Annotated in this window: 70 protein-coding genes; 44 read left to right on the forward strand and 26 right to left on the reverse strand. The window is 72.6% G+C overall.

The genetic code is table 11. From position 1 onward, the window contains the following. The first annotated feature begins 209 nt into the window (after positions 1–209). From ACZ7GJ_RS13640 to ACZ7GJ_RS13700, 13 genes are all read left to right on the forward strand, one after another. Positions 210–479 (forward strand): acyl carrier protein, encoded by a 270-nt coding sequence (locus ACZ7GJ_RS13640; RefSeq protein ID WP_365917702.1) that lies wholly within the window; start codon positions 210–212, stop codon positions 477–479. Continuing rightward, positions 476–1,750: a beta-ketoacyl-[acyl-carrier-protein] synthase family protein gene (locus tag ACZ7GJ_RS13645; RefSeq protein WP_470751496.1), complete on the forward strand. Its 1,275-nt coding sequence runs from the start codon at positions 476–478 to the stop codon at positions 1,748–1,750. Before ACZ7GJ_RS13640 ends, ACZ7GJ_RS13645 begins: the two co-directional genes overlap by 4 nt. A gap of 109 nt (positions 1,751–1,859) precedes the next feature. Next, positions 1,860–2,930, forward strand: a complete 1,071-nt coding sequence (locus ACZ7GJ_RS13650) for a beta-ketoacyl synthase N-terminal-like domain-containing protein (RefSeq protein ID WP_470751587.1) — start codon at positions 1,860–1,862, stop codon at positions 2,928–2,930. Positions 2,931–2,965: 35 nt separating this feature from the next. Then, positions 2,966–3,727 (forward strand): 3-oxoacyl-[acyl-carrier-protein] reductase, encoded by a 762-nt coding sequence (fabG, locus tag ACZ7GJ_RS13655; protein ID WP_365917699.1) that lies wholly within the window; start codon positions 2,966–2,968, stop codon positions 3,725–3,727. 44 nt (positions 3,728–3,771) lie between these two features. Further along, positions 3,772–4,524: a DsbA family protein gene (locus tag ACZ7GJ_RS13660; RefSeq protein WP_470751497.1), complete on the forward strand. Its 753-nt coding sequence runs from the start codon at positions 3,772–3,774 to the stop codon at positions 4,522–4,524. After that, positions 4,521–5,912, forward strand: a complete 1,392-nt coding sequence (locus ACZ7GJ_RS13665) for a condensation domain-containing protein (protein WP_470751499.1) — start codon at positions 4,521–4,523, stop codon at positions 5,910–5,912. Before ACZ7GJ_RS13660 ends, ACZ7GJ_RS13665 begins: the two co-directional genes overlap by 4 nt. Before the next feature lie 4 nt (positions 5,913–5,916). Continuing rightward, positions 5,917–6,219 carry a Dabb family protein gene (locus tag ACZ7GJ_RS13670; RefSeq protein WP_470751501.1) on the forward strand — a complete coding sequence of 101 codons (303 nt, stop codon included), beginning with the start codon at positions 5,917–5,919 and terminating at the stop codon, positions 6,217–6,219. 84 nt (positions 6,220–6,303) lie between these two features. Then, positions 6,304–7,734, forward strand: a complete 1,431-nt coding sequence (locus ACZ7GJ_RS13675; protein WP_470751503.1) for a phenylacetate--CoA ligase family protein — start codon at positions 6,304–6,306, stop codon at positions 7,732–7,734. Beyond that, positions 7,734–8,720: a branched-chain amino acid transaminase gene (locus ACZ7GJ_RS13680; protein ID WP_470751504.1), complete on the forward strand. Its 987-nt coding sequence runs from the start codon at positions 7,734–7,736 to the stop codon at positions 8,718–8,720. Before ACZ7GJ_RS13675 ends, ACZ7GJ_RS13680 begins: the two co-directional genes overlap by 1 nt. Before the next feature lie 6 nt (positions 8,721–8,726). Then, entirely contained in the window at positions 8,727–9,371 is a 645-nt protein-coding gene (locus ACZ7GJ_RS13685) for a type 2 periplasmic-binding domain-containing protein (RefSeq protein WP_470751505.1), read from the forward strand. Position 9,372: 1 nt separating this feature from the next. Beyond that, entirely contained in the window at positions 9,373–10,359 is a 987-nt protein-coding gene (locus ACZ7GJ_RS13690; RefSeq protein ID WP_470751507.1) for an ornithine cyclodeaminase family protein, read from the forward strand. Positions 10,360–10,416: 57 nt separating this feature from the next. After that, on the forward strand, positions 10,417–11,517 hold the full coding sequence (locus ACZ7GJ_RS13695) for a hypothetical protein (RefSeq protein WP_470751508.1): 1,101 nt from the start codon (positions 10,417–10,419) through the stop codon (positions 11,515–11,517). Beyond that, positions 11,517–12,662 (forward strand): hypothetical protein, encoded by a 1,146-nt coding sequence (locus tag ACZ7GJ_RS13700; protein ID WP_470751509.1) that lies wholly within the window; start codon positions 11,517–11,519, stop codon positions 12,660–12,662. The genes ACZ7GJ_RS13695 and ACZ7GJ_RS13700 overlap by 1 nt, the downstream gene beginning before the upstream one ends. A 64-nt stretch (positions 12,663–12,726) precedes the next feature. Here the strand turns inward: ACZ7GJ_RS13700 and ACZ7GJ_RS13705 are convergent, their stop codons facing one another. The 11 genes from ACZ7GJ_RS13705 to ACZ7GJ_RS13755 form a co-directional block, all read right to left on the reverse strand. Beyond that, positions 12,727–13,509: an aspartyl/asparaginyl beta-hydroxylase domain-containing protein gene (locus ACZ7GJ_RS13705; RefSeq protein WP_470751510.1), complete on the reverse strand. Its 783-nt coding sequence runs from the start codon at positions 13,507–13,509 to the stop codon at positions 12,727–12,729. Between the two features lie 36 nt (positions 13,510–13,545). After that, a complete protein-coding gene (locus tag ACZ7GJ_RS13710) occupies positions 13,546–14,262 on the reverse strand; it encodes a 2OG-Fe(II) oxygenase (RefSeq protein ID WP_470751512.1) in 717 nt (238 codons plus the stop codon). 11 nt (positions 14,263–14,273) lie between these two features. Then, the gene (locus ACZ7GJ_RS13715; protein ID WP_470751513.1) at positions 14,274–14,591 is read right to left on the reverse strand and encodes an acyl carrier protein; all 318 of its coding nucleotides are present in this window, start codon (positions 14,589–14,591) and stop codon (positions 14,274–14,276) included. Continuing rightward, positions 14,575–15,924, reverse strand: a complete 1,350-nt coding sequence (locus tag ACZ7GJ_RS13720; protein ID WP_470751515.1) for a class I adenylate-forming enzyme family protein — start codon at positions 15,922–15,924, stop codon at positions 14,575–14,577. The genes ACZ7GJ_RS13715 and ACZ7GJ_RS13720 overlap by 17 nt, the downstream gene beginning before the upstream one ends. Further along, positions 15,921–17,207 (reverse strand): MFS transporter, encoded by a 1,287-nt coding sequence (locus ACZ7GJ_RS13725; RefSeq protein WP_470751517.1) that lies wholly within the window; start codon positions 17,205–17,207, stop codon positions 15,921–15,923. Before ACZ7GJ_RS13725 ends, ACZ7GJ_RS13720 begins: the two co-directional genes overlap by 4 nt. Further along, a complete protein-coding gene (locus ACZ7GJ_RS13730) occupies positions 17,204–18,241 on the reverse strand; it encodes a biotin synthase BioB (protein WP_470751519.1) in 1,038 nt (345 codons plus the stop codon). Before ACZ7GJ_RS13730 ends, ACZ7GJ_RS13725 begins: the two co-directional genes overlap by 4 nt. Next, positions 18,225–19,490 carry a hypothetical protein gene (locus tag ACZ7GJ_RS13735; protein WP_470751521.1) on the reverse strand — a complete coding sequence of 422 codons (1,266 nt, stop codon included), beginning with the start codon at positions 19,488–19,490 and terminating at the stop codon, positions 18,225–18,227. The genes ACZ7GJ_RS13730 and ACZ7GJ_RS13735 overlap by 17 nt, the downstream gene beginning before the upstream one ends. Then, on the reverse strand, positions 19,477–20,328 hold the full coding sequence (locus tag ACZ7GJ_RS13740) for a hypothetical protein (RefSeq protein WP_470751522.1): 852 nt from the start codon (positions 20,326–20,328) through the stop codon (positions 19,477–19,479). Before ACZ7GJ_RS13740 ends, ACZ7GJ_RS13735 begins: the two co-directional genes overlap by 14 nt. Before the next feature lie 25 nt (positions 20,329–20,353). Next, positions 20,354–21,733, reverse strand: a complete 1,380-nt coding sequence (locus tag ACZ7GJ_RS13745) for a B12-binding domain-containing radical SAM protein (RefSeq protein WP_470751523.1) — start codon at positions 21,731–21,733, stop codon at positions 20,354–20,356. A gap of 152 nt (positions 21,734–21,885) precedes the next feature. Then, a complete protein-coding gene (locus ACZ7GJ_RS13750) occupies positions 21,886–22,176 on the reverse strand; it encodes a hypothetical protein (protein WP_470751524.1) in 291 nt (96 codons plus the stop codon). Positions 22,177–22,384: 208 nt separating this feature from the next. After that, positions 22,385–23,371 carry a LuxR C-terminal-related transcriptional regulator gene (locus ACZ7GJ_RS13755; protein ID WP_470751526.1) on the reverse strand — a complete coding sequence of 329 codons (987 nt, stop codon included), beginning with the start codon at positions 23,369–23,371 and terminating at the stop codon, positions 22,385–22,387. Between the two features lie 204 nt (positions 23,372–23,575). Here ACZ7GJ_RS13755 and ACZ7GJ_RS13760 point away from each other — a divergent pair, with 204 nt between their 5' ends. From ACZ7GJ_RS13760 to ACZ7GJ_RS13820, 13 genes are all read left to right on the forward strand, one after another. After that, positions 23,576–23,902 (forward strand): hypothetical protein, encoded by a 327-nt coding sequence (locus ACZ7GJ_RS13760; RefSeq protein WP_470751528.1) that lies wholly within the window; start codon positions 23,576–23,578, stop codon positions 23,900–23,902. A 127-nt stretch (positions 23,903–24,029) separates the two neighbouring features. Further along, positions 24,030–24,245, forward strand: a complete 216-nt coding sequence (locus ACZ7GJ_RS13765) for a hypothetical protein (RefSeq protein ID WP_470751530.1) — start codon at positions 24,030–24,032, stop codon at positions 24,243–24,245. Positions 24,246–24,322: 77 nt separating this feature from the next. Beyond that, positions 24,323–25,345: a transcriptional regulator gene (locus ACZ7GJ_RS13770; RefSeq protein WP_470751531.1), complete on the forward strand. Its 1,023-nt coding sequence runs from the start codon at positions 24,323–24,325 to the stop codon at positions 25,343–25,345. Between the two features lie 218 nt (positions 25,346–25,563). After that, positions 25,564–26,628, forward strand: coding sequence for a MupA/Atu3671 family FMN-dependent luciferase-like monooxygenase (locus tag ACZ7GJ_RS13775; protein WP_470751532.1), 1,065 nt, complete (start codon positions 25,564–25,566; stop codon positions 26,626–26,628). A gap of 56 nt (positions 26,629–26,684) precedes the next feature. Then, complete coding sequence (locus ACZ7GJ_RS13780; protein WP_365917688.1) at positions 26,685–26,924, forward strand: MbtH family protein; 240 nt, start codon at positions 26,685–26,687, stop codon at positions 26,922–26,924. Positions 26,925–27,137: 213 nt separating this feature from the next. Further along, a complete protein-coding gene (locus ACZ7GJ_RS13785; protein WP_470751533.1) occupies positions 27,138–32,165 on the forward strand; it encodes an amino acid adenylation domain-containing protein in 5,028 nt (1,675 codons plus the stop codon). After that, entirely contained in the window at positions 32,162–55,732 is a 23,571-nt protein-coding gene (locus tag ACZ7GJ_RS13790; protein WP_470751534.1) for a non-ribosomal peptide synthase/polyketide synthase, read from the forward strand. Before ACZ7GJ_RS13785 ends, ACZ7GJ_RS13790 begins: the two co-directional genes overlap by 4 nt. A gap of 124 nt (positions 55,733–55,856) precedes the next feature. Further along, positions 55,857–56,822, forward strand: coding sequence for an ornithine carbamoyltransferase (locus ACZ7GJ_RS13795; protein ID WP_470751535.1), 966 nt, complete (start codon positions 55,857–55,859; stop codon positions 56,820–56,822). After that, positions 56,819–58,153 carry an MFS transporter gene (locus ACZ7GJ_RS13800; RefSeq protein ID WP_470751536.1) on the forward strand — a complete coding sequence of 445 codons (1,335 nt, stop codon included), beginning with the start codon at positions 56,819–56,821 and terminating at the stop codon, positions 58,151–58,153. The genes ACZ7GJ_RS13795 and ACZ7GJ_RS13800 overlap by 4 nt, the downstream gene beginning before the upstream one ends. Positions 58,154–58,157: 4 nt before the next feature. Beyond that, positions 58,158–59,102 carry a TauD/TfdA family dioxygenase gene (locus ACZ7GJ_RS13805; RefSeq protein WP_470751537.1) on the forward strand — a complete coding sequence of 315 codons (945 nt, stop codon included), beginning with the start codon at positions 58,158–58,160 and terminating at the stop codon, positions 59,100–59,102. Beyond that, on the forward strand, positions 59,102–59,926 hold the full coding sequence (locus ACZ7GJ_RS13810) for a thioesterase II family protein (protein WP_470751538.1): 825 nt from the start codon (positions 59,102–59,104) through the stop codon (positions 59,924–59,926). Before ACZ7GJ_RS13805 ends, ACZ7GJ_RS13810 begins: the two co-directional genes overlap by 1 nt. Before the next feature lie 98 nt (positions 59,927–60,024). Further along, on the forward strand, positions 60,025–60,834 hold the full coding sequence (locus ACZ7GJ_RS13815) for a 4'-phosphopantetheinyl transferase family protein (protein ID WP_470751539.1): 810 nt from the start codon (positions 60,025–60,027) through the stop codon (positions 60,832–60,834). 70 nt (positions 60,835–60,904) lie between these two features. Then, the gene (locus tag ACZ7GJ_RS13820) at positions 60,905–61,405 is read left to right on the forward strand and encodes a hypothetical protein (RefSeq protein WP_470751540.1); all 501 of its coding nucleotides are present in this window, start codon (positions 60,905–60,907) and stop codon (positions 61,403–61,405) included. Between the two features lie 97 nt (positions 61,406–61,502). Here ACZ7GJ_RS13820 and ACZ7GJ_RS13825 read toward each other — a convergent pair whose 3' ends face one another. Both ACZ7GJ_RS13825 and ACZ7GJ_RS13830 read right to left on the reverse strand, forming a co-directional pair. Next, positions 61,503–62,240, reverse strand: coding sequence for a DUF4097 family beta strand repeat-containing protein (locus ACZ7GJ_RS13825; RefSeq protein ID WP_470751541.1), 738 nt, complete (start codon positions 62,238–62,240; stop codon positions 61,503–61,505). Between the two features lie 14 nt (positions 62,241–62,254). Further along, the gene (locus tag ACZ7GJ_RS13830) at positions 62,255–64,072 is read right to left on the reverse strand and encodes an AfsR/SARP family transcriptional regulator (protein WP_470751543.1); all 1,818 of its coding nucleotides are present in this window, start codon (positions 64,070–64,072) and stop codon (positions 62,255–62,257) included. Between the two features lie 276 nt (positions 64,073–64,348). Here ACZ7GJ_RS13830 and ACZ7GJ_RS13835 point away from each other — a divergent pair, with 276 nt between their 5' ends. Then, a complete protein-coding gene (locus tag ACZ7GJ_RS13835) occupies positions 64,349–65,131 on the forward strand; it encodes an ABC transporter ATP-binding protein (protein WP_365917675.1) in 783 nt (260 codons plus the stop codon). 127 nt (positions 65,132–65,258) lie between these two features. Continuing rightward, the gene (locus ACZ7GJ_RS13840; RefSeq protein ID WP_470751544.1) at positions 65,259–65,486 is read left to right on the forward strand and encodes a hypothetical protein; all 228 of its coding nucleotides are present in this window, start codon (positions 65,259–65,261) and stop codon (positions 65,484–65,486) included. Between the two features lie 117 nt (positions 65,487–65,603). Here ACZ7GJ_RS13840 and ACZ7GJ_RS13845 read toward each other — a convergent pair whose 3' ends face one another. Both ACZ7GJ_RS13845 and ACZ7GJ_RS13850 read right to left on the reverse strand, forming a co-directional pair. Continuing rightward, positions 65,604–68,582 carry an AfsR/SARP family transcriptional regulator gene (locus ACZ7GJ_RS13845; protein ID WP_470751545.1) on the reverse strand — a complete coding sequence of 993 codons (2,979 nt, stop codon included), beginning with the start codon at positions 68,580–68,582 and terminating at the stop codon, positions 65,604–65,606. Between the two features lie 291 nt (positions 68,583–68,873). Next, positions 68,874–69,614, reverse strand: a complete 741-nt coding sequence (locus ACZ7GJ_RS13850) for an alpha/beta hydrolase (RefSeq protein ID WP_470751547.1) — start codon at positions 69,612–69,614, stop codon at positions 68,874–68,876. 130 nt (positions 69,615–69,744) lie between these two features. On the opposite strand from ACZ7GJ_RS13850, the gene ACZ7GJ_RS13855 reads away from it, so the two are divergent. From ACZ7GJ_RS13855 to ACZ7GJ_RS13865, 3 genes are all read left to right on the forward strand, one after another. Beyond that, entirely contained in the window at positions 69,745–70,893 is a 1,149-nt protein-coding gene (locus tag ACZ7GJ_RS13855; RefSeq protein WP_470751548.1) for an adenosine deaminase, read from the forward strand. Between the two features lie 139 nt (positions 70,894–71,032). Further along, positions 71,033–71,296, forward strand: coding sequence for a hypothetical protein (locus ACZ7GJ_RS13860; protein WP_470751549.1), 264 nt, complete (start codon positions 71,033–71,035; stop codon positions 71,294–71,296). A gap of 166 nt (positions 71,297–71,462) precedes the next feature. Next, positions 71,463–72,242 (forward strand): hypothetical protein, encoded by a 780-nt coding sequence (locus ACZ7GJ_RS13865; protein WP_470751550.1) that lies wholly within the window; start codon positions 71,463–71,465, stop codon positions 72,240–72,242. A 13-nt stretch (positions 72,243–72,255) separates the two neighbouring features. Here the strand turns inward: ACZ7GJ_RS13865 and ACZ7GJ_RS13870 are convergent, their stop codons facing one another. The 3 genes from ACZ7GJ_RS13870 to ACZ7GJ_RS13880 are packed head-to-tail and all read right to left on the reverse strand — an operon-like array spanning position 72,256 to position 73,808. Further along, positions 72,256–72,459, reverse strand: a complete 204-nt coding sequence (locus ACZ7GJ_RS13870) for a PspC domain-containing protein (protein WP_470751551.1) — start codon at positions 72,457–72,459, stop codon at positions 72,256–72,258. Between the two features lie 39 nt (positions 72,460–72,498). Beyond that, complete coding sequence (locus ACZ7GJ_RS13875) at positions 72,499–73,113, reverse strand: VanZ family protein (protein ID WP_470751552.1); 615 nt, start codon at positions 73,111–73,113, stop codon at positions 72,499–72,501. A 50-nt stretch (positions 73,114–73,163) separates the two neighbouring features. After that, positions 73,164–73,808 carry a PH domain-containing protein gene (locus tag ACZ7GJ_RS13880; protein ID WP_470751553.1) on the reverse strand — a complete coding sequence of 215 codons (645 nt, stop codon included), beginning with the start codon at positions 73,806–73,808 and terminating at the stop codon, positions 73,164–73,166. 112 nt (positions 73,809–73,920) lie between these two features. Between ACZ7GJ_RS13880 and deoC the strand changes: the two genes are divergently transcribed. From deoC to ACZ7GJ_RS13895, 3 genes are read left to right on the forward strand one after another with little or no spacing between them, the layout of a single operon-like run. Next, complete coding sequence (gene deoC, locus ACZ7GJ_RS13885) at positions 73,921–74,883, forward strand: deoxyribose-phosphate aldolase (RefSeq protein ID WP_470751589.1); 963 nt, start codon at positions 73,921–73,923, stop codon at positions 74,881–74,883. A gap of 5 nt (positions 74,884–74,888) precedes the next feature. Beyond that, complete coding sequence (locus ACZ7GJ_RS13890) at positions 74,889–76,325, forward strand: aldehyde dehydrogenase family protein (RefSeq protein ID WP_470751554.1); 1,437 nt, start codon at positions 74,889–74,891, stop codon at positions 76,323–76,325. Beyond that, entirely contained in the window at positions 76,318–77,214 is an 897-nt protein-coding gene (locus ACZ7GJ_RS13895; protein ID WP_470751555.1) for an aldehyde dehydrogenase family protein, read from the forward strand. The genes ACZ7GJ_RS13890 and ACZ7GJ_RS13895 overlap by 8 nt, the downstream gene beginning before the upstream one ends. Positions 77,215–77,305: 91 nt before the next feature. Here ACZ7GJ_RS13895 and ACZ7GJ_RS13900 read toward each other — a convergent pair whose 3' ends face one another. Next, a complete protein-coding gene (locus tag ACZ7GJ_RS13900; protein WP_470751557.1) occupies positions 77,306–77,656 on the reverse strand; it encodes a hypothetical protein in 351 nt (116 codons plus the stop codon). Between the two features lie 174 nt (positions 77,657–77,830). Here ACZ7GJ_RS13900 and ACZ7GJ_RS13905 point away from each other — a divergent pair, with 174 nt between their 5' ends. Then, positions 77,831–78,445, forward strand: coding sequence for an ATP-binding protein (locus ACZ7GJ_RS13905; RefSeq protein WP_470751558.1), 615 nt, complete (start codon positions 77,831–77,833; stop codon positions 78,443–78,445). Between the two features lie 125 nt (positions 78,446–78,570). On the opposite strand, the gene ACZ7GJ_RS13910 is transcribed toward ACZ7GJ_RS13905, so the two are convergent. Beyond that, a complete protein-coding gene (locus ACZ7GJ_RS13910; protein WP_365917661.1) occupies positions 78,571–79,278 on the reverse strand; it encodes a SigE family RNA polymerase sigma factor in 708 nt (235 codons plus the stop codon). A 196-nt stretch (positions 79,279–79,474) separates the two neighbouring features. Here ACZ7GJ_RS13910 and afsQ1 point away from each other — a divergent pair, with 196 nt between their 5' ends. The 6 genes from afsQ1 to ACZ7GJ_RS13940 all read left to right on the forward strand — a co-directional run bounded on the left by afsQ1 (position 79,475) and on the right by ACZ7GJ_RS13940 (position 87,012). After that, the gene (gene afsQ1 / locus ACZ7GJ_RS13915; protein ID WP_180291024.1) at positions 79,475–80,152 is read left to right on the forward strand and encodes a two-component system response regulator AfsQ1; all 678 of its coding nucleotides are present in this window, start codon (positions 79,475–79,477) and stop codon (positions 80,150–80,152) included. Further along, on the forward strand, positions 80,149–81,633 hold the full coding sequence (locus ACZ7GJ_RS13920; protein WP_470751559.1) for a sensor histidine kinase: 1,485 nt from the start codon (positions 80,149–80,151) through the stop codon (positions 81,631–81,633). The genes afsQ1 and ACZ7GJ_RS13920 overlap by 4 nt, the downstream gene beginning before the upstream one ends. Continuing rightward, complete coding sequence (locus ACZ7GJ_RS13925; protein ID WP_470751560.1) at positions 81,620–82,273, forward strand: GerMN domain-containing protein; 654 nt, start codon at positions 81,620–81,622, stop codon at positions 82,271–82,273. Before ACZ7GJ_RS13920 ends, ACZ7GJ_RS13925 begins: the two co-directional genes overlap by 14 nt. Positions 82,274–82,492: 219 nt before the next feature. Further along, complete coding sequence (locus tag ACZ7GJ_RS13930; protein ID WP_470751561.1) at positions 82,493–83,812, forward strand: MFS transporter; 1,320 nt, start codon at positions 82,493–82,495, stop codon at positions 83,810–83,812. A gap of 24 nt (positions 83,813–83,836) precedes the next feature. Then, positions 83,837–85,150, forward strand: coding sequence for a diaminopimelate decarboxylase (lysA, locus tag ACZ7GJ_RS13935; RefSeq protein ID WP_470751562.1), 1,314 nt, complete (start codon positions 83,837–83,839; stop codon positions 85,148–85,150). Positions 85,151–85,185: 35 nt separating this feature from the next. Further along, positions 85,186–87,012 carry an NAD(P)/FAD-dependent oxidoreductase gene (locus tag ACZ7GJ_RS13940; protein WP_470751563.1) on the forward strand — a complete coding sequence of 609 codons (1,827 nt, stop codon included), beginning with the start codon at positions 85,186–85,188 and terminating at the stop codon, positions 87,010–87,012. Positions 87,013–87,083: 71 nt separating this feature from the next. Here ACZ7GJ_RS13940 and ACZ7GJ_RS13945 read toward each other — a convergent pair whose 3' ends face one another. The 3 genes from ACZ7GJ_RS13945 to ACZ7GJ_RS13955 form a co-directional block, all read right to left on the reverse strand. After that, positions 87,084–88,757, reverse strand: coding sequence for a phospho-sugar mutase (locus tag ACZ7GJ_RS13945; protein ID WP_470751564.1), 1,674 nt, complete (start codon positions 88,755–88,757; stop codon positions 87,084–87,086). Between the two features lie 28 nt (positions 88,758–88,785). Then, positions 88,786–89,592 (reverse strand): purine-nucleoside phosphorylase, encoded by an 807-nt coding sequence (locus tag ACZ7GJ_RS13950; protein ID WP_365917654.1) that lies wholly within the window; start codon positions 89,590–89,592, stop codon positions 88,786–88,788. 160 nt (positions 89,593–89,752) lie between these two features. Then, on the reverse strand, positions 89,753–90,190 hold the full coding sequence (locus ACZ7GJ_RS13955; RefSeq protein ID WP_069921661.1) for a gamma-glutamylcyclotransferase family protein: 438 nt from the start codon (positions 90,188–90,190) through the stop codon (positions 89,753–89,755). 173 nt (positions 90,191–90,363) lie between these two features. Between ACZ7GJ_RS13955 and ACZ7GJ_RS13960 the strand changes: the two genes are divergently transcribed. Together ACZ7GJ_RS13960 and ACZ7GJ_RS13965 are read left to right on the forward strand one after the other, a co-directional pair. Beyond that, entirely contained in the window at positions 90,364–91,803 is a 1,440-nt protein-coding gene (locus tag ACZ7GJ_RS13960) for an NAD(P)H-quinone dehydrogenase (RefSeq protein WP_365917653.1), read from the forward strand. A 175-nt stretch (positions 91,804–91,978) separates the two neighbouring features. Next, a complete protein-coding gene (locus tag ACZ7GJ_RS13965; RefSeq protein ID WP_470751565.1) occupies positions 91,979–92,926 on the forward strand; it encodes a DeoR/GlpR family DNA-binding transcription regulator in 948 nt (315 codons plus the stop codon). A 112-nt stretch (positions 92,927–93,038) separates the two neighbouring features. Here the strand turns inward: ACZ7GJ_RS13965 and ACZ7GJ_RS13970 are convergent, their stop codons facing one another. Next, positions 93,039–94,802, reverse strand: a complete 1,764-nt coding sequence (locus tag ACZ7GJ_RS13970) for an acetyl/propionyl/methylcrotonyl-CoA carboxylase subunit alpha (RefSeq protein ID WP_470751567.1) — start codon at positions 94,800–94,802, stop codon at positions 93,039–93,041. A 376-nt stretch (positions 94,803–95,178) separates the two neighbouring features. Here ACZ7GJ_RS13970 and ACZ7GJ_RS13975 point away from each other — a divergent pair, with 376 nt between their 5' ends. Further along, complete coding sequence (locus ACZ7GJ_RS13975; RefSeq protein ID WP_470751568.1) at positions 95,179–95,652, forward strand: hypothetical protein; 474 nt, start codon at positions 95,179–95,181, stop codon at positions 95,650–95,652. Here the strand turns inward: ACZ7GJ_RS13975 and ACZ7GJ_RS13980 are convergent. Beyond that, on the reverse strand, positions 95,633–96,250 hold the full coding sequence (locus ACZ7GJ_RS13980; protein ID WP_470751570.1) for a Maf family protein: 618 nt from the start codon (positions 96,248–96,250) through the stop codon (positions 95,633–95,635). The two genes, ACZ7GJ_RS13975 and ACZ7GJ_RS13980, sit on opposite strands and share 20 nt — an antisense overlap. A gap of 24 nt (positions 96,251–96,274) precedes the next feature. Then, positions 96,275–96,409, reverse strand: a complete 135-nt coding sequence (mmpB, locus tag ACZ7GJ_RS13985; protein WP_470751572.1) for a morphogenic membrane protein MmpB — start codon at positions 96,407–96,409, stop codon at positions 96,275–96,277. Between the last annotated feature and the right edge of the window lie 121 nt (positions 96,410–96,530).

The following is a 96,530-nucleotide window of genomic DNA, read 5'->3' on the forward strand; positions in this document are numbered from 1 at the left end:
GACTTCCTCCTGGTTGGTGCGCCAGAGGCCACCCCACCCCCCCCCCCCCCCCCCCCCCCCCCCCCCCCCCCCCCCCCCCCCCCCCCCCCCCGCTTTCGTGTCCCCGCGCCCCGCGGGGGACCCGGACAGAACCCGTATAGGGCACGGATAGCGCGGCTTCGAAGAATCACTGTCATCAGCTCGTGAACCGTTTTTGCCTGGAGGCAGTGATGAGCGTCAACACCACCGAGACCGGCCTCGACGCCGAACGCAAGGCCGAGATCAAGGACATCGTCTGCGACATCCTCGAACTCGAACTGGACGAGGTCACCGAGACCAGCCTCTTCAAGGAGGAGCACGACGCGGACTCCCTGCGGGCCATCGAGATCCTCGCCAGCCTGGAGCGCGTCTTCGGCATCACCCTCGAACAGTCCGAGCTCAGCCGCATGACGAACCTGGAGGGCGTGTACCGCGTCGTGGCGGAGGCCGAGGGCAAGTGAGCCTCCCGTCGACCGAGAACGCCGCCGGGCAGGCCCAGGGCGCCCGGCACCGCGTGGTCATCACCGGCCTGGGCGTGGTGACGAGCATCGGCACGGGAGTCGGCGCCTTCGCCGAGGGCCTGCGCGAGGGGCGCAGCGGCGCCAAACCCATCGAGGCCTTCGACACCGAGGGCTTCGCGCACGCCAACGCCTGTGAGATCACCGACTTCGACGCCGACGCGTACCTGCGCCGGCTGCCCGCCGACGACCTCGGCCGGGCCTCGCAGTTCGCCGTGGCCGCCGGCCGGATGGCCGTGGCCGACGCCGGGCTCACCGAGGACGACGTACGGGCGAGGCGCTCCCTGGTCTCGGTCGGCACGACGGACGGAGAGTCCCGGGACCTCGACCACCTGGTCGGCGTGCAGGTCGCGGCCGGCGAGGACCGCCTCGACCCGGTCGTCGCCCGCCGGGTGTGGCCGGGCCGCCTGTCCGCCGGGATCGTCCGGGAGCTGGGCCTGGAGGACGTGGAGACCGTCACCGTCGCCACGGCCTGCGCGGCCGGCAACTACGCCGTCGGGTACGGCTACGACGCCATCAGCACCGGCGACGTGGAGATGGCCCTGTGCGGCGGCGCGGACGCGCTGTGCTTCAAGACCTTCACCGGCTTCTACCGCCTCGGCACCATAGCCCCGGACGTCTGCCGCCCCTTCGACAGCGACCGGCAGGGCATCCTGACCGGCGAGGGCGCCGGGATCCTGCTCATGGAGTCCCTGGAGTCGGCGCTCGCCCGCGGCGCGCGGATCTACGCCGAGGTCCTCGGGTACGGGCTGTCCTGCGACGCGAGCCACCCCGTGGCCCCGGACGGCGACAGCATCGCCCGCTGCATCAAGGCGGCCCACCGCAACTCCGGGATCACCCCCGAGGACGTGGACTTCATCTCCGCCCACGGCACCGGCACCAAGGCCAACGACGTCACCGAAGTGGGCGCCATCCGACAGGTGTTCGGCGAGGACCTGCCGCGCACCATCTCCATCAAGTCCATGATCGGCCACACCATGGGCGCCGCCAGCGCCCTCGGCGCCGCGGCCTGCGCGCTCGCCCTGCGCGAGGGCTTCGTCCCGCCCACCGTCAACCACCGCGAGACCGACCCCGAGTGCGGTGTCGACTGCGTGCCCAACGAGGCCGTGCCCGCCGACCTGAAGGTCGTCCAGAACAACGGACTGGCCTTCGGCGGCAACAACGCCGTGCTCGTGATGGGCCGTTGGGACGGTCCCGATGCCGCAGCGTCCTGAGAGGAGGGCCACCGTGCCCGAAGTGGAAGCCACCGCACAGACCGCCGCACCAACCCCCGCACAGAACGCCGCACCAACCCCCGCACAGGTCGCCGCACCCGCCGCCTCGCTGGTCGTCTCCGGCTGGGCCGTCTCCTCGCCGTACGGGCTGGGGCGCGAGGAGTTCACCTCCGGCCTGCGGGCCGGGCGCAGCGCCCTGGCCCCGCTGGACGGCGCGCAGTGGCCCGTCCCGTACGAGGAGGCCGGGCTGATCCCCGGCTTCGACGTCCGTGAGGTGCTCGGCAAGAAGGGCACCCGGTCCATGGACCGGGTCACCGGCATCGCCGCCGCGACGGTGGGCATGCTGCTCGCCGACTACGGCGACGGCCTGGAGGCCGACGCCGAGGGCACCGGGCTGGTGCTCGGCACCTCCGGCAGCGTGCAGTCGATCATGGACTTCACGGAGTCGGCGCTGACCGGCGAGAAGCCGTTCCACGTGGACCCGGCGAAGTTCCCCAACACGGTGATGAACTGCCCGGCCGGCCAGAGCGCCATCCGGCACACCCTCAAGGGGCCCAACGTCACCGTGTCCGGCGGCGCCGCCACCGGTCTGCTCGCCCTCAACTACGCCTCCCGGCTGCTGCGCGGCGGCCATGCGAACACCCTGCTGGCCGGCGCCGTCGAGGAGTTCTCCCCGCAGCGCGCCCGGCTGGAGCACGTCGCCGACCACGGCGGCGACGACCCGCAGCCGCTGGGCGAGGGCGCCGCACTGTTCGTCCTGGAGAGCGCGGCGGGCGCACTGGCCGGCGGCCGCACCCCGCTCGCCTCGGTGCTCGGGCTGCGCTTCCGGGCCTTCCCCGACAGCCACCGGGCGCAGTCCGCGCTGGAGCGCTGCGTGGCGGACGTACTCGAAGCCGCGGGCGCCCGGCCCGAGGAGCTGGCCCTGGTCGCCCCCGGACTGCCGCCGGGCGTACTCGGCAAGCAGGAGGAGGCCGCCCTTCAGGCGCTGCCCGGCCCGTACCTGACGCTCACCCCGCGCCGGCTCATCGGCGACACCTCCGCCGCGTCCGGGGCGTTCCAGATCGCCGCGGTCCTCGCCGAGTCGGCCGCCGACCCGGCACTGCACGGGCGTCTCGCGCTCGTCACCGCCGTGGACCGGGACGGCACGGCCGGCGCCGGACTGCTGCGCCTGGGCGCGTAATTCCGACCACCCACCCCTGAGGAAGGCGGACGAGCATGTCCGAGACAAGCGGCCCCGCCGCAGCAGTACGGCCGGTGGCGCTCGTCACCGGAGGATCGCGCGGCATCGGCCGCGCGATCGTGGAGACCCTGGCCCGCGACGGCTACGACGTGGCGCTGTGCTTCCAGTCGAACGAGGAGGCCGCGGCGCTGACCGCCAAGTCGGCCGCGGAGCACGGCGGCCGGGTCCTCGTCCGCAAGGCCGACGTCACCGACCGCGACGCCGTCCGCGCCCTGGTGGCGGAGGTCGAGGAGGAGTTCGGCCCCGTCGAGGTGCTGGTCACGGCGGCCGGCATCGTCCGCGACAGCCACCTGGCGATGATGAAGGACGAGGACTGGGACGACGTACTGCGCACCAACCTGGACGGCACCTTCAACTTCGCCAAGGCCGTGGCCTTCCCGATGATGAAGCGCCGCCGCGGGACCGTCATCACCCTGTCCTCGGTGGCGGCCGCCGGCCATGCCACGCAGACCAACTACTCCGCGTCCAAGGCCGGGATCATCGGTTTCACCCGGGCCCTGGCGAAGGAGGCCGGGCGGGCGGGCCTGCGGGCCAACGCCGTGGCCCCCGGCTTCATCGACACCGACATGGTCGCGGGACTCTCCGAGAAGCACGTCAAGGAGATGACCGCCAAGATCCCCCTCGGCCGCTTCGGCACCGCCGAGGAGGTCGCCGAGCTGGTGTCCTTCCTCGCCTCCGAGCGCGCCGCCTACATCACCGGCCAGGTCTTCCAGGTCGACGGCGGACTCGTCGTCTGAGCCGGGTCCGGACCGGACCAGCCCCCTTCGAAAGGAGTCGGCCCATGGCGCGCGCGCCCAAGCCACCCCGTTTCTACTTCAGCCTGCGCAGCCCGTATTCGTGGTTCGCGCTGCTGGAGCTGCGCGAACACCATCCGGAGCTCGCCGCCCGGCTCCAGTGGCGGCCGTTCTGGGAGCCCGACGCGACCAGCGCCCGGCTGCTCGGCGAGGCCGGCGGGGAGTTCCCGTACACGCCGATGTCCCGCGCGAAGCAGTTCTACATCCTGCGCGACGTCCGCCGGCTGTCGACGGCCCGCGGGCTGTCGGTGACCTGGCCGGTGGACAAGGACCCGTGGTGGGAGCCGGCCCACCTCGCCTGGTTCGTCGCCGAACGGCACGGCAAGGGCATCGAGTGGGTCGAGCGCGTCTCGCGCGCCCGCTGGCAGGAGGGGCGCGACATCTGCTCGCCGGCCACCGTGCGCGACCTCGCCGAGTCGATCGGCCTGGACCCGCAGGAGGCGGCCGGTGCGGTGACCGACCCGGAGATCCGCGCGCAGGGCGTACGGGCCCTCCAGGACATCCAGCGCGACGGGGTCTTCGGCGTGCCGTACTTCGTGAACGGCTCGGAGCCCTACTGGGGCCTGGACCGGCTGGCCGACTTCACGGCGTCGTTCCCGGAGGCCCCGGTGGTCCCGGCGGAGGTCCCCGTGCAGGTCCCGGATTCCGCGGCCGCCCTGGCCGGGGCGTTCGAGGATCGCGAGCTCGCGCTCCTCGGCGGGCGCACCACCGACATGAGCCACGCCGGAGGCTGCGGATGAGCGCCCCGCTCAGTGCCGTCCAGCGGATGATGTGGGCGGCCTACCGGATCTCGCCGGACAGCTCCGTCTACAACATCGTGATGCCCCTGCGCGTCCGCGGCCCGCTCGACGTGGCCGCGCTCGCCGAGGCCGTCGACCGCACCGTCCGCCGCCAGGCGCAGCTGCGTTCGCGCTTCACCGAGGTCGACGGCGTGCCCGTGCGCGAGGAGAGCGCCGAGCCGCTCGCGGTCCTGGAGGTCCGCGACGTACCCGGCATCGACGAGGACGAGCTGCGGCGGCTGGCCCGCGAGGAGGGCGAGCGGCCGTTCGTGCTGGAGGAGACCGGCGCGCTGCGCGTCGTCCTGCTGCGGCGCTCCGACGACGACTTCGCGCTCGTCCCGGCCACGCACCACATCATCGGCGACTTCACCTCCCGCTCGCTGCTGCTCCGCGACCTGCTCGACGCCTACCGGGCCGTCACGACCGGCGAGGAGCCCAAGTGGCGCCCGCTGACGAGCAGTTACGCCGACCGGGTCGCGGAGGAGCAGTCCTACCTGGAGTCCCCCGCCGGGCTGCGCGGAGCCGCGTACTGGCAGGAGCTCACCGACGGCGTCCCGGCCGCCGAACTCCCCCTGGACCGGCCCCGGCCGCCGCGCCCCGGACACCGCGGGGACACCGTGGCCGTCCCGCTCGACCAGGGGCTCACCGACCGGATCGCCGCCCGCGCCAAGGAGATCGGGCAGACTCCCTTCGCCCTCCACCTCGGCGTCTTCCAGTCCTTGGTGGCCCGCTGGACCGGGCAGGACGACTTCCTCGTCGGCGTCCCCGCCAGCAACCGCCTGGGCCGCCACACCCGCGACCTGATCGGCTGCTTCCTCAACACCCTGGTCGTGCGGGGCCGGTTCACCTCGACGACCACCTTCGCCGGGGCCGCCACCGCCGCCGGCGAGGGGATCCTCGGCGGGATGGTCAACGCCCGCTATCCGTGCACCCTGATCGGTCCGCGCCCGGTCGGCTCCCCGTTGTTCCGGATCGGGGCGTTCCTGCTCCAGATGGACCGGATGGATCCGCCCGTCCCGACCGTGCCCCGGGGGCTCGCCGAGGGCCCGGCGCTGGAGTGCGAGGGACTGGGCCTCGCGCTGATCGACGTACCGCAGCAGGAGGGTCAGGTCGACCTGGTGCTGCGCCTGGAGCAGGAGCCGGCCGGCACCACGGCCGTCTTCAGCTACGACACCGACCTGTTCGACGCGGCGACCGCCGACCGGTTCGCCTCCGCCTACCTGCGCTTCCTGGAGGCCGCGCTGGCCGACCCGGCCGCGGTGGTGGCCGACGTACCGCTGGCCGGCGAGGACGAGCTGGCGGCGCTGCTCGCCTTCGGCTCCGGCGAGAGCGAAGAGAGCCTGTGGTGACCCGATGATCCGACACATCGCGCTGTTCAAGCTCAAGCCCGGCTACGACTGGGAGCACCCGCAGGTCGCTGCGGCCGAGGCGCTCGCCGTCCGGATCGGCGACGAGGTCCCGGAGCTCCTGCAGTGGCAGGCCGGTCGCAACGTCACGGACCGGCCGGTCGCCTACGACTACGCCATCGTCGGGCTGGTGCCCGACGAGGCGGCCCTGGGGCGCTACCTCGTCCACCCCTTCCACCAGAGGTCCGCGGACCTGTGGAAGGAGATCAGCACCTGGGTGATCGCGGACCTGGTCGAGTCCGCGGCCTGACGCTCCCCCTCCCGGACCCCGCGCCTCCAACGCCCGCGGGGCCGGATGTTCACGCCACCCCCCGCACGAGAAGAGAGGCTCGCCATGTACACCGTCTACCGGCCGGAACTCGCCGAGATCGCAGGCACGCTGCGCGATCAGCACCGTTCCTTCCTCGCGGGGGAGTGGGACGCCGAGCGCGTCGACGCCCACCAGGCCGCGCTCGCACGCCAGACCGTCCGCTACGTCAAGCAGAACTCGCCCTTCTACCGGGAGCACCTGGCCGCCGTCGACCCGGACCGGATCGTCCGGCTCGACGAGGAGACCCTGGCCGGCATTCCGTTCACGACCAAGGAAGACCTGCGCAGCGCACAGCAGGCCATGCTGTCGCGGCCGTTGTCCGACGCCTGGATCTTCTACGAGACCACCGGCACCACCGGGCGCTCCACCCCCTGCCCGCGCGACGACATCGACTCGATCCACAACAACACCGTGCTCACGCACTACTACGGCACCGTCTTCGAGGAGTTCGGCGAGGGCCAGGTCATCGGCTCCAGCGGCCCCACCGAACTGCACGCCTTCTCCGACACCTTCGGGGACGTCTGCCGCAACCTGAACCTGACCGTCGCCAAGATGTGGCCGCACTCCCCGATGGTCGGCTTCGAGCGGGCCCTCCAGGTCATGCGGGACTTCCCGATCACCGGCCTGTTCTGCACCCCCGGCATGGCGATGACCCTCGCCAAGCACGCCGTGCGCGCCGGGCTCGACCCGCGCCGCGACTTCCGCCTCCAGGTCATCATGACCACCGGCGAACTGGCCTCCCCGAACCTCCTCGCCAACCTCGGCGAGCTCTGGGGCGCCCGCGCGCACAACGCCCTGTACGCCTCGCAGGAAGCCAGCGTCAAGGGCGCCGTCGCCGCCGACGGCAAGCTGTACACCGCCCCGCTCATCTCCTACTCCGAGGTCATCGACCCGGACACCGGGCGCTGGGCGCAGCGCGACCCGGCCGGGGTCCGCGAGGGCGAACTCGTCGTCACCCACCTCTACCAGGGTGCCAAGCCCCTCGTGCGCTACCGCACGGGCGACCTCGTCCGCATGCGCGACGCCCGCCCCGGCCAGACCGTGCCCGCCCCCACGCTGGAGGCGCTCGGCCGGGTCCGCGACCGGATCCCGCTCGGCAGCCACAGCCTGACCGGCTACGACCTGGAGAACCTGGTGCTGCGCCACGTCCGGGGCTGGCTCGACTACCAGGTCGTCATCGACCGGGCCGACGGCGTCGACCGGCTGTCGCTGCGCCTGGAGCACCCGTCCGGCCGCACCGCCGACCTGGAGGCCGTCGCCGCGACGCAGGCCGACGTACTGGCCGAGCTCGGGCTCGAACTCGACGTCAGCGAGTCCACCTTCGGCAGCGTCACCAGCACCGGGGCCATGGTCAGCTGGAAGGCCGCCCGCGTGGTGGACCTGCGCACCGGCATCGACGACGTGCACGACCTGGAGGCGCTGGCCGCCGCCGGCATCGCCGCGGGGAGGTCCTGATGACCGTCCAGAGCCTCCCGGACGCGGCCGCGCCCGTACGCCCCGGGGTCGCCCCCTGGGTCTTCCACGACGGGACCCTCGTCCCCTTCGCCGAGGTCGGGCTGCCCCTGACCACCCAGGGCCTGCAGTACGGCACCGGCGTCTTCGAGGGAATCCGCGCCTACTCCGTCGCCGGCCGGCCCGGCGAGCTGTCGATCTTCCGCGCCCACGACCACTACGAGCGGTTCCTGCGCTCCTGCCGGCTGCTGCGCATCGACGTCAAGCACACCGCCGAGGAACTCGTCGAGCGCACCTTCGACCTGCTGCGCCGCAACGCCGTCGCGCAGGACACCTACCTGCGCCCGATCGCGTACAAACTCGGCCTGCTGCCCGGCACCCCGCCCGGCGTCCGGCTGACCGGACTCAGCGAGAGCGTGTCCATCACCGCCTTCACCCTCGGCGCGTACACCCCTCCCGGCGGGATCCGCTGCGGGATCAGCTCCTGGACCCGCCCGCGCAGCTCCGCCATCCCCGTCCAGGCCAAGGTCACCGGCGGCTACGTCAACAGCGCACTAGCCGTGGAGGAGGCACGGGCCGCCGGACACGACGACGCGATCCTGCTCAACGACCGCGGCCAGGTCGCCGAGGCGAGCACCGCGAACGTCTTCGCCCTGCGCGACGGCCGCCTGATCACCCCGCCGCCCAGCGCCGACCTCCTGCCCGGGATCACCCGCGACACCGTCCGGGTGCTCGCCGAGGCCATGGGCGTCGAGACCTGCGAACGCGACCTCCAGGTCCCCGACCTGCTCACCGCCGACGAGGTCTTCCTCACCGGCACCGGCGTCGGCATCACCCCCGTCGTCGCCCTCGCCGGCCGCCCCGTCGGCGACGGCGCCCCCGGCCCGCTCACCACGCGGATCGTCGGGGCGTACGACAGGACGGTCCGGGGCGAGGGCGACCCCCGCCACGACCACTGGCTCACCATCGTTCCGATCGAGCGAGGCTGACTTCCGATGACGATCACCGCGACCCTGCCCATCCCCATGGCCTCCGCGCTCCCCGCGGCCCTCGCCGCGACGGCCGACTGGGTCACCAGACCCCCGCTGGAGCGCCACCCGCTGACCGCCGTCGCCACCCTCGGGCCGCCCGGGACCAGCAGCGAGCAGGCCGCCGGCCAGCTGTGGCAGCGGCTGCCCGACGGCCGCCGCCGCACCCCCGCCCTGCGCCTGTTCGACACGTACGAGGAGGCGGGCGAGGCCCTGTTCGACGGGCGGGCCAGCCACCTCGTCGTCGCCAACGCCTACGCCGGGGTCAACCAGTTCTACATGGACCCGCGCCTGGAGCTGGCCGGCGCCTTCTTCATGGAGACCCCGCCCTACGGCATCGTCGCCCTGCCCAGCGGCACCAACATGAACCGGCCCATCGTGGCCAGCCACCCCGCCCCGGTGCCGATCATCGGCCAGCTCCTCGACGACTCCTTCGGGGAGCCGCACGTCTCCCTGGTCAGCTCCACCAGCGCCGCCGCCCGCGCGGTCCGCGAGGGCGAGGCCGACCTGGCCCTCACCACGCTGCCGGCCGCCCGCCGCCACAACCTGGTGCTGATCTCCTCCACCCGCACCATCCAGATGGTGTGGTCCGTCTTCGTCATGGAGAACTGACGTGCTGCTCCTCGACCGGGACACCGTCCAGCGGGTCTACCCCGTCCGCGCCGCCATTCCCGTGATGGCCGAGGCCATGCGCCGCTACAGCGGCGGCCGGGCCGCGCAGCCGCTGCGCACCATCGTCCGGCCCGCCGGGGAGAGCGGACTGCTCGGCTCCATGCCCGGCCACGTATCGGGGGAGCGGCACGCGGGCTTCGGCGTCAAGGTGATGGCCCTCAAGCCGGAGAACCCGGCCCGCGGGCTCGACCTGCACATCGGCATGGTCATCGTCTTCGACCCGGACACCGCGCAGCCGGTCGGCCTGCTCGACGCCGGGGCCGTCACGGCCGTACGCACCGCCGCGGTCTCCGCCGTGGCCACCGACACCCTCGCCCGCCCCGGAGCCGGTGACCTCGCGATCCTCGGATCGGGGGTGCAGGCCCGCAGCCACCTGCGCGCCATGCAGGAGGTACGGACCCTGCGGCGCGTGCGGGTGTGGAGCCGCAGCGGCGAGAACGCGGGCGCCTACCGCGACTGGGCCGCCGCCGAACTCGGCATCGACGTCGAGGTCGTGGCCGGCCCCCGGGAGGCCGTCACCGGCGCCGACCTGGTGTGCACCACCACCTCCTCGACGACCCCGCTGCTGGACGCCATCGACCTCGCCCCGGGCGCCCACGTCAACGCCGTGGGCAGCTCCTTCCCCGACCAGCGCGAACTGACCGCCGAGGCGGTCGCCCGCGCCGAACTCTTCGTCGACAGCCGCGAGTCGGCGCTCGCGGAGTCCGGCGACATCCGGGCCGCCCTGGAACAGGGCCTGGCCGGCCCGGACCACCTGCGGGCCGAGCTCGGCGAGGTGCTGCTCGGCCGCCACCCGGGCCGCGGCGGACCCGACGCGGTGACCGTCTACAAGTCTCTCGGCCTCGGCGTGCAGGACATCATGTCCGGCTTCGCCGCGGTCGAGGCAGCGCGCGCCCAGGGCCTGGGAACCACCTTCGACCTGGGCTGAGCGCACCGGCACCCGGCGCCGCAACGGGCGGCGCCGGCCTGCAGAGAGAGGCACCTCTTGAAGTTCCGAATACGGGAGGCCCGCAGGCTCGCGGTCGGCGCGGCCGCCGGTCTGCTGGGCTTCGCCGCCGCGCTGCTGCCCGCACAGGGAGCACAGGCGGCGGGCAGCTGGCAGTTCGTCCAACAGCCGCTGCCGTACGGCGTCGCGGCGGCCGGGGCCTCGGTCGTGCCCTTCTCCGCCACGTCGGCCGTCATCACCGAGCACGAGGGGCCGTGCGGGATCGGCGGCTGCTGGCTGCCCGAGTACGTGTGGGCCTGGAACGGCTCCGCCATGACCGCGCAGCGGGCGAGCCACGGCTACGACTACCCGACGGGCCGGACGACGGGCACCGCGTCCGACGACCTGTGGTCCTTCGGCTACCCCGGCGGCATCGCCAACGGGGGCGTCGAGCACTGGGACGGCAGCACCTGGACCACGTACGGCTTCCCCGGCACCTTCAGCGGCGGCAGCGATGCCATCGCCGTGACCCGGGGCGAGGTCCTGACCATCGGCATCGACTCCTCGACCTCCACCAGCCGCCCCGCGGTGGGGCGCTGGTCGGGCGGCGCCTGGTCCGTGACGGTCCTTCCCACGCCCGTGGGCAGGACGGTCAGCCTCGACGCCATCCACCAGGCCGGCCCGAACGACATCTGGGTCACCGGCGAGACGAAGCTGGCCAAGGGGGTGACGGAGATGTACGTCGCCCGGTTCAACGGCACGACGTGGACCCAGGTCGCCGTACCCGCCCTCAACGCCCCGTACGACCTGGTGCGCCAGCAGATCGCCGGCACCTCCACCGAGCTGTGGATCACCGGCAAGAAGACTGCGGACGGCTGCTTCACCTCCCTGCGCTTCAACGGGGCGTCCTGGACGACCCTGCCCACCTGTGACGGGACCGAGATCAGCTCGGTCGTGAAGTACGGCACGACCTGGATCGCCAACGGCGGCTCCACGGGCCTGCGCAAGTGGACCGGCACGGCCTGGTCCCCGCTCCCGTCCCCGCGCACCACCGGCACGACGGTCACCCGCTTCACGGCGGAGCCCGGCGGAGCCGGCTTCTGGACCGTCGGCCAGGACACGACCGGACTCTTCGTCTCACGATTCAGTGGAGCACTGTGATGAACCTGCGCACCCGTGCCCTCGGCCGCCTCGCCGTCGCCGCGTCCGCCGCCCTCCTCACCGTGGCCGGAGCCACCTCGGCCCAGGCCGCGACGGGCACGTGGGAGAACGTGACCCAGCCCGTCCCGGGCTACGGATCGGGACCGGGCGCCGGGCGCAGCGGGGTGGTGGCCTTCGGCCCGGACTCCGCGGTCGTGGTGGAGGCCTCGTACGACCCGTTCTGCGACGCCTTCCCGGCCTGCACCTTCCCGCTGACCATGGCGTACTGGAACGGCTCCACCTGGACCCAGAAGCCCGCCCCGCCCGCGGCCACCGGATCGGCCGACGCCGTCACCGGCACCTCGCCCGACGACGTGTGGGCCCTCGGCGTCCCCACCCTCGGCGCCGCCTCCGCCCACCACTGGGACGGGCAGGCCTGGACCGAGCGGCGCTTCCCCAACGGGTTCTCCTTCGGGGGCGCCGTGTCCACGGCCCCGGGCGAGGTCCTCGTGGCGGGCACCGACTGGTCGCAGTGGCAGACCCAGCCGTCCGTTCCGGTCGTCCTGCGCTGGGACGGCAGCGCCTGGGCGCGTACCGCCCTGCCGCAGGTCGCCGGGCGTTCGGTCCGGTTGGAGCAGATCCATCAGGCCGGTCCGGGCGACGTCTGGGTGACCGGGACCATCGAGTCGGTGGACCGCAAGACCTCCGAGTTCTACGTGGCCCGCTCCAACGGGACCACCTGGACCCGGATGGCCGCGCCCACCCTGCCCGGCGGCCTCTACGCCACCGGCGGCGAGATCGCCGGCACCTCGACGGACCTGTGGCTCGGCGCCCGCGAGACGGGCGCCGGATGCAGCACCGCCGTGCACTGGAACGGCTCCGCGTTCCAGACGCCGAAGATCTGCGGGACCGACAAGGTCACCGCACCGATCGTCAGCACCTACACCAAGTACGGCAACGAGTGGCTGGTCGGGCTGTACGCCGAGCGCGGCACCGACACGCTGCGCCGCTGGAACGGCACGTCCTGGGTCAAGACCGCCGCACCGCTGAGCGCCACGCACGTCGAGCGGCTGCGCACCGACCCCGCCGGCACCACCCTGTGGGCCACCGGCTACGCCGCCCCCTATGCCTTCGTAGCCCGGCTCAGGGGCACCCTGCCCCAGTAGGGGCGGTGGCCGGACCCGCCGGCCCCTCGTGGACGCCCGTGACACGTCCCCCGTGTCGCGGGCGTCACCGCGCGACGAGCTCGCTCGACCAGAAGCTGCGGTAGATGAGCTTGCGCGAGACGTCCATCAAATGCGCGATGGCCCGGATCTCGACCTCCGTCAGCTCCGGGTGCCAGATGTCGAACAGCAGGACGCCGCGGCCGAACCCGCTGTCGTTCCACACCTCGTGCTCGAAGGAGTCGTCGAAGACGAAGGCCTTGCCCCGCTCCCACTGGCGCGTTTCGTCGCCCACCCGGATCCGGGGGCCCTTCGGGGTCACGAGGCCCAGGTGGCAGCGCAGGTGGGCGTTGGTGTAGCCGGTGTGCGCCGCGATGTGGGTGCCCGGGTCCATGACGGAGAAGTACGTCATCCCGCAGCCCAGCGCCCCCGGGATGGGTTCGAGCGCCTTCACGGTCTTCGGGCAGGCCTTGATGTTCCTCGGGTACGCCTTGGCGGTGTAGTACAGGTACAGCGCCGACCAGCGGCCCTCGTCGGCGAGTTCGGTCGGCTTGGGCAGGGTCCGGCTGCCGGCCAGGCCGCCCAGGTTCTCGAACTCGGCGGTGATGTCGGCCGTCGCGGCCTCCAGGTCCGCGATCCACGGGAAGCGCTCGTTGTCCCACCAGGCGATCTCGGACAGGCCCGGTACGAAGACGTTCGGCTGCTGGCCGCCCGAGGTGTGGTCCACGATCTCGTCGCGGGCCGAGATCTCCAGCCCCTCCAGCACCCGGGACACCGACGACCGCTCGACTCCCTGCTCGGCGATCCACCGCTCCAGGTGTTCGTGACGCTGCTCGATCAACGACTGCATGACTGCTCTCCAGGTTTCAGGTGTGGTGCGGGCGGCTCAACCGGCCAGGATGGCCTCGAACTTCTCGCGGGCGCTCTCCCGGGCGGCCTCCCGCTCCGGGCTGTGCGAGACGAAGCCGGTGAGCGTGCAGCGCAGGGTGTCCCCGGCGGTGCGGTCGACCCGGCTGATGGTGTGGACGGTGTCGGACTTCACGAGCACGAGCCGGTTCGGCTTCGGCATGATGGCCACCGGGGCGGTCGTGCTCCGGCCGATCAGCTTCTCCATCCGGCGCACCAGGTCGCCCTCGGCGGGCTCGTCCGCGACCGCGGGCTGCGGGTCCTCGTCGATCAGCAGCAGGTCGCCGCCCCAGGACGGCCGCCACTCGTCGTGCAGGAAGAGGATGAACTCGCCCCTGCGGCCCTGTCCCGCGTCGTTGTGCCAGCCGAGGCGGCTGCCGGCCGGGTACTTCCAGAAGGCGAAGGCGAGCCTGTTCCAGTCCGTGCCCGCCTCGCCGTAGAAGTCGCCGCGCGAACGCACCGTACGGGCGAGCTCCTCGTACACCTTCGGGCGGCCGCCGGCCTCGGCGGAGCCGAGCACGTCCCCGTACCGCACCCCCTTGGAGCGGAAGGCCGGGCCGTCGTCGGAGGGCGAGATGACGCTCTCGCGCTCGGTGAACGCCGCCCGTCCCAGCAGCTCCCGGGCCGCGGCGAGGTCCTGCTCGCCGAGGAAGTCGTCGATGATGACGAACCGCTTGCCGCGCTGGATTTCCTTCATTTCTCCACCTCTCACAGTTGATCGACGGGCGCGCTCCGCGCCCTGTACAGGGCCTCGGCCCAGCCCGCCACGCAGCGGTGCCCCGGCCGCACCAGCACCTCGTCGGGAAGTTCCGTACCGGTCGCGTTCTCCAGCCGGGTGGCCAGGGCGATCCAGTCCAGCGAGCTCAGGCCGAACAGCGCGAGGTCCAGTGCGCGCAGCTCGGGGTCCGCGACCAGGTCCCCGGCCTCCGGGGGGCGGATGCCGCGCTCGGTCAGCGCCCGCACCACGTGCCGGGCGACCAGCAGTTCGCACGCGGTGCGCTCGTCGGGCTCATCGGGAGCGGGCATGTGCGGTCTCCTTCGGCATCGGCCGGGCCAGTTCGGTCAGTGCGCCCCGGTCCGGCTTGCCGACCGGGGTCCTGGGCAGCTCCCGCAGGACCAGCACCCGCGGTACGGGCGTCCCCTCCGGGCACCTGGCCAGGGCCGCGAGGAGGTCCTGGCGGGCGGCGCCGCCCTCCACGACGGCGTGGAAGTCCTCGGTCTCGGCGCTGTCGCTCCGGGGCAGGACCAGCAGGTAGACGTCTCTCACACCCGGTACGGAGCGCAGGGCCCGCTCGACGAGGTCCGCCCTGACGAACCGGCCGTTCAGGCGGAGCGGACCGCGCACGCGCTCGACGAAGTGCACGCAGCCGTCGGCTCCGTGGCGTACGACGTCGCCCGTGTGCCACTCCCGGCGGGGCTCCTGCCCGTCGCCGAGGTGGCCCTCGACCGGCGCGGCCAGCCGCAGCACCAGCTCCCCGGCCTTCCCGGGCGGCGGGGCGAGGACCTCGACGCCGGGTACCGGCCTGCCGATCCCGCGGTCGCCGAGGAACGTGCCACCCGTCTCCGAGGAGCCGTAGCCGCGCAGCAGCGGCACCCCGAAGCGCTCGGCGAACGCCTCGTTCAGCTCGTCGGGGACGGGCCCCGCGCCGGCCATCGCGGCGCGCGGCGCGGCGTCGCCACCGCGGCGGGTCCCGACCAGCAGCCGGGCCAGGGGAGCGGTGAGCGCGAGTACCGAGACGGCCCCGGTGTCGGCCTTGCGGGCGAGCGCCCCGGCCCGGACGAAGGGGGTCGCGTCGAGGTCGCAGCCGCCGAGGAGCGCGGCCATGGCGACGCCCCAGCCGAAGGAGTGCACCAGCGGTACGGGGACGGCGACGACCTCGCCGGGCACCAGGCCCAGCCCCGTGCGGTAGCCCTCGGCGTCGAGCAGCACGCTGTCCACGCCGCGCCGTACCAGCTTCGGCCGGTCCGTGCTCCCGGAACTCAGGTGCAGCACCGCGGTGGTGCCGAGGCCCGCGGGCGGCTGCTCACCCGAGCCCGCCGCCACGGACAGGCCGGGCCCGACCCGGCAGGCCCGGCGGAGGAGATCCGCATCGAGCGCGGCCACGTCGGAGACGGGCAGCGGGACCGCGTCCAGCAGCCACACCGCCAGGTTGGCCACCACCAGCTCCCGGCCCTGGAGCCCGGCGAGCACGACCACGTCTCCGGGCCGTACCCCTGCCTGCGTCAGGCGGCACCGCAGGGCCTCGAACGGTTCGCCGCCCGGGCCGTCGGCGGGACCGTCGACGGGGGCCGCGTCGATGCGGCCGCGCAGCGCCAGGATGCGTGCGGCGAGTTCCGGACGTCCGGTGGGCGCCGTCATCGCAGGGCCTCCACCGGCGCCGGCCGGGCGGCGCCCGCCGCCGTGACCTTGTCGACGGTGAGGATCGGCAGCACCGTCGCCACGCCGCCGACCACACCGATCCACAGGGTGGGGACCACGCCGAGGGACTGGCCCAGCCAGCCGGCGGCGAGCGCCGCGATCGGCATGCTGCCCCAGACGACGAACCTGATGGACGCGTTCATCCGCCCGAGCAGGTTCTTCGGGCACAGCGTCTGGCGCAGGCTGACCTGGGTCACGTTGTAGAGCAGCGCTCCGACGGTCAGGCCGAACTCGCCGACCAGCAGGACCGCCCCCGCCAGCACCTTGCTGTGCGGGGCGGCCAGGGCCGCCAGCGGGCTCGCCGCGGTGAAGGAGGCGGCCGTGATCAGGCCGCCGGCCATCACGGTGCCGGCGCTGAACCGCCGCCGGGCCCGCGGGGCGAGCGTCGCGCCCAGCACTCCGCCGACGGCGCCGCAGGTCATGATCAGCCCGAGCACGAACGCGTCGAAGCCGATGGTGCGCATGACCAGGACGGGGACCAGGGTGGCCACCATCGTGGCGAAGAAGTTGGACACGGCCATGGACAGCGCGAGCCGCCTGATGACCGGCTGGTCGCGGACGAAGCGCAGGCCCTCGGCGATGTCCGCCCGGAGCCGGCCCCTGACCGCGGGAGCGGGCTCGGGCCGCGGCTCGTTGTCCTTGGTCAACGCGAGGCACACGAAGCTCGCGAGGTAGGAGACGGCGTCCACGAGCAGCACGACCGGCGCGCTCACGGCCCGCATCAGCAGCCCGGCCAGGGCCGGTCCGCCGAGAGTGGAGACCTGGGACGTCGCTTCGAGGCGGGCGTTGGCGGGGCCGATGTCCTCGTCGGCCACGAGGACCGGCACGTACGACTGGTAGGCGACGTCGAAGAACACCGTGACGAGCCCGACCACGACCGCGACCGCGTACAGCGCCTCCATCCGCAGGTCGCCCGTGAGCCAGAGCACCGGGACCACGAGGACGGCCAGCGCGCGGACCAGGGCCGCCCACATCATCGTCCTGCGCTTCTGCATCCGGTCGACCCAGGCGCCCGCGGGCAGTCCGATCAGGAGGTAGCAGACGGTGGACGCGGCGGTGAGGACGCCCACTTCGCGGCTGCCGGCGTGCAGCAGGTCGACGGCGGTGACCGACAGGCCCAGCGCCCCGATGCGCGTGCCGAACTGCGACAGCGTCTGCCCGAACCAGAACCGTCTGAAGTTCGCGGACCTCACGGAGTGCGTGTCCACGGAGTGCGTGCTCACGCGCGCCCCAGGGCGCCGGCCCCGACGGGCACGCCCGCGCCCACTCCCGCGGGAACGTCCGGGTCCAGGAAGACCGAGCCCCGGGTCCGCAGGCCGGAGGCAGCGACGAGGTTCTCCACGTACTGCTTCTTGACCACGAAACGGTCCTTTCCGTAGATCAGGTAGCGCTGGAGGTCGGCATCACCGGTGAAGTTGATGGTCATCACGTTGGCGCCCGCCTCCAGACCCCGCGACTGGCCGCCCGAGGAGGTCTTCTCCAGGGCGCTCACCGACGGGATCAGCAGACCGGGGCGGTGCAGCCGCAGCGCGGCGAGCGCGTTGAGGGCGAGCTCGTTGGAGCCGATCGGCGAGAGCTGGAGCGGGGTGTTCGGGGCCGGCACGAAGGGGCTCACGCTGCACATGTGGACGCCGAAGGACTGCGCCAGCTCGATGTCGTCGACGATGCTGTCGAGCGACTGGCCGGGCAGGCTGGAGATGAGCCCCGTGCCCACCTTGAAGCCGAGGTCCAGCAGGTCCTGCATGCACCGCAGCCGGTCCTCCAGGGACTCGTGCCGCATCGCCTCGAACAGGCGGGGGTCGCTCGTCTCGTGCTTGAGGATGTAGCTCGTCGCACCGAGGTCGCGCAGCCGCTCGTACTGGCCGCGGCGCATGTTCCCCAGGTTGAGCAGGACCTCGACGCGGCCGTCGTAGAGCTCGCGGATCCGCGGGATGGCCTCCTCGATCGCCGCGAGGTTGCGCGGGGTCTCGCCGCCCTGGAGGAGGATGATGTCGATGCCCGCCTCGCGGATCTCCCGGGCCCGCTCCAGGATGCCGTCGGCGCTCATGAAGTACCGCTCGTTCTCCCGGGTGTTGTCCCGGCGCATCGGGCAGTAGTCGCAGTTCACCCGGCACACGTTGGTGACCTCGATGACGCCCCGCAGCACGACCGTCCGCCCGAAGTGCTCCTCCCGGAGCCGGCGGGCCTCGGCGAAGAGCTCCTGCTGCGCCGGCCCCCTGGCCGTCAGGTGGCTTCGTATTTCAGATCGAGTGAGCATGGCCCCATCCGCTTCGTTCGGTCGGCTGATTGTCGGAGTGCTGCGGGACAGCACGGTGGATCACCTGTTCGGCGACGAGCCGTGGATCCGCCGTCTCGCGGAAGGACTCGACGACCGTCGCCGGATCAGGCTCGAACCGCACCGTGGAGACGGAGCCGTTGACCGACACCTCGACGGTGGACCCGGGTGCGAGGCGCTCGCCGCTCAGATGGAGCGTGATACGGCTCGCGCCCTCGGCCTCGACCTCGAACCGGTCGGGGGCCGGGCGGCGGGCATGCACCCGGGCGACCTGCCCGGGCGTGATGCCGCCGACGCCCACCCAGTGGGCCCGGCCGTGCAGTTCGTCCCCGGCCCGGTGGTGGATCTCGACGGGCGGATCCGCCGGGCGGGTACGGTCCAGCGCGGCTGCGAGGCGGTCGAAGAGGGCGGTGCCCTCCGCCAGCCCGAGCGTGGCCAGCGCGTGGCCGCCGTCCGGGACCTCCACGTACGCGAGGTCGGGGTGCCCGGCCTCCCGCAGCGTGGCCACGGACTCGCGGTCGAAGCGCGCCGGGATCTTCTCGTCCCGGCCCCCGTGCACGACGAACAGCGGGAGCGGCAGGGTGTTGGGCAGCAGGGCCCGGGTCCTGCCGTCCGTACCGAACTGCTCCCAGACGGAGAGGGCGCCGTTGAGCGGGGCGGCCGCGGCGAAGGAGTGCCAGAACCGCATGCCGAGGTTCCAGGTCGCCAGCCCGCCCATCGAGATGCCCGACAGGGCGCACCGGTCCGGGTCGACGTCCAGCTCGGTGCGCGCCCAGCGGAGCGCGGCCAGCGGGAAGTCCCGGCCGGCCAGGTCCCAGCGCGGCATGGCGAAGCGGCTGCCGAAGATCCCGGCGAGGTCGAGGTTGTTCGTCCTCTCGGCCGGGAACTGCGCCGTCGGGCACAGGACCGCCATCGAGAGCCGGTCCCCGAGGGCGGCGAAGTGCGGCAGCACCTGCTCCCCGCTGCCCCCGGCCCCGTGCAGCACGATCAGCGCGCCGAGGCGCCGGTGCGGGGTGTACGGGGGCACGTGGACCGCCATCTCCGTGGCGCGGCCGTACCCGTCGGACAGTTCCACCCTCCCGGACCGGGCCCGCCAACCGCCCGCGTCCGCGTCCGGCCGGCCCAGCAGCTCGCGCAGCTCCGCCGCGCCGAGGCCCGCGGTGCGCAGCCGGGCGAGCGCCGAGGCGGTGTCGGCCCGCAGGCACAGTTCGCGCGCCTCACGCGGCCGCATGGCAGGCCCGCCCGTCCGGGGTGGGGGCGGTGGGGGCCGCCCCGAAGTCCAGCCGCCCCAGGCGTACGGGGGTGCGGCTCAGGCGCCGGGCCTTGAGCGCGGCCAGGGACAGCGCGGCCGAGAGGTCCGCCGCCGGTACGGGGAACTCGATGAAGGAGGCCCCCTTCGCCCGGGCCGTCGGACCCGCGGCCCGGGTCAGCGCGCCGAGGTCCGCGACGGAGCGCGGCGGGAAGCCGCTGAGCACCAGGCGGTGCCGGTCGAGCACCCAGCGCACGGTCGGGCCCACGGGCTCCGTACCGCCGTCCGGGAGGTCACCCAGGAGGTCGCCCACGAGCGGGGCCGCGGCCGCGCCCGGCAGGTCCACGGCGAGGACACCGTTACCGGCTTCGGTGGCGGCCTCGGAGCCGGCGGCCGGCTGCGAAGCGTCCGGGACGGCCACCTCGAACCGGTGGACCAGCGGCCCCGTCCCGCGCAGGCGCAGCATGCGCGCCAGCCCGGCCTCCGGCTTGTGCGGCTCGACCCAGGCGGCGATGCCCGCGTACCCGGCGGCCCGGGCGGTGGCCCGCAGTGCGAAGGCCAGCTCCAGGGCCGCGCCGCTGCCGCGGGCGCCCTCGTCGACGAACACGCCCTTGAGGAGGAGGTGGTCACCCCAGCGCATGCTGCGGTGCACGGCGGCCAGGGGGCCTGCGGGGGAGGATTCGAGCCCCATCCAGAGGCAGTCGTCCCCGGCGGCCAGCTCGCGGGCCAGCCTCGCGGCGTCGAGACCTTCGAGTTCGACGATCCGCAGGATCTCGTCGGCGTCGGCCGCCGTCAGTCGGCGTGTTCGACCGGTACTCATGAGCGTTCACCTGCACTGGTTCTGGTCACACGAGCGGCAGCAGTTGGCGGCTCAGTGCGAGGTAGGGCTGTTCCGTGGGCGCCGAGTCCTGGAGTTCCGCGGGGATGGGCACCTTGGTCATCCGCTTGCTCGCGCTTCGGCCGGCCATGAAGTTGATCAGTACGTTCGCCGGCATGAACCGGCTGTCGAGGTCCTGGATGATCCACGTGAAGAGATCGGGGTCGAACGGGTAGAACGTCGGGCTGACCAGTTCCGAATCGGGAATGGAGAGCTGTCGGGCCAGGCCCGTCTCCGGCAGCACCCGGTAGCCCACGTGCATCACCAACTCGCCGTCGAGGAGCTTGGAGTTGATGTAGCGGGCGCTGTTGCGCACGCTCTCCCGGTTCTCGCCGGGCCCGCCGAACACCACGCTCACGCGTACCGGAACGCCGTGCGCCCGGCACCGTTCGATGCACCGGTCGACGTGCCGGGTGTCGAAGGTCTTGCCCAGCAGCTTCATGCAGCGGTCGTCGAGGCTGTCGGGGGAGATGACCACGAACTCCACGTTGCTCTTGGCGAGCAGTTCGGCGAACTCGTCGTCGAAGGGCTTGGGCGTGAAGTAGGCCGACCAGGTCATTCCCGGCAGGTCCTGCTCGATGATCATCTGCACGACCTCCTTGGCGTACCGGAGTTCGCTGTTGAAGATGCCGTCGGTGAAGAACACCCGCCGGATCCCCGAGGCGTAGATGGCGTGCAGTTCCGCCGCGATGAGTTCCGTGGGTTTGAGGTCGCCGCCGTTGTCACCGCTGATGTAGGCGTACGGGCAGTACACGCACCCCTGGTAGCAGGTCTTGCGGCGGGTCTCCACGCCGATCATGGCCTCGTCGAACTTGACGTAGCTCTCCATGAGCGACTTCGGGTGGTCCAGCACGTTCGTCATGAAGCCGTCGTACCGGCGGCCCGTGAGGTTGGTGCCCGAGCCGCGGTAGCGCTCCGGGTCCCCGATGATGTCGAGCATGGCCTGCTCGCCGGGGCCGACGACGCCCACGTCGAACCTCAGGCGGGCCAGCAACTGGTCGCCGAACAGGCTGTATCCGGGCCCTCCGCCGACCAGCAGCGGGTTCTTGCCGGCGCGGGCCAGGGCCTCGCGCACCCGGTCGACGAAGGCCTCGTAGTGCTCGACGTGGCCGTCGCACGAGAGGTCGATGGGGTCGATGTTGCGGATGGTGAATCCGATGACGTCCCAGGGCCCGGTGACCCAGGAGAGGTCCTCGACGGCGCCGGGGTTCTCGACGAAGTCGAAGAGGAGGGTCTCGTGGCCCGCGCGGTCCAGGGCGTCCTGGACGCAGCGCAGTCCGATCGGGAAGATCGGCTCGTTGCCCGGCATGGGGAGACTGGCCAGATTGACGAGTGCGACGCGGGCCATCTTCGGTCCTCCGGAAGGGTTCTGCACGACGGGGGGAGTTGAACAGCGGGGACAGGCCGCGCGGCACGCGGCCCATCCCCGTCAAGGGGCCTATTCACCCCGCACGTCGGGAAATGATTCGACGCGATGCGGCTTTCTGCGACCGGTTCGGGTCAGGCGCAGGAAGGCACGACCATCTGGTGCAGGAAGTCGGAGTCGACGAGGTCGAAAAGCGCCTCGCAGAGCTTGTCGAAACGCTCCGGCTGGGTCGCCATGAGAACCTCGACGGCCTCCTTCTCCATGAGCATGCCGGAGCCGCCGAGGGCCTCGCGGGGGTTGTTCGCCAGGTGCGAGGCGAAGTTCTCGTCGTAGCTCAGGCGACCGATCATGGCCTCCATGGCAATGGCCGCCTTGTTGGCTTCGGCGATCTGCGCGGCGGTGTACTCGACAACCTGCTGGGACATTTGTTTCTCCTTTTGTTTCCCCGTGCATTCGGGGATGCCGCTTTCGGCGAGGAGAAAGTTCGCACGGGCCCTGACGGCCGGTCAACGGACAGCCGCATCCGGCAGTCGGACATCGTCCAACTGTCGCCAAAGGGCAGTTGGGCAAGAGGAGCAGGCACGAAAGAGGGCCCGGAGCGATCTCTCGCTCCGGGCCCCGTGGTCCGGTACTTCAGGCGGCGTCGCCCGGCAGGTACCCCTGCTGCACGGCGTGCACGCCGGCCTGGAAGCGGCTGCGGGCGCCGAGGTCCGCGAGCAGGTTCGCCGTGGTCCTGCGGACCGTACGGGCCGAGATCCCCAGGTTGTGGGCGATGGCCTCGTCCGTCCACCCGTCGGCCATCATGCGCAGCACCTGGGCCTGCTGCTTGGTGAGCCCGTTCGGCTCCCGCTCCGGTCGCGTGCCCAGCGGCTGGGCGGAGTGCCACACGGTCTCGAAGAGCGCGCACAGGAGGGTGATCGTGCCCGGGTTCTCGACGACCACCGCGCCGGTGCCGGTGTTGTGGCTGTCGGCGGCGATCAGGGCCACACGCCGGTCGATGATGATGAGGCGGTTGGGCAGCATGGGCACTGTACGGATCTGCGCGCCCTGCTCGGCCAGCCATTCGGCGTGTTCAACGGTGGGCGGGTCGCGCCGAATACTGTCGATGTATACGGTGCGCATCCGTACCCCCCGATTGAGCAGCCGGAGGTTGAGAGGGCGTGATGCGGCCATGTTGGCCGGGGTCTGGGGACCACCGGGCGCGAAGGTCAGGAACTCTTCCTGGACGCGGCCGTTGAGGATTTCGAGCTGTTCCCGGATGGCGTCCACGCCGGCCAGGTACTGGAAGCTCGGCCCGGCGCCGGGCGCGTACTGGTGCGCGTACTGGGCGATGACGTCGGCGATGGCCGCGCGGCTCGCCTCGACGTGCTGCTGGTGCGCGGCCAGCTCCGCCTGCTGCTGCGCGAGCAGGGCTTCCAGGCCGAGGAGGGGGTTCACCGCGCGAACCTCGGCCTCGTCCGCCGCCGAGTGCCGCACCAGTGCGAGTCCGCTCAGCCGGTCCAGCGCCTCGCGCACTTCGTTTTCCGGCAGGCCGAGGTCGGCGGCCCAGTCGGAGATGCCTCCTTCGGGGCGGGACAGCATGCTCCTATACACGGCCTCGGTGACCGAATCAATACCCAATCCGGAAAGCAACGGGATCTCTCCCCCCTGAACGTCTTGTCCTTTGAGCGCAATCTGAGATCTTGGTGACGATTATATGGAGGCCGGAGTACGGGTCTGCTGTGGCCTGTCCCACTGTTCGGCCATTCCGGGACCTCTCTTTGCGTGATGATCTGCTCACCCCCCTCTCCCCCTCTCGCTTGGTCATCTCCTTTTGTTTACGTGATGGGCGATATGCTGTATCTGATCCATATTCACCTCGCGCCGCATCCGGCGGGCATTGCGCTGCCCTTGCACGCGGCCTCCGTCATCGCCGGCGCGGTGCCGCGTGACAGTGGGATCCTGCACGTCGCCGTGCACCCGTCGGGCGGGGCGACCCCCGTCGTCGGCGTCTATCTGGAGTCCTCGGCGCTGGACCTCGCCGAGGCGGCCGCGCGCCGCGCGTGGCAGGCGGTCGTACGCGCCCTGCCGTGGTTCGGCGGCTGGTCCTTCCTCCACGCGCAGGCCCCGCTGATCCCGGACACCGAGTGGTGGCCCCGCACCGACGGGTGACCTGTCCTGTGGCGGACATGGCCGCTCTGCCCCTCCCACCGGCGCTTCTTTCCCGCCCAGTCCCGGGTGAGACTCGTTCCAGGGCCGATCGATGGCCCGGGGAACTGCGAAAAAACGGGAGAAACAGATGACGATGCGTCGAGTCGCGCTCATCGGGGCAGCGCTTGCGGCCGTGGCCGCCATGGCCGGGGGTCCGACCACCACCGGGCCTTCGACCTCGAACCCGGCATCCGTCCAGGCATCGGACTCCGGCTGGCAGTTCCGTACCGTCGCCGCCGCGGCCCCCTCCGGTCCGCAGACCACCTCGCCCTCCCGCATGCCGGGCGACTCGGGCTGGCAGTAGGGCCACCGCCCACTGGTGCCCGGATCCTTTGAGAGGCTGTGATGGCGGTGTTGTCCGAGATGCACGATTCTGAGTACTTGCTCAAGCTTCGAGATGATCTGCTCAAGATCCCGGTGGAGGACGTCGCACCGGGCGCGCTGAGAGTGGACGGCTCCCCGCGCAGCAGCGTGGAGGACCCGGAGCACACGCGCACGCTCGCCGAGCTCGGCGACCGGCTGCCGCCGGTGCTGGTGCACCGGGCGTCGATGACCGTCCTCGACGGGATCCACCGGCTGCGCGCGGCCGAGCTGAGGGGCCGCACCAGCATCCCCGTCCGCTTCTTCGCCGGCAGCATCGAGGACGGCCGCCTCCTGTCGGTGGCCCTCAACGTCGCCCACGGACTCCCGCTGTCCATGGCGGAGCGCGCCGCGGCCGTCGAACGCATCCTCGGCGCGCACCCCGACTGGTCGGACCGCGCGGTGGCGTCCGTGGCGGGCGTCTCCCCGGTCACGGCGGCGGACATCCGCCGCAGCCTCTTCGGCGAGGCGCCCCCCGACGCCAAGCGGGTGGGCCGCGACGGCCGGGCCCGGCCCGTCGATCCGGCCCGCGGTCGCCGCCTGGCCGCCGAGCTCATGCGGCAGAAGCCGGACGCGTCGCTGCGCCAGATCGCACGCGAGGCGGGCATCTCGCCCGCCACCGTCTCCGACGTACGCGACCGGATGGCGCGCGGCGAGGACGTGGCCGAACCCAGGCAGCCCGCACGCAGGGCGGCCGCAGGCCCGCTCCGCCCGGGCGCGCCCCTCGCCGTGGCGCCCGCCCCCGTACGCCGCCACACCGGCGCGGGACGGCCGGGCGACGCGGCGGAGATCTTCAACCTGCTGCGCCGGGACCCCTCGCTGCGCCACAACGAGAACGGACGCTCCGTACTGCGCCTGCTGGACGCGGGCGCGGCGGTGGCCCGCAACCGCGAGGGCCTCGCCGCGAGCCTGCCCTCGCACTGCAAGGCGGCCGTGGCCGAACTGGCCGAGGTCTATGCCCAGAGCTGGCAGCTCTTCGCGGCCGAGCTCCAGTCCAGGGGGTCCCGGACGAAGGACACCCTCCTCTTCGAACAGGCCGGCTGACCGGCCCCCCGGCCGGCCCCCCGGCCCCACCTCGCGGACGCCCGCGGCACTCCTCCCGTGCCGCGGGCGTCCGCGCGTCCGCCTCCGGCCCCCGGCTCCGCTTTCAGCCCCGCACATTGGCCGGAAATGGATTCGATAACGCGGTAAAACCCCGGCTCCCTAGCGTCGTGCTCGCCGACCAAACGAACCGACCGCCGAGCCGATCCGAAGGAGCCGGGGTGGACTTCAGTCTGTTCTACTTCGCCAACGACAGCACCGATTCCGGCGACGCCGGGCGCTACGAACTCCTCATCGAGGGAGCCAAGTTCGCCGACCGCAACGGCTTCACGGCGGTGTGGACGCCCGAGCGGCACTTCCACCCCTTCGGCGGCCTCTACCCCAACCCCGCCGTCACCGGCGCCGCCCTCGCCGCGCTCACCGAGCGCATCGGCATCCGCGCCGGCAGCGTCGTCGCCCCGCTCGGCCACCCGCTGCGCATCGCCGAGGACTGGTCGGTCGTCGACAACCTCTCCGGCGGCCGGGCCGGGGTGTCCTTCGCCTCCGGCTGGCACCCCACCGACTTCGTCCTGCGCCCCGACGCCCACGCGCGCCGCAAGGAACTGCTCACCGAGACGGTGGAGTCCGTACGCGACCTGTGGCAGGGCGGGAGCATCACCCTCCCCGACGGCAAGGGCAAGGACGCGGACGTACGGATCTACCCGCCGGCCGTCCAGAGCGAACTGCCCGTCTGGATCACCAGCGCGGGCAGCGCCGACACCTTCCGCACGGCGGGCGAACTCGGCGCCGGGGTGCTGACCCACCTGCTCGGGCAGGACCTCGACGAACTCGCCGGGAAGCTGGCCGTCTACCGGGCCGCCCTGCGCGAGCACCACGGGGACAAGCCCGGCCACGTCGTACTGATGCTGCACACCTTCCTCGGCACCGACACCGAGGAGGTCCGCGAGCTGGTGCGGCCCTCGCTCTCCGAGTACCTGAAGACCTCCTTCGGCCTGCTGTCGGGCACGGTCGACTCCGACCGCGGCTCCTTCGACCCGAAGAGCGTCCAGGAGTCCGACGTGGACTACCTCGTGGAGCGGGCCTTCCAGCGGTTCTACGACCGCCAGGGCATGTTCGGCACGGTCGAGCGCGGCCTCGCCGTCGTCGAGCGGCTGGAGGCGCTGGGCATCGACGAAGTGGGCTGCCTCATCGACTTCGGAGTCGATGTGCAGACCACCCTCAAGAGCCTCGAACACCTCAATGACCTGCGGGTTCGTGCCGCTGGACCCCGTATGGGGTCGATATAGCGACTCCTCGCAGAGTCGTACGCAACTCCGCCCGACCAACCGTTTTGGAGACCGACATGAGTGACGTCCAGACCGACGAGCGCACCTACCGCGTGGTCCGCAACGACGAGGAGCAGTACTCGGTGTGGTGGGCCGACCGCGACCTGCCGGCCGGCTGGCACGCGGAGGGCTTCGAGGGCTCCAAGGAGGCCTGCCTGGACCGGATCGGCGAGGTGTGGACCGACATGCGTCCGCTCAGCCTGCGCCGCCGGATGGAGCAGGCGGCCGCCGGCGAGTCCCTCGCCAACGCCTCCTGACCCAGCCTCCCCGGCCCCCACCCCTCACCCCCACCCCGCTCGTCCCGGAACCACCGCACCACCGAACCACCCCACCCCCCACCGCGCAGACCGCGCCGGCCCGGCCGCCCCCGCCCGGGCCGGCGCAGCACTTTCACCAGGCAGTCACACCCGCACGCATCCGGCCACATCCGATTCGAGCCGGCCCGTCAACTCATCAAGAGGACCCGAGAGATGACTCCGCAGACCCGTCAGAATGACGCCGGCTCGACCCTCGCCGAGCTGGTCGCCCAGCAGGCGCAGCAGACCCCCGACGCCCCCGCCGTCCTCGCCGACGGCCTGGCCCCGCTCACCTACGCCGAGCTCAACGCCTCCGCGAACCGCCTCGCGCACCGCCTGACCCGGCTCGGCGTCGGCCCCGACACCCTGGTCGGCGTCCACCTGGAGCGCTCCGCCTCGCTGGTCGTCTCGCTGCTCGCCGTCTGGAAGACCGGCGCCGCCTACCTGCCGCTCGACCCGGCGCACCCGGCCGAGCGGCTGCGCTCCCTCGTCGCCGAGGCCCGCCCCGCGGTGGTCCTGACCGCCGGCCGGTCCGCCGGCACCGAACTCGGCGCCCCCCAGGTGGACCTGGACGCCGAGTGGGAGCTGATCTCCTCCCTGCCGGACACCGCCCCCGAGGCCGCGGTCCAGAGCGGCCACCTCGCGTACGTCATCCACACCTCGGGCTCCACCGGCCGCCCCAAGGGCGTGCAGGTCACCCAGGCGGGCATCGCCAACCGCGTGCTGTGGACGGTCCGCACGCACGGCCTCGGCGCCGGCGACCGGGTCCTGCACAAGACGGCCATCGGCTTCGACGCCCACTGCTGGGAGGTCTTCGGCCCCCTGGTCAGCGGCGGTGCCGTCGCCCTCGCCCCGGTCGGCGCCGAGCGCGACCCCCAGGCACTCGTGGCCGCGGCCGCCCGGCTCGGGGCCACCGTGCTCCAGGTGGTGCCCTCCGTACTGCGGCTGCTCGTCGCCGAGCCGGGCTGGCGCCGACTGACCGCGCTGCGCCTGCTGTTCTCCGCCGGCGAGCCCCTCCACGCCGAGCTGTGCCGGCGCGCCTTGGACGGCCACGGCGAGCGCCTGGAGGTCTGGAACACCTACGGCCCCACCGAGTGCTCCATCGACGTCACCGCCCAGCCCTACGACCCCGCGCAGGCGAGCGGCCCCGTCCCGATCGGCCGCCCGCTGCCCGGCACCCGCCTGCTGGTCCTCGACGAGCAGGGCCGCCCGGTCCCCGTCGGCGTCCCCGGCGAGCTCCACATCGGCGGCACCAGCCTGGCCCGCGGCTACCTCGGCCGCCCCGACCTGACCGCCGAGCGCTTCGTGCCCGACCCCTACGGCTCCGCGGGCGGCCGGCTCTACCGCACCGGGGACCTGGTCCGCTGGCGCGCCGACCGCACCCTGGAGTACCGCGGCCGCGCCGACCACCAGGTCAAGGTCAACGGCGTACGCATCGAGCCCGGCGAGGTCGAGGCCGCCCTGCTGGCCCACCCCGTGGTCACCGGCGCCGTGGTCACCGCCCCCGAGGGCGCCGACGGAGCCAAGCGGCTGACCGCCCACCTCACCACCGCCGACGCCGCACTCCCCGCCGACCTGCGCACCTTCCTGCGCGGGCTGCTGCCCGAGGCGCTGGTGCCGACCGTCCTGATCCCCCTCGCCGCCTTCCCGCTCACCAGCAACGGCAAGCTCGACCGGGCCGCCCTGCCCAGCCCCGTCCAGGACGACGCCGACCGGCCGTACACCGCCCCGCACACCGAGGCCCAGCGGATCGTCGCCGAGGTCTGGCAGGGGCTGCTGCCCGTCGAACGCGTCGGCGTCCACGACGACTTCTTCCGCCTCGGCGGCGACTCCCTGCTCATCACCCGGCTCGCCGCCCGGCTGCGCGAGGCCACCGGCAAGGACGTCACCCCGGCCGAGCTGTTCACCTCCGCCACCGTCGAGGCGCAGGCCGCCCTGCTGACCGCCGCCGGGGTCCGGCCCGCCCTGGTCCCCGTCGACCGGACCGGTGTCCTGCCGCTCTCCTTCGGCCAGCGCCGGCTGCACTTCCAGGACCGGATGAACCCCGGCGGTGCCGAGTGGGTCTCCCCGCTCATCATCGGCCTGCCCGAGGGCGCGGACACCGCGCTCGTCCAGCGCGCCCTGGACGCGCTCGAAGTGCGGCACGAGGCGCTGCGCACCCGCTACCCGGCGGACGCCGACGAGAGCGGCCAGCGCATCACCGCTCCCGGCCCGGTCGAGCTCGCCGAGACCACCGCCACCCGCGAGGGCCTCGGCGCCCTGGTCGCCGGGCACTTCGGCCGCGGCTTCGACCTCCAGGACGGGCCGCTGTGGCGGGCCCTGCTGGTCCGCGCCGAGGGCCGCAGCCCGGTACTGGTGCTCGCCCTGCACCACATCACCTGCGACGGCTGGTCCTCCGCCCTGCTGGAGCGGGAGTTCGGCGAGCTGTACGCGGCCTTCGCCGCCGGGCGCGCCCCCGAGCTGCCCGAACTCGCCCTCGGCTACGCCGACTACGCCGCCTGGGAGCGCACCGCGCTCACCGAGGAGACCCTGGCCGCCGACCTCGCGTACTGGCGCGAAGCGCTCGACGGGCACTCCCCGCTGGCCCTGGCCACCGACCACCCGCGCCCCGCCGAACGCGACCACCGCGGTGCCGTCGTTCCCGTGGTGATCCCCGCCGAGACCGCCGACGCGCTGGCCGAACTGGGCCGCCGCCACGGAGCGACCCCCTTCATGACCCTGCTCACCGGGTACGCGACCCTGCTCGCCCGGCACGGCGGCGAATGGGACGTCACCATCGGCACCCCGGTCGCCGGCCGCGGCCGCCCGGAGACGGCGAACCTGGTCGGCTTCTTCCTCAACTCCCTCGCCCTGCGCGCCGGCCTCACCCCCGACCTGGGCTTCGGCGAGGCCCTCGACCGGGTCCGCGAGGTCACCCTGGCCGGCTTCGGCCACCAGGAGGTGCCCTTCGAGCGGGTGGTCGAGGAGGTGCAGGGCGACCGCGACCTCTCCCGCACGCCCGTCTACCAGGCCGCCTTCGACCTGCACGACGAGACGCTGACCACCGGCGGCGCCGACCTGGACGACCTGGAGACCTTCCGGCAGGCCTGGCAGATCGCCAAGACCGACCTGACCCTGTTCCTGCGCCGCCGCCCCGACGGCACGCTCGCCGGCGTCCTGGAGTACGCGACCTCGCTGTTCGAGGACGTCACCGTGCAGCGCCTCGTCGACCACTTCGTCCGCCTCCTCGCCGCGGCCGTCGCCGACCCGGCCACCCCCCTGGGCGCACTGGAGCTCGCCGGAGCCGACGAGCGCCACCGCCAGCTCGTCGAGTGGAACACCGGCGCCCACACCACGGTCGCCGAGCCCGCCGAGGCCACCGTCCTCGACCTGTTCGAGGCACGGGCCGCGGAGCGCCCCGAGGCCACCGCCCTGCGGTACGAGGGCCACAGCACCACCTTCGCCGAGCTCGACGCCCGGGCCAACCGCCTCGCCTGGCGGCTGCGCCAGTCCGCCGCCACCACCGAGCACCTCGTCGGCGTACTGCTGGACCGCGGCCCCGACCTGCTGGCCGCCTTCCTCGGCAGCTGGAAGACCGGCGCCGGCTACGTGCCCCTGGACCCCGCGCACCCGGCCGAGCGCCTCGCGGGGATGCTCGCCGACGCGGGCGCCCGGGTCCTGGTCACCACCGCCGACCACGCCGTGCGCATGGCGCCCGTCTTCCCCGGCGAACTCGTCGTCGTCGACCGCGACCGGGCCGTGCTCGACGCACTGCCGAGCACCCGGCCCCCGCGCCGGCAGGACCCGCTCGCCATCGCCTACACGATCTTCACCTCGGGCTCCACCGGCCGCCCCAAGGGCGTCGCCGTCGAACAGCGGGGCCTCGCCAACCACGTCGCCTGGGCCGCCCGCGACCTCGCCGGCAGCCACGGCGGGGGCGCCGCCCTCTTCTCCTCCACCGCCTTCGACCTGGTCGTACCCAACCTGTACGCACCGCTCGTCGCCGGCCAGCCGCTGCACGTCCTGCCCGCCGCACTCGACCTCGCCGACCTCGGCAGCACCCTCGCGCAGGGCGCCCCGTACAGCTTCGTCAAGCTCACCCCCGGCCACCTCGACATCCTGTCCCAGCAGCTCACCGACGAGCAGGCCGAAAGCCTGGCGCGGACCGTGCTCGTCGCCGGCGAGGCCTTCCCCGGCGCCGCCGCCAACCGCTGGCTCGAACTCCTCGGCCCCGGCCGTCTGATCAACGAGTACGGGCCCACCGAATGCTCCGTCGGCACCTGCATCCACCCCGTGGACGCCCCCGAGGCCGGGGTCGTCCCCATCGGCCGCCCGCTGCCCGGCCTGTCGATGTACGTACTCGACCCGGAGCTGCGCCCCGTACCGCTGGGCGCGATCGGCGAACTCCACGTCGGCGGCACCGGCGTCGCCCGCGGCTACACCGGCCGCCCGGGCCTGACCGCCGAGAAGTTCCTGCCCGACCCGTACGGCCCGGCCGGCTCCCGCCTCTACCGGACCGGGGACCTGGCCCGGCAGCTGCCCGACGGCACCGTCGCCTTCCTCGGCCGTATCGACCACCAGATCAAGGTCCGCGGCTTCCGCGTCGAGGCCGGGGAGATCCAGGCCGTCCTCACCGCCCACCCCGGGGTCCGCGACGCGGCCATCACCGCCGACCGGGGCCTGACCGCCTACGTGGTCCCCGCCGACGGGGAACTGCCCGACACCGCCGAGCTCACCGCGCACTGCGCCCGGCTGCTGCCCGACTACATGCTGCCCAGCGCCTACGTCGCCCTCGACGCCATCCCGCTGACCGCGAACGGCAAGCTCGACCGCGGCCGGCTGCCCGACCCCGCCGAGACGCAGGCCGACGGCGACACCGGCCGCACCGGCCCCCGCGACATCGTCGAGGAGCACATCGCCTCGATCTGGCAGGAACTGCTCGGCGTCGAGCCCGACGTGCACGACGACTTCTTCCAGAGCGGCGGCAACTCGATCCTCGGCATCCGCCTGATCTCCCGGATCCAGGCCGAGTTCCTCGTCTCCCTGCCGCTCCGCGCCATCTTCGAGGGCCCCAGCGTCGCCGGACTCGCCCGCGCCGTCGAGGCGCTGGTCCAGGCCGAACTCGCCGCCGCCGAGCCGCTCTCCGCCGAGCCGCTCGCCGAAGTGGCCGCCCCCACCCACGACTTCTCCGCCTCCACGCAGCTGAAGGAGCACCAGGCATGACCACCAGCGCCGAGCGTACCCAGACTCCCGACCAGCTCCGCGCTGAGCTGCTCCGCAGGCTCACCGCAGGACGCGCCGGCGCCGCCGGCCGCCAGGAGATCCCCCGCGTGGACCGCGGCCTCCCACTGCCGCTGTCCGCCGGACAGCAGCAGATGTGGTTCCTCAACCGCCTGGAGCCGGAGAGCCCCGAATACCTCGTCCCGCTCGCCATCAGACTCACCGGACACCTCGACGAGAGCGCCCTGCGCACCGCCGTCGACCGGGTCGTCGCCCGCCACGAGGTGCTGCGCACCCGCTACGACCTGTTCGGCGACGAGCCGGCCCAGCTCGTCGACGAGCCCGGCCCGGTCCCGTTCCTCGTCGAGGACCTCGCCGCGCTGCCCGCCGCCGACCGGGAGAGCGTCGCCCGCCAGCTCACGGCCGAGTACGCCCAGCAGGCCTTCGACCTCGCCGGCGAATGGCCGCTGCGGGTCCGCCTCATCCGGCTCTCCGCCACCGAGCACGTCCTCGTGCTCGTCTTCCACCACATCGCCTGCGACGCCTGGTCCACGCAGATCTTCGCCCAGGACCTCAGCGCCTACTACCGCGGCTCCGCTCCCGCCGCCGAACTGAGCGTCCAGTACGCCGACTTCGCGGCCTGGCAGCAGAAGAACACCGAAGGCCCGGCGCTCGACCAGCACCTCGCCTACTGGCGCGACCGGCTCGACGGCGTCGCCCCCCTCGACCTGCCCGCCGACCGCCCCCGCCCCGCCGTCCGCAGCTCCGCCGGCGCGGCCGTCGCCCTCGACCTGCCCGCGCAGCTCGCCGCTTCCCTGCGCGGACTGGCCACGGAGCACCGCACCACCCTCTTCACGGTGCTGCTCACCGCCTACCAGACGCTCCTGGCCAAGTACACGGGCGCCAGCGACATCGCCGTCGGCACCGTGGTCTCCGGCCGCACCCGGCCCGAACTCCAGCAGCTCATCGGCTACGGCATCAACAGCCTGGTCCTGCGCGGCAGCTGGGAGGGAGACCCGCGCTTCAGCCGCCTGCTGGAGCAGAGCCGCGTCGACGTCCTGGACGCCTTCGACCACCAGGACATGCCCTTCGCCCGCCTCGTCGACGCCATCCAGCCCGAGCGCGACCTGTCCCGCACCCCCCTCTTCCAGGCCGCCTTCACCCTCCACGAGTCCCGTACGGCCGCCTACGACCTGCCCGGCATCACCGTCGAACCGTTCGAGACCCCCGCCGACACCGCCCGCTTCGACCTCCAGCTCCTGGTCGAGGAGGTCCCGGACGGCACCCTGCGCGGCCGCTTCGAGTACGCCACCGCCCTCTTCGACGCCGCCACCGCGCAGCGCCTCGCCGACCACTTCGGCCGCCTGCTGCACTCCATCGCCGCCGACCCGGCCGCCCGGCTGTCCGCCCTCGACGTCCTCGCCCCCGCCGAGCGGGCCCTGGTCATCCAGCCCGCGCCCGAGGAGACCCCCGACCCGCGCTTCGTCCACGAGGTGTTCGAGGCCCAGGTCGCAGCCACCCCCGACGCGGTCGCCGTCAGCGCCGACGGGCAGGAGCTCACGTACGCCGAGCTCAACGCCCGCGCCAACCGCATCGCCCACCACCTGCGCACCCTCGGCGCCGGCCCCGACACCCTCGTCGGCATCTGCCTGGAGCGCGGCCCCGAGCTGATGCCCGCACTCCTCGGCGTACTGAAGTCCGGCGCCGGCTACCTCCCGCTCGACCCGGCCAACCCGGCCGACCGTCTCGCGTACGTCCTGAAGGACGCCGGCGCCCTCGCCGTGCTCACCGAGACGCGCCACGCCCCGATGATCGAGGAGATCCATGAGGGCCCGCTCGTCGTACTCGACCGAGAGACCGGCTCGCAGCACTGGCAGAGCCTTCCGGCTGCGAATCCGGCGCTGGCTGGCCACCCGGATCAGCTGATCTACGTCATCTACACCTCGGGCTCCACCGGCAAGCCCAAGGGCGTGTGCCTCAGCCACCGCAACATCCTGCGCCTGCTCACCACCGCCTACCGGCACTACGGGTTCTCCACCGAAGACGTCTGGCCGCTCTTCCACAGCTACGCCTTCGACGTCTCCGTCTGGGAGATGTGGGGCGCCCTGCTGCACGGCGGCAAGCTCGTCGTCGTCCCCGCCGCCGTCACCCGCTCGCCCGACGAGTTCCTCGACCTGCTCGTCGACCAGCAGGTCACCGTCCTCAACCAGACCCCGTCCGCCTTCCGCTCCCTGGTCGTCGCCGCGGCCGAGGGCGACCCGCGCATCGACCGGCTCGCCCTGCGCGCCGTCGTCTTCGCCGGCGAGAAGCTGACCGTGCCGGACCTCAAGCCGTGGACCGACCGGCGCGGCCTCGCCGCCCCGGCCCTGCTCAACATGTACGGAATCACCGAGACCACCGTCCACACCACCTTCTACGAGGTGACCGAGGCCGACCTCGCCCCCGACGCGAGCAACCCCATCGGCGTCCCCCTCGACGACCTGCGCGTCCACCTCCTCGACGCCTGGGGCGAGCCCGTCCCCGTCGGCGTCTTCGGCGAGATCCACGTCGCCGGACCCGGCGTCGCCCGCGGCTACCTCGGCCGCCCCGCCCTGACCGCCGAGCGCTTCGTGCCCGACCCGTGGGGCCCGGCCGGCTCCCGCCTCTACAAGAGCGGCGACATCGCCCGCCGCCGCCCCGACGGCAGCCTCGAATTCCTCGGCCGCGCCGACGGCCAGATCAAGATCCGCGGCTACCGCGTCGAACTCGGCGAGATCCAGGCCGCCCTGGCCGCCCTGCCCGGCATCCACGACGCCGTCGTCGTCCTGCGCGAGGACACCCCCGGCGCCAAGGAGATCGTCGCCTACCTGATCACCGCCGGCGGCGCCGCCCACGACCCCGCCGAACTGCGCGAGGCCCTCGCCCGCGACCTCGCCCCGTACATGATCCCGGCCGCCTTCGTCACCCTGGAGCGGCTGCCGCTCACCACCAACGGCAAGCTCGACAAGCGCGCCCTGCCCGCCCCCGGCAGCGATGCCCGACGCGCCACCGGCACCCGCACGGCCCCCCGTACGCCCGCCGAGCAGCGCATCGCCGACGTCTGGGAAGAGGTCCTCGGCCTCGACGCCCTCGGCGTCGACGACAGCTTCTTCGAGCTCGGCGGCGATTCCATCCGCGCCGTCGCCCTCGTCGGCTCCCTGCGCGCCGCCGGCTTCGATGTCACCGTCCGCGACGTCTTCGACCGCCGTACGGTGGCCCGCCTCGCCGAACTCGTCACCGGCCGCACCGCGCCCGCCGAACTCCCCGAGCCGGTCCGCCCGTTCCAGCTGATCCGGCCGGGCGACCGCGACCGGCTCCCGGCCGGCCTCACCGACGCCTACCCGCTCTCCCAGGTGCAGACCGGCATGGTGCTGGAGATGGCCCTGCCCGGCAGCGCGAACAACTACCACAACGTCACCAGCTTCCGGATCCGCGACGAGCGCCCCTTCCACCACGCCTCCCTCGTCGGGGCCGCCCGTATCGTCACCGCCCGCCACGAGGTGCTGCGCACCTCCATCGACCTCGACGGCTACTCCGTACCGATGCAGCTCGTGCACGCCGAGGCCGAGATGGCCGTCGGCAGCCAGAGCCTGCGCGGCCTCGACGAGGACGAGATCCGCTCCGCGATCCTCGACTACACCGCCCGCGAGCGCGCCGACGTCTTCGACCTCGCCGTCCCGGCCCTGATGCGCCTGTACGCGCACGACACCGGCACCGGCGGCTGGTGGCTCTCGGTCACCGAATGCCACCCCGTCCTGGAGGGCTGGAGCCACCACTCCCTCCTGATGGAGATCCTCGACCTGTACGCCGCCCTGCGCGACGGCCGCCCGGTCCGGGAGCCCGAGCCCACCGCGATCCGCTTCGCCGACTTCATCGCCGAGGAGGCCCGGGCGCTGGAGGACGAGACCCACCACGCCTACTGGTCCCGGATCACCGACGAGTACGCCCCGATCGCCGCCCCCGCGGGCTGGGGCGAGGCCCCCGGCTCACCGCGCGCCATCCACGTCATCGAGGTCCCCGTCGAGGACCTGTACGACCGGCTGCGCACCCTCGCCACCCGCAGCCGCGCCTCGTTCAAGAGCGTCATGCTCGCCGCCCACCTCAAGGTGATGAGCCAGCTCACCGAGCAGACCCGCTTCACCGCGGGCCTGGTCTGCGACTCCCGCCCCGAACTGCTCGACGCGGACCGGGTCTACGGCATGTACCTCAACACCCTGCCCTTCGCGCACGACGCCGGCGCCGCCGCCACCTGGAGCGAGCTCGTCGCCCAGGTCTTCGCCGCCGAGGTCGAACTGTGGCCGCACCGCCGCTTCCCGCTGCCCGCCGTGCAGCGCCTGGCCGGTGGCCGCCAGCTCATCGAGGTCTACTTCAACTACCAGGACTTCCACCAGGTCGACCTGGACCGGGTCGACTACCTCGCCAGCATCGACGACAGCCCGACCGAGTTCCCGCTGACGGTCTCCAGCCGCGCAGGGCACATCATCGTCACCGCCAACGGGCGGGCCCTGTCCCGGGACAACGCGGAGCGGGTCGCCGCGATGTACCGCCGGGTGCTCGTGGCCATGGCCGCGGACCCCGAGGGCGACGCGCGGGCCGTGCTGCTGCCCGCCGACGAGCGGGCCCGGGTGTTGGAGGAGTGGAACGACTCCTCCACGGCCGCCTCCGCGGGGACGGTGCCGGAGCTGTTCGCGGCGCGGGTCGCGGCTGCTGCGGACGCGGTGGCCGTCACCAGCGGTGGCGTGTCGCTCTCGTACGCCGAGCTGGACGCCCGGTCCGAGGCGCTGGCGCACCGGCTGGTCGCCGAGGGCGTGCGTCCGGGTGATGTGGTGGGTGTGCTGCTGGAGCGCGGTGTGGAGCTGCTGGTCGCGCTGCTGGCCGTGCAGAAGTCCGGTGGCGCGTACCTGCCGATGGACGCCTCGCACCCGGCCTCCCGCCTCGCCGGGATCGTCGCGGACGCCGCGCCGGTGGCGCTGATCGCGCAGCCCTCGCTGGCGGCCACCGCCGACGAGATCCACCCGGGCGGCTGGCTGCCCGTGGACGGCGCCCCGGTGGCTGCGGGCGGCGCATTGCCGGCCGTGGACGCGGCTGCGGTGGCGTACGTGCTCTACACCTCGGGTTCGACGGGCAAGCCGAAGGGCGTGCAGGTCACGCACGGTGCGCTGGGCAACCTCCTCGTCGGTATCCGGCGAGTGCTGGGCGCCGAGGATGCGGGGGAGTCCTGGCTGGCTTCGACCTCGGTGTCCTTCGACATCTCGGGGCTGGAGCTCTACCTGCCGCTGATCGGCGGCCACCGCGTGGTCATCGCCGGTGCCGGGGACGACCTGGTGGAACTGGTCGCCGCCGAGCGCGTGACCCACGTCCAGGCCACCCCGTCCGGCTGGAAGCTGCTGCTCGCGGCGGGCTTCACCGGAGGTGTGACCGCTCTGGTGGGCGGTGAGGCGCTGCCGGTGGAGCTGGCGCGCGAACTGCGTGGCCATGTGGCCCGGTTGGTGAACGTCTACGGTCCGACGGAGACGACGATCTGGTCGTCGGCGTGGGAGGTGCCGGAGGGCGCGGAGGCGGTTTCGATCGGCTCTCCGATCGACAACACGCAGTTCTATGTGGTTGATGCGTTGATGCAGCCGGTGCCGCTGGGTGTGGTGGGTGAGCTGTGCATCGCGGGTGATGGTGTGGCTCAGGGTTACCTGGGTCGTCCGGATCTGACGGCGGAACGTTTCGTCCCGGACCCGTTCGGTGCTGCGGGTACTCGTCTGTACAGGACGGGTGACCTGGCGCGGCGTCTGTTCGACGGGTCGCTGGAGTTCCTGGGCCGGACCGACCACCAGGTGAAGATCCGCGGTTACCGGATCGAGCTGGGTGAGATCGAGTCCCGGCTGCTGGCGCACCCGCAGGTGCGTGACGCGGCGGTGATCGCCCGTACGGAGGAGTCGGGGGACACCTGGCTCGTCGGGTATGTGATCCCGGCCGCCGGGGAGTTGGACCAGGCGGCCGTGCGCGGGTTCCTGCGCGAGGAGCTGCCCGACTACATGGTCCCGGGCGCTTTCGTGGAGCTGGACGCCTGGCCGCTGAACACCGCGGGCAAGCTGGACCGCAAGGCGCTCCCGGCGCCGACCGAGTTCGCGGCGGCCGCGGAGTACGTGGCTCCGCGTACCGAGACCGAGGCCCGTCTCGCCGAGGCCTGGGCCGCGGCCCTGGGCCACGAGCAGGTCAGCGTCGAGGACAGCTTCTTCGACCTCGGCGGCGACTCCATCCGCGCCATCGGGCTGGCCTCCGAGGTCCGCGCCGCGGGCTTCCAGGTCTCCGTGCCCGACATCTTCACCCACAACAGCGTGGCCGCTCTCGCCCGCCACCTCGACGGCCGCGAGGCCCCGGCCGTCACGGCCGCGGAGTACGTGAAGCCGTACGCGCTGCTCTCCGACGCCGACCGGGCCGCGCTGCCCGCCGGGGTCACCGACGCCTACCCGGTCTCCCAGGTGCAGCTCGGCATGCTCGTCGAGATGGACCTGGACGAGGAGCAGGCGGCGTACCACAACGTCGACGGCTTCGAGGTCCAGGACGACCGGCCCTTCGACGCCGCCGCCCTCCAGCGGGCCGCCGAGGAGGTCATCGCCCGCCACGAAGTGCTGCGCACCGGCTTCGACCTGACCTCGTACAGCACCCCGCTCCAGCTGGTCCGCGCGAGCGCGCCCACCGCGGTCGCGGTCGCCGACCTGTCGCTGCTGGACCCGCGGGCCCGCGAGCGGGCCGTCATCGCGCACGAACAGGCCGAACGGCAGGCGGTGTTCGCCGTCGCCGAGCCGCCGCTCGTCCGGTTCTCCGCGCAGGTCCTGACCGCCGGCTCCTGGCACCTGACCCTCGCCTACGCGCACCCCGTGCTGGAGGGCTGGAGCTACCACGCCCTCCTCGGCGAACTGCTCACCGTCTACCGGGAGATCCGCGACACGGGCGCCGCCACGGCCCCCGCGGCCACCCCCGCCCGCTACGCCGACTTCATCGCGGGCGAGCTGGACTCCCTCGCCGACGAGGCCGACCGCGCCTACTGGCAGTCCGTCGTCGACGGCAACGCGGCCCTGGAACTGCCCGCGGGCTGGGGCGGGGAGCCGGGTGTGCGCCGCGCCCCGGTCGCCTTCGGCGACCTGGAGCCGCGGCTGCGCGAGCTCGCGGCCGCGACGGGCACCTCGTTCAAGAGCGTGCTGCTCGCCGCGCACCTGTCGGTGATGAGCAGGCTCACCCCCGAGCGGTCCTTCCACAGCGGCCTGGTGGCCGACGCCCGTCCCGAACTCCCGGGCTCGGAGCGGGTGCTGGGCATGCACCTCAACACCCTGCCGTTCGCCCACGACCGCAGCGCCGCCACCTGGAGCGAACTCGTCGCCGAGGTCTTCGCCGCCGAGATCGGGGCCTGGTCCCACCGGCGCCACCCGCTGCCGGCCATCCAGCGCCTCGCGGGCGGCCGCCAGCTGCTGAACGTCTACTTCAACTACCAGGACTACGGCCGGGTCACCGACGGCAGCCTGGAGCACGCGGGCGCCTCGGCGCAGCTCGCCGACCCCCAGGAAGGCCCGACGGAGTTCCCGCTGACCGTCGCCACCCGCAAGGGGCACCTGGTGCTCACCGCGCACGGAGCGGTGCTCTCGCAGGAGAACACCGATCGCATCGCGGCCATGTACCGCCTGGCCCTGGAGGCGATGGCCGCCGACCCCGAGGGCGACGCCCAGGCACCGCTGCTGCCCGAGGGCGAGCGCGCCCGGGTCCTGGCGGAGGGCAACGACACCGCCGCCGCCACGGCCGGGACCGTGACCGCGCTGTTCGCGGCCCGGGTCCTGGACACCCCGGAGGCGCGGGCCGTCACCTCCGCCGGCCGTTCCCTCTCGTACGGGGAGCTGGACGCCCGCTCCAACCGGTTCGCCCGCCACCTGCTCGCCATGGGCGTGCGTCCGGGTGATGTGGTGGGTGTGCTGCTGGAGCGAGGTGTGGAGCTGCTGGTCGCGCTGCTGGCCGTACAGAAGGCGGGCGCGGCGTACCTGCCGCTCGACGCCTCGCACCCGGCCTCCCGGCTCGCCGGGATCGTCGCCGATGCCCGCCCCTCCGTCCTGGTCACCCAGGACGCGCTCGGGCCGGTGGCCGACGAGATCCACTCCGGGGAGTGGCTGCTGGTCGACGGCACGGACGCGGCCGTCACCGCCGAACTGGACTCCGACCCGCTGGACATCGCGGTCGACCCGGCTGCGGTGGCGTACGTGCTCTACACCTCGGGTTCGACGGGCAAGCCGAAGGGCGTGCAGGTCACGCACGGTGCGCTGGGGAACCTCCTCGTCGGTATCCGGCGGGTGCTCGGCGCCGGCTGGGGGGAGTCCTGGCTGGCCTCCACCTCCGTCTCCTTCGACATCTCGGGGCTGGAGCTCTACCTGCCGCTGGTCGGCGGCCACCGCGTGGTCATCGCCGAGACCGGGGACGACCTGGCCGAGCTCGTCCGCGAGCAGGAGGTCACGCACGTCCAGGCCACCCCGTCGGGCTGGAAGCTGCTGCTGGAGTCGGGCTTCTCCGACGAAGGCGTGACGGCCCTGGTGGGCGGTGAGGCGCTGCCGGTGGAGCTGGCGCGCGAACTGCGCTCGCGGGTCGGTCGGTTGGTGAACGTCTACGGTCCGACGGAGACGACGATCTGGTCGTCGGCGTGGGAGGTGCCGGAGGGCGCGGAGGCGGTTTCGATCGGCTCTCCGATCGACAACACGCAGTTCTATGTGGTCGATGCGTTGATGGAGCCGGTGCCGCTGGGTGTGGTGGGTGAGCTGTGCATCGCGGGTGATGGTGTGGCTCAGGGTTACCTGGGTCGTCCGGATCTGACGGCGGAACGTTTCGTCCCGGACCCGTTCGGTCCTGCGGGTACTCGTCTGTACAGGACGGGTGACCTGGCGCGGCGTCTGTTCGACGGGTCGCTGGAGTTCCTGGGCCGGACCGACCACCAGGTGAAGATCCGCGGTTACCGGATCGAGCTGGGTGAGATCGAGTCCCGGCTGCTGGCGCACCCGCAGGTGCGTGACGCGGCGGTGATCGCCCGTACGGAGGAGTCGGGGGACACCTGGCTCGTCGGGTATGTGATCCCGGCCGCCGGGGAGTTGGACCAGGCGGCCGTGCGCGGGTTCCTGCGCGAGGAACTGCCCGACTACATGGTCCCGGGCGCCTTCGTGGAGCTCGATGCCTGGCCGCTGAACACGGCCGGGAAGCTCGACCGCAAGGCGCTGCCCGCCCCCACCCGCGGCGCCGAGAGCACTTATATAGCTCCCCGCACAGACGCCGAGGCGAGCATCGCTCATGCCTGGGAATCAGCTCTCGGGCTCGAACGGGTGAGCGTCGAGGACAGCTTCTTCGACCTCGGCGGCGACTCCATCCGGGCGGTCTCCGTCGTCGGCGCGCTGAAGGCTCTCGGCCACCGACTCTCCGTTCGAACGATCTTCACGTACCAGACCGTCGCCGAGCTGGCGGACCATCTCGCGGCGCAGGCACAGCAGGAGGACACCGTGTCACCGACGAACATCTCCACCCGGACGGCAGGGGCGGCCGACGCGGCAGAGGCGCTTGCCGGTGCGCTCGCGGCGGCCGGCATCGACCTCGCCGCCGACGGCCTCTCCGACCAGACCTCGGTCGCCGACCTCCTCGCCCTGCTCCGCACCCAGGCAGCGCCGGCGGCCGCCGCCGAGCCGCAGCCCGCGCCGGGGGAGGGAGGCCTCGCCCCTTTCGCCCTGCTCGCCGATGAGGACAGGGAACGGATACCCGAGGGCCTCGCCGACGCCTACCCGCTCTCGCAGGTGCAGACCGGCATGGCCGTCGAGACCCTGGTCGAGGACGGCGGGGACGACTACCACCGCGTGACCTCCTTCCGGGTCCGCGACGGGCACGCCTTCTCCCGTACCGCGCTGGAGGCGGCGGCCCGTACCGTCGCCGCCCGGCACGAGGTCCTGCGCACGTCGATCGATCTCACCGGCTACTCCGTGCCGATGCAGCTCGTCCACGCCACCGCCGAGATCCCCCTCCACGTCGAGGACCTGACGGGCATCCGCGACGAGGAGTCGCTGACCCGCGCCGTCCAGGCCCACGTGGCGGTCGAGGAGTCCCGCCCCTTCGCCCTCGGCGACCACTCCCTGCTGCGCATCGCCGCCCTGGTCGAGAGCGACCGGGCCTGGTGGCTCTCCCTGACCCACAGCCACATCATCCTGGAGGGCTGGAGCCACCACTCCCTCCTGATGGAGATCCTCGACGTCTACCGCACGGTCCGCGAGGGCGGCGACCCCGACGCCGGCCGCGAGCCGGTACCCGCCCGCTACGCCGACTTCATCGCCGGCGAGCTGGAGTCCCTCGCGGACGAGGGCGACCGGGAGTACTGGGCGCACACCGTCGACGCCTACCCCGCCCTCTCCCTCCCGGCCGGCTGGGGCGAGCCCACCGCCGAGGACGGCCGCGGCTACCGCCTGCCGGTGGCCTACTCCGACCTGGAGCCCGGGCTGAAGAAGCTGGCCGAGCGGGCCCGCGTCTCCGCCAAGAGCGTGCTGATCGCCGCCCACCTGAAGGTGATGAGCCAGCTCACCGAGGAGTCCCGCTTCTCGGCCGGCCTGGTCACCGACGCCCGCCCCGAGCTGCTGGGTGCCGAGCGGGTCTGCGGCATGCACCTCAACACCGTGCCGTTCGCCCACGAGGCCGGGCTCGCGACCACCTGGGCCGGGCTCGTACGCCAGGTCTTCGACCGCGAGATGGAGCTCTTCGACCACCGCCGCTACCCGCTGCCGGCGATCCAGCGGCTGGCCGAGCCGGGCCAGTCCGTCGTCGAGGTGCTCTTCACCTACCAGAACTACCACCAGGTCGACACCGAGCTGATCGACGTCGAGGCCAACCTCGGCGATGCCACCTCGCAGTTCCCGCTCGCCGTCACCACCCTCGCCGGACACCTGGTCCTGACCGCCAACGAGCGGGACCTCGCCAGGCCGCAGGCCCAGCGGGTCGCGGACATGTACCGCCTCGTCCTGGAGGCCATGGCCGCGGACCCCGAGGGCGACGCGCGGGCCGTGCTGCTGCCCGCCGACGAGGAGGCCCTCGTCGTCACCGGCTGGAACGACACCGCCACCGAGACCCCGGCCCCGACGGTGCCGGAGCTGTTCGCGGCGCGGGTCGCGGCTGCTGCGGACGCGGTGGCCGTCACCAGCGGGGGCGTGTCCCTCTCGTACGCCGAGCTGGACGCCCGGTCCGAGGCGCTGGCGCACCGGCTGGTCGCCGAGGGCGTGCGTCCGGGTGATGTGGTGGGTGTGCTGCTGGAGCGCGGTGTGGAGCTGCTGGTCGCGCTGCTGGCCGTGCAGAAGTCCGGTGGCGCGTACCTGCCGATGGACGCCGCGCACCCCGCTGCCCGCCTCGCCGGGATCGTCGCCGACGCGGCGCCCGCCGTCCTCGTCACCCAGGACTCGCTGGCCGCCACCGCCGCCGAGATCCACTCCGGGACGCGGATCTCCGTGTCCGACACGGCCGACGCCCCCGGGCGCCTCCCGCTGATCGACCGGGACGCGGTCGCGTACGTGCTCTACACCTCGGGTTCGACGGGCAAGCCGAAGGGCGTGCAGGTCACGCACGGTGCGCTGGGCAACCTCCTCGTCGGCATCCGCCGCGTGCTGGGCGAAGCCCGGGCGGAGGAGTCCTGGCTGGCCTCGACCTCGGTGTCCTTCGACATCTCGGGGCTGGAGCTCTACCTGCCGCTGATCGGCGGCCACCGGGTGGTCATCGCCGGTGCCGGGGACGACCTGGTGGAACTGGTCGCAGCCGAGCGCGTGACCCACGTCCAGGCCACCCCGTCCGGCTGGAAGCTGCTGCTGGAGTCGGGCTTCTCCGACCGCGCCGTGACCGCGCTGGTCGGCGGCGAGGCCCTGCCGGTGGAGCTGGCCCGCGAACTGCGCGGCCACGTGGCCCGGTTGGTGAACGTCTACGGTCCGACCGAGACGACCATCTGGTCCGCCACCTGGGAGGTGCCGGCCGAGGCCGCCGCGATCTCCATCGGCTCCCCGATCGACAACACCCAGCTGTACGTGGTCGATGCGTTGATGCAGCCGGTGCCGCTGGGCGTGGTGGGTGAGCTGTGCATCGCCGGTGACGGTGTGGCTCAGGGCTACCTGGGTCGTCCGGATCTGACGGCGGAACGTTTCGTCCCGGACCCGTTCGGTGCTGCGGGTACTCGTCTGTACAGGACGGGTGACCTGGCGCGGCGTCTGTTCGACGGGTCGCTGGAGTTCCTGGGCCGGACCGACCACCAGGTGAAGATCCGCGGTTACCGGATCGAGCTGGGTGAGATCGAGTCCCGGCTGCTGGCGCACCCGCAGGTGCGTGACGCGGCGGTGATCGCCCGTACGGAGGAGTCGGGGGACACCTGGCTCGTCGGGTATGTGATCCCGGCCGCCGGGGAGTTGGACCAGGCGGCCGTGCGCGGGTTCCTGCGCGAGGAGCTGCCCGACTACATGGTCCCGGGCGCCTTCGTGGAGCTGGACGCCTGGCCGCTGAACACCGCGGGCAAGCTGGACCGCAAGGCGCTCCCGGCGCCGACCGAGTTCGCGGCGGCCGCGGAGTACGTGGCTCCGCGTACCGAGACCGAGGCCCGTCTCGCCGAGGCCTGGGCCACGGCCCTGGGCCACGAGCAGGTCAGCGTCGAGGACAGCTTCTTCGACCTCGGCGGCGACTCCATCCGCGCCATCGTCCTCGTCGGCGCCATCCGCTCGGCCGGCTTCCAGGTCGCCGTGCAGGACGTCTTCGAGCACCGCACCATCGCCGCCCTGGCCCGCCACCTCGGCGGCCCGGCGGACTCCGGCGAGGCCCCCGTCCCCGTGGAGGAGGTGTACGTCCAGCCCTACGCGCTGCTCTCCGACGCCGACCGGGCCGCCCTGCCCGCCGGGGTCACCGACGCCTACCCGGTCTCCCAGGTCCAGCTCGGCATGCTCGTCGAGATGACCCTGGACGACGACGGCGCCGCCTACCACAACGTCGACGCCTTCCGGGTCCGCGACGGCCGCCCCTTCGACGCCGCCGCCCTCCAGCGGGCCGCCGAGGAACTGGTCCTGCGCCACGAGGTGCTGCGCACCGGCTTCGACCTCACCGGCTACGGCACCCCCCTCCAACTCGTCCACGCCGACGTGCCCGTCGAGGTCCCCGTCACCGACCTCAGCGCGCTCTCCGCCGAGGCCTTCGGCCCGGCCCTGCGCGCCGTCAACGCCGAGGAGAGCGCCCGCCCCTTCGACACGGCCCGCCCGCCGCTGCTGCGGGTGCGCGCCGTCCTGGAGGACGACGCCTCCTGGTGGCTCGTCCTCACCCACGCCCACCCCATCCTGGAGGGCTGGAGCTACCACTCCCTGATGAGCGAACTGCTCGTCTGCTACCGGGAGTTCGCCGAACAGGGGTTCTTCACCCCCACCGACCGCCCGGCAAGCCGCTACGCCGACTTCATCGCCGCCGAACTGGCCTCGCTGGCCGACCCGGCCGAAGAGGAGTACTGGCGTACGGCCGTCGCCGAGCACGCCGTCCTCGAACTCCCCGCTGCCTGGGGCGACCCCCAGGGCGCGGAGGGAGAGGCGGCACAGGACCGGCCGTACGACACGGTCCAGGTCAACGTGCCCACGTACGACCTGATGCCCCGCCTGCGCGAGCTGGCCACCACCTCCGGCACCTCCCTCAAGAGCGTCTTCCTCGCCGCCCACCTCAAGGTGCTCAGCCAGGTCACCGAGGAAGCCTCCTTCCACACCGGTCTCGCCATCGACGCCCGGCCGGAGACCGCCGGCGCCGACCGGGTCGCGGGCATGCACCTCAACACCGTGCCCTTCGCCCACCTGCGCACCGCCGGCACCTGGCGCGAGCTGGTCCGCCAGGTCTTCGACCGCGAACTCGCGCTGTGGCCGCACCGCCGCCACCCGCTGCCCGCCATCCAGCGGGCCGCGGGCGGCCGCCGCCTCCTCAACAGCGTCTTCAACTACCTGGACTTCCACCAGGTCGACGCGGAACTCGTCGACGAAGAGGCCAGCACCGGCATCGGCTCGACCGAGTTCCCGCTCGCCGTGATCTCCCGCGGCGGCTGGCTCGGCCTGCGCTCCGACACCCGCCACCTCACCCCCGCCCAGGCGGAGGGCCTCGGCGAGATGTACCGCCAGGTCCTCCAGGCCATGGCCGCCGACGCCGAGGGCGACGCCCGCGCCACCTTCCTCCCCGCGGCCGACCGGGCACTGGTCCTGCGCGCCCCGGCCGCGACCGCCACCGCCCCCGTCACCACCACCCTGCACTCCCTCTTCGAGGAGCAGGCGGCCGAACGCCCCGGCGCCGGCGCCGTCACCGCCGCCGGCACGACCCTCTCGTACGGGGAGCTCAACGCCCGCGCCAACCGCATCGCGCACCGGCTGCGCGACCTCGGCATCGGCGCCGAGGACGTCGTCGGCCTGTGCGTGGCCCGCGGCCCCGAGCTCGTGCCCGCGCTGCTCGGCATCCTCAAGGCGGGCGCCGCCTACCTGCCGATGGACCCGGCCCAGCCCGCCGCCCGCCTCGCCTTCATGGCCGAGGACCAGGGCCTCAAGGTGGTCCTCACCGAGTCCGCCCACGAGCAGGCCGCCGTCGCCGCCCACTCCGGCGCGGTGCTCGTCCTCGACGCCGCCGACACCGCCGCCGACCTGGCGGCGCAGCCCGACACCGACCCGGCGCCCGTCGCCGAGTCCGGCAACCTCGCCTACGTCATCTACACCTCCGGCTCCACCGGAGTCCCCAAGGGCGTCGGCGTCACCCACGCCAACGCCGTGCGCCTGATGCTCGCCACCGAGGAGCGCTTCCCGCTCGACGACCGGCACGTGTGGCCGCTGATCCACAGCCACGCCTTCGACGTCTCCGTCTTCGAACTGTGGGCCGCCCTGCTCTACGGCTCCCGCCTGGTCGTCGTCGACGCCGACACCGCCCGCAACCCCGACGAACTGCTCGACCTGCTCGTCGCCGAGAAGATGACGGTCCTGCTCAACAGCCCGTCCGCCTTCCGCGGCCTCGCCGCCGCCGTCCAGCAGGGCGACCCGCGGACCGACCAGCTGAACCTGCGCGCCATGTTCTTCGGCGGGGAGAAGCACGACGGGGCCGCCCTGGCCCCCTGGACCGACCGCTTCGGCCTGGACGCCCCGCAGCTCGTCGAGTTGTACGGGCCCACCGAGGCCACCGTCCAGGTCACCCACCACCGCATCACCGAGGCCGACCTGGCGAGCGAGCACGGCATCCCGCTCGGCCGCCCGCTGGCCGACACGCGGATCCTCGTACTCGACGAGGACGCCCGGCCCGTCCCGGTCGGCGTCCCCGGCGAACTGGCCATCGGCGGCCCGGCGCTCAGCCGCGGCTACCTCGGCCGCCCGGCCCTGACCGCCGACCGCTTCGTGCCCGACCCGTACGGGGAGCCGGGCGGCCGGCTCTACCGCACCGGCGACCTGGCGCGGCTGCGCCCGGACGGCGGTCTGGAGTTCCTCGGCCGCACCGACAACCAGATCAAGATCCGCGGCTACCGCGTGGAGCTCGGCGAGATCCAGTCCGTGCTCGTCGCCCACCCCGCCGTCCACCAGGCCGCCGTCGTCACCGACGAGAGCGCCCCGGGCGACCCGCGGATCGCGGCCTACGCCGTGCCCGCCGACCCGGAGGCGGGCCTGCCCTCCCCGGCCGAGCTGGCCGAGTACTGCCGCGAGCGGCTGCCGGAGTACATGGTCCCGGGCGCGTTCACGGCCCTGGCCGCGATCCCGCTGATCTCCAACACCAAGGTCGACCGCAAGGCGCTGCCGGCGCCCGACTGGGCGGCGCTCGCCGCCGACCAGCCGTACGTCGCCCCGCGCACCGGCGACGAGGAGCGCATCGCGGCCGTCTGGGCCGAGGTGCTGGGCCTGCCCCGGGTCGGCGCCGAGGACGCCTTCTTCGACATCGGCGGCGACTCCATCCGCGCCGTCTCCCTCGTCGGCGCCCTGCGCGCCGCCGGGTACGCCCTGTCCGTACGCGACGTCTTCGACGCCCGTACGGTCGCCGGCCTCGCGGCCCTCGCGGCCGCCGGCACCGGCCGGGACACCGACGGGCACCGCGCGGTCGAGCCCTTCGCCCTGGTCCCGGCCGCCGACCTGGCGGCTCTGCCGGCCGGCCTCACCGACGCCTACCCGGTCTCCCAGGGCCAGCTCGGCATCCTCGTCGAGATGCTCGCCGAGCCGGCCGGGCACAAGTACCTCAACGTCAACGCCTTCCGGATCCGCGACGACCGGCCCTTCGACGCCGCCGCCCTCGGAAAGGCCGTGGCGATCCTCGCCGGGCGCCACGAGGTCCTGCGCACCGGCTTCGACCTCACCGGGCACAGCGTTCCGCTCCAGCTCGTGCACACCGACGTGACCCTGCCGGTCGCCGTGCGCAGCCTGGCCGGACTGGACGCCGAGGGCGTGGACGCGGCCGTCGGCCGCTACCTCGCCGAGCAGCGGGCCACCCCCTTCGACCTGGCCGTGCCCTCGCTGCTGCGGGTGTCCGCGCTGGTCGAGGACGCGTCCGAGGACGGGCAGGTGTGGTGGCTCGGCCTCGCGGAGTGCCACGCCATCACCGAGGGCTGGAGCCACCACTCCATGCTCATGGAACTCCTCGGCCTCTACCGCCAGTTGCGCGACGGCAGCGAGCCCGAGGCCTGGACCGCCCCCGAGGTGCGCTACGCCGACTTCGTGGCCGGCGAGCTGGAGTCCCTGGCCTCCGCCGAGGACGAGGCGTACTGGCGCGGGATCACCGCCCGCTACGAGCCGTTCGCCCTCCCCGATGGCTGGGGCGACGCGGACTCGGCCCCCGAACCCTTCCTCGTGCGGGTGCCGTTCGCCGACGTCGAGCCGGGCCTGCGCGAGCTGGCCCGCCGCTCCCGCGCCTCGATGAAGTCCGTCCTGCACGCCGTCCACCTGGCCGTGCTGGCCCGCCTCACCGACCAGCAGGAGTTCTCGGCGGGACTCGCCACCGACGCCCGCCCCGAGGCACTCGGCGCCGAGCGGGTCCTGGGCATGCACCTCAACACGGTGCCCTTCGCCCACGACTCCTCCGCCCGCACCTGGCGCGAGCTGGTGGCCCGGGTGTACGAGCGGGAGGCCGCCATCTGGCCGCACCGCCGCCACCCGCTCCCCGCCATCCAGCGGCTCGCGGGCGGCCGCCGCCTCGTCGACGTCGCCTTCAACTACCAGGACTACAAGCAGCTCGACACCGACCTGATCGACATCGGCTCCAGCGCCGGCGCCGCCGCCACCGAGTTCTCGCTGATCGTCACCACCCTCAACGGACACCTCAGCCTCGCCACCCACACCGGCGTGCTGCGCCGCGAGGAGGCCGAGCGCATCGCCTCCATGTACCGCGGTGTCGTCCTGGCCATGGCCGCCGACCCCGAGGGCGAGGCCCTGGCGCCGCTCCCGGACGGCGAGCGCGAACTGCTCGCCGCCTGGGGCACCAAGGACGTACGGGACTGCGCGTCCACGGTGACCTCGCTGTTCGCCGCCCGCGTCGCCGAGGCCCCGGACTCCGTGGCCGTGTCCGCCGGCGGCCTGGCGCTCAGCTACCGCGAGCTCGACGCCCGCGCCGCCCGCCTCGCCGCCCGCCTGCGCTCCGCGGGAGTCGGCCGGGGCTCGGTCGTCGCCGTAGGCCTCGACCGCAGCGCCGAACTGCCCGTCGCCCTGCTCGGCGTGCTCAAGGCCGGCGCGGCCTACCTGCCTCTCGACCCGGCCTACCCGGCCGACCGGCTCGCCTTCATGCTGGCCGACTCCGGAGCGGCCGCCCTGCTCACCGCCGAGCGCCTGGCGGGCTCACTGCCCGACTGGGACGGCCCGGCCCTGCTGGTCGACGCCGCGGCGGACGAGGACGGCCCGCTCGCCCCCGCGCTGGAGCAGCACCCGGACGAACTCGCCTACGTGATGTACACCTCCGGCTCCACGGGCACCCCCAAGGCCACCGAGGTCACCCACCGCGGGGTCGTCCGCACCGCCACCGACGACGCGCTGACCCGCGTCGGCCCCGAGGACGTCGTCTCGCACGTCGCCAGCGTCTCCTTCGACGGCGCGACCTGGGAGTTGTGGAGCGCCCTGCTCGGCGGCGCCCGCCTGGAGGTCCTCGACCGGGACACCGTCCTGGACACCCAGGCGCTGGCCGCCGCCGTCGAGAGCCGCGGGATCACCGCGATGATCCTCACCACCTCGCTGTTCAACCACGTAGCCCGCACCATCCCGGGCACCCTCGCCGGGGTCCGCACGGTGATCTTCGGCGGCGAGACCGCCGACGCCTCCACCGTCCGCGACCTGGTCCGCTCCGGCGGCCCGCGCCACCTGGTGCACGGATACGGCCCGACCGAGAACACCACCTTCTCCACCGTCCACGAGGTCACCGACGTCCCCGACGGCCGGTCCTCCGTCCCGATCGGCGGCCCGGTCGCGGGCTCCCGCCTCCACGTCCTGGACGCCGAGCAGCGGCCCGTGCCGCGCGGGGTCACCGGAGAGCTCTACGTCGGCGGCCCGGGCCTGGCCCGCGGCTACCGCGGACAGCCCGCACTGACCGCCGCCCGGTTCGTGCCCGACCCGTACGCCGGGCCCGGCGCCCTGATGTACCGCACCGGCGACCTGGTGCGCTGGCAGGCCGACGGCACGATCGACTTCGTCGGCCGCGCCGACCACCAGATCAAGCTGCGCGGCTACCGCATCGAGCCGGGCGAGATCGAGTCCGCGCTCCAGACCCACCCCGCCCTCGACCACGCGGCCGTCGTGCTGCGCGAGGACAACCCGGGCGAGAAGCGCCTCGTCGCCTACGTCGTCCCCGTACCCGGCGCCGAGGAGGTGCCGCTCCCCGCGGACCTGCAGGCCCACCTCGCCGACACCCTGCCCGACTACATGGTCCCCGCGGCCTTCGTGGTCCTGGACCGGATGCCGCTCACCGCCAACGGCAAGCTCGACACCCGCGCCCTGCCCGTCCCCGGTACGGACGCCCTCGCCGCCGCCCGCGGCGGGGCCGCCCCCGCCACCGAGGACGAGATCCGCATCGCCGCCGTCTGGACCGAGGTCCTCGGCGTCGACGGGATCTCCGTCACCGACAGCTTCTTCGACCTCGGCGGCGACTCCATCCGCGCCGTCACCCTCGTCGGAGCCCTCAAGACGGCCGGCTACAGCGTCACCGTCAGCGAGGTCTTCGAGCACCGCACGGTCGGCAAGCTGGCCGTCGCGGTCGCCGGCCGCGAGGTGCGCGAGACGCGCTACGTCGAACCGTTCGAGCTGATCGGCGGGGCGGACCGGGCCCTGGTGCCCGCGGGCGTCACCGACGTCTACCCGCTCTCCCAGCTCCAGACCGGCATGCTCGTCGAGCTGCTGGCCTACGACGGCCCGGCGGCGAACAACTACCACAACACCACCTCCTTCGACATCCGCGACGGCATCCCCTTCGACGCCGACGCGATGCGCGAGGCGGCCCGCCGGGTCACCGCACGCCACGAGGCCCTGCGCACCTGCATCGACCTGGACACGTACTCCGTGCCCATGCAGCTCGTGCACGCCGAGGCCGAGATGCCCGTGACCGTCCACGACCTGACCGGCCTGGACGACGACGGCTGGCGCACCCGGGTCCTGGAGATCAGCAACGGCGAGCAGGAGCGCCTGTTCGACATGGCGAAGCCCCCGTTCGTGCGGCTCAACTTCGCCGTCGGCGACACCGGCTGGCGCATGTTCCTCAGCCTCAACCACACCATCCTCGAAGGCTGGGGCCACTACAGCCTGTGGATGGAGCTGCTCACCACCTACGCCGCCCTGCGCGACGGCGAGGAGCCCACGCCCGCGGCCCTGCCGCCGCTGCGCTTCGCCGACTTCATCGCCGGCGAGCACGAGTCCCTGGCCTCGGCCGAGGAGCGCGCGTACTGGCGCGGGATCGTCACCGACCACGCCCAGTTCACCCTCCCGGCGGCCTGGCGCCAGCCCGAGGAGAACGGCAGGGCCTTCTCCGTCACCGTCTCCCTGCGCGACATCCAGCCGCGCATCAAGGCGGTGGCCAGCGCGGCCGACGTCCCGGTCAAGAGCGTGCTGCTGGCCGCCCACCTGAAGGTGATGGGCCAGCTGACCGAGGAGCGGGACTTCTACACCGGTCTCGTCTGCGACACCCGGCCCGAACTCCCCGGCGCCGACCTCGTGTACGGCATGTACCTGAACACCCTGCCCATCCACCACAAGGGCGGCGCGGCCACCTGGCGCGAGCTGCTCACGCAGGTCTTCGCCCAGGAGACCGAGCTGTGGCCCAACCGCCGCTTCCCGCTGCCGGAGGTGCAGCGCGAGGCGGGCGGCCGCCGGATCATCGACGTGTTCTTCAACTACCTCGACTTCCGGCAGATCGACACCGACCTGATGGACCTCGGCTCCAGCCTGCGCGAGGGCGGCACCGAGTTCGACCTGGCCGTCACCACCATGGCCGGCGAGCTCGGACTGCTCACCGACACCCGGGTGATGAGCCGCGAGCAGGCCCGTCGGCTCGGCCGGATGTACCGCCTCGTACTGGAGGCGATCATCGCCGACCTCGACGGCGACGCCACCGCCGTCCTGCTGCCCGAGGAGGAGCGCGAGCTGCTCCTCGGCGAGTGGGCCGGACCGGCCGCCGCCGCGTACGACACCACCCCGGTGCACCGGCGCTTCGCCGCCCAGGCCGCCGAGAACCCCGCGGCCACCGCCGTGGTCACGGCCGGTACGGCGCTGAGCTACGGCGAACTCGACGCCCGCGCCAACCGGTTCGCCCACCACCTCGTGGAACTGGGCGTCAGCCGCGGCGACTTCGTCGCGATCCTGCTGGAGCGCGGCCCCGACATGCTGGTCGCCGTGCTCGGCGCGCTCAAGGCCGGCGCCGCCTACCTGCCGCTCGACCCGGAGACCCCGGCCGAGCGCCTGGCGTACCAGCTCGCCGACAGCAAGGCGCCCGTCCTGGTCACCCAGGAGTCCCTGCTGGCCGTGGTCCCCGCGGACAGCTCGGCCCGCCCCGTGGTCCTGGAGCGGGAGGCCGGCCCGATCGCCGCCCGCCCGCAGCACGACCCGGCGGTGGCCGTCGACGGCGACGACCTCGTCTACACCATCTACACCTCCGGCTCCACGGGCCGCCCCAAGGGCGTGCTCATCACCCACGGCGGCCTCGCCAACTACCTCGGCTGGGCGCTGGAGTACTACGGCATGGACGGGGCGAACGGGGCGCCGATGTTCGGCTCCATCGCCTTCGACCTGGCCGTGCCCAGCTTCCTGCTCCCGCTGATCTCCGGGCGCGACGTCACCATGGTCCCCGGGGACCGCGGCCAGGAGGCCCTGCCCGACCTGCTGCGCGCGGGCGGCGACTACAGCATCCTCAAGATCACCCCGGCCCACCTGGACCTGGTCACCGCCGCCCTCGGAGAGGACACCGTCCTGGACTCCGTACGCACCTTCGTGGTCGGCGGCGAGGAGATGAAGCCGGAGATGGTCGCCGGCTGGCGACGCACCGCCCCCGGTGCCCGGATCATCAACGAGTACGGCCCGACCGAGACCGTCGTCGGCTGCGTCGTCCACACGGTGACATCCGACGAGGGCACGGCGACGGACACGGCCGCCGACGGCGTACCGGTGCCGATCGGCCGGCCCATCACCAACACCGAGGTGTACGTGCTGGACGCCGGGATGCGCCCGGTGCCCGCGGGAGTCGTCGGCGAGCTCTACCTCGGCGGCGCGGGCGTGGCCCGCGGCTACGGCGGGCGACCCTCGCTCACCGCCGAGAAGTTCGTCCCGCACCCCTTCACCGACCGCCCCGGCACCCGCCTCTACCGCACCGGCGACCTCGCCCGGTTCCGCCGTGACGGCAGCCTGGACTTCCTGGGCCGAGGCGACGACCAGGTCAAGATCCGCGGCTACCGCGTCGAACTCGGCGAGATCGAGGCCACCCTGCTGCTCGCCCCCGGCGTCAAGGACGCCGTGGTGCTCGCCCGTCAGGACCGCCCCGGCGAACGCCGCCTCGTCGCCTACGTCGTACCTGCCGACGGCGCCTCGCCCACCCCGGCCGAACTGGCCGCGGAGCTGCGCCGCACCCTGCCGGCCTACATGGTCCCGGCGGTGTTCGTCGCCCTCGACGCACTCCCGCTGGCCGTCTCCGGCAAGGTGGACAGGAAGGCCCTTCCGGCTCCCGGCCAGGACCGGATGCCCGACACCGGACGGCCCCCGTACGTCGCCCCGGGCACCGCCACCGAAGAACTGCTCGCCCGTATCTGGGGCGAGGCCCTCGGCATCGACAAGGTCGGCGCCCACGACAGCTTCTTCGACCTCGGCGGCGACTCGATCATGGTGCTCCCGCTGATCTCCGCCGCCCGCAAGGCCGGCCTCGCGATCTCGCTGCGCACCCTGTACGAGAGCGAGACCCTCGCCGAGCTGGCCGCGGCGGTCGCGCCCCGAGCGGCGGCCCCCCGTACCGTCCGGGGCATCCCCGCCCCGGCCGAGGCGATGATCGAGCACCAGGTGCCGGGCGTCAGCGTCGCCGTCATCCGCGACGGCGAACTCGCCGAGGTCCGCGGCTTCGGCGTCACCTCGGCGGGCGGCGGTGCCCGGGTCACCCCGGACACGCTCTTCCCGGCCGCGTCCATGAGCAAGTTCGTCTCCGCGCTCGGCGTCCTGCGCCTGGCCAAGGACGGGCTCATCGACCTCGACGGGGACGTCAGCCGTCACCTGACGAGCTGGCAGATACCCGGCGGGGCCGTGGTCACCGCCGACCAGCTGCTCCGCTTCACCGCGGGCATCACCCACCCCGAGACCGCCCTGGACAACCACTTCTACGGGCGCGGCGAGCCCCGGCCCACCGCGGCCGAGATCCTCCACGGACGGGGCCCGGCCAAGACCCCGCCGGTGGTGCTGGAAGGCGTACCGGGCCGGGTGTTCATGAAGAACAACGTCAGCTACACCGTCCTGCAGCAGCTCGTCGAGGACGTCACCGGCACCCCCTTCCCGCAGTACATGCGGGAGAAGGTGTTCGCCCCGCTGGGCATGACCGCCAGCTTCTACGAGCCCGAACTCCCGCCGGCCGCGGCCGCGGTCGCCGTCGGCCACGGAGAGGACGGCGCCTCGCTCGCCGAAGGGTCCATGGCCCACCCCGACACCGCGGCCGCCGGACTGTGGACCACCGCGGCCGACCTGGCCCAAGTGCTCCTGGAGATCCGCCGCGCCCACCGCGGCGAAGCCTCCGAGGTGCTCGATGCGGCCCTCGCCGGCCGGATGCTCACCGTGGTCGAACCCGGCCGCTTCTACGGCACCGGCTCCATCGTCGACACCACCGGCGGCGACCTCGAGTACGGCCACACCGGCCGCACCTCCGGCTTCCACGCCCTGGCGCTCAGCCGCCTCGGCTCCGGCACCGGTGTCGTGGTCCTCACCAACGCCGACTCCGGGCGGGCCGTGCTCAAGCAGGTGCTGGCCTCCGTACGCGACGAGGACGAGGCGTGGGCCGGCCAGGGCGAGATGACCCGGCTGTGGGAGCAGGGCCGGATCAACCCCGACGCACAGGACTGACCGGCAGCGCCGGACGGGGCGGGCGCCCCGCACCAGTGCCGTGCCCCGGCAAACCTTTCCGGCCACGGCACTGCCGGCCGCGCCCGCCCCACCCCCACCCACCACGAACAGGAAGGAGCACCCGATGACCACGCCCACCCGGCAGCTGCTCTCCATCGACGACCTGACCGACGAGGACCTCCACTCGATCGTCGCCCGCGGCGCCCACTTCGCCTCCGGCGCCGGCCGCGCCGAACAGCCCCTGGAGGGCTGGATCGCCGGCATCTACTTCAAGAAGACCTCCACCCGCACCCGTACGGCCTTCTCCGCGGGCGCGCTGCGGCTCGGCGCCCGCATCCTCACCTACGGCCCCGCCGACCTCCAGCTCAACACCGGCGAGACCGTCGAGGACACCGGCCAGGTCATGGCCCGCATGCTCGACGTCCTCGTAGCCCGCACCGCCGGCACCGACGAGGAGCTGCGCGGCCTGTCCGGCGGCGGCCGGCTGCCCGTGGTCAACGCCATGAGCGCCGCCGAGCACCCCACCCAGGGCCTCACCGACCTCACCACGCTCCAGCTGAGGTTCGGCCGCATCGAAGGCCTGAGCATCCTGTACGTCGGCGAGGGCAACAACACCGCCTCCGCCCTCGCCCTCGCGCTCAGCCGCTACCCCGGCACCACCCTGGAGCTGCGCACCCCGCCCGGCTACGGGGTCGACCCCGCGATCCTCGCCCGCGCCGCCGCCCAGGCCGCCCGTAACGGCTCCACCGTCACCGAGCACCACCACATGGACGGCCTGCCCGAGCAGCCCGACGCCATCTACACCACCCGCTGGCAGACCACCGGCACCACCAAGCCCGACGCGAACTGGCGGGAGATCTTCGCCCCGTTCCAGGTCACCGAGCGGCTCTGGCACGCCGCCCCCAAGGCCGTCTTCCTGCACGACCTGCCCGCCCACCGCGGCGAGGAGGTCACCGCCGAGGTCCTCGACGGCCCGGCGAGCATCGCCTTCGACCAGGCCGAGAACAAGATGCACAGCGCCATGGCCGTCCTGGAGTGGATCAGGCACGGCGCCGTCAGCGGACCCGCCCCGGAAGGACGCCTGTCATGACCGCGCTCCACCCCGCCCCCGAAGAGACCACCGAGGCGGCGGTCGCCGACGCCGAAGCGCCCCGACCGCCCTCGCTGCGCCGCAACCGGGACTTCGTCCTGCTGTGGGTCGGCGCCGGGGCCACCGCGCTCGGTGCCCGCGTCAGCTCCATCGCGTACCCGCTGCTGGTCATCTGGGCCACCGGCTCGGCGAGCGCCGCCGGCCTCGTCGGCTTCGCCGCCGCCCTGCCCAACCTGGTCGTCCAGCTCCACGCCGGAGCCCTCGTCGACCGCTGGGACCGCCGCCGCCTGATGATCCTGTGCGACCTCGGCTGCCTGCTCTCCGCCGCCGCCGTCGGCGTCTCCGTGTTCTCCGGCCACGTGTGGATCCCGCTGCTGATGGCCGCCGCCTTCGTCCAGGGCAGCCTGGCGATCTTCTACCGGCTCGCCGAACGGGCCGCCGTACGCCACGTCGTGCCCGGAGAGCAGCTGCCCGCCGCCATGGCCGGCAACGAGGCCCGCGGCCAGGCGGCCGGACTGCTCGGCCTGCCCGCCGGCAGCGTCCTGTACACCGTCGCCCGCTCCGCGCCGTTCCTCTTCTCCGCCGTCGCGCACACCGTCTCGCTGATCTCGCTCCTGCTCATCCGCAAGAACTTCCAGGACGAGCGGACCCAGGCCCCCGGCAACCTCCGCGCCGAACTGGCCGAAGGCCTCGGCTGGACCTGGAAGCAGCGGTTCCTGCGCTGGGGCATGCTCCTGATCTCCGGCTCCAACCTGCTCTTCCAGGCCCTCTCCCTCGCCCTCATCGTCGTCGTCAACGAAGCGGGCGGCTCGGCAGCCGCCATCGGCGTCATCACCGCCGTCAGCGGCATGGGCGGCATGTTCGGCGCCCTCACCGGAACCTTCTGGATGCGCCGGATCAGCCTGCGCGGCCTGCTCATCGGCGGCGCCATCGGCTGGGCCCTGCTCATGCCGCTCGTCGCCCTCACCGGCAACCCGGTGCTCCTCGGCCTGATCTTCCTGGCCGCCGCCATGATCGGCAGCATCACCAACGTCGCCGGCGGCGTCTACCAGGTCGGCATCACCCCCGACCGGCTCCAGGGCCGCGTCGGCGGGGCGATGGGCCTGATCGGCTCCGGCGCCGCCTCCCTCGGCATGCTCGGCGGCGGCTTCGCCCTGGAGGCCTTCGGAGCCACCCACACCGTCTACGGCATCGCCGCGGCCATGGGCGCCCTCGCCCTGCTCTCGCTGCTGCTGCCGCACGCCGACTACCCCGAATCCCTGCGCCGCCCGGGTCCCGCCGCCGCACCGGCCGACCAGGACGCACCCGTCACCACCCCGGAAGCGAAGTGACCCCATGACCACCGCCACCACGACCTGGACCCCGTACGAGATCCACCCCGCCGACCTCGGCATCGACGCGACCGCCGAGGCGCTCACCGCCCACCTCGCCGACACCGCCGCCGTCGACCGGCTGCTCACCGAGCAGAAGGCCCTCGTCTTCCGGGGCTTCGGCATCACCCCCGACACCCTCGGCGCGGTCCTCGACCTCCTGCTGCGCAATCGCCTCGCCTACGTGAACGGCAACTCCCCGCGCACCAAGGTCGGCGACAACGTCTACACCTCCACCGAATACCCGGCGCAGTTCACCATCTCCATGCACAACGAGCTCTCCTACGCCGAGAGCTGGCCCACCCGCCTCGCCTTCTTCTGCCAGCAGGCCCCCGAGACCGGCGGCGCCACGCCCATCGTCGACGGCGTGCGCTGGCTGGAGTCCCTCGACCCCGAGCTGCGCGCGGCCTTCGCCCCGGGCGTGCGCTACACCCAGAACCTCCACGACGGCCTGGGCCTGGGCAAGAGCTGGCAGGACACCTTCGAGACCCGGGACCGCGCCGAGGTCGAGGCGTACCTCAACGGCACCGGCGCCGACTGGCACTGGCGCGCCGACGGCGGACTGCACATCAGCCACCTGCGCCCCGCCACCGTCATCCACCCGCAGAGCGGCCGGGAGGTCTGGTTCAACCAGGCCGACCAGTTCCACCCGGCATCGCTCGGCGACGAGACCGCCGCCGCCCTCGCCCAGTTGCTGCCGCCCGAGGAGCTCCCGCAGTACGTCACCCTCGCCGACGGCTCGCCGATCCCCGACGAGTACGTCCTGCAGGTCCGCGACCGCGGCCTGGAGAACGCGGTGGACGTGGACTGGCGGACCGGCGACCTCATGGTCATCGACAACCTCGCGGTGGGCCACGGCCGCCGGCCCTTCACGGGCCCGCGCCGCGTCCTCGTCGCGATGACCGACTGATGCCCGCCGCGACAGGCGTCCTGGCGGCACCGGCACCGGTACCCGCACCCGCCGGGGCGTACGACAGCCAGGACGGCGCCCGCTGGTTCCGCCGCCACAGCCGCGCCGCGACCCCCCGCATCAGGCTGGTCTGCTTCCCGCACGCGGGCGGCGCCGCCAGCCTCTACCGGGACTGGCCGGACCGGCTGCCCGCCGGGATCGAGGTGCTCGCCGCCCGCTACCCGGGCCGCCAGGACCGCTTCCACGAGCCCTGCGTCGAGACCATGGCGGAGCTGGCCGACCGCATCACCGCGGCCCTGCGCCCCTACCTCGCCGCACCGCTGGCCTTCTTCGGGCACAGCCTCGGCTCGGACGTCGCCTACGAGGTGGCCCGCCGGCTGGAGGCACGGCACGGCATCAGCCCGGAACGGATCTTCGTGTCGGGGGCGGCGGCCGCGCACGTCTCCGACCCCGTCGACCTCGGCGCCTACACCGACGCCCAACTGATCTCGGAGATGGACCGCCTCGCCTCGCCCGGCGCCGACATCATGGCCGACCCGGAACTCGCGGCCCTGCTGCTGCCGTCGCTGCGCGCCGACTACCGGCTCAGCGCCGGATACCGGCCGTCGCTGGAGGAACTGGGCACCGTACGGGCCCCGCTGACCGCCTTCATCGGCGACAGCGACCCGCTGCTGCCGCCGCAGGACGCACTGAGCTGGGCAGAGCTGACCACCGGGGGATTCACCCACCGGGTCCTGCCCGGCGGGCACTTCTACCTGGAGCAGGCGGAGCAGCGCGCGACGCTGCTGCGGCTGATCACGGCCGCCCTGCTGCCGGCCGCCTGAACAGCCCGTCGTATCCCCCGTATAGAGCGCTGCAAGCCCGGGGCATGCGGCGCGTGGGCTCAATGGAAACCGAATCAAACAGTACGAAGGGAGATGCCATGCCCGTACCCCACGACCTGCCCGGCAGCCTGACCCTGGAATCCGGTCTGACCGCCCGCGCCGCCGTGGCCGTACGCAGACTGCGGACCTCGGGCGAGGTGCACGTGTGGTGCTGGGAACTGCCCGCCCGCACCGACCCCGACGACCTGGCCCTGCTCAGCACCCAGGAGTACGAGCGGGTGCTCTCCTTCCACCAGGAGCGCGACGCGGCCGCCTTCGTCCGCAGCCACGCCGCGGCCCGCCGGGCCGTCGGCGAGCTGCTCGGCGTACCGGCCGCGGAGGTCGCCTTCGGCCGCCGGGACTGCCCCGGCTGCGGGGACACCGGCCACGGCCCGCCGAGCGTGACCCGGCCCGCGGTACCGCTCGCCATCAGCCTCTCGCGGACCGCGGGGCGCGGGGTCCTCGCGGTGCGGGCCGGCACCCGGGTCGGCGTCGACATCGAGGCGCTGCGCGGGATCCACTCGCAGAACGTCGTCGACATGGTCACCACCGAGGCCGAGCGCGCCGTCCTGCAGGCACTGACCCCGGGCGACGAGCGGGACCGGGCCTTCCACCGGGTGTGGACCCGCAAGGAGGCCGTGGTCAAGGCCGTCGGCGTCGGCCTGATCGGCACCGAGCTGAACGAGCTGGACGTACGGGCCGACCGGATCGGCCGGGTCGAGGTCCAGCACACCTTCCAGGGCCGCCACACCCTGTGGGCCGTCGAGGACCTGGCCGTCGGACCCGACTGGACGGCCTGCGTGGCCCGGCCGGCCGACACGGCGACCGGACCGGTCCGCCTGCACCCCGTTCAACTGCCCGTTTCTTGACACCGAACAGACCGCCCATTTCATTGCACGCATGCCGTGCAAGAGACGCAAGAGCAACAGGGAGACAACGATGACGCTCGAAGCCACCGAGAAGACCTTCCCGCAGCTCACCGAGGCCGACGAGGAGCTGTGGGACGGCTACCACGCGCTGCTGGAGACCGTGGTGCAGCAGTCCGATCCGGGACCCGGCGAGCACGGCTGGGAGGCCCGGGAGCGGATGCGCGTCTCCGCCTGGGTGCGGCACGTGTACCAGCACCCGCTCTCGCCGGCCGTCTTCGCCGCCCCGGTCTGCGCCTCCCGCGCCGCCGCGGAGCGCGTCGAGGCCGCCGAGCTGGCCTTCCGGATGGACGTCGGACGCGGCGCCGCCCGCCCGGCCCGTCCCTCCGCGGACGTCCGCGCCGTCGCGGCCGTCGCCGCGATGCGGGCGATCACCGCCACGGCCCTCGCGCAGACCCCGCCGGCCCCGCGCGAGCGCGTGGTCTCGGACGTCTGGGCCGTGGTCCGCGAGACCATCGCCCCGCTCGTCGAGCGCGGCGTACCGGTGTTCCAGCGGGCGCGCAACTCCTGGTGACGGTGCGGCTGTCCGCCGCCTCCGGTCCCGAGAGCGGGGGACCCGACCGCAGCACGACGGCGGTCCGGGTCCCCCTTTCCCGTGGCGGTCCCGCAGGTCACGAGCTGACCGACACCGTTCCGCCCAGGGTGCGGAGCTTGAGGTTGTGGCCCGAGGCGGGGTCGGTGCGCACGGTCACCTTCTCGCCGCCGCCGACACCCTTCGCGTCGACGGCGTAGGCGGCCGACCCCGGGACCTTCACCTTGACGTCACCGCCGCTGGTCCCCGCGTCGACCTTCTCCGGCGGCGCCGTGAAACTGGCCTCCACGTCCCCGCCGTTGGCCTTCGCGAGCAGGCTCTTGGCGCTGAGCTCCTTGCCGTGCACCGAGCCGCCGGTGGTCCGTACGTCGATGGCGCCCGACACGTTCCTGACGGTGATGTCCCCGCCGAAGGCCACCAGCTTCACCGACAGCCCGCCCGGCACCTCCACCTTGTAACTGATCTTGCAGTCCGAGTCGCTGCCGCAGTCGGGCCCGCCGCCCAGCGTCAGCTCGCCGCCCGACACCGTCTGGTCCGTCTTCGGGTTCGTACCGCTGTAGGTGACGGTCTCGGTCACCTTCACGCTGTCGCCGGAGCCCCCGACGACCTCGATGTCCCCGTCCGGCGACTGCACCGACAGGGCGGTCACCTTCTCCGACACCGTGTAGTTGCGTACGTCCGTCTCGCTGCCCAGCATCGAGCAGCCGGTCAGCGTCCCCCCGGCCAGCGCGGTCACCAGGACGGGCATGGCCAGGACATGGGCCCGGGTACGGGTCCGGTTCTTCGTCGGGAGTGTGGCGATCGGCACGGTGGTCATGTTCTCTCCAGGGGTCACCACGCCGCGGTGGCGTGGGTTCGGGGGGCGGACTGCCCGGCGAGCAGCCGGACGAGTTCATGGCAGCGGTAGAGCGGCCGCCCCTGCGGGTCGACCCCGCTGAGGTCCAGCAGCGCCGCGTCGACCAGGCTCTCCAGCCCCGCCTCGGCCACCGCCTCGGAGATCTCCAGAGCGCGCGCGATCCGCCCCGCGCCGAACGGCTCCGCGCCCGCGCCCGCCAGCGCCGGCAGCACCGTACGGGCCCGCGCGTCGAGCCGGGCACCCGGCGGCAGCAGCGCGCCCTGCACGTTCAGTTCGGCGAAGCTCAGCTCGCCCAGCCGCGTCCGCGGATCGGCCAGCCGCTCGGCCAGGCGGGCCGCCGGCCAGTGCGGCCGCGAGGCCAGCCGGGTCCCGGCGATCCGCAGCGCGAGCGGCAGCCCCGCGCAGTACGCCACCAGGTCGTCCGAGGCGTCCGGGTCGGCGGTGATCCGGGCCCGCCCCGCCGCGGAGGCGAGCAGCTCCAGCGCCGTGTCGTCGTCCAGCGGGGACAGCGCCACCGAGTACGCCCCCGCCACCCGGGCGAGCTGGGTACGGCAGGTCACCAGCACGGTGGTCTCCGTGGAGCCGGGCAGCAGGGGCCCGACCTGGAGGTCGCCGGCCGCGTTGTCCAGCAGGAGCAGCATCCGCTTGCCCGCGGTGCGGGTCCGGTAGAGGCGTACCAGCTCCTCCAGGTCGCCCGCCGCGTCCGGGCCGTCCAGCCCGGCCTCGCCGAGCGCGCGCAGCAGCCGCACCAGCACCTCGCCGGGGTCGCGGGGGGAGCCGTCCGCCTCGCGCAGGTCGGCGTACAGCTGCCCGTCCGGGTAGCGGGCGGCGCTGGCGTGCGCCACCCGCACCGCGAGGGCCGTCTTGCCGATGCCCGCCATGCCGGTGATCAGGAACCGGCGCGGACGCCAGGCGCCGGTCTCGGGCCCGGCCGGGGCCAGCATCGCGCCGAGCGCGGCCAGTTCCTCCTCGCGCCCGGTGAAGTCGTCGATGTCCGGCGGCAGCATCGCCGGGACGTCGGCCCTGCGGGCGGACGGCCCGATCGGGGCGGGGGACTCCAGCCCCAGCTCGCCGCCGAGCACCGCCTTGTAGGTGTCCCCGAGCGCGACACCCGGGTCCACGCCCAGCTGCTCGGCGAGCACCCGGCGGCCCTCGTGGTAGGTGTTCAGCGCGTCCGCCTGGCGGCCGCACCGGTACAGGGCGGTCATCAGCTGCGCCCGCAGCCGCTCCCGGGTCGGGAACCGCGCGACGAGACCGCTCAGTTCACCCGTCACCCGCTCGTGCCGGCCCAGGGCGAGATCCGCCTCGATCCGCTGCTCCAGCGCCTGGGTGCGGGCCTCCTCCAGCGGCTGCAGCTCCTCCGTCTGCATGTGCTCGGTGACGTTCGCCAGCGCCGGGCCGCGCCACAGCTCCAGCGCCCGCGTCAGCAGCTCGCCGGCCTCCTCGTACGCCCCCGCGCGCAGCGCCTGGCGGCCGTCGCGCTCCAGCTTCTCGAAGTCGACGAGGTCGACGGCGCTGTCACCGGTGTGCAGCAGGTAGCCCGGCTGCTGCCGCACGATCTCCACGCCGTCGCCCAGGTGCTTGCGCAGCCTCGACATGTACGTGTAGATCTGCGCCCCGGCCGTGGCGGGTGGGTCCCAGCCCCACAGCAGCGTGTTGAGCCGAGCGTCCGACACCACCCGCCCCCGGGCGAGCAGCAGGGCCGCCAGGACCGTGTGCACCTTCGACCCCGACAGTGCGATCCGGGTACCGCCTCGCCTCGCTTCGACCGGTCCGAGAATCCGGAAGTCCATGCCTCGTCACCCCGTTGCTCTGATGAATGTGTCTCGAGCTCAGTCACCGAAGCTAGAGACCGGGGCTGTCGGGCCGATTTCACTTCGATTTCGGCCACCGGGCGGCCCAATCCCGGCCAACGGACCGCTGGGTTCCGGCCGGAACCCCCGCAGTCGCCCCCATTAGGGGCAGTCGCATAGAAGGAAAAGAGGAAGACAGTGCACTGTGGTGGGGCTGGTTCCGTCCGACGGGCGGCCGGCGCACCACGCCCCGACAGCGAGAGGACCCCGGCGTCCATGAGGCCCACCACGATGAGCGCGCCGCCCCGCGGCGGCGACCAGACGACGGAGTACGCGCTGCGGCTGGACGCGGTGACCAAGGTGTACGGCAAGGGCGGCAGCCAGGTCCGCGCCCTCGACGGGGTGACGGTGGGGGTGCCGCGCGGATCGTTCACCGCCGTGATGGGCCCCTCCGGGTCCGGCAAGTCGACCTTCCTGCACTGCGCGGCCGGCCTGGACATGCCGTCCACGGGCTCCGCGTACATCGGCGAGACCGAGTTGAACGGTCTGAACGAGACCGAACTGACCAAACTGCGGCGCAAGCGGATCGGCTTCGTCTTCCAGGCCTTCAACCTCGTGGCCTCGCTGACCGTCCGCCAGAACATCGAACTGCCGCTGCGCCTGGCGAAGGAGAAGCTGGACGCGGCCTGGCTGGAGGAGGTCCTGGGCCGGGTCGGACTGACCGGACGCGCCTCGCACCGCCCCGGCGAACTCTCCGGCGGCCAGCAGCAGCGCGTGGCCATCGCCCGCGCCCTGATCACCCGCCCCGACGTGCTGTTCGGCGACGAGCCCACCGGCGCGCTGGACACGGTGACGGCCAAGGAGATCCTGGCGCTGCTGCGCAGCAGCGTCGACGAGACCGGCCAGACGGTCGTCATGGTCACCCATGACCCGGTCGCCGCCTCGTACGCCGACACCGTGCTGTTCCTCGCCGACGGACGCCTCGCCGACCGCATGGACCAGCCGACCCCCGACCGCGTCGCCGAGCGCATGACCAGCCTCGGAGCCTGGGGAACCTGAGCGATTTCGTTTCCCGCAGCCGCTCGAAATCGAAGCGATATCGAGCCAACAGAGCCTCTCCTTAGCGTTCATCTCGTCGCACCGCACCGGCGGCGAAGCAAGGTCAAAACGACTGAGGAGAATTCCGATGCGCAGCACCCGCACCCGCACCGCTTTCGTCGCCACCCTGGGTACCGTGACGGCCGTCTGCGCCCTCTCCCTGGGCTCGGCCACCACGGCGGCTGCGAGCGAGGTTCCGGGCACCGAGCTGGTCCAGCAGATCGTCTGCCCCGTGGTCGGCCCGGTCGTCGACCCGCTCGTCGGCCCGGTGACCGGTCCGGTCTGCGACATCAACGAGGAGAACCCGTGGAGCTGATCCACACCTGCTGAGCATCGGAGCGCGACAGGGGCCCGGGCCCGCCGAGACGGCGGACCCGGGCCCCTGTGTTCGTATACGTTCCGCGGTACACGGGCCGGCGGCCCGTGCGGCCGGTCAGCCCTCCAGCAGCGCGGCCAGCGCCTGCGGGTTCAGCCCCCCGGGCTCCCCGGCGGCAACGGCCCGCGCGACCTCCTCGGCCCGCCGCTGCCACTCGGCGGCGCCGAGCTCGGTGAACGCCTCCACCGCCCGGCCGAGCGGCTCGCGCGCCTGCGGCTCCCCGCGCAGGACCAGCGCGCAGGCCAGGTCGAGCGATATCCGCGCCTGGAGGAACCGGTCCTGCACCTCCCGCGCGGCCACCAGCGCCTCCGTCAGCACTGTCTCGGCGTCCGCCGACCGGCCCTGGCGCCAGCGCGCCTCGCCGATTCCGCGCAGCGCGTAGGCCTCGCCGAGCCGGTCGCCGCCCTCACGGGTGAGCCGCAGCACCGTCATGCAGGTCTGCTCGGCCTCCGTCAGGTCACCGAGCCGCAGCAGCGCCTCGGCCAGCCGGTACGTGTTCTGGTTCTCGCCCCGTCCGCTGCCGGCCTCCCGGCTCTTGGCGATGGCCTCGGTGCACAGGGCGATGCCGACGGCGAGGTTGCCCCGCTCCATCTCCACCTGGGCCAGCAGGCCCATCACATGGGACTCGCCGGCCACGTCGCCCGCCTCGCGGAAGCACTCCAGCGACTCCCGGGCGTCGCGCGCGGCGCCCTCCAGGTCACCGAAGAACCGTGCGCACAGCGCCAGACTGCGCAGCGCCAGGGCCTTGCCGTGGACCTCGCCGAGCTGGTCCCACAGGGGCGCCGCCCGGGTGAGCCAGCCCCAGGCCTCGCGGTAGTCGCGGCGGTAGATCGCCAGCGTGCCCAGCGAGCGGAGCATCGTGGCCTCGCCGAGCAGGTCGCCGGCCAGTTCCGCGGCGCGCAGCGAGTGCTCGGCGCAGGAGCGCCAGTCCTCCCAGTAGTTGCGCACCTCGAACAGCGGCGTGCTGTTCTGGGTCAGCGCCCACGCGTAGGCGGACCGCTCAGTACCGGAGGCCTGCTCGATCACATCGGTCAGGGCGCTGCGCTCGGACTCGAACCACTCCATCGGGTCCGCGAGCAGCTCTTCCATCAGCTCGGGTTCTAAGGCCATCCGCTCCACCTTGCCGTAGCTGATGGGGCGTTCCCCGCCGTACGTCAGCAGCCGGGCGGCGTCGGCCAGCGCCAGCCAGCCGCCGTACGCCCGCTCCAGCGCGGCCCCGCGGTCCTCCTCGGTCTCCTCGGCCTGGGCCATCTCCCAGGCGAAGAGCCGCAGCAGGTCCTGGAAGCGGTAGCGGGTGACCGGCCCCGAGGCGGTGGCCACCTCCAGCAGCTGGGCGTCGACCAGCTGCTCCAGGAGGTTCTCCGCGTCCATCTGGTCGGCGTCGATGAGCGCGGCGCCCACCCACGCGGCGAAGTCGGGCACGTTCAGCAGGCCGACCCGCCGGTAGAGCTGGCGCGCGGCGGCCGACAGGTCGCGGTAGCTGAGCCGGAAGCCGGCCCGTACGCCGCCCTCGCCCGGGCTCAGCTCGTCGAGCCTGCGCCGCTGGTTCTCCAGCCGGCCCACGAGGCTGCGCACCGACCAGTGCGGCTTGGCGGCGAGCCGGGCGCCCGCGATGCGCAGCGCGAGCGGCAGCCGGTCGCACAGTTCGCCCAGCCGGGCGGTGGCGACCGGGTCGGCGCCGATCCGGTGGTCGCCGGCCACCTCCCCGAGCAGCGCGGAGGCCTCGTCGGGGTCCATGGACTGGAGCCCGACCTGCAGGACGGCGTAGTCGCCGATCATCTCGCCCATGACGTCGCGGCCGGTGATCAGCACGCAACAGCGGCCGTTGCCGGGCAGCAGCGGGCGGATCTGCTGGAAGGAGCGGGCGTTGTCGAGGACGATCAGGACCCGCTTGCCGCCGAGCACGCTGCGGTAGAGCGCGGCGCGGTCACCGGGGTCCGCCGGGATCTGCTGGGCGGGCACCCCGAGGGCGCGCAGGAAGCGGTCGAGCGTGGTGGCGGGCTGGACGGGCTCGTCCTTCTCGTCGTACCCGCGCAGGTCGGTGAAGAGCTGGCCGTCGGGGAAGCGGGCGGCGACGTTGTTCGCCCAGCGCACGGCGAGGGCGGTCTTGCCGACGCCGCCTATGCCGCTGATCGCGGCGATGGTCAGCGGCGACTGGCCCAGGCGCTCGTCCAGCATCCGGTCCATGGCGCTGAGTTCCTTGGTCCGGCCGGTGAAGGAGGCCGAGTCCACGGGCAGCTGGGCCGGTACGTTCGCGGCCATCGGCTGGGCGAGCTGGGTGGCGGGCTGCGAGAGCTCCGGCGAGTCCTGGAGGACCAGGTCGTGCAGACCCTGCAGGACCGGTCCGGGCTCGATACCCAGCTCGTCCACCAGCAGGCGCCGGCCCTCGCGGAACACGTTCAGGGCATCGGCGCGGCGGCCCGCGCGGTAGTTCGCCAGGATCAGGTGGGCACGGGCCTGCTCGCGCAGCGGGTGCTCCGAGACCAGCGAGGTGAGCGCCGGGATGAGCGTGTGGTGACGGCCGAGCTGGAGCTGTAGTCCGGCGTACTCCTCGTGGACGTCCAGGCGCAGCTCCTCCAGCCGGACGGCCTCCTGCTCGATGTGGTTTCCGGTGACCCCGTCCATGGCCCGGCCGCGCCACAGGGACAGCGCCTCGGCGAACACCTCGCAGGCCTCGGCCCCCTGGCCGCCGCGGGCGAGTTCACGGGCCTGGCCCACCCGGTCCTGGAAGTCGACCGCGTCGATGCGGTGTTCCAGCGGGTTGAGGATGTATCCGGGGTGCGAGGTCAGGATCAGCTCGTTCACCCCGACCGTGTCCTTGAAGACCTTGCGCAGTCCGGCGACACAGATGGCGATCTGGTTGCGCGCGGTGGTCGGTCCGCCGTTCGGCCAGACGGCTTCGATGAGCGAGTCCACCGAGACGACCCGGCAGGGCGAGAGCAGCAGCATCGTCAGTACGGTCCGTTGGCGCGCCCCCCCGATCCGCAGAGCTTCTCCGCCGACCTGCACCTCCAGTGGTCCCAGCAACCTGAACACGGCCTGATGCAAGGCAACTCCATTTCACAACAAGGCACCCCCCCGGTGCACCCGCGCCCATTGTGATCACTTACTGGCCAGTAATTCACTCCCGTCACGGGCCAGAATCGTTTGTGTTACGTCCGGTAGCCCGGTTGTCGCGCATTTGGCACGGGACGTCCTCGCCGCGTTCCCACCTGTTGGACGGCCCGGCCACCCTCCCGTGTGAACGGTGGCCGAAATCCGGGCCACGCGGAAGGCCCGCGGACGGGCGCGGAAGGGCGCGGACGGGCGTGGAAGCGGCGTGTCGGGCTATCGGCCCGGCGTGCCGCGCAGCGAGCGGCCGAAGCCGGAGGCGAGCGGCATGCGCAGCCCCAGCGGCGGCGGGGCCGCCAGGGCATCGGTCACGGGCCGGGAGTAGCGGCCCGAGAAGACCGAGCCGAGGACGAAGTCCACGGACAGGGCGACGACCTCCGCCTGGTGGTCGCGCAGGCCATGCCCGTCGGAGTGCACTTCGAAACGGCAGGTCGCGCGATTGGCTTTTTTTGCCCTGGTCGCGAGCCGGAAGGACAGCTCCGGGTCGCTGCGGGCGTCGTTGGTGCCGTGCACGATCAGCACCCGGCGCCCTAAGAGCTGTTTCACCGGTTCAGGGGAGTCCCCCGCGGACGGCTGCGGCAGGCAAGGGGCGAGCGCGAGCACGGAGTTGACGGCCTCGTGGCCCGCCGCCGCGAGCGCCGCCCGGCCGCCCGCCCCGTAGCCCGCCAGGCACACCGGCACGTCCCCGTACCGGCGGACCACCTCGTCCGCCGCCCACCCCGCGCCCTCGGTGCGGCAGCCGCCCCCGTGCAGGACCCTGTGCGTCACCAGCCCCTGCCCAGTGCCCGCCCGGGCCAGGGCCCGCGCGAGCGGGCGCAGTGGACCGGGGGGCAGTCTGGTCGCCCCGGGAAGCAGGAGCACCACACCACTGACCGTGCTTTGCGTCGAACCCGAGCCGTTCACGCCGAGCGCCCGCCCCAGGCGGGCCCCGCGCGCCGGCGGCGCATGCTGTGCCATGGCCGAACAGTCTCAGACCGGCGGGTGTCCACACCACAGTCCGGTCAAGGTCACCGGGCCAGAAGTCAATGTTCTGCATCGACCGGCCGTCGAAGCGTCGCTCTACGCGCGTAGGAGCTAGAGTGCCCAGATGACGAGCGAGACCCCCAACCTGCCCACCCCGGATCAGATCCGCCGCTCCCCGAAGGTGCTCCTGCACGACCACCTCGACGGTGGCCTGCGCCCCGGGACGATCATCGAGCTGGCCCGCGAGGTCGGCTACGAGAGCCTCCCCGAGACCGACGCCGACAAGCTCGGCGTCTGGTTCCGCGAAGCCGCCGACTCGGGATCCCTCCCGCGCTACCTGGAGACGTTCGCGCACACCTGCGCCGTCATGCAGACGAAGGCGGCCCTCTTCCGGGTCGCCGCCGAGTGCGCCGAGGACCTGGCCGAGGACGGCGTCGTGTACGCCGAGATCCGGTACGCCCCCGAGCAGCACCTGGAAGCCGGCCTGACCCTCGAAGAGGTCGTCGAGGCGGTCAACGCCGGCTTCCGCGAGGGCGAGCGCCGCGCGAAGGCGAACGGCCACCGCATCCGCGTCGGCGCGCTGCTGACCGCGATGCGCCACGCGGCCCGCGCGCTGGAGATCGCCGAGCTGGCCAACCGCTACCGGGACAACGGCGTGGTCGGCTTCGACATCGCCGGCGCCGAGGCCGGGTTCCCTCCCACCCGCCACCTCGACGCGTTCGAGTACCTCAAGCGCGAGAACAACCACTTCACGATCCACGCGGGCGAGGCCTTCGGCCTGCCGTCGATCTGGCAGGCCCTGCAGTGGTGCGGCGCCGACCGCCTCGGCCACGGCGTGAAGATCATCGACGACATCGAGGTCGCCGAGGACGGCTCCGTGACGCTGGGCCGCCTGGCCTCGTACGTCCGGGACAAGCGCATCCCCCTGGAGATGTGCCCGACGTCGAACCTCCAGACGGCCGCGGCCGCCTCGTACGCCGAGCACCCGATCGGCCTGCTGCGGAAGCTGCACTTCAGGCTCACCGTCAACACCGACAACCGGCTGATGAGCGGCACCAGCATGAGCCGCGAGTTCGAGCACCTGGTCGAGGCCTTCGGCTACTCGCTCGACGACATGCAGTGGTTCACCGTCAATGCGATGAAGTCCGCGTTCATTCCTTTCGATGAACGACTGGCCATGATCAACGAGGTCATCAAGCCCGGCTACGCGGAGCTCAAGTCGGAGTGGCTGTTCCAGCAGACCGCTTCCACCAGCGGTTCTGTTTCGGTGTAGGCCAGAGCGTGACGTACTGAAGGCGCCCGGGAGAGGCAATTCCCGGGCGCCTTCTCGTATTTAAGGATGTTTGCGGCCGGGGGTTTGAAGTGACTAGTTTGCGGAGCCGCTCAATTCCCCGTCGCAAGGACACGTTTTCATGAAGCAGTCAGCTGCCAAGACCCTCGGTGTCGCCGCTCTCGGTGCCGCCTTCGCCGCCGTCGCCGCCGGTTCCGCCTCGGCCGCCGTCCCCGCCGTCGGCCTCACCGACGCGCTGGGCACCGCCACCACCGCGGTCCAGGGCCTCACCAGCCAGCAGCAGGTGAAGCCGGCCGAGGGCCAGGAGTCCAGCGACCCGGGCCAGGCGCTCGGCGCGGTGACCGGTCTGCTCGGTGGCCTGCCCACCAGCGGCCTCGGCGCCTGACCCACGCCGCAAGGCTCCGAATCCGTACGCGATCCGTACGGAATTCGTACGCGCGCAACGGCGGCGCACACCCTTTCGACCGGGTGTGCGCAGCGCCGTGCTGTGTGCCACGATCACCAGCAACTGCCCGCCGACGCACGGGGTATTGAGGTCATCGGTCATGCGCATGAAGCCACGAGTCACGGTCCGGGCGGCCGCCACCACCCTGCTCCCCGCGCTGCTCCTCGCAGCCGTGGGCTGCGGCAGTACGGACACCCCCGCAGCCGGCAAGGCGCCGGACCCCAAGGGCTCCGCGGCCGCGTCCGGCTCGGGCGGCGCATCGACCGGTCCGGGCGGCTCGGGCGGCCCCGCCGGTACCCCGGCGCCCAAGGCGGGCGGCAGCAGGCTGGAGCGCTCCGCGCTCGAACAGGGCGACCTGCCGGGCTACCAGATCTCCGCCCAGGGCAAGAACCCCAACGCCCCGGACGGCCAGCCGCAGGCCGACCGCAAGGCCTGCCAGCCGCTGGCCGACATCATGGGGGACAAGCCGGACCCGGCCGCGCACGAGACCGTCAACCGCGGCGTCGGCTCCCAGAAGCAGGTCGGACTCGCCGTCTCCGCCTCCGTCAGCTCGTACGCCGAGTCCGACGCCAAGACGCTGATCTCCCGGCTCAGGAGCGCGGTCGCGGCCTGCGGTACGGGCTTCTCCGCGACCGTGGAGGACCAGACCGGCAGCTACCGCGACGTACAGGCGGCCGACTACAAGACGGGCGGCGACGAGAGCGTCAGCTGGACCACGACCGCGGCCGCCGGAGGCGTCGCCGCGCCGGTGCACCTGGTCGTCGTACGCCAGGGGGACACCGTCGTGAGGCTGATGGCCCTCAACGTGACCGCCGCGCAGCAGAAGGCACAGGTCCCGCACGAGGTCGCGGACAAGCAGCTCGAAAAGGTCCGCAAGGCCCGCTAGGGCGTGCCGTGAACTACCAGTCGGTGGAGACGGACGACTTCTCGTTGGGCAGCAGTACCCACAGCGCGATGTAGATCAGGAACTGCGGGCCGGGCAGGATGCACGAGAGTACGAAGATGGCGCGCATCACGGCGGTCGGCATATTGAAACGCCTCGCCAGTCCGGCGCAGACTCCGCCGATCCAGCGTCCGTCACGGGGGCGAACAAGGGCGCTCATGGTTACTCCTTCGTCGGTATCGCTTTCCTTTGCGATACCTCAATACTCCCGCTGAACAGCCGACAGAACGTCGGTCCAGGGGCCGAGCCCGACCCTGGGAATTCTCGGGGTCGCCCCCTGAGATCCCGCCCCCTGAGATCCCGTCCCCGATTCCGATCCCGCCCGCCGGGGAAGCGCCTGCGAGCGGCGCTTGCGGGCGCGCAGCGCCGGTACGACGGCCACATGGGCCAGCACCACGCCCGCGGTGTTCAACAGCAGCGAGTCGATGTCGACGACCCGGCCCGGCACCGCGGTCTGGAGCATCCCGATGCCCACCGAGACCAGCGCGCCCGCGGCGGCGGTCCGCGCCAGCGAGGACCAGGCGGCCAGCGGCGACAGCTCGATCCGCCCGCTGATCAACGGGAGCAGCACCCCGAGCGGGGCGAGCAGCGCCAGCCCCTCGCCGAACCGTCGGGCGGCCTCCAGCGGCCCGGCGGCGATGGCCGCCCTTATCCCCTCCAGCGGGGTGAGATTGGCGGCCGGGGTCCACGGGACGTCCAGTGGCCGCAGGGTCAGCCAGCCGACGAGGAGGAGGTGGGCGGCCAGCAGGGCCCCGGAGAGGGTCCGGTGCCGGAGGGTGATGACGGCGCTGTGGCCGGCCTCTTGACGCTGCACACCTGCGAAGACGCAGCGTGCGGTATCCGCGGTTCCGCCGTGTTGGCCGGTCAGCCGGTGGCGAGCAGCACAATCGCGAGCAGCGCGCCGGCGAGCGCGGGGGCGATGATCTCGTACGACCACCGGACCCGGACGTCGCCCTGGGCCCCGGCCCGCTTGGCGCCGCGCTCGTGGAGTTCGCGCAGCTCGTCGATGACCCGGTCGGCGCCGGCCCGGCGCGGCTCGGCCTGTGCCTGCGCCTCGCCGCCCTGCGGGGCGGGCGCCGCCATGCCCTTGCCCAGGAGCCCGCCGCGCCGGCTGAACTGCTGACGGTTCGCCTTCTTGCGCTCCCGCAGCGAGACGGGGACGGACCAGAGCTGGTACTTCGACCCCTCGGCCAGCACCTCGGCCGAGTATCCGGCCCGTACGGTGTCGACGGCTGCCCAAGGCAGCTCGATGACCCGGAACGGGTTCCGTACGCGCAGCCGGTCGTCATTGGCGAACACGGCGGGCCGGATCGTGAAGGCCACGGTCAGCGGAACCGTGCACAGCGCGATGGCGAGCGCGACCCACGGCGTATTGCCGGAGCCGCGCACGACGGCGTCCCCGCACAGCCACGCGATGAGCGCGAGCAGCAGCACCCCGGTGACGACGGCCATGGGGGAGCGGTAGACCCGGTCGTCGTAGACCGGCTCGTCGGGGGAGGGCGTAGTCATGGCCCCGATTCTGCCGTACACCCCCACGCCTCACATGACGGCCGTCACGCCCATATGTGCGGAGTGGGGGGTGACAGGCAGCTACGCGCGTAGATATGCTCATGTGGTGACCATGCCCACCACCCTCACCGCATTCGCTGACGTGACGACGTCCGACAGTGCGCTGCGCCGCTTCCTGCACGGGCTGCCCGGCGTCGACGCTGTCGGCCTGGAGGCCCGCGCGGCCTCCCTCGGCACCCGCTCGATCAAGACGACGGCCAAGGCGTACGCCATCGACCTGGCCATCTCGATGATCGACCTGACGACGCTGGAAGGCGCGGACACCCCGGGCAAGGTCCGGGCGCTCTCCGCCAAGGCCGTCAATCCCGATCCGACCGACCGCACCACGCCCATGACCGCCGCCGTCTGCGTGTACCCCGACATGGTGGCCACCGCCAAGGCCGCCCTGAACGGCGCCGACGTGAAGGTGGCCTCCGTCGCGACGGCGTTCCCCGCCGGCCGCGCCGCCCTCCCCGTCAAGCTCGCGGACACGGCCGACGCCGTGGCCGCAGGTGCCGACGAGATCGACATGGTCATCGACCGTGGTGCCTTCCTCGCCGGCCGTTACCTGGACACGTACGAGCTGATCAGGGCCGTCAAGGAGGCGTGCGTCCGCCCCGACGGCACCGCCGCCCGGCTCAAGGTCATCTTCGAGACCGGCGAGCTGTCCACCTACGACAACATCCGTCGGGCCTCCTGGATCGGCATGCTCGCGGGCGCCGACTTCATCAAGACCTCCACCGGCAAGGTGGGGGTGAACGCCACCCCCGCCAACACCCTGCTCATGCTCGAAGCCGTCCGCGACTTCAAGGAGCAGACTGGAATCCAGATCGGCGTGAAGCCGGCCGGCGGCATCCGCACCACCAAGGACGCCATCAAGTTCCTGGTCCTGGTCAACGAGACCGCGGGCGAGGACTGGCTGAGCAACCACTGGTTCCGCTTCGGCGCCTCCAGCCTGCTCAACGACCTGCTGATGCAGCGGCAGAAGCTGAGCACCGGCCGTTACTCCGGTCCCGACTACGTGACGGTGGACTGATCACCATGGCATCCCTCTTCGAGTACGCACCGGCTCCCGAGTCCCGCTCGGTCGTCGACATCGCCCCCTCCTACGGGCTCTTCATCGACGGCGAGTTCACCGACGCCGCCGACGGCAAGGTCTTCAAGACCGTCTCGCCGAGCAGCGAGGAGGTGCTGGCCGAGGTCGCCCAGGCCGGCGCCGCCGATGTCGACCGCGCCGTGAAGGCCGCCCGCAAGGCCTTCGAGAAGTGGTCCGCGCTGCCCGGCTCCGAGCGCGCCAAGTACCTCTTCCGCATCGCCCGGATCATCCAGGAGCGCAGCCGCGAGCTCGCCGTCCTGGAGACGCTGGACAACGGCAAGCCGATCAAGGAGACGCGCGACGCGGACCTCCCGCTCGTCGCCGCGCACTTCTTCTACTACGCCGGCTGGGCCGACAAGCTCGACCACGCCGGCTACGGACCGAACCCGCGCCCGCTGGGCGTGGCCGGCCAGGTCATCCCGTGGAACTTCCCGCTCCTGATGCTCGCGTGGAAGATCGCCCCGGCGCTCGCCACCGGCAACACGGTCGTGCTGAAGCCTGCCGAGACCACCCCGCTCTCCGCCCTGTTCTTCGCGGACATCTGCCGCCAGGCGGGCCTGCCCAAGGGCGTCGTCAACATCCTCACGGGCTACGGGGACGCGGGCGCGGCCCTCGTCGAGCACCCGGACGTCAACAAGGTCGCCTTCACCGGCTCGACCGCCGTGGGCAAGAAGATCGCCCGCCACGTCGCCGGCACCGACAAGAAGGTCACCCTGGAGCTGGGCGGCAAGGGCGCCAACATCGTCTTCGACGACGCCCCCATCGACCAGGCCGTCGAGGGAATCGTCACCGGCATCTTCTTCAACCAGGGCCAGGTCTGCTGCGCGGGCTCGCGCCTGCTGGTCCAGGAGTCGATCCACGACGAGCTCCTCGACTCGCTCAAGCGCCGCCTCTCCACGCTGCGCCTGGGCGACCCGCTGGACAAGAACACCGACATCGGCGCGATCAACTCCGCCGAGCAGCTCGCCCGGATCACCGCGCTCGCGGAGACCGGCGAGGCCGAGGGCGCCGAGCGCTGGTCCCCGGCGTGCGAGCTGCCGTCCGCCGGCTACTGGTTCGCCCCGACGCTCTTCACGAACGTCACCCAGGCGCACACCGTCGCCCGCGACGAGATCTTCGGCCCGGTGCTGTCCGTACTGACCTTCCGTACGCCCGACGAGGCCGTCGCCAAGGCCAACAACAGCCAGTACGGCCTGTCCGCCGGCATCTGGACGGAGAAGGGCTCGCGCATCCTCGCGGTCGCGAGCAAGCTCCGCGCGGGTGTGGTGTGGGCCAACACGTTCAACAAGTTCGACCCGACCTCGCCCTTCGGCGGCTACAAGGAGTCGGGCTTCGGCCGCGAGGGCGGCCGCCACGGCCTGGAGGGCTACCTCGATGTCTGAGTCGATGACCCGTCTGAACGTCTTCAAGACCTACAAGCTGTACGTCGGGGGCAAGTTCCCCCGCTCCGAGAGCGGCCGGGTGTACGAGGTGACGGACTCCAAGGGCAACTGGCTGGCCAACGCGCCGCTGTCCTCCCGCAAGGACGCGCGTGACGCGGTCGTCGCGGCCCGCAAGGCGTTCGGCGGCTGGTCGGGCGCGACCGCGTACAACCGCGGGCAGATCCTCTACCGCGTCGCCGAGATGCTGGAGGGCCGCCGCGAGCAGTTCGTCCGCGAGGTCGGCGAGGCCGAGGGCCTGTCCAAGTCCAAGGCCGGCGCCGTCGTCGACGCGGCCATCGACCGCTGGGTCTGGTACGCGGGCTGGACCGACAAGATCGGCCAGATCACGGGCGGGGCCAACCCGGTCGCGGGCCCGTTCTTCAACCTCTCCACCCCCGAGCCCACGGGCGTCGTGACCGTGGTCGCCCCCCAGGGGTCCTCGTTCCTGGGCCTGGTCTCGGTGATCGCCCCGGTGATCGCGACGGGCAACACGGCCGTGGTCATCGCCAGCGAGAAGTTCCCGCTGCCCGCCCTGTCCCTGGGAGAGGTGCTCGCCACCTCCGACCTGCCGGGCGGCGTGGTCAACATCCTGTCCGGCAAGGCCGCCGAGATGGGCCCGCACCTGGCGTCCCACCAGGACGTCAACGCGATCGACCTGGCGGGCGCGGACTCCGCGCTGGCCAAGGAGCTGGAGATCGCGGCCGCGGACAACCTCAAGCGCGTGCTGCGTCCACAGCCTGTGGACGACTGGAGCGCGGACCCGGGCACCTCGCGCATGACGGCGTTCCTGGAGACCAAGACCGTCTGGCACCCCACGGGTTCGCTGGGCGCGGGCGGCTCGTCCTACTAGGACCGGCCCCCTTCCGAGAACCGGCCCCGGCAGCGTCCCCCGCACTGCCGGGGCCTTCCCGTACCCGTTCGCCGGCCCGCTCCCCGGCGGTCTACTTCTTGGGCAGGACCGGCCCGAGCAGCGAGGTCACGGCGGCCGTGGGCAGCTCGCCGACCGAGGAACCCCTGGTCAGGCTGCCGGTGACCATGCTGGTGCCGACCGAGGGGAAGTCCGCGATCTTGGTCGCGATGCCGTTGTCCAGCGGGTCCACGCCGGTGTTGGCCAGCGGATTCACCTTGAGGTTGGCGATCGGGTCGGCGACCCCGGCCAGGGCCGCCGGGACCGAGAGCTCGCCCGCCTGGGCGCCGCCGGCCGCCATCGCCAGGGCCGCGCCGGCCATGGAGAGGGTCAGCCCGGCGCTGCGGAGCCGCTTCGGTGGGGTGGGAGCTGCGTGACGTGCCATGGGTTCCCGCCTGTGGTCGTAGTCGCGTGCACACACAGCGTAGCGGCGGCGGGTGGCCGGATTCCAACCGGCGGTGCACGCGGGCGGTGTGAGGGTTCTCGCAGGCGGTGTCGACGGTGTGTTGATACGCCGGGTAATGCCTCACACTGGTGTCCCGTGAGCAGTTCCTCTCCCTTGCCTACGCGTGTCGCCCTGCTGACCGGCCCCTCGGGGTCCGGCAAGTCCTCCCTGGCGGCGCGGTCCGGTCTTCCCGTACTGCGCCTGGACGACTTCTACAAGGAAGCGGGCGACCCGACCCTGCCGCTGGTCGCGGGCAGCTCCGACATCGACTGGGACTCCCCGCTGTCCTGGGACGCGGACGCCGCCGTCGCCGCCGTCGCGGAGCTGTGCGCGGTGGGCCGTACGGAAGTCCCCGTGTACGACATCGCCAGCAGCTCCCGCACGGGCGCCGAGGCGCTGGACATCTCCAGGACCCCGCTGTTCATCGCCGAGGGCATCTTCGCGGCGGACATCGCTGCGCGCTGCCAGGAGCTCGGGCTGCTGGCCGACGCGATCTGCCTGCGCGGCCGCCCCTCGACGACCTTCCGCCGACGCCTCGCGCGGGACCTGCGCGAGGGCCGCAAGTCGGTGCTGTTCCTGCTGCGCAGGGGCTGGCGGCTGATGCGCGCCGAGCGCGGCATCGTGGCCCGCCACGTCGCCCTCGGCGCCCACGCCTGCGGCCGCGACGAGGCCCTCGGCCGGCTGGCCGCCGCCGCGGCCGGCCGCCACCGCGCGGCCGCCCCCGCGTAACCCGCGCACGCGAAAAGGCGGGACCAAGCGGACCCCCGGCCGCCTGATCCCGCCTCTTCCCCCCGCGGCCCCCGCCCCACCCCCGTAGGACGGGCCCCCTGGCCCCATGGTCTGTGTGCCGCCGCTTAGGCGACGAGCTCCTCGAAGGACTCCGCCTCGTCACGGCCGAAGCTCAGCGCCTCGTCGTCCCGCAGCCGCCGCAGCGTCCGCCAGATGCTCGACTTCACGGTGCCGACGCTGATGTCCAGGATCTCCGCGATCTCCGGGTCCGTACGGCCCTCGTAGTACCGCAGCACCAGCATCGTGCGCTGCGGCTCCGGAATGCGGGACAGCGCCTGCCACAGCACCGCGCGCAGCTCGGTGCCGCGCATCGCGTCCGTGTCCGAGGCCGTCTCCGGCAGTTCCTCCGTCGGGTACTCGTTCAGCTTCCGCCGACGCCACGCACTGATGTGCAGGTTCGTCATCGTGCGCCGCAGGTAACCGCCCACGGCCGCCTTGTCGCTGATCCGGTCCCACGCCCGGTACGTCGAGAACAACGCGCTCTGCAGCAGGTCCTCGGCCTCGTAGCGGTCGCCGGTCAGGTGGAAGGCCGTCGCGTAGAGCGCGGCCCGCCGTTCCTGGACGTACGCCGTGAACTCCGCCTCCGAGGCGGCGGAGGGCGAGGTGCGCTGCGCGGGAACCGTCGCCGGCTGCTGGTACGTGTTCGCGTCGATGGCCACCACGTGCGCCGGCCGCGGACGGGCGACCGTCACCGTACGGACACCTGCCCGGCGGTTCACATCGTGCAGCCGCGTGACAACCGCGCTGGTCGTGGTGCTGTGCAGCGTGTTCATCTCGCGCCCCCCGTCGTGGAGTCTGCTTCGGTCCGTTGTCTCGATGACAAAAGACTGCCCGCCCGACATAACCGGGGTGTCCTTCGACTGTCACAGGCCTGTCACAGCGACCCGGGACACGGCCCGCCGCGGCCCCGCCACGATCCGCGCCGCACGACGGTCGAAGTCCCGAGGGCCGATGGGACAGAATGAGCCCGTGCCTTTCCTGTTGCTGATCGAGGACGACGACGCCATCCGCACGGCCCTCGAACTCTCCCTGTCACGCCAGGGCCACCGTGTGGCCACCGCGGCGACGGGTGAGGACGGCCTGAAACTGCTGCGCGAGCAGCGGCCGGACCTGATCGTGCTCGACGTCATGCTGCCCGGGATCGACGGTTTCGAGGTGTGCCGGCGCATCCGCCGCACCGACCAGCTGCCGATCATCCTGCTCACCGCGCGGAGCGACGACATCGATGTCGTCGTCGGCCTGGAGTCCGGAGCGGACGACTACGTCGTCAAGCCCGTGCAGGGCCGGGTGCTCGACGCCCGCATCCGGGCCGTGCTGCGCCGCGGCGAGCGCGAGGCGAGCGACTCCGCCGTCTTCGGCTCCCTGGTCATCGACCGGGCCGCCATGACGGTCACCAAGAACGGTGAGGACCTCCAGCTCACCCCGACCGAGCTGCGGCTGCTGCTGGAGCTCAGCCGGCGGCCCGGCCAGGCGCTCTCGCGCCAGCAACTGCTGCGGCTGGTGTGGGAGCACGACTACCTCGGGGACTCCCGCCTCGTCGACGCCTGCGTACAGCGTCTGCGCGCCAAGGTGGAGGAAGTGCCCTCGTCGCCGACCCTGATCCGTACGGTCCGCGGCGTCGGCTACCGGCTGGACTCCCCGCAGTGATCAAAGCCCTGTTCGCGGGCCGGCGCTGGACCAGCCTGCGGCTGCGGCTCCTCGTGGTGTTCGCGCTGGTCGCGCTGACGGCCGCGGTCTCCGCCTCCGGCATCGCGTACTGGCTCAACCGCGAGGCCGTGCTGACCCGGACCCAGGACGCCGCCCTCGGCGACTTCCGGCAGGAGATGCAGAACCGCGCCGCGGCCCTGCCCGGGGACCCGACCCAGGAGGAGATGCAGCGCACCGCCGAACTGATGGCGGGCAGCAGCCCCGGGTACAGCGTGCTGCTGGTGCAGGAGCGCAAGGACGGCCGCAAGGTGTTCGGGGCGGCGGGCCCCGACGCCTTCGGGCTGGGCGACGTACCCAAGTCCCTCCAGCACGCGGTGAACGACCGGCAGAAGACGACGGCCGCCAACGACGCCGAGTACCACATGTACTGGCAGCGGACGAAGCCGAAGGGCAACCCGTACCTGGTCGGCGGCACCCGCATCGTCGGCGGCGGGCCGACCGGCTACATGTACAAGTCGCTGGCCACGGAGCGGGACGACCTCAACGCCCTCGGCTGGTCCCTGACCATCGCGACCTGCCTGGCGCTGCTCGGGTCCGCGCTGCTGGCGCAGGCCGCGGCCCGTACCGTGCTCAAGCCCGTACAGCGCCTCGGCGATGCGGCCCGGCGCCTCGGCGAGGGCGAGCTGGACCACCGGCTCGACGTGTCGGGCACCGACGAACTGGCGGACCTGTCGCACACCTTCAACAAGACGGCCGAGGCGCTGGAGAAGAAGGTCGCCGACATGAGCGCCCGGGAGGAGTCCAGCCGGCGGTTCGTCGCGGACATGTCCCACGAACTGCGCACGCCGCTGACGGCGTTGACGGCCGTGGCCGAGGTGCTGGAGGAGGAGGTCGACGACCTCGACCCGATGATCGCGCCCGCGGTGGCGCTGGTCGTCAGCGAGACGCGCCGCCTCAACGACCTGGTGGAGAACCTGATGGAGGTCACCCGCTTCGACGCGGGCACGGCCCGGCTGGTGCTGGACGACGTCGACGTCGCCGACCAGGTCACGGCCTGCATCGACGCCCGGGCCTGGCTCGACGCCGTCGAACTCGACGCCGAGCGCGGGATCGTGGCGCGGCTCGACCCGCGGCGGCTCGACGTCATCCTGGCCAACCTGATCGGCAACGCCCTCAAGCACGGCGGATCGCCGGTACGGGTCTCCGTACGGGTGGAGGGGGACTGGCTGGTCATCGCGGTCAAGGACAACGGCCCCGGCATCCCGGAGGCCGTCCTGCCGCACGTCTTCGACCGCTTCTACAAGGCCAGCGCGTCGCGCCCGAAGTCCGACGGGAGCGGGCTCGGCCTGTCCATCGCGATGGAGAACGCGCACATCCACGGTGGTGACATCAGCGCCGCCAACGCGGCGGACGGCGGGGCGCTGTTCACGCTGCGCCTTCCGGTGGACGTGGGGAAGGTGATCGCGGGTGAAGACGCGTAGACGGGCCGCGGTGCTGCTGGCCGTGTCCGCGGTGGCCTCGGTCTCCGCGCTGTGCGGGTGCGGGATCCGTGCCACCGCCGTGCCGGTGGACGTGGGTGCGGCGCCCTCGCGGGTGTCGTGCGACACCCCGGCGCAGCCGACGGGCGGGGTGAGCGGGGTCCAGGGGTTCCGGGCCACGATCGCACTGGTCTGCGGATCGCAGCTGGTGGGGGTGGAGCGGCTGGTCCCGGTGCCCGAGAAGCGGCCCGTGCGCGAGCCCGTGGGCCTGGTGGCGCAGGCCCTGCTGGAGGCGCTGCAGAAGCCGCCGTCGGAGCAGGAGCGGGACGCGGGCTTCACGACAGGTGTCCCCGAGGGGCTCACGGCCGTGTCCCCGCGTCCGGGCGACCCGGCGGGTGCGGTGCGGCTCAGCCGCAAGCCGGAGGACCTGCCGCCGGTGGCCCTGTCGCAGATCGTGTGCACGCTGTCGGACAGCGACGCGGTGTCGGCGGGCCCGGGCCCGGTGGTCCTCGGCGGCCCGGACGCGGACCCGCCGCGGGCGTGGGAGTGCACCGACGCCGTCCGCTCCCGCCCGGAGTCGGTCCCCACCCTGGGCGACGTGGTCCGCACCCCGTCCCCGACCCCCGCCCCGTCCCGCACCTGACGTGCGAAGGCCCCCCGAGCGGTGCTCGGGGGCCGATGGCGGGTAGCGGGCGAGCAAGATCAATCCGTTCGAGCCAAAGGCCGGGCTGCGGACGTGCGTGCTCCGGTACGGGGGGTTACCGGGGGCTTCCCTTTCCCCGTAACCGGTCCCCGCGAAAAGCGGAGGCAATGGGGCCCGTCGGCTTCAGGCCAGGGCGGTTGCCGGACGACTGAATTCCTGATGCCTGAGTTCGTCATGCCTGCCTATGGTCCGATCGGCTTCCCGGAGTCGGGTGAAACGATCGAAAGTGACGATATTCAGATGGATGCGCCGTCCGTGGTGGCCGAACTCGATGCGAGGCCAAGACTGTTCACGACGTCGTGGTGGTGGCGTTGGGCGCTCGGCACCTGCTTTGCGCGTATTACGGAGCCGATGGCGACACTGGCGCTCATCAGCCTGGGAACCTATGTCAGCGGGTACGCGTACGGCGCGTTCCTGGTGAGCGTCTATGTGCTCACGGGCGCCCTGACGGCCACCGCCTCGGGAAAGGCGATCGACCGCGCCAGGAATCCACGGCAAATGGTCATGATCATGACTGTTTCGTCATTTCTCCTGCATGTGGCCCTGGCGCTCGCCGGGACGTGGCGACTCTCATCGGTCGTGATTACCGCGACCACTGCGCTGTGCGCCGCGCTACCGGGCGGTCTGCCGGGCCTGTCGCGCTCGGTACTCGTCAAGTACGCCGATGCGCGCGTGATGAAGACGGCGCTCTCCTGGGACTCGATCATGACGGAAGTGGGCTGGATCCTCGGCCCCGTGGCGATCGCCGGCCTGAGCCTGTCCGGTCTCCCGTGGGTCGAGGTCGTGGCCATGGCCGTCACGTTCCTCGGGGTCTCCCTCTTCCTCGGTCCGCTGGTCGCGGGCGCGCCCGCACAGGCGCGACCGCAGCACGAGGAGGCCGCATCCGCATCCGGGTCCCTGTGGTCGTACCGCTTGGCGCGACCCAGTCTGATCGACTCGATCTCGGTCGGCATGGCGGTGACGGGAATCGTGTCGGCGCTGCCCATCCTGCTCTCGCGGGCCGGGGCGTCGTCCTCGTGGTCCGGAATCCTGGTCAGCGTGCTGGCCGGCACGGGCATCGCCGGAACGCTCTGCTACGGGAAGGCGGCCGGCCGGATCACGGCGCACATCACCGTTCAGTCGTTCATCACGCTCTTCGGTGTGATCGCCTCCGTCGTCGGTCTGGCGTTCTCCGACAGTCCGATGTGGATGGCTGTCTGGGTCGGGATATCGGGGTTCTTCATCACCCCATTCAACACGCAGCGGTCGATAAGCCTTGAGGCGAGCATCCCGGCCGCACTGCACACGCAGGGGTTTTCTGCGCAGTTCGCGCTGTTCGGACTGGGGTCGGCGATCAGTGCTGGAATGCTCGCGCTGATCAGCGATGTCCCGTCGGCGCTGCTCGCCATCGGAGTGATCAGCCTTTCGATTTCGGCGGCCACAAATGCCGCTGTGCGCAAAGAGATTGTCGCGAGTATGAACGATCAGGCGAGGAAATAAATGCACCGGTACGGTACGCAAGACGTGAACGGTCGCGGCCATCTGGAGATCGGCGGATGCGACGCCCTGGACCTGGCGGAACAATACGGGACTCCGGTCTACGTGATCGACGAGGCGGCCGTTCGCGCCCGATGCCGCAGCTATGTCGAAGCGTTCGGCTCGGAATGGCCCTTCATCGACGTCGCCTACGCCTCGAAGGCATTCCTGGTGGGCGAGATGGTCCGGCTCGCAGTGGACGAGGGCCTCAGCCTCGACGTCGTATCGGCCGGCGAGCTGCGCCTCGCGCTCTGGGCCGGCGCGGCACCCTCGAAGATCACGTTCCACGGCAACTACAAGACGCGGGAGGACATCGAGCTGGCGGTCCGCAGCCGGGTCCGGTCCCTGGTGGTCGACTGCACGGACGAGGTCGACGTCATCGACCACTACGCCCGGGAACACGACCACGTCCAGGCCGTGGACATCCGTCTGAACCTGGGCATCGACATCAACACCGATCCCAAGTACACGACGGGCAGCCTGGAGTCGAAGTTCGGGCTCCAGACGCGGAACGGCGACGCGGCCGCCGTCATCGAGAAGATCCTCCGGTCCGGCGCGCTCCGGCTGCGCGGCCTGCACTTCCACCTCGGTGCGCAGGTGCTGGACACGAAATATCACCGACAGGCGCTGCACGACGTGGGCGAATTCATTCGGACGGTCGGCGCCAGCGTCTCGTGGAAGCCGGAAAGCATCACGATCGGGGGTGGTATGGGGGTCAATTACGACGGAATCTCGACCCCGCCCACTCCCGCGGAATGGGCTCGGGACGTCGTCTCCGTGTTCGCCCGGCAGGTGGCCCCCCACTGCGCCGAGAACGTGGTGCTCGGCATCGAGCCGGGCAGGTCGATCATCGCCGAGGGCGGGACGACGCTGTACACCGTCGGTCCGACGAAGAAGAGCGGAACACGTCGGCTGGTAGCCGTCGACGGCGGTCTGTCGGACAACCCGCGCCCGATCATGTACCAGTCGGTGCACAACGTCGTCCTCGCGTCGAATCCCGAACTGGTGGGTGCGCGACTCCACGAGTCGAGGATCTTCGGGCGGCACTGCGAGACGGACAAGCTGATCGACAGCGTGATGCTGCCCGAATTGCCGCCCGGCGAGGTCCTGGCCGTCCAGTGCACCGGGGCGTACACCCACTCGATGTTCAATCAGCACAACCGGTTCGACAAGCCGCCCGTCGTCTTCGTCAGGGCCGGTGAATCCCGGCTCGTTGTCCGCAGGGAAACATTCGCGGACACCATCCTGACGGAGATCCAGGGCGCAACAGCCAATTCTTCTGATAGGTACGTGGAGAACTAGTGCGTTTCGCTGTCGCAATCCCAGTTTCGCCGGCCATGACCGAGTCCCTGGCCGACGACGGCGTCCAATGCCGTTCAGATCTGCACAGGGCGGACGACCTCACGCTCGCTGCCGCCCTCGGCGAACTCCGCCCGAATGCGCTCATCACCGACCGCCCGATCGGCCGCGAAGTCCTGCGCCTCTGGCGTGAGGCGATGCCCGATGAGCCGATCGCCCTGATCCGGCTCTCCGCATCCCACGGCGCGCTCAAGCGTCTTCCGACCATGCACGCGCGACCGACATCGGCGATCCTTCCGTACCGCATTCCGATGTACACCGTTCCGCGGCAGCCCGGCACCGAGAACTCCGCCGACGAGGACGCGAGCGTAGGGGAGGCGCTCGCCGTCGCCGAACGGTTCGCCCAGGACCGGGAACCCACCACTGAGCTGCCCCGGTTATCGCGGCGCCCGGCGGGCTCGGCACCCGCCCGTCGGCGGGAGTCGGTCCTGGTGATCGGCGGTGGCGTCGTGAACCTGATGACCGCCCGCGCGCTCCACACCGAGGGCTACGAGGTCACGATCGTCGACGCGGCGCCGGACCCGCGAGCCGATCGGCCCTGGTCGGAATACGGCACGTCGCGCGGCGGCGGCAACGCACGCATGTTCACCTACACCGAAATGGACGACTACCACGCGAAGTCGGCCGACGAGCTGGAGTGCATGACGGTCTTCGACCGCCCGCCGGCCCAACTCGGCTGGGACGTCCGCCGCTACGACACCGAGGCGGACCGGCAGTGGGTGCAGGACTTCCAGCGCGTCCAGCCCTGGCTGGCAAAGGCCTACAACGGTGACATCCTCGGGCTGAACAGGAGGAGCGGGGAACTGTGGCAGGCCTGGCTGTCCACGCAGCCGCAACTGTTCGACCAGGTGGAACTGCGCCACGACATCCTGCGCCTCTATCAGGACCCGGCGCAGCTGGCGGCCGCCCGGTACCGACAGGCGGCGATAGGCGCCACCGTCGCCTCCTGCACCCCCGCCGAGGTCCGTGAGAGGTTCCCGGCACTGGCACCTGCCGCCCCGCAGGCCTTCGCCGGCGGCATCGTCGTCGAAGGCTTCACCGTCAACGTCCACGACTTCATGGCCCGCCTGCTCGACTCCATGGAGGCCGGCGGCGTGGGCATGCGCTTCGGGCTGCGCGTCGAAGAGGTCATGCGGGACGAGAGCTCCGCGGTGACCGGTGTGCTGACCGCCGACGGCCCGCTGGTCTGCGACCACTACGTGGTGTCGCCCGGCGTCGACAACGACTCGCTGCGCCGCCAGATCCCCTCCCTGCGGCAGGTCCATGGGGTCCTCGGCTGCTGGGCCACCATTCCCAACGGCACCCCCAGGCTCGAACACTCACTGAAGGTGGCGCGGCGCGGCCACATAGCGGAGGACGCGAACGTCACCGTGGGCCGTGACGAATTCGGAGAGGACGTGCTCATGGTCGGCTCCGGCTACGGCTGGACCGGAAGCGACCCGCACAACATCGACGAGCGGAAGCTCGAGGACATTCACGCCGCCATCGCCGATACGGTGCGGATCCTCTTCCCCGAGGCCTACGAGAGCGTCGGCGGCCGGGACGGGCTGCGCCGTACGCAGAAGCACTGCGTACGGCCCTGGACCGCCTCGAACCTCGGAATCTTCGACATCGGCGCCGCGAGCAACGGGGCGTTCGTCGTCTCGGCAGGGCACAACACCGGTGGTTTCGCCCAGGCGCCCGTCATCGCCGAAGCGGTCGTGCAGGCGGTGCAGGGGACCCGGCACCCCATGCACACGCTCTACCATCCGCTCCGGACGCAGCGCACGGTCAACGCGATGGCCGGGCTCGGCGGTACGCCGTAGCACCCAGTCCTTGACGCGCGAAGGCCCCCCGAGCAGGTGCTCGGGGGGCCTTCGCGGACCTGCCGGGAGGATCAGATGCCGGCCGCGGTCGAGAGGTCCTTCTTGATCGCGTCCAGGACTTCCTGGCCGCGGGTGCGGGCCGGGGCCAGGTCCGAGGCCTCCGCCACCGGGACCACGACCTCCAGGTAGCACTTCAGCTTCGGCTCCGTGCCCGACGGGCGGACGATGACCCGGGCCTTGTAGTCCCCGTCGAGGTAGTACCGCAGGCCGTCCGTCGGCGGGAGCGCGGCCGAACCGACCGACAGGTCCTCCGCCGAGACGACCCGCAGGCCCGCCAGCGAGACCGGGGGCTGCGCGCGCAGCGCCGCCATCGCCGAGGCGATGACCGACAGGTCCGAGACGCGGACCGACAGCTGGTCCGTGGCGTGCAGCCCGTGGGCCATGGCCAGGTCGTCCAGCAGGTCGGTCAGGGTGCGGCCCTGCTCCTTCAGCTCGGAGGCCAGCTCCGCCACCAGCAGGGCGGCGGTGATGCCGTCCTTGTCGCGGACGCCCTCGGGGTCCACGCAGTAGCCGAGCGCCTCCTCGTAGCCGTAGCGCAGGCCCTCGACGCGGGAGATCCACTTGAAGCCCGTGAGGGTCTCCTCGTAGCCCACGCCCGCCGCCTCCGCGATCCGGCCCAGGAGGGAGGAGGAGACGATGGACTCGGCGAAGACGCCCTGCGCACCCTTGTGCACCAGGTGGGCGGCCAGCAGCGCGCCGACCTCGTCGCCGCGCAGCATCCGCCAGCCGGAGGCGGCAGTGCCCTCGCCGGAGTCGCTGGGGACGGCCACCGCGCAGCGGTCGGCGTCCGGGTCGTTCGCGATGACGATGTCCGGGTTCACCCGGGCGGCCGTCGCGAAGGACAGGTCCATCGCGCCGGGCTCCTCCGGGTTGGGGAAGGCCACCGTCGGGAAGGCCGGGTCCGGCTCGGCCTGCTCGGCGACGAGCACCGGCTCCGGGAAGCCGGCGCGGGCGAAGGCCGCCAGGACGACGTCCTTGCCGACGCCGTGCATGGCCGTGTAGACGGTGCGCACGCCCCGGGGGGAGCCCGGGGTCAGGACGGCGTCCGTGCGCGCCAGGTAGGCCTCCAGGACCTCGTCACCGAGGTCCTCCCAGCCGGAGTCGGGGCGCGGGACGTCGGCCAGGGCCGCGATCCGGTCGATCTCCGCCGCGATCTCGGCGTCCGCCGGGGACACGATCTGCGAGCCGTCGCCGAGGTAGACCTTGTAGCCGTTGTCCCGGGGCGGGTTGTGGCTCGCGGTCACCTCGACGCCGGCGACGGCGCCCAGGTGCCGTATGGCGTACGCGAGGACGGGCGTCGGCAGCGGGCGGGGCAGGACGGCCGCGCGCAGTCCCGCGCCGGTCATCACGGCGGCGGTGTCGCGCGCGAAGTCCGCCGACTTGTAGCGGGCGTCGTAGCCGACGACGACCAGGCCGCCGGCGTGGCCCTGGGCCTTCAGGTAGGCCGCCAGGCCCGCCGCGGCCCGGATGACCACGGCGCGGTTCATCCGCATCGGGCCGGCGCCGAGCTCGCCGCGCAGTCCGGCGGTGCCGAACTGGAGCATCCCGGAGAACCGGTCCGCGAGCTCGGCGGTGTCGCCGGCCTCGATGAGCTTGCCGAGCTCCTCGGCCGTCTCCCGGTCGGGGTCCTCGGCCAGCCAGGCCTGGGCCCGGGTGATCAGGTCGTCCTGTGCCTGTTCCTGCACTACTTCCGCCTTACCTCTCGTATGTCGGTCAGATGCGGGCGAGGACCTGGGTCAGCAGCGTGCCCATGCGCGCGGCCGAGTCGCGGCCGGCCTGGAGCACCTCCTCGTGGTTCAGCGGCTCGCCGGAGAGGCCCGCCGCCAGGTTGGTGACCAGGGAGATGCCGAGCACCTCGGCGCCGGCCTCACGGGCGGCGATGGCCTCCAGCACGGTGGACATGCCGACCAGGTCGGCGCCCATCACGCGGATCATGTTGATCTCGGCCGGGGTCTCGTAGTGCGGGCCGGGGAACTGGACGTAGACGCCCTCTTCGAGGGTCTCGTCGATCTCCTTGCACATCGCGCGCAGGCGCGGCGAGTACAGGTCGGTGAGGTCCACGAAGTTCGCGCCGACGATCGGCGAGGTGGCCGTCAGGTTGAGGTGGTCGCTGATCAGTACGGGCTGGCCGGGCTTCATGCCCTCGCGCAGGCCGCCGCAGCCGTTGGTCAGGACGACGGTCTTGCAGCCGGCGGCGACGGCGGTGCGGACACCGTGGGCGACGGCGGCGACGCCGCGGCCCTCGTAGTAGTGGGTCCGGCCGAGGAAGACCAGCGCGCGCTTGTCGCCGATCTTGTACGAGCGGACCTTGCCGCCGTGGCCCTCGACGGCGGCGGGCGGGAAGCCGGGCAGCTCGGTGACGAGGAACTCGGCCTCGGGGGCGCCGAGCGCCTCCGCGGCGGGGGCCCAGCCGGAGCCCATCACGAGGGCGACATCGTGGGTCTCGGCGCCGGTCAGCTCGCGCAGACGGGCGGCTGCGGCGTCGGCGGCGGCGAAGGGGTCGGTAACAGATGCGTTCACGCGGACGAGCGTAGCCGCTCAATCCCTACGCGCGTAGATGGCACAGCTCACGGTGTTCGGATCGTTGCCTTGTCGTTTCCGCCGAAACGTCCCCGACGCGCGTTTCCGGCACGCTCCGCCGCCGGGCCGGCGGCGGAGCCCGGCGCGCGTCAGGAAGGGGTCAGCACGGTCGCTTGCGCAGTTCCATCACGTAGTCGTGCGGAGCGCCCGCGGACTCGGCCGCGTCGGCGATCTCGCCCAGGTAGCGCGCGGACGGCAGGCCGCCCTCGTAGCCGTTCAGGACGTACACCCAGGCGGCTTCCTCGCCGTCCAGCGTGTGCACCCGCACCCGCATGCGGCGGTAGATGTCGAGCCCGACGCCCTCCCACCGGTCCATGGAGTCCTCGTCCAGTGGGGCGATGTCGTACAGGGCGACGAACACCTGGTGGCGCGGGGCTTCGACGATCGTGGCGAGTGCGCCCTCCCAGCCCATCTGCTCGCCGCCGAAGGTCAGCCGCCAGTCGTTGATCCAGCCCGTGCCGCGCAGCGGCGAATGCGGAGCGCGGCGCGTCATCAGCCGCGGGTCGAGGTTGCCGGCGTACGCGGCGTAGAGCGACATGAGGTCGAGGGTACGGGAGGGGCGGCCCGGGCCGCGTGCCCGGATGGCGGGACCGGGCGCGAAGCACCTTGATGCGTGCGGGACAATGGGGCACGGAATGCATCCCCCGGGGAGACCCCCCGGAACCCCGGCCGGGGCGGCAGCCGGCCGGGTAGACGTGAGGCGGACTTTTCGTGACCCGGATCGTGATCATCGGCGGCGGACCCGGCGGGTATGAGGCGGCCCTCGTGGGGGCACAGCTCGGCGCGGAGGTGACCGTCGTGGACTGTGACGGCCTCGGCGGCGCTTCGGTCCTGACCGACTGCGTACCCTCCAAGACCCTCATCGCGACCGCCGAGGTCATGACGACCTTCGACTCGTCGTACGAGGAACTCGGCATCGTCGTCGCGGACGACACCCCGCACATCGAGCAGGCCGCGCGCGTGGTCGGCGTCGACCTCGGCAAGGTGAACCGGCGCGTCAAGCGCCTCGCGCTCGCCCAGTCCCACGACATCACCGCCTCCGTCACCCGGGCCGGCGCCCGCGTCGTACGGGGGCGCGGCAAGCTCGGCGGACCGCAGGGCATCGACGGCACGCGGGACGTCATCGTCACCGCCGCCGACGGCTCCGAGACGATCCTGACCGCCGACGCCGTGCTGATCGCCACCGGCGGCACCCCGCGCGAGATCCCGGACGCGATGCCCGACGGCGAGCGGATCCTGAACTGGACCCAGGTCTACGACCTGGAGGAGCTCCCCGAGGAGCTCATCGTGGTCGGCTCCGGTGTGACCGGCGCCGAGTTCGCCGGCGCCTACCAGGCCCTCGGCTCCCGGGTCACGCTGGTCTCCTCCCGCGACCGCGTGCTGCCCGGCGAGGACCCGGACGCGGCCGCCGTGCTGGAGGACGTGTTCCGCCGCCGCGGCATGAACGTCATCGGGCGCTCGCGCGCCGAGTCCGCCAAGCGCGTCGGCGACCGCGTCGAGGTCACCCTCTCCGACGGGCGGGTCATCTCCGGCACCCACTGCCTGATGGCCGTCGGCGCCATCCCGAACACCAAGAACATGAACCTGGAGGAGTCCGGGGTCCGGCTCAAGGAGTCCGGGCACATCTGGACCGACAAGGTCTCGCGCACCTCGACGCCCGGCGTGTACGCCGCCGGCGACGTGACGGGCATCTTCGCCCTCGCCTCCGTCGCGGCCATGCAGGGCCGTATCGCGATGTACCACTTCCTGGGCGACGCGGTGGCCCCGCTGAACCTCAAGACGGTGTCCTCGAACGTCTTCACCGACCCGGAGATCGCCACCGTCGGCTACACGCAGGCCGACGTCGACTCCGGCAAGATCGACGCCCGGGTCGTGAAGCTGCCGCTGCTGCGCAACCCGCGCGCCAAGATGCAGGGCATCCGCGACGGCTTCGTGAAGCTGTTCTGCCGCCCGGGCACCGGGATCGTGGTGGGCGGCGTGGTCGTCTCGCCCCGGGCGAGCGAGCTGATCCACCCGATCTCGATCGCCGTCGACAACAACCTGACGGTCGAGCAGATCGCAAACGCGTTCACCGTGTACCCCTCGCTGTCCGGATCGATCGCCGAGGTGGCGCGCCAGCTGCACACGCGGAAGGCCGCCGGGGAGGCCTGAGCCCGGCCAACCGCCGTGTGCCGCAAGGGGTTTGAGGTGGGGCGGCGACCCGTGGTGTGAAGTTCACGCGGTCGCCCGACCCCGTATACCACTAGTCGCCTCACCTTATGGACAACTTCGGTATTCCGGCGTAAAGAGCTGAAAGCAGACGGTCGTTGGGGTTACTGTCAGTTTCGTGTTCGCTGCAGAACGTCGCCAATTGATCCTCGAAATGGTGCGGGCCAACGGAGCGGTATCGCTCCGGGAGCTCGCCCGCGTCGTCCAGACCTCCGAAGTGACCGTACGGCGAGACGTGCGGGCACTGGAGGCCGAAGGACTCCTCGACCGCCGACACGGCGGTGCGGTATTGCCGGGCGGTTTCACGCGGGAGTCCGGCTTTCCGCAAAAGTCCCATCTCGCGACGGCGGAGAAGACCGCCATTGCCGATGTCGCGGCCGGCCTCGTCGAAGAAGGCGAGGCCGTCGTCGTCGGCGCGGGCACCACGACCCAGGAGCTGGCGCGCCGGCTCGCCCGGGTGCCCGGCCTGACCGTCGTCACCAACTCGCTGCTCGTCGCCCAGGCGCTGGCCCATGCCAACCGGGTGGAGGTGGTGATGACCGGCGGCACCCTGCGCGGGTCCAACTACGCCCTCGTGGGGAGCGGTGCCGAGCAGTCCCTCCAGGGGCTGCGGGTCTCGCGGGCCTTCCTGTCGGGCAGCGGGCTGACCGCCGAGCGCGGGCTGTCCACGTCCAACATGCTCTCCGCGAGCGTGGACCGGGCGCTGGTGCAGGCGGCGGCGGAGGTGGTGGTGCTGGCCGACCACACGAAGCTCGGGACGGACACGATGTTCCAGACCGTGCCGACCGACGTCATCACCCGGCTGGTGACCGACGAGCCGCCCGCGCACGACGACCGGGCGGCGACGGAGCTCCAGGCACTGGCCGACCAGGGCGTGCAGATCACCGTGGCCGGGGCGGCCGCCTCCGGCGGTGGCGAGGGGATGGCCGGGCGTCGCCCGCGCCGGGACTCCCCGCTGCCGGTCCAGCGCCGCGGCGGGCCGACGGCGCAACTGCGCAGCGCGGGTCCGCTGCACGAGCCGCCACCGGGCGAGCGGGTCCGCGTGGCGGACATGCGCCGCCGCTAGCGGCGCGGGCCGCCACGGGGCTGCGCCGCGCAGGCACACAGCCACGCCGGCACGCCGGCACGCAAAAACGGGGCCCCGGGGCGGTGAGCCCCGGGACCCCGTTCAGCGGACGTCAGTCCTTGATCTCACAGATCGTCGCGCCCGCCGTCAGCGAGGCACCTACCTCCGCCGAGAGGCCGACGATCGTGCCCGTGCGGTGGGCGTTGAGCGGCTGCTCCATCTTCATGGCCTCCAGGACGACGATCAGGTCGCCCTCGTTGACCTGCTGGCCCTCCTCGACCGCGACCTTGACGATCGTGCCCTGCATCGGGGACGCGAGGGTGTCGCCGGAGGCGGCCGGGCCCGACTTCTTCGCCGCGCGGCGCTTCGGCTTCGCGCCGCCCGCCGCCGCCGTGCGGGCCAGGGTCATGCCCAGCGAGGACGGGAGCGAGACCTCCAGGCGCTTGCCGCCGACCTCGACGACCACCGTCTCGCGGCCCGGCTCGTCCTCGATCTCGTCCGCGGCGGGGACCACGAACGCCGGGATCTCGTTGACGAACTCGGTCTCGATCCAGCGGGTGTAGACCGTGAACGGGTTGCCGTCGGCCGGGGCGAACGCCGGGTCCGCGACGACCGCGCGGTGGAACGGGATGGCCGTGGCCATGCCCTCCACCTCGAACTCGGCCAGCGCACGCGCCGCCCGCTGCAGGGCCTGCTCGCGCGTAGCACCCGTAATGATCAGCTTGGCGAGCAGGGAGTCCCAGGCCGGGCCGATGACCGAGCCGGACTCGACGCCCGCGTCGAGGCGGACGCCCGGACCGGTCGGCGGGGCGAACTTGGTGACCGTGCCGGGGGCCGGCAGGAAGCCGCGGCCCGGGTCCTCGCCGTTGATGCGGAACTCGATGGAGTGGCCGCGCAGGACCGGGTCCCCGTAACCGAGCTCCTCGCCGTCGGCGATGCGGAACATCTCGCGGACCAGGTCGATGCCGGTGACCTCTTCGGTGACCGGGTGCTCGACCTGCAGACGGGTGTTGACCTCCAGGAAGGAGATCAGGCCGTCCGCGGAGACCAGGAACTCGACCGTGCCGGCGCCGACGTAGCCGGCCTCCTTCAGGATCGCCTTCGAGGCGGCGTACAGCTCGGCGTTCTGGGCCTCGCTCAGGAACGGCGCGGGGGCCTCCTCCACCAGCTTCTGGTGGCGGCGCTGGAGCGAGCAGTCACGGGTGGAGACGACGACCACGTTGCCGTGGGAGTCGGCGAGGCACTGGGTCTCGACGTGCCGCGGCTTGTCGAGGTAGCGCTCGACGAAGCACTCGCCGCGGCCGAAGGCGGCGACCGCCTCGCGGACGGCGGACTCGTAGAGCTCCGGGACCTCTTCGAGGTTCCGGGCGACCTTCAGGCCGCGACCGCCACCGCCGAAGGCGGCCTTGATCGCGATCGGCAGGCCGTGCTCCTTGGCGAACTCGACGACCTCGTCCGCCCCGGAGACCGGGTCGGGCGTGCCGGCCACGAGCGGCGCACCGGCGCGCTGCGCGATGTGGCGGGCGGCGACCTTGTCGCCGAGGTCGCGGATGGCCTGCGGCGGCGGTCCGATCCAGATCAGGCCCGCGTCGATGACGGCCTGCGCGAAGTCGGCGTTCTCGGAGAGGAAGCCGTATCCGGGATGGATGGCGTCCGCGCCGGAGTCGGCGGCGGCCTGCAGGACCTTGGAGATGTCCAAGTAGCTGGCGGCCGGGGTGTCACCGCCCAACGCGAAAGCTTCGTCGGCCGCGCGGACGTGCAGAGCGTCCCGGTCCGGGTCGGCGTAGACGGCTACGCTCGCGATCCCGGCATCCCGGCAGGCCCGAGCAACGCGGACTGCGATTTCGCCACGGTTGGCGATGAGCACCTTGCGCACGATGGCTCCCTCCTTGAAACAAGCTGAGTTTAGGGACAGCCCACACGGCCTTTCGACCCTTCTCCAGAGGTGACCTTGCCCACACGGAGTGTGATTCGAGTCCACCTCGAGCCGAAAAAACCCAAGTGGCGCCCCAGGCCAGGGGGATCCCCGACTGCACAGTAACCCTGTCGTGCACCCAAGGTCTCTGTGCGGCCGGTCAGCGGCCCCGGGTGATTCTTTGTCGAGTCCCTACGAACGGCCCACACATTCCTTGCGCAGCCGGTGCACGGGAGCCCTACCGTAACGAAGCTGCCCCGACCCCTTGTCCGCGGGTTTACCCGTTAGTAGCCTCCAGGCGTCGAACAGGCTTGTGCTTGTGGGGGGTGGGGGCGTCGTGGGTGTGGGTGTCGTGCTGCGCAGACTCGTGGCCGCAGTGGCCGGAATCGCACTGTTGGCCGAAGCGGCGGTGCTCGTTTTCGTCCACATCGTCCTCGGGCGGACCACGCACAACCAGTCGATGTCCATAGCGGGCATGGATCCGGATGTCATGTCCAAGGCAACGTACGCAATGGGGGCGGGCATGGGCGCCTTCCTCCTGCTCTGCGCCGCCCTCCTCGCCGTCGCCGCGATCCGCGACCGGGCCCCCGGCCGCTTCGCCCGCGTCGTCCTCGTCGGCGCCGCCGTGACCCACGGGCTGCTCGGCTCCATCGCAGTGGGCCTCTTCGGCTGGATGGTCTTCACCGCGCTGATGGCGATGCTCTGCCTGCTCGTACTGAGCCTGATGCTCTACGCGGCCAAGGGCGCCGGGGACGGCGAGGACGGCGGCGCGGCCGCCCCGCAGAGGGGTCTCACGCCCACAAGTCCGTGATGGACACGCCCAGTTCCGCGAGCAGGGAGCGGAGCAGCGGCATCGAGATCCCGATCACATTGCCGTGGTCCCCGTCGATGCCCTCGATGAACGGGGCCGACAGCCCGTCCAGGGTGAAGGCGCCCGCCACGTGCAGCGGCTCCCCGCTCGCCACGTACGCCGCCACCTCCGCGTCCGTCGGCTCGCCGAAGCGGACGGTCGTGGAAGCCGTGGCCGAAACCTGACGTCCGGTGGCCGTGTCGATCACGCAGTGCCCGGTGCGCAGTACGCCGGCCCGCCCGCGCATCGACTTCCAGCGGGCCGTGGCCTCCTCGGCGTCCGCCGGCTTGCCCAGCGCCTCGCCGTCCAGCTCCAGCACCGAGTCGCAGCCGACCACCAGGGCGCCCGCGGCCTCCTCCAGGGCCGCCACGACGCCCGCCTTGGCCTCCGCCAGGGCGAGGGCCAGGTCGGCCGGGTTGTCGTGGTTCAACGTGTCCTCGTCGAAGCCGCTGACGATCACGTGCGGGGCGAGCCCGGCCTGGCGCAGCAGGTTCAGCCGGGCGGGCGAGGCGGAGGCGAGGACGAGGGCGTGGCGGGTTTCGACAGTCATGCCCGCCATCGTAGGGGCGGGCCGGAACGCGTCCTAGAAGCCGCCCACGCCCAGGACGTAGACCACGACGAGCATCGCGATGACGACCACGACGGTCATCCGCCGGAGCATCGCCTGGACGTCGCGCATGTCCTTGGGCGGCTCGTCCTTCGGGTCTGACCAGAGCATGCTCCGATCCTGTCCCGGAGACGGGTGTGGGGGGGGGGGGGGGGGGGGGGGGGGGGGGGGGGGGGGGGGGGGGGGGGGGGGGGGGGGGGGGGGGGGGGGGGGGGGGGGGGGGGGGGGGGGG

Source organism: Streptomyces sp. NPDC037242, from assembly GCF_055604165.1.

What these genes read in the sequence shown, in the direction of transcription:
- ACZ7GJ_RS13640 (WP_365917702.1), top strand. Translation starts at nt 210, where the DNA reads ATGAGCGTCAACACCACCGAGACCGGCCTCGACGCCGAACGCAAGGCC.
- fabG (WP_365917699.1), top strand. Translation starts at nt 2,966, where the DNA reads ATGTCCGAGACAAGCGGCCCCGCCGCAGCAGTACGGCCGGTGGCGCTC.
- ACZ7GJ_RS13660 (WP_470751497.1), top strand. Translation starts at nt 3,772, where the DNA reads ATGGCGCGCGCGCCCAAGCCACCCCGTTTCTACTTCAGCCTGCGCAGC.
- ACZ7GJ_RS13665 (WP_470751499.1), top strand. Translation starts at nt 4,521, where the DNA reads ATGAGCGCCCCGCTCAGTGCCGTCCAGCGGATGATGTGGGCGGCCTAC.
- ACZ7GJ_RS13670 (WP_470751501.1), top strand. Translation starts at nt 5,917, where the DNA reads ATGATCCGACACATCGCGCTGTTCAAGCTCAAGCCCGGCTACGACTGG.
- ACZ7GJ_RS13675 (WP_470751503.1), top strand. Translation starts at nt 6,304, where the DNA reads ATGTACACCGTCTACCGGCCGGAACTCGCCGAGATCGCAGGCACGCTG.
- ACZ7GJ_RS13680 (WP_470751504.1), top strand. Translation starts at nt 7,734, where the DNA reads ATGACCGTCCAGAGCCTCCCGGACGCGGCCGCGCCCGTACGCCCCGGG.
- ACZ7GJ_RS13685 (WP_470751505.1), top strand. Translation starts at nt 8,727, where the DNA reads ATGACGATCACCGCGACCCTGCCCATCCCCATGGCCTCCGCGCTCCCC.
- ACZ7GJ_RS13700 (WP_470751509.1), top strand. Translation starts at nt 11,517, where the DNA reads ATGAACCTGCGCACCCGTGCCCTCGGCCGCCTCGCCGTCGCCGCGTCC.
- ACZ7GJ_RS13705 (WP_470751510.1), bottom strand. Translation starts at nt 13,509, where the DNA reads ATGCAGTCGTTGATCGAGCAGCGTCACGAACACCTGGAGCGGTGGATC.
- ACZ7GJ_RS13710 (WP_470751512.1), bottom strand. Translation starts at nt 14,262, where the DNA reads ATGAAGGAAATCCAGCGCGGCAAGCGGTTCGTCATCATCGACGACTTC.
- ACZ7GJ_RS13715 (WP_470751513.1), bottom strand. Translation starts at nt 14,591, where the DNA reads ATGCCCGCTCCCGATGAGCCCGACGAGCGCACCGCGTGCGAACTGCTG.
- ACZ7GJ_RS13720 (WP_470751515.1), bottom strand. Translation starts at nt 15,924, where the DNA reads ATGACGGCGCCCACCGGACGTCCGGAACTCGCCGCACGCATCCTGGCG.
- ACZ7GJ_RS13730 (WP_470751519.1), bottom strand. Translation starts at nt 18,241, where the DNA reads ATGCTCACTCGATCTGAAATACGAAGCCACCTGACGGCCAGGGGGCCG.
- ACZ7GJ_RS13735 (WP_470751521.1), bottom strand. Translation starts at nt 19,490, where the DNA reads ATGCGGCCGCGTGAGGCGCGCGAACTGTGCCTGCGGGCCGACACCGCC.
- ACZ7GJ_RS13740 (WP_470751522.1), bottom strand. Translation starts at nt 20,328, where the DNA reads ATGAGTACCGGTCGAACACGCCGACTGACGGCGGCCGACGCCGACGAG.
- ACZ7GJ_RS13745 (WP_470751523.1), bottom strand. Translation starts at nt 21,733, where the DNA reads ATGGCCCGCGTCGCACTCGTCAATCTGGCCAGTCTCCCCATGCCGGGC.
- ACZ7GJ_RS13750 (WP_470751524.1), bottom strand. Translation starts at nt 22,176, where the DNA reads ATGTCCCAGCAGGTTGTCGAGTACACCGCCGCGCAGATCGCCGAAGCC.
- ACZ7GJ_RS13760 (WP_470751528.1), top strand. Translation starts at nt 23,576, where the DNA reads ATGGGCGATATGCTGTATCTGATCCATATTCACCTCGCGCCGCATCCG.
- ACZ7GJ_RS13765 (WP_470751530.1), top strand. Translation starts at nt 24,030, where the DNA reads ATGACGATGCGTCGAGTCGCGCTCATCGGGGCAGCGCTTGCGGCCGTG.
- ACZ7GJ_RS13780 (WP_365917688.1), top strand. Translation starts at nt 26,685, where the DNA reads ATGAGTGACGTCCAGACCGACGAGCGCACCTACCGCGTGGTCCGCAAC.
- ACZ7GJ_RS13785 (WP_470751533.1), top strand. Translation starts at nt 27,138, where the DNA reads ATGACTCCGCAGACCCGTCAGAATGACGCCGGCTCGACCCTCGCCGAG.
- ACZ7GJ_RS13790 (WP_470751534.1), top strand. Translation starts at nt 32,162, where the DNA reads ATGACCACCAGCGCCGAGCGTACCCAGACTCCCGACCAGCTCCGCGCT.
- ACZ7GJ_RS13795 (WP_470751535.1), top strand. Translation starts at nt 55,857, where the DNA reads ATGACCACGCCCACCCGGCAGCTGCTCTCCATCGACGACCTGACCGAC.
- ACZ7GJ_RS13800 (WP_470751536.1), top strand. Translation starts at nt 56,819, where the DNA reads ATGACCGCGCTCCACCCCGCCCCCGAAGAGACCACCGAGGCGGCGGTC.
- ACZ7GJ_RS13805 (WP_470751537.1), top strand. Translation starts at nt 58,158, where the DNA reads ATGACCACCGCCACCACGACCTGGACCCCGTACGAGATCCACCCCGCC.
- ACZ7GJ_RS13810 (WP_470751538.1), top strand. Translation starts at nt 59,102, where the DNA reads ATGCCCGCCGCGACAGGCGTCCTGGCGGCACCGGCACCGGTACCCGCA.
- ACZ7GJ_RS13815 (WP_470751539.1), top strand. Translation starts at nt 60,025, where the DNA reads ATGCCCGTACCCCACGACCTGCCCGGCAGCCTGACCCTGGAATCCGGT.
- ACZ7GJ_RS13820 (WP_470751540.1), top strand. Translation starts at nt 60,905, where the DNA reads ATGACGCTCGAAGCCACCGAGAAGACCTTCCCGCAGCTCACCGAGGCC.
- ACZ7GJ_RS13825 (WP_470751541.1), bottom strand. Translation starts at nt 62,240, where the DNA reads ATGACCACCGTGCCGATCGCCACACTCCCGACGAAGAACCGGACCCGT.
- ACZ7GJ_RS13830 (WP_470751543.1), bottom strand. Translation starts at nt 64,072, where the DNA reads ATGGACTTCCGGATTCTCGGACCGGTCGAAGCGAGGCGAGGCGGTACC.
- ACZ7GJ_RS13835 (WP_365917675.1), top strand. Translation starts at nt 64,349, where the DNA reads ATGAGGCCCACCACGATGAGCGCGCCGCCCCGCGGCGGCGACCAGACG.
- ACZ7GJ_RS13840 (WP_470751544.1), top strand. Translation starts at nt 65,259, where the DNA reads ATGCGCAGCACCCGCACCCGCACCGCTTTCGTCGCCACCCTGGGTACC.
- ACZ7GJ_RS13850 (WP_470751547.1), bottom strand. Translation starts at nt 69,614, where the DNA reads ATGGCACAGCATGCGCCGCCGGCGCGCGGGGCCCGCCTGGGGCGGGCG.
- ACZ7GJ_RS13855 (WP_470751548.1), top strand. Translation starts at nt 69,745, where the DNA reads ATGACGAGCGAGACCCCCAACCTGCCCACCCCGGATCAGATCCGCCGC.
- ACZ7GJ_RS13860 (WP_470751549.1), top strand. Translation starts at nt 71,033, where the DNA reads ATGAAGCAGTCAGCTGCCAAGACCCTCGGTGTCGCCGCTCTCGGTGCC.
- ACZ7GJ_RS13865 (WP_470751550.1), top strand. Translation starts at nt 71,463, where the DNA reads ATGAAGCCACGAGTCACGGTCCGGGCGGCCGCCACCACCCTGCTCCCC.
- ACZ7GJ_RS13870 (WP_470751551.1), bottom strand. Translation starts at nt 72,459, where the DNA reads ATGAGCGCCCTTGTTCGCCCCCGTGACGGACGCTGGATCGGCGGAGTC.
- ACZ7GJ_RS13880 (WP_470751553.1), bottom strand. Translation starts at nt 73,808, where the DNA reads ATGACTACGCCCTCCCCCGACGAGCCGGTCTACGACGACCGGGTCTAC.
- deoC (WP_470751589.1), top strand. Translation starts at nt 73,921, where the DNA reads ATGCCCACCACCCTCACCGCATTCGCTGACGTGACGACGTCCGACAGT.
- ACZ7GJ_RS13890 (WP_470751554.1), top strand. Translation starts at nt 74,889, where the DNA reads ATGGCATCCCTCTTCGAGTACGCACCGGCTCCCGAGTCCCGCTCGGTC.
- ACZ7GJ_RS13895 (WP_470751555.1), top strand. Translation starts at nt 76,318, where the DNA reads ATGTCTGAGTCGATGACCCGTCTGAACGTCTTCAAGACCTACAAGCTG.
- ACZ7GJ_RS13900 (WP_470751557.1), bottom strand. Translation starts at nt 77,656, where the DNA reads ATGGCACGTCACGCAGCTCCCACCCCACCGAAGCGGCTCCGCAGCGCC.
- ACZ7GJ_RS13910 (WP_365917661.1), bottom strand. Translation starts at nt 79,278, where the DNA reads ATGAACACGCTGCACAGCACCACGACCAGCGCGGTTGTCACGCGGCTG.
- ACZ7GJ_RS13930 (WP_470751561.1), top strand. Translation starts at nt 82,493, where the DNA reads ATGCCTGAGTTCGTCATGCCTGCCTATGGTCCGATCGGCTTCCCGGAG.
- ACZ7GJ_RS13940 (WP_470751563.1), top strand. Translation starts at nt 85,186, where the DNA reads ATGACCGAGTCCCTGGCCGACGACGGCGTCCAATGCCGTTCAGATCTG.
- ACZ7GJ_RS13955 (WP_069921661.1), bottom strand. Translation starts at nt 90,190, where the DNA reads ATGTCGCTCTACGCCGCGTACGCCGGCAACCTCGACCCGCGGCTGATG.
- ACZ7GJ_RS13980 (WP_470751570.1), bottom strand. Translation starts at nt 96,250, where the DNA reads ATGGCGGGCATGACTGTCGAAACCCGCCACGCCCTCGTCCTCGCCTCC.
- mmpB (WP_470751572.1), bottom strand. Translation starts at nt 96,409, where the DNA reads ATGCTCTGGTCAGACCCGAAGGACGAGCCGCCCAAGGACATGCGCGAC.